The sequence below is a fragment of the Paenalcaligenes sp. GW821-LYS-B07-1 genome, from assembly GCF_058803365.1.
Genome location: NZ_CM179516.1, coordinates 1770113 through 1885455 on the forward strand (window position 1 = coordinate 1770113; position 115343 = coordinate 1885455).

General features: G+C 48.6%; 108 protein-coding genes, 1 pseudogene and 1 riboswitch (2 of these 110 running past the window's edge). Of the genes and pseudogenes, 37 read left to right on the forward strand and 72 right to left on the reverse strand.

Going from position 1 to position 115343, the window contains the following annotated elements; all coding sequences use genetic code 11:
- A protein-coding gene (locus tag AC3QL0_RS08365; RefSeq protein WP_493010930.1) for a c-type cytochrome crosses the window boundary here: on the reverse strand, nt 1-1246 show its 5' portion. Its footprint begins 113 nt before the window's first position; the window shows 1246 of its 1359 coding nt (coding positions 1-1246); the start codon lies at nt 1244-1246; the stop codon falls past the left edge of the window.
- 485 nt (nt 1247-1731) lie between these two features.
- Nucleotides 1732-2922 carry a tyrosine-type recombinase/integrase gene (locus AC3QL0_RS08370; protein ID WP_493008067.1) on the reverse strand — a complete coding sequence of 397 codons (1191 nt, stop codon included), beginning with the start codon at nt 2920-2922 and terminating at the stop codon, nt 1732-1734.
- Between the two features lie 121 nt (nt 2923-3043).
- On the opposite strand from AC3QL0_RS08370, the gene AC3QL0_RS08375 reads away from it, so the two are divergent.
- Entirely contained in the window at nt 3044-4084 is a 1041-nt protein-coding gene (locus AC3QL0_RS08375) for a DNA-binding protein (protein WP_493008068.1), read from the forward strand.
- An 86-nt stretch (nt 4085-4170) separates the two neighbouring features.
- Nucleotides 4171-4767: a hypothetical protein gene (locus AC3QL0_RS08380; RefSeq protein ID WP_493008069.1), complete on the forward strand. Its 597-nt coding sequence runs from the start codon at nt 4171-4173 to the stop codon at nt 4765-4767.
- 1 nt (nt 4768) lies between these two features.
- Here AC3QL0_RS08380 and AC3QL0_RS08385 read toward each other — a convergent pair whose 3' ends face one another.
- From AC3QL0_RS08385 to AC3QL0_RS08400, 4 genes are all read right to left on the reverse strand, one after another.
- Nucleotides 4769-5878, reverse strand: coding sequence for a DUF4272 domain-containing protein (locus AC3QL0_RS08385; RefSeq protein WP_493008070.1), 1110 nt, complete (start codon nt 5876-5878; stop codon nt 4769-4771).
- A 180-nt stretch (nt 5879-6058) separates the two neighbouring features.
- Nucleotides 6059-6499, reverse strand: coding sequence for a YtoQ family protein (locus AC3QL0_RS08390; RefSeq protein ID WP_430219873.1), 441 nt, complete (start codon nt 6497-6499; stop codon nt 6059-6061).
- A 138-nt stretch (nt 6500-6637) separates the two neighbouring features.
- The gene (locus tag AC3QL0_RS08395; RefSeq protein ID WP_493008071.1) at nt 6638-7144 is read right to left on the reverse strand and encodes a nucleoside deaminase; all 507 of its coding nucleotides are present in this window, start codon (nt 7142-7144) and stop codon (nt 6638-6640) included.
- On the reverse strand, nt 7137-8504 hold the full coding sequence (locus tag AC3QL0_RS08400; protein ID WP_493008072.1) for a nucleobase:cation symporter-2 family protein: 1368 nt from the start codon (nt 8502-8504) through the stop codon (nt 7137-7139). The genes AC3QL0_RS08395 and AC3QL0_RS08400 overlap by 8 nt, the downstream gene beginning before the upstream one ends.
- Before the next feature lie 123 nt (nt 8505-8627).
- On the opposite strand from AC3QL0_RS08400, the gene AC3QL0_RS08405 reads away from it, so the two are divergent.
- Nucleotides 8628-9542 carry a LysR family transcriptional regulator gene (locus tag AC3QL0_RS08405; protein ID WP_493008073.1) on the forward strand — a complete coding sequence of 305 codons (915 nt, stop codon included), beginning with the start codon at nt 8628-8630 and terminating at the stop codon, nt 9540-9542.
- A 120-nt stretch (nt 9543-9662) separates the two neighbouring features.
- On the opposite strand, the gene dbpA is transcribed toward AC3QL0_RS08405, so the two are convergent.
- Both dbpA and AC3QL0_RS08415 read right to left on the reverse strand, forming a co-directional pair.
- The gene (gene dbpA / locus AC3QL0_RS08410; RefSeq protein WP_135862865.1) at nt 9663-11051 is read right to left on the reverse strand and encodes an ATP-dependent RNA helicase DbpA; all 1389 of its coding nucleotides are present in this window, start codon (nt 11049-11051) and stop codon (nt 9663-9665) included.
- Nucleotides 11052-11151: 100 nt separating this feature from the next.
- Entirely contained in the window at nt 11152-12489 is a 1338-nt protein-coding gene (locus AC3QL0_RS08415) for a purine-cytosine permease family protein (RefSeq protein ID WP_493008074.1), read from the reverse strand.
- 460 nt (nt 12490-12949) lie between these two features.
- Here AC3QL0_RS08415 and AC3QL0_RS08420 point away from each other — a divergent pair, with 460 nt between their 5' ends.
- The gene (locus AC3QL0_RS08420; RefSeq protein WP_493008075.1) at nt 12950-13429 is read left to right on the forward strand and encodes a tetratricopeptide repeat protein; all 480 of its coding nucleotides are present in this window, start codon (nt 12950-12952) and stop codon (nt 13427-13429) included.
- Between the two features lie 69 nt (nt 13430-13498).
- On the opposite strand, the gene AC3QL0_RS08425 is transcribed toward AC3QL0_RS08420, so the two are convergent.
- The 6 genes from AC3QL0_RS08425 to AC3QL0_RS08450 all read right to left on the reverse strand — a co-directional run bounded on the left by AC3QL0_RS08425 (nt 13499) and on the right by AC3QL0_RS08450 (nt 25249).
- On the reverse strand, nt 13499-16618 hold the full coding sequence (locus AC3QL0_RS08425) for a hybrid sensor histidine kinase/response regulator (protein ID WP_493008076.1): 3120 nt from the start codon (nt 16616-16618) through the stop codon (nt 13499-13501).
- Nucleotides 16619-16738: 120 nt separating this feature from the next.
- Nucleotides 16739-19528: an ATP-binding protein gene (locus AC3QL0_RS08430; protein WP_493008077.1), complete on the reverse strand. Its 2790-nt coding sequence runs from the start codon at nt 19526-19528 to the stop codon at nt 16739-16741.
- A complete protein-coding gene (locus AC3QL0_RS08435) occupies nt 19525-22197 on the reverse strand; it encodes a fimbria/pilus outer membrane usher protein (protein ID WP_493008078.1) in 2673 nt (890 codons plus the stop codon). The genes AC3QL0_RS08430 and AC3QL0_RS08435 overlap by 4 nt, the downstream gene beginning before the upstream one ends.
- Before the next feature lie 137 nt (nt 22198-22334).
- Nucleotides 22335-23078, reverse strand: coding sequence for a fimbrial biogenesis chaperone (locus tag AC3QL0_RS08440; RefSeq protein WP_493008079.1), 744 nt, complete (start codon nt 23076-23078; stop codon nt 22335-22337).
- Between the two features lie 67 nt (nt 23079-23145).
- Complete coding sequence (locus AC3QL0_RS08445) at nt 23146-23709, reverse strand: fimbrial protein (protein ID WP_493008080.1); 564 nt, start codon at nt 23707-23709, stop codon at nt 23146-23148.
- 757 nt (nt 23710-24466) lie between these two features.
- Complete coding sequence (locus tag AC3QL0_RS08450; protein WP_493008081.1) at nt 24467-25249, reverse strand: PhzF family phenazine biosynthesis protein; 783 nt, start codon at nt 25247-25249, stop codon at nt 24467-24469.
- Between the two features lie 181 nt (nt 25250-25430).
- Between AC3QL0_RS08450 and AC3QL0_RS08455 the strand changes: the two genes are divergently transcribed.
- From AC3QL0_RS08455 to AC3QL0_RS08465, 3 genes are all read left to right on the forward strand, one after another.
- Nucleotides 25431-26366 carry a LysR family transcriptional regulator gene (locus AC3QL0_RS08455; protein WP_493008082.1) on the forward strand — a complete coding sequence of 312 codons (936 nt, stop codon included), beginning with the start codon at nt 25431-25433 and terminating at the stop codon, nt 26364-26366.
- Between the two features lie 158 nt (nt 26367-26524).
- The gene (locus tag AC3QL0_RS08460) at nt 26525-27307 is read left to right on the forward strand and encodes a hypothetical protein (RefSeq protein WP_493008083.1); all 783 of its coding nucleotides are present in this window, start codon (nt 26525-26527) and stop codon (nt 27305-27307) included.
- 179 nt (nt 27308-27486) lie between these two features.
- Nucleotides 27487-27810 (forward strand): hypothetical protein, encoded by a 324-nt coding sequence (locus AC3QL0_RS08465; protein WP_493008084.1) that lies wholly within the window; start codon nt 27487-27489, stop codon nt 27808-27810.
- A gap of 25 nt (nt 27811-27835) precedes the next feature.
- Here the strand turns inward: AC3QL0_RS08465 and AC3QL0_RS08470 are convergent, their stop codons facing one another.
- Complete coding sequence (locus tag AC3QL0_RS08470) at nt 27836-28735, reverse strand: LysR family transcriptional regulator (RefSeq protein ID WP_493008085.1); 900 nt, start codon at nt 28733-28735, stop codon at nt 27836-27838.
- A gap of 97 nt (nt 28736-28832) precedes the next feature.
- Between AC3QL0_RS08470 and AC3QL0_RS08475 the strand changes: the two genes are divergently transcribed.
- From AC3QL0_RS08475 to AC3QL0_RS08485, 3 genes are read left to right on the forward strand one after another with little or no spacing between them, the layout of a single operon-like run.
- A complete protein-coding gene (locus tag AC3QL0_RS08475; protein WP_493008086.1) occupies nt 28833-29375 on the forward strand; it encodes a cytochrome b in 543 nt (180 codons plus the stop codon).
- Nucleotides 29376-29379: 4 nt separating this feature from the next.
- A complete protein-coding gene (locus AC3QL0_RS08480) occupies nt 29380-29931 on the forward strand; it encodes a YceI family protein (RefSeq protein WP_493008087.1) in 552 nt (183 codons plus the stop codon).
- A gap of 21 nt (nt 29932-29952) precedes the next feature.
- Nucleotides 29953-30534: a YceI family protein gene (locus AC3QL0_RS08485; RefSeq protein ID WP_493008088.1), complete on the forward strand. Its 582-nt coding sequence runs from the start codon at nt 29953-29955 to the stop codon at nt 30532-30534.
- Nucleotides 30535-30600: 66 nt separating this feature from the next.
- Here AC3QL0_RS08485 and arsC read toward each other — a convergent pair whose 3' ends face one another.
- The gene (arsC, locus tag AC3QL0_RS08490; protein ID WP_493008089.1) at nt 30601-30939 is read right to left on the reverse strand and encodes an arsenate reductase (glutaredoxin); all 339 of its coding nucleotides are present in this window, start codon (nt 30937-30939) and stop codon (nt 30601-30603) included.
- Between the two features lie 89 nt (nt 30940-31028).
- On the opposite strand from arsC, the gene AC3QL0_RS08495 reads away from it, so the two are divergent.
- Both AC3QL0_RS08495 and AC3QL0_RS08500 read left to right on the forward strand, forming a co-directional pair.
- Nucleotides 31029-31730 carry a glutathione binding-like protein gene (locus tag AC3QL0_RS08495; protein WP_493008090.1) on the forward strand — a complete coding sequence of 234 codons (702 nt, stop codon included), beginning with the start codon at nt 31029-31031 and terminating at the stop codon, nt 31728-31730.
- 12 nt (nt 31731-31742) lie between these two features.
- Nucleotides 31743-32522 (forward strand): RsiV family protein, encoded by a 780-nt coding sequence (locus AC3QL0_RS08500; protein WP_493008091.1) that lies wholly within the window; start codon nt 31743-31745, stop codon nt 32520-32522.
- 83 nt (nt 32523-32605) lie between these two features.
- On the opposite strand, the gene AC3QL0_RS08505 is transcribed toward AC3QL0_RS08500, so the two are convergent.
- From AC3QL0_RS08505 to mltG, 6 genes are all read right to left on the reverse strand, one after another.
- Nucleotides 32606-33904 (reverse strand): hypothetical protein, encoded by a 1299-nt coding sequence (locus AC3QL0_RS08505; RefSeq protein WP_493008092.1) that lies wholly within the window; start codon nt 33902-33904, stop codon nt 32606-32608.
- Nucleotides 33905-34059: 155 nt separating this feature from the next.
- A complete protein-coding gene (locus tag AC3QL0_RS08510; protein ID WP_493008093.1) occupies nt 34060-34827 on the reverse strand; it encodes an ankyrin repeat domain-containing protein in 768 nt (255 codons plus the stop codon).
- 17 nt (nt 34828-34844) lie between these two features.
- Entirely contained in the window at nt 34845-35624 is a 780-nt protein-coding gene (locus AC3QL0_RS08515; RefSeq protein ID WP_493008094.1) for a TatD family hydrolase, read from the reverse strand.
- A gap of 10 nt (nt 35625-35634) precedes the next feature.
- Nucleotides 35635-36654, reverse strand: coding sequence for a DNA polymerase III subunit delta' (gene holB / locus AC3QL0_RS08520; RefSeq protein WP_493008095.1), 1020 nt, complete (start codon nt 36652-36654; stop codon nt 35635-35637).
- Nucleotides 36655-36656: 2 nt separating this feature from the next.
- Nucleotides 36657-37283, reverse strand: a complete 627-nt coding sequence (gene tmk / locus AC3QL0_RS08525; protein ID WP_493008096.1) for a dTMP kinase — start codon at nt 37281-37283, stop codon at nt 36657-36659.
- A gap of 1 nt (nt 37284) precedes the next feature.
- The gene (gene mltG, locus AC3QL0_RS08530) at nt 37285-38295 is read right to left on the reverse strand and encodes an endolytic transglycosylase MltG (protein WP_493010963.1); all 1011 of its coding nucleotides are present in this window, start codon (nt 38293-38295) and stop codon (nt 37285-37287) included.
- Nucleotides 38296-38426: 131 nt separating this feature from the next.
- Between mltG and ygfZ the strand changes: the two genes are divergently transcribed.
- Nucleotides 38427-39374, forward strand: a complete 948-nt coding sequence (gene ygfZ, locus AC3QL0_RS08535) for a CAF17-like 4Fe-4S cluster assembly/insertion protein YgfZ (protein WP_493008097.1) — start codon at nt 38427-38429, stop codon at nt 39372-39374.
- Nucleotides 39375-39505: 131 nt separating this feature from the next.
- Here ygfZ and AC3QL0_RS08540 read toward each other — a convergent pair whose 3' ends face one another.
- From AC3QL0_RS08540 to AC3QL0_RS08550, 3 genes are read right to left on the reverse strand one after another with little or no spacing between them, the layout of a single operon-like run.
- Entirely contained in the window at nt 39506-40612 is a 1107-nt protein-coding gene (locus AC3QL0_RS08540; protein WP_493008098.1) for an enoyl-CoA hydratase/isomerase family protein, read from the reverse strand.
- Between the two features lies 1 nt (nt 40613).
- The gene (locus AC3QL0_RS08545; RefSeq protein ID WP_493008099.1) at nt 40614-40985 is read right to left on the reverse strand and encodes an RnfH family protein; all 372 of its coding nucleotides are present in this window, start codon (nt 40983-40985) and stop codon (nt 40614-40616) included.
- Entirely contained in the window at nt 40978-41409 is a 432-nt protein-coding gene (locus AC3QL0_RS08550) for a type II toxin-antitoxin system RatA family toxin (protein ID WP_493008100.1), read from the reverse strand. Before AC3QL0_RS08550 ends, AC3QL0_RS08545 begins: the two co-directional genes overlap by 8 nt.
- Before the next feature lie 61 nt (nt 41410-41470).
- On the opposite strand from AC3QL0_RS08550, the gene smpB reads away from it, so the two are divergent.
- Complete coding sequence (gene smpB / locus AC3QL0_RS08555) at nt 41471-41941, forward strand: SsrA-binding protein SmpB (protein ID WP_135862944.1); 471 nt, start codon at nt 41471-41473, stop codon at nt 41939-41941.
- A gap of 22 nt (nt 41942-41963) precedes the next feature.
- Here smpB and AC3QL0_RS08560 read toward each other — a convergent pair whose 3' ends face one another.
- Both AC3QL0_RS08560 and ppsA read right to left on the reverse strand, forming a co-directional pair.
- Entirely contained in the window at nt 41964-43274 is a 1311-nt protein-coding gene (locus AC3QL0_RS08560; protein WP_493008101.1) for an NAD(P)/FAD-dependent oxidoreductase, read from the reverse strand.
- 278 nt (nt 43275-43552) lie between these two features.
- Nucleotides 43553-45916, reverse strand: a complete 2364-nt coding sequence (gene ppsA, locus AC3QL0_RS08565; RefSeq protein ID WP_493008102.1) for a phosphoenolpyruvate synthase — start codon at nt 45914-45916, stop codon at nt 43553-43555.
- 147 nt (nt 45917-46063) lie between these two features.
- Here ppsA and ppsR point away from each other — a divergent pair, with 147 nt between their 5' ends.
- The gene (gene ppsR, locus AC3QL0_RS08570; RefSeq protein ID WP_493008103.1) at nt 46064-46900 is read left to right on the forward strand and encodes a posphoenolpyruvate synthetase regulatory kinase/phosphorylase PpsR; all 837 of its coding nucleotides are present in this window, start codon (nt 46064-46066) and stop codon (nt 46898-46900) included.
- A gap of 4 nt (nt 46901-46904) precedes the next feature.
- Here the strand turns inward: ppsR and AC3QL0_RS08575 are convergent, their stop codons facing one another.
- The 16 genes from AC3QL0_RS08575 to rpsB form a co-directional block, all read right to left on the reverse strand.
- A complete protein-coding gene (locus AC3QL0_RS08575) occupies nt 46905-47693 on the reverse strand; it encodes a TrmH family RNA methyltransferase (RefSeq protein ID WP_493008104.1) in 789 nt (262 codons plus the stop codon).
- On the reverse strand, nt 47690-48304 hold the full coding sequence (rnhB, locus tag AC3QL0_RS08580; RefSeq protein ID WP_135862953.1) for a ribonuclease HII: 615 nt from the start codon (nt 48302-48304) through the stop codon (nt 47690-47692). The genes AC3QL0_RS08575 and rnhB overlap by 4 nt, the downstream gene beginning before the upstream one ends.
- Nucleotides 48294-49496 carry a lipid-A-disaccharide synthase gene (gene lpxB / locus AC3QL0_RS08585; RefSeq protein WP_493008105.1) on the reverse strand — a complete coding sequence of 401 codons (1203 nt, stop codon included), beginning with the start codon at nt 49494-49496 and terminating at the stop codon, nt 48294-48296. The genes rnhB and lpxB overlap by 11 nt, the downstream gene beginning before the upstream one ends.
- Complete coding sequence (lpxA, locus tag AC3QL0_RS08590; protein ID WP_493008106.1) at nt 49493-50269, reverse strand: acyl-ACP--UDP-N-acetylglucosamine O-acyltransferase; 777 nt, start codon at nt 50267-50269, stop codon at nt 49493-49495. The genes lpxB and lpxA overlap by 4 nt, the downstream gene beginning before the upstream one ends.
- Nucleotides 50266-50727 (reverse strand): 3-hydroxyacyl-ACP dehydratase FabZ, encoded by a 462-nt coding sequence (fabZ, locus tag AC3QL0_RS08595; RefSeq protein ID WP_135862957.1) that lies wholly within the window; start codon nt 50725-50727, stop codon nt 50266-50268. The genes lpxA and fabZ overlap by 4 nt, the downstream gene beginning before the upstream one ends.
- Nucleotides 50728-50744: 17 nt before the next feature.
- Nucleotides 50745-51836 carry a UDP-3-O-(3-hydroxymyristoyl)glucosamine N-acyltransferase gene (lpxD, locus tag AC3QL0_RS08600; protein ID WP_493008107.1) on the reverse strand — a complete coding sequence of 364 codons (1092 nt, stop codon included), beginning with the start codon at nt 51834-51836 and terminating at the stop codon, nt 50745-50747.
- Nucleotides 51837-51842: 6 nt separating this feature from the next.
- On the reverse strand, nt 51843-52397 hold the full coding sequence (locus AC3QL0_RS08605) for an OmpH/Skp family outer membrane protein (protein ID WP_135865576.1): 555 nt from the start codon (nt 52395-52397) through the stop codon (nt 51843-51845).
- Nucleotides 52398-52457: 60 nt separating this feature from the next.
- On the reverse strand, nt 52458-54803 hold the full coding sequence (bamA, locus tag AC3QL0_RS08610; protein ID WP_493008108.1) for an outer membrane protein assembly factor BamA: 2346 nt from the start codon (nt 54801-54803) through the stop codon (nt 52458-52460).
- A gap of 52 nt (nt 54804-54855) precedes the next feature.
- Complete coding sequence (gene rseP, locus AC3QL0_RS08615; RefSeq protein WP_493008109.1) at nt 54856-56187, reverse strand: RIP metalloprotease RseP; 1332 nt, start codon at nt 56185-56187, stop codon at nt 54856-54858.
- 27 nt (nt 56188-56214) lie between these two features.
- Nucleotides 56215-57417: a 1-deoxy-D-xylulose-5-phosphate reductoisomerase gene (ispC, locus tag AC3QL0_RS08620; protein ID WP_493008110.1), complete on the reverse strand. Its 1203-nt coding sequence runs from the start codon at nt 57415-57417 to the stop codon at nt 56215-56217.
- Between the two features lie 2 nt (nt 57418-57419).
- Nucleotides 57420-58301, reverse strand: a complete 882-nt coding sequence (locus AC3QL0_RS08625; protein ID WP_493008111.1) for a phosphatidate cytidylyltransferase — start codon at nt 58299-58301, stop codon at nt 57420-57422.
- Nucleotides 58302-58322: 21 nt separating this feature from the next.
- The gene (gene uppS, locus AC3QL0_RS08630) at nt 58323-59078 is read right to left on the reverse strand and encodes a polyprenyl diphosphate synthase (RefSeq protein ID WP_135865568.1); all 756 of its coding nucleotides are present in this window, start codon (nt 59076-59078) and stop codon (nt 58323-58325) included.
- A gap of 21 nt (nt 59079-59099) precedes the next feature.
- Entirely contained in the window at nt 59100-59660 is a 561-nt protein-coding gene (gene frr / locus AC3QL0_RS08635; RefSeq protein WP_493008112.1) for a ribosome recycling factor, read from the reverse strand.
- A gap of 15 nt (nt 59661-59675) precedes the next feature.
- Nucleotides 59676-60392, reverse strand: a complete 717-nt coding sequence (pyrH, locus tag AC3QL0_RS08640) for a UMP kinase (protein ID WP_135865564.1) — start codon at nt 60390-60392, stop codon at nt 59676-59678.
- Nucleotides 60393-60513: 121 nt separating this feature from the next.
- A complete protein-coding gene (gene tsf, locus AC3QL0_RS08645) occupies nt 60514-61389 on the reverse strand; it encodes a translation elongation factor Ts (RefSeq protein ID WP_493008113.1) in 876 nt (291 codons plus the stop codon).
- A gap of 127 nt (nt 61390-61516) precedes the next feature.
- The gene (gene rpsB / locus AC3QL0_RS08650) at nt 61517-62287 is read right to left on the reverse strand and encodes a 30S ribosomal protein S2 (protein ID WP_493008114.1); all 771 of its coding nucleotides are present in this window, start codon (nt 62285-62287) and stop codon (nt 61517-61519) included.
- 239 nt (nt 62288-62526) lie between these two features.
- Between rpsB and map the strand changes: the two genes are divergently transcribed.
- From map to AC3QL0_RS08670, 4 genes are read left to right on the forward strand one after another with little or no spacing between them, the layout of a single operon-like run.
- Nucleotides 62527-63339, forward strand: coding sequence for a type I methionyl aminopeptidase (map, locus tag AC3QL0_RS08655; protein ID WP_493008115.1), 813 nt, complete (start codon nt 62527-62529; stop codon nt 63337-63339).
- A gap of 7 nt (nt 63340-63346) precedes the next feature.
- Nucleotides 63347-65905 (forward strand): [protein-PII] uridylyltransferase, encoded by a 2559-nt coding sequence (locus AC3QL0_RS08660; protein ID WP_493008116.1) that lies wholly within the window; start codon nt 63347-63349, stop codon nt 65903-65905.
- Nucleotides 65906-65924: 19 nt separating this feature from the next.
- On the forward strand, nt 65925-66626 hold the full coding sequence (locus AC3QL0_RS08665) for a MarC family protein (protein ID WP_135864951.1): 702 nt from the start codon (nt 65925-65927) through the stop codon (nt 66624-66626).
- 28 nt (nt 66627-66654) lie between these two features.
- Nucleotides 66655-67161 carry a disulfide bond formation protein B gene (locus AC3QL0_RS08670; protein WP_493008117.1) on the forward strand — a complete coding sequence of 169 codons (507 nt, stop codon included), beginning with the start codon at nt 66655-66657 and terminating at the stop codon, nt 67159-67161.
- A 72-nt stretch (nt 67162-67233) separates the two neighbouring features.
- Here the strand turns inward: AC3QL0_RS08670 and AC3QL0_RS08675 are convergent, their stop codons facing one another.
- From AC3QL0_RS08675 to AC3QL0_RS08690, 4 genes are all read right to left on the reverse strand, one after another.
- Nucleotides 67234-68343 carry a YncE family protein gene (locus AC3QL0_RS08675; RefSeq protein WP_493008118.1) on the reverse strand — a complete coding sequence of 370 codons (1110 nt, stop codon included), beginning with the start codon at nt 68341-68343 and terminating at the stop codon, nt 67234-67236.
- A gap of 84 nt (nt 68344-68427) precedes the next feature.
- Nucleotides 68428-70890 (reverse strand): TonB-dependent siderophore receptor, encoded by a 2463-nt coding sequence (locus AC3QL0_RS08680; RefSeq protein ID WP_493008119.1) that lies wholly within the window; start codon nt 70888-70890, stop codon nt 68428-68430.
- 143 nt (nt 70891-71033) lie between these two features.
- The gene (locus tag AC3QL0_RS08685; RefSeq protein WP_493008120.1) at nt 71034-72008 is read right to left on the reverse strand and encodes a FecR family protein; all 975 of its coding nucleotides are present in this window, start codon (nt 72006-72008) and stop codon (nt 71034-71036) included.
- Between the two features lies 1 nt (nt 72009).
- Nucleotides 72010-72513, reverse strand: coding sequence for a sigma-70 family RNA polymerase sigma factor (locus AC3QL0_RS08690; protein ID WP_493008121.1), 504 nt, complete (start codon nt 72511-72513; stop codon nt 72010-72012).
- Between the two features lie 133 nt (nt 72514-72646).
- Here AC3QL0_RS08690 and AC3QL0_RS08695 point away from each other — a divergent pair, with 133 nt between their 5' ends.
- A complete protein-coding gene (locus AC3QL0_RS08695) occupies nt 72647-73336 on the forward strand; it encodes a MarC family NAAT transporter (protein WP_493008122.1) in 690 nt (229 codons plus the stop codon).
- A 331-nt stretch (nt 73337-73667) separates the two neighbouring features.
- On the forward strand, nt 73668-74219 hold the full coding sequence (locus AC3QL0_RS08700) for a GNAT family N-acetyltransferase (RefSeq protein WP_493010964.1): 552 nt from the start codon (nt 73668-73670) through the stop codon (nt 74217-74219).
- A gap of 82 nt (nt 74220-74301) precedes the next feature.
- On the opposite strand, the gene AC3QL0_RS08705 is transcribed toward AC3QL0_RS08700, so the two are convergent.
- Complete coding sequence (locus AC3QL0_RS08705; RefSeq protein WP_493008123.1) at nt 74302-75720, reverse strand: MFS transporter; 1419 nt, start codon at nt 75718-75720, stop codon at nt 74302-74304.
- Between the two features lie 124 nt (nt 75721-75844).
- Here AC3QL0_RS08705 and AC3QL0_RS08710 point away from each other — a divergent pair, with 124 nt between their 5' ends.
- Entirely contained in the window at nt 75845-76489 is a 645-nt protein-coding gene (locus AC3QL0_RS08710) for a helix-turn-helix transcriptional regulator (RefSeq protein ID WP_493008124.1), read from the forward strand.
- 206 nt (nt 76490-76695) lie between these two features.
- Here AC3QL0_RS08710 and AC3QL0_RS08715 read toward each other — a convergent pair whose 3' ends face one another.
- Both AC3QL0_RS08715 and AC3QL0_RS08720 read right to left on the reverse strand, forming a co-directional pair.
- A complete protein-coding gene (locus tag AC3QL0_RS08715; RefSeq protein WP_493008125.1) occupies nt 76696-77070 on the reverse strand; it encodes a hypothetical protein in 375 nt (124 codons plus the stop codon).
- 271 nt (nt 77071-77341) lie between these two features.
- The gene (locus tag AC3QL0_RS08720) at nt 77342-78865 is read right to left on the reverse strand and encodes an MFS transporter (RefSeq protein WP_493008126.1); all 1524 of its coding nucleotides are present in this window, start codon (nt 78863-78865) and stop codon (nt 77342-77344) included.
- 154 nt (nt 78866-79019) lie between these two features.
- Between AC3QL0_RS08720 and AC3QL0_RS08725 the strand changes: the two genes are divergently transcribed.
- A complete protein-coding gene (locus AC3QL0_RS08725; protein ID WP_493008127.1) occupies nt 79020-79955 on the forward strand; it encodes a LysR family transcriptional regulator in 936 nt (311 codons plus the stop codon).
- Here the strand turns inward: AC3QL0_RS08725 and AC3QL0_RS08730 are convergent.
- Nucleotides 79952-80578: a LysE family translocator gene (locus tag AC3QL0_RS08730; protein WP_493008128.1), complete on the reverse strand. Its 627-nt coding sequence runs from the start codon at nt 80576-80578 to the stop codon at nt 79952-79954. The genes AC3QL0_RS08725 and AC3QL0_RS08730 overlap by 4 nt on opposite strands.
- A gap of 116 nt (nt 80579-80694) precedes the next feature.
- On the opposite strand from AC3QL0_RS08730, the gene AC3QL0_RS08735 reads away from it, so the two are divergent.
- Entirely contained in the window at nt 80695-81147 is a 453-nt protein-coding gene (locus tag AC3QL0_RS08735) for an Lrp/AsnC family transcriptional regulator (RefSeq protein ID WP_135863419.1), read from the forward strand.
- 57 nt (nt 81148-81204) lie between these two features.
- Here the strand turns inward: AC3QL0_RS08735 and AC3QL0_RS08740 are convergent, their stop codons facing one another.
- The 3 genes and pseudogenes from AC3QL0_RS08740 to AC3QL0_RS08750 form a co-directional block, all read right to left on the reverse strand.
- Nucleotides 81205-81957 (reverse strand): aspartate/glutamate racemase family protein, encoded by a 753-nt coding sequence (locus AC3QL0_RS08740; RefSeq protein ID WP_493008129.1) that lies wholly within the window; start codon nt 81955-81957, stop codon nt 81205-81207.
- 14 nt (nt 81958-81971) lie between these two features.
- Nucleotides 81972-82514, reverse strand: a pseudogene (locus tag AC3QL0_RS08745) (aspartate/glutamate racemase family protein); the annotation flags it as partial.
- Nucleotides 82515-82525: 11 nt separating this feature from the next.
- Nucleotides 82526-82954, reverse strand: coding sequence for an isocitrate lyase/phosphoenolpyruvate mutase family protein (locus AC3QL0_RS08750; protein WP_493008130.1), 429 nt, complete (start codon nt 82952-82954; stop codon nt 82526-82528).
- On the opposite strand from AC3QL0_RS08750, the gene AC3QL0_RS08755 reads away from it, so the two are divergent.
- Nucleotides 82953-83339, forward strand: a complete 387-nt coding sequence (locus tag AC3QL0_RS08755) for a GntR family transcriptional regulator (protein ID WP_493010965.1) — start codon at nt 82953-82955, stop codon at nt 83337-83339. The two genes, AC3QL0_RS08750 and AC3QL0_RS08755, sit on opposite strands and share 2 nt — an antisense overlap.
- Before the next feature lie 66 nt (nt 83340-83405).
- Here AC3QL0_RS08755 and AC3QL0_RS08760 read toward each other — a convergent pair whose 3' ends face one another.
- Nucleotides 83406-84407: a sodium:calcium antiporter gene (locus AC3QL0_RS08760; RefSeq protein ID WP_493008131.1), complete on the reverse strand. Its 1002-nt coding sequence runs from the start codon at nt 84405-84407 to the stop codon at nt 83406-83408.
- A gap of 13 nt (nt 84408-84420) precedes the next feature.
- Nucleotides 84421-84612: riboswitch (yybP-ykoY riboswitch) on the reverse strand.
- A gap of 160 nt (nt 84613-84772) precedes the next feature.
- Here AC3QL0_RS08760 and AC3QL0_RS08765 point away from each other — a divergent pair.
- The gene (locus AC3QL0_RS08765; RefSeq protein WP_493008132.1) at nt 84773-85852 is read left to right on the forward strand and encodes an acyltransferase family protein; all 1080 of its coding nucleotides are present in this window, start codon (nt 84773-84775) and stop codon (nt 85850-85852) included.
- Between the two features lie 26 nt (nt 85853-85878).
- Here the strand turns inward: AC3QL0_RS08765 and AC3QL0_RS08770 are convergent, their stop codons facing one another.
- Nucleotides 85879-86763, reverse strand: coding sequence for a LysR substrate-binding domain-containing protein (locus AC3QL0_RS08770; protein WP_493008133.1), 885 nt, complete (start codon nt 86761-86763; stop codon nt 85879-85881).
- Nucleotides 86764-86877: 114 nt separating this feature from the next.
- Between AC3QL0_RS08770 and AC3QL0_RS08775 the strand changes: the two genes are divergently transcribed.
- Nucleotides 86878-87501 carry a glutathione S-transferase family protein gene (locus AC3QL0_RS08775; protein WP_493008134.1) on the forward strand — a complete coding sequence of 208 codons (624 nt, stop codon included), beginning with the start codon at nt 86878-86880 and terminating at the stop codon, nt 87499-87501.
- A 138-nt stretch (nt 87502-87639) separates the two neighbouring features.
- Nucleotides 87640-89196 (forward strand): phospholipase D family protein, encoded by a 1557-nt coding sequence (locus AC3QL0_RS08780; protein WP_493008135.1) that lies wholly within the window; start codon nt 87640-87642, stop codon nt 89194-89196.
- A 138-nt stretch (nt 89197-89334) separates the two neighbouring features.
- Here AC3QL0_RS08780 and AC3QL0_RS08785 read toward each other — a convergent pair whose 3' ends face one another.
- From AC3QL0_RS08785 to AC3QL0_RS08815, 7 genes are all read right to left on the reverse strand, one after another.
- Complete coding sequence (locus tag AC3QL0_RS08785) at nt 89335-90858, reverse strand: tripartite tricarboxylate transporter permease (RefSeq protein WP_493008136.1); 1524 nt, start codon at nt 90856-90858, stop codon at nt 89335-89337.
- Nucleotides 90855-91298, reverse strand: a complete 444-nt coding sequence (locus AC3QL0_RS08790) for a tripartite tricarboxylate transporter TctB family protein (RefSeq protein ID WP_493010966.1) — start codon at nt 91296-91298, stop codon at nt 90855-90857. The genes AC3QL0_RS08785 and AC3QL0_RS08790 overlap by 4 nt, the downstream gene beginning before the upstream one ends.
- 88 nt (nt 91299-91386) lie before the next feature.
- Nucleotides 91387-92340, reverse strand: a complete 954-nt coding sequence (locus AC3QL0_RS08795; protein WP_493010967.1) for a Bug family tripartite tricarboxylate transporter substrate binding protein — start codon at nt 92338-92340, stop codon at nt 91387-91389.
- Nucleotides 92341-92495: 155 nt separating this feature from the next.
- Entirely contained in the window at nt 92496-93908 is a 1413-nt protein-coding gene (locus AC3QL0_RS08800) for a sensor histidine kinase (protein WP_493008137.1), read from the reverse strand.
- Between the two features lie 33 nt (nt 93909-93941).
- On the reverse strand, nt 93942-94622 hold the full coding sequence (locus AC3QL0_RS08805) for a response regulator (protein WP_493008138.1): 681 nt from the start codon (nt 94620-94622) through the stop codon (nt 93942-93944).
- A gap of 221 nt (nt 94623-94843) precedes the next feature.
- Nucleotides 94844-95170, reverse strand: a complete 327-nt coding sequence (locus AC3QL0_RS08810) for a DUF4387 domain-containing protein (protein WP_493008139.1) — start codon at nt 95168-95170, stop codon at nt 94844-94846.
- A 13-nt stretch (nt 95171-95183) separates the two neighbouring features.
- Complete coding sequence (locus AC3QL0_RS08815) at nt 95184-96545, reverse strand: acyclic terpene utilization AtuA family protein (RefSeq protein WP_493008140.1); 1362 nt, start codon at nt 96543-96545, stop codon at nt 95184-95186.
- A gap of 327 nt (nt 96546-96872) precedes the next feature.
- On the opposite strand from AC3QL0_RS08815, the gene AC3QL0_RS08820 reads away from it, so the two are divergent.
- Complete coding sequence (locus AC3QL0_RS08820) at nt 96873-98237, forward strand: TRAP transporter large permease subunit (protein WP_493008141.1); 1365 nt, start codon at nt 96873-96875, stop codon at nt 98235-98237.
- Nucleotides 98238-98246: 9 nt separating this feature from the next.
- Nucleotides 98247-98507, forward strand: a complete 261-nt coding sequence (locus AC3QL0_RS08825; protein ID WP_493008142.1) for a hypothetical protein — start codon at nt 98247-98249, stop codon at nt 98505-98507.
- A 52-nt stretch (nt 98508-98559) separates the two neighbouring features.
- Here AC3QL0_RS08825 and AC3QL0_RS08830 read toward each other — a convergent pair whose 3' ends face one another.
- A complete protein-coding gene (locus tag AC3QL0_RS08830; protein ID WP_493008143.1) occupies nt 98560-99315 on the reverse strand; it encodes a GntR family transcriptional regulator in 756 nt (251 codons plus the stop codon).
- Between the two features lie 271 nt (nt 99316-99586).
- On the opposite strand from AC3QL0_RS08830, the gene AC3QL0_RS08835 reads away from it, so the two are divergent.
- The 4 genes from AC3QL0_RS08835 (at nt 99587) to AC3QL0_RS08850 (ending at nt 106641) form a co-directional block, all read left to right on the forward strand.
- Nucleotides 99587-101305: a thiamine pyrophosphate-dependent enzyme gene (locus AC3QL0_RS08835; RefSeq protein ID WP_493008144.1), complete on the forward strand. Its 1719-nt coding sequence runs from the start codon at nt 99587-99589 to the stop codon at nt 101303-101305.
- A 149-nt stretch (nt 101306-101454) separates the two neighbouring features.
- Nucleotides 101455-101883 carry a hypothetical protein gene (locus AC3QL0_RS08840; RefSeq protein ID WP_493008145.1) on the forward strand — a complete coding sequence of 143 codons (429 nt, stop codon included), beginning with the start codon at nt 101455-101457 and terminating at the stop codon, nt 101881-101883.
- A gap of 41 nt (nt 101884-101924) precedes the next feature.
- Nucleotides 101925-103961 carry a TonB-dependent copper receptor gene (locus tag AC3QL0_RS08845; RefSeq protein WP_493008146.1) on the forward strand — a complete coding sequence of 679 codons (2037 nt, stop codon included), beginning with the start codon at nt 101925-101927 and terminating at the stop codon, nt 103959-103961.
- A 190-nt stretch (nt 103962-104151) separates the two neighbouring features.
- Nucleotides 104152-106641 carry a heavy metal translocating P-type ATPase gene (locus AC3QL0_RS08850; protein ID WP_493008147.1) on the forward strand — a complete coding sequence of 830 codons (2490 nt, stop codon included), beginning with the start codon at nt 104152-104154 and terminating at the stop codon, nt 106639-106641.
- Between the two features lie 188 nt (nt 106642-106829).
- Here AC3QL0_RS08850 and AC3QL0_RS08855 read toward each other — a convergent pair whose 3' ends face one another.
- The 6 genes from AC3QL0_RS08855 to AC3QL0_RS08880 form a co-directional block, all read right to left on the reverse strand.
- Complete coding sequence (locus AC3QL0_RS08855) at nt 106830-107282, reverse strand: GNAT family N-acetyltransferase (RefSeq protein ID WP_493008148.1); 453 nt, start codon at nt 107280-107282, stop codon at nt 106830-106832.
- Nucleotides 107283-107299: 17 nt separating this feature from the next.
- Nucleotides 107300-108298 (reverse strand): MerR family transcriptional regulator, encoded by a 999-nt coding sequence (locus AC3QL0_RS08860; RefSeq protein ID WP_493008149.1) that lies wholly within the window; start codon nt 108296-108298, stop codon nt 107300-107302.
- Between the two features lie 131 nt (nt 108299-108429).
- Nucleotides 108430-108624 carry a heavy-metal-associated domain-containing protein gene (locus tag AC3QL0_RS08865; RefSeq protein ID WP_493008150.1) on the reverse strand — a complete coding sequence of 65 codons (195 nt, stop codon included), beginning with the start codon at nt 108622-108624 and terminating at the stop codon, nt 108430-108432.
- A gap of 81 nt (nt 108625-108705) precedes the next feature.
- Nucleotides 108706-109212 carry a DUF934 domain-containing protein gene (locus tag AC3QL0_RS08870; RefSeq protein ID WP_493008151.1) on the reverse strand — a complete coding sequence of 169 codons (507 nt, stop codon included), beginning with the start codon at nt 109210-109212 and terminating at the stop codon, nt 108706-108708.
- Entirely contained in the window at nt 109202-111214 is a 2013-nt protein-coding gene (locus tag AC3QL0_RS08875) for a DUF2849 domain-containing protein (RefSeq protein ID WP_493008152.1), read from the reverse strand. Before AC3QL0_RS08875 ends, AC3QL0_RS08870 begins: the two co-directional genes overlap by 11 nt.
- Before the next feature lie 178 nt (nt 111215-111392).
- Entirely contained in the window at nt 111393-112334 is a 942-nt protein-coding gene (locus AC3QL0_RS08880; RefSeq protein WP_493008153.1) for a rhodanese-like domain-containing protein, read from the reverse strand.
- 126 nt (nt 112335-112460) lie between these two features.
- Between AC3QL0_RS08880 and AC3QL0_RS08885 the strand changes: the two genes are divergently transcribed.
- The gene (locus tag AC3QL0_RS08885) at nt 112461-113312 is read left to right on the forward strand and encodes a DMT family transporter (RefSeq protein ID WP_493008154.1); all 852 of its coding nucleotides are present in this window, start codon (nt 112461-112463) and stop codon (nt 113310-113312) included.
- Nucleotides 113313-113321: 9 nt separating this feature from the next.
- On the forward strand, nt 113322-113963 hold the full coding sequence (locus tag AC3QL0_RS08890) for a TetR/AcrR family transcriptional regulator (protein ID WP_493008155.1): 642 nt from the start codon (nt 113322-113324) through the stop codon (nt 113961-113963).
- Nucleotides 113964-113989: 26 nt separating this feature from the next.
- Here the strand turns inward: AC3QL0_RS08890 and AC3QL0_RS08895 are convergent, their stop codons facing one another.
- Both AC3QL0_RS08895 and AC3QL0_RS08900 read right to left on the reverse strand, forming a co-directional pair.
- Nucleotides 113990-114223, reverse strand: coding sequence for a helix-turn-helix domain-containing protein (locus tag AC3QL0_RS08895; RefSeq protein WP_493008156.1), 234 nt, complete (start codon nt 114221-114223; stop codon nt 113990-113992).
- Nucleotides 114224-114228: 5 nt separating this feature from the next.
- Nucleotides 114229-114792, reverse strand: a complete 564-nt coding sequence (locus tag AC3QL0_RS08900) for a DUF2975 domain-containing protein (RefSeq protein WP_493008157.1) — start codon at nt 114790-114792, stop codon at nt 114229-114231.
- 438 nt (nt 114793-115230) lie between these two features.
- Here AC3QL0_RS08900 and AC3QL0_RS08905 point away from each other — a divergent pair, with 438 nt between their 5' ends.
- A protein-coding gene (locus tag AC3QL0_RS08905; RefSeq protein ID WP_493008158.1) for an APH(3') family aminoglycoside O-phosphotransferase crosses the window boundary here: on the forward strand, nt 115231-115343 show its start. It continues 691 nt past the right edge of the window; the window shows 113 of its 804 coding nt (coding positions 1-113); the start codon lies at nt 115231-115233; its stop codon lies beyond the right edge, outside the window.

Genomic DNA, 115343 nt, shown 5'->3' on the forward strand with positions numbered 1-115343 from the left:
TACGAATGAAATTCACTACATCAGCCACTTCCTGATCGCCTAGATGACGGAACGCAGGCATGGTGAATGTCATTGCATCTACTTCGTTTTCTGGCATGCGGCCACCTTCCAAGGTCACTTGGATGACAGATTGCGCATTATTAGCAAATACAGCGGAGTTACCAGCCAACGCAGGGAATATACGTGGCACACCTTTACCATCAGCACGGTGGCAAGTTACGCAGTGTTCAGCGTACAACCAAGCGCCTGGGGTAGTGTATTGGCCATCCAGTTGTGCTTGGGTGGTGGTATCAACTTGATGGGGGATCTCTGGATTACGTCCTTTTACCGGAGGCAATGCCTTCAAGTATTGCGCCATCGCACGTTGATCTTCTGGCGTCATGTACTGAGTACTGTGTTCCACTACATCAGCCATCGCACCAAATGCAGCTACTTTGTCGGTTCTACCGGTGGCGAAGAAATCTACCAACTCATCTTCTGTCCAACTCGCTAAACCACGACCTTCACCACGCAAGCTTTTTGCACGCCAACCGTCAATCACGGCGCCAGACAAGAAATCATCGCCTTCATTCAGGCTCAGTGCCAACTCTTGGTAAGCCAAGCCGCGAGGGGTGTGACAGGCGCCACAGTGACCAGGGCCTTGCACCAAGTAAGCACCACGGTTTTTGATGCTATCTACAGCATCATCCGCGATGAATTTCTGATCTTTAGGTGCAAACATCCATTGCCACCATGCAATAGTCCAACGCATTTGGAACAACTTGGGCAATGTAGGCTCTGCATTTTCTTGTTTAACGGCAGGTACACCACGCATGAAATACGCGTACAGCGCATTCATGTCGTCATCGCTCATGATGGCGTAGGAAGGGTAAGGCATAGCTGGGTACAGCGCTGCGCCATCTTTGCGCACGCCATGTTGTACTGCTGTTTTGAATTCGTCTAGGGTGTAGCTACCAATACCAGTATCTACATCGGGCGTGATATTTGTTGAGTAAATCGCCCCCAGCGGTGTTTGCATTGCCAGACCACCGGCATATTCTTTACCACCAGGAACGGTATGACAGGCCACACAGTCACCGGTACGGGATACATAGGCTCCTTGCTTGATGAGTTTTTCATCATCCAAGTTCAAGTTGCTCGCAGAAGAGGACGTTATGCTACGTTGCGAAAGAATAAGCTGTGATCCGCCATAACCGACCCCCAGCGCAACCAGTGCAACAATCAGGGTTTTAGACAAGGCTTTCATAAACACTACCCATAATTAATAAAGAAATGTGTCAATTAACTTCAATGTCACACTCAATACTCATGGTATAGAGAGCCTATATGGGTAGAAACCCTTATCGAATTCATGTTTGATCTAGCGCAAGACCTATATAGATAAGGCTATAACGGCATGAAAATCGTACGTTCAGGGCAACAAATACACTAAATAATCTATTGCTATAGCACTTTGCTAGACTAAACCGTATAACGAAAAATACACGCTTAAAATAATCATAACTAGCTGATAATTATAAAATTTATTTAATTAAAGCTTATAATATTTCGTGGGAATGTATTGCGAAGATAAGCAAAAAAGGCGTACAAAAGGCCGATTTTCTAGCATAAAGAGAGCACTTAGGAATCTCCCTAGTATTTAGACTCTACGGTGAAGCGACCTTAGCTACAGGGCTTAAATGCACCCTACGGTTTCGTTCATTCGGGTGAAAAAACACCCCCAAAACCTATTTACCACTGAATTTTATGATGCTGCTCTGTCTCTTGGTGTCTCGCATCATCGGCAGAGTGCAGATAAATATTGGTAGTAGTCAGCGATTCATGCCCCAAGTTGTCACGTACATGACGTAAATCTACCTGCTTATTGGCCATGTGTGACCCTGCTGTATGTCGCAACCAGTGAGCAGATGCCTGTTCTAGCTGTTGCGCTTGCCACTCCAAGTCAGGATTATTGCTGCGCATTCTTTCCGCGGTAGCGTTAAAGACTGATTTCACAATACCGTGTACACCTGCACGCGTTAAAGGTCGTTGTTGATGACCTATAGGCAGCAGCAGCGGCGTAATCTCTGTTGCGGTAGGGTACGGGGGCAACGACTTTTCACGTCTATAACGCAATAATTCGGCCATGAGCTCAGAGGTAGCCGGCACAATGCGTGTTTTATTACCCTTTCCAGTAATTTCCAGCCACCAACGGTCTACACCATCATTGCCGCGCCTACAAAAGAAACCAGACATCCGGTTCTCTATTACCTCAGAAATACGTAACCCACACACGTATAACAGTGAAAACAACCAGCGCAAACGCGCATAGTGTTCACGCTGCCTATCGGTGTCTTGAGGCAGATCGGTAATAGTACGTTTCACTTCCAGCCAAATATCGTCATCTAAGTACCGGCTGACGCGAGGAGCCACATTACGAGACCGCTGTTTGGTTAATGACAATGGATTTCCTGCTAAGTAGCCAGCAGTGACCAGCCAAGAAAACATGGAATTTAAGATGATGACGGCTTGCCGTTGACTCGCTTGGGATAACGGCCCCGCAAAAGGGCACCACTCAGGATGTGATCTAGCCACTTTACGGCCAGCAGGCATTACCCATTGTGCTGCAGGTTGCGGATCCGTTAAGAAATACTGATAGAGCACAAGATCTTCGTGCGTGAGCGAAGAAATAGGCTTGCGCATGGCAATAGTGGCCCATAACAGTAAGCGCTCGGCTTCTTTGCGGTAATTGCTAAAGGTGTGAGGTGAGTTAACGAAACGGGCCAACCATGCCTTGATGGCGTCGATGTCTGTGGTTGCGCTGATCTGCGAACGACCGCCTATAGCTCTATTTGTACCGTTGCTGCCATCTATTTGTGCAGATCGCGGGAAATGCTCAAGGGGAGGGAAGCGTATTAGCGCCGTTGAATTGCTCTCAGACATGATTTGCCCATATATCCATCTAGTAATTTGACATTATAAGAGTAATGTCAAATTTTAATCAATAATAATTGGATTCTTAACGTATTACGTTGTATTATTAATTATCGAATAAGGAATAATGATGAATACAGCAAATATCAGCGAAATAAGCCTAAATGCCGAGGTTGAGGCGCTTAAAGAGCGTTTTTCAAACACGCAAGAGCTTTATAGGGAAGTCTGTGCGTTGTTATTCTTCCGATATGGCACTACGCCCACCGCTAACAAGCTTTATCAGCTAGTGCGTAGGGGCAGCATGAGTGCGCCATCACAAGCATTGGTCACGTTCTGGGAAGAGTTGCGCGAAAAAAGCCGTACACGCATCGAGCATCCTGATCTACCAGAAACACTCACATCTGCCGCCGGTGAGCTTATTGCCACCTTGTGGCGTCACGCTCAGGAAGCAGCGCAAGCGTCTTTAGAAACATTCAAGGCTGAGGCACAAGCCATGGTCGATAACGCCAGAATTGATGTGGCTGCTTTTGAGCTAGAACGCGATAGAGCCTTACAAAGAGAGCAAGCTACGCAACAAACTCTTGCCGCTGCAGAACAAGAAATCATTAGCTATAGAGAAGAACTAGCCGCCACCAATGAAGCCAGACTGGCGCTCACCAAGGCCATAGAGCTGGCACAGCACGATAACCAGGCTTTGCAACAGCAGTTGCACAACGCCCGAAAAGAGTTCAGTACAGAATTAGAGAAGCTGCATCAGGCTGCACAGCTATCCGAAACGCGCTCTAGAGACACGGAAAAGCGCCTCATGTTGGATTTGGATAGAGAAAGGCTCGGTACTGTTAAGGCACAGCGAGAAACCGAAGCAGTACGTGCGGCAGCCAAAGCCGCAGAAGACGAACAACTGGCCGCGTTAAAACAGCTAGAGCAACAATTACACAGCAGCCAACACGAGAACGGGAAACTAGAAGGTGCCTTACAAGCGTTAAACCTTAATCTTGAGCGTTCTGATAGCGAGCTAAAAGCGCTATATCAACAAATAGCTCAGGCAAAGGCCGAAATAGTCATGCTAAGAGAGCAACACGCATCAAGCAGCGTGCAGAAAACGACTAAGCGTAAAGGCATGAAGGTTTTAGAGGGTAGGGCACGACGCACACCTACCACTAAGCCTTAAGCTATGTAGATATCGCTACAATTTAGCCATATAGCCACCATGCAGTACGTACCGCGTACTACCTAGATTTTCTACAGAACCAACTCATGTTTACTACTGATACGCTACGCACTCTTTTAGAACCTTTTGGCCAACTACGTCCACAACTGGCATCTGAATGGATGGGGCAAAACCCCTTACCCGCAGCCATCGCTGACTTTTACCTGCGCGTGGGGCCTTTGGGTACGACCTACTACGAGAAAGTAGGCCCAGTAGGTTGCACCTTAACCGTTGGTGGCAATCCCGTGTGCATTCCTCCTCTGAGCAAGCTTGCTTCACTGCAGGCTGGGTATGCGTGGTCAGAAAGCCCAGAACACACGCTTAAGGATTGGGATCCCAATTGGCTTGTCATTGCCGAGCAAGGTGGTGATCCATTTATTTACGACACAACTACTGGACATGTCTTATTTGCTTTCCATGGCGCGGGCAAATGGGAACCCACCTTCTTTGCCAACGACTTGAATACCGCGATAGGTGCATTAGCGACCGTCGCCACTAGTTATTGTGCATTGGATGAAGATCACTTTGACGATGAGGCACTGGTTGAAACGGGCTATCACACTATACGTACAGACCTTGCCACGGCTTTAGGTAGCATGGATGAAGCCCAACGAATGCTAGATGCTTGGGAATACAACCAATAAATCATGTAGGGGTGTCAATATCATCCCACTCTGTACCAATATCGTTCTGAAAGTTCGTCAGCCAATTCAACGCATGGTGCCTTTCCATCACCACACCTGAAATCAGTCCTTCAACTGCTGTATCGCTTTGTGCAGCCTGTCTAGTCATCCAGTGCTGGCGCCACGTTAGATCAAGTTGATCCAAAATTTCAGCCGTGGGACGCAATGCAAACACATGGCCAGCATTGTTGAGCTCAATCAGTCTCATCGTTTTATCAAACATGACTTGAGACTCCACAACGTCTGAAGCAGGTGACAACGGTTCAGGCTGTTTAGATAGCGCCCACAACAGAACATTTAGGGCCTCATGCCGCCAGCTCATCTGTATTGCCATATGCTCATCGGGCTCTTCAGCAGAAATAAAGGCTTTCTCTTGTGGACTTAGCATCGCCAACCCCACAGGATTGTGCTCAGCCATAAATGGCAAGCTACTGTCTTCCTTATCTAAAATCACAAGTCCTTCAGATGCCACACAAAACAAGCTAAGCGCGCGGTGCACGACATCTGACACCGATCGTAGATGAACTTCGGCCTCGGCCAATACGGGAGGCATAGATGCGGGCGGGGTAGGGCTTAGTTGAGCTAGCTGCTTCAGACTTTTTTCACGTCGTGCCAAGGCATCAGGCAGATACGGCAAAGCTTCATGTTCAAAAAACAAGCCATCAGCGGTCATTAACAAAGCCAGATCAGGCGTTCGCACTGAACCATCTGACATAAACAGCACTGCATTAGCACGCGTCGCCCAGGCGCTCATTGCTGATAAATCCTGTTGCTTCACCTGCATACTAATGTGATTTTGTACGCGCTGAAGATGGCGCCATAGATGATAGCGAATGGCAGTCATTTGGCCATCGCCACGGCTCATTACATACCCAATAAAGCCATCTAAATGGTCTGCCAAATCAGAGTCAGAAAGATCGCGCTGGCCCAGTAGCTCGTGTGGGAAGTCCAATTCTGGAATATCTGTAACGGTTGCATAGGCATTGACGAGTACTACCTCATCACTCGTATCAGTGCTAGTTTCTGTCGTCGTTGATTGTCGTTTGCCTAGAATGCGTTTCAGTAAGCCCACTTGCTTCTCCCATAATGATGCAAAACTATACTACAGCGCGCATGGTGCCATCGGCTCTCTAGGCTTATATATCGCAAACAATTGTTAGGCAAAACATGACTGGTCTTGTACGACAGACTGCCTCACTTATCACACATACATCACAAAAAAGCCGCCAGCATTTGGCGGCTTTTTGACTTCTTAGGCTTTCAGCGTATAACGCAGAATTTCCACTACCTGCTCAGGTGTAGTCGCCCAAGCTTGAGCATTGGCATCTACCTCTTTAAGCGGGTGAATGATGTCTTCGGCGTGAAGGGTAATATAGGGCTTACCCAAGGCAGCACAGAAACCAGCATCAAAAGCGGCATTCCATTGCTTGTACTTGTCACCAAAACGTACCACCACTAAATCGGCTTTCTCGATCAAGGTACGCGTACGAATGGCATTTACTTTGGATGATTTGTGATCACGCCAAAATGACTCGCTTTCAGGGCCTAAATGGTCTCCTGCCGCGTCACTGGCATCATGATCTGTCACGGGTGCGGTGAAATGAATGTCCAATCCGGCCGCGCGGGCACCATTGGCGATCTGTTCACGCCAATCCGTGTGAATCTCGCCAGACAAATAGACGGTAAAGCTCATGTAAGTCTCCATAAATAAAAAGTCGGGCTAGCCCCGAGAGGAGCACCCGACTCATTCAAGCAGACTACACCATAGCATGCTGTGCTAGATAAGGAACCTACACAGCATGATGCGCAATATTCCAGGCAGTAATACTGCTTAGGTCCAGAAACCGTGATGAGGTACAGCAGCTTCCTCTTCGATCAAAGGGCCTATGACAGTAACTGGTCTTTGGCCACGAGCAAAAACCTCTCTGCATGGCAAGGAAAATGTAGGGTTTTCGGGATGATCGCCTGTTAACTCCAATAGTTTTTCTTCAGCTAATGCATAGACTACACGCCCTATACCGCACCAATAAATTGCTCCAGAACACATACAACAAGGCTCGGCACTGGTATATAACGTGCATTTAGCAAGCTCTTCAGGAGACAGTAACTTAGCTGCTTCTGCGGCAGCACGTAACTCTGCGTGTTGCGTTGGATCTCCCTCTGGAGGCATAGAGTTATTTCCGGCCATGCAGACTATTGTTCCATTAGCATCTGCCACTAACGCCGCAAAAGGGTGTCTACCACTGTTCTTTGATTGCTCAGAGAGCACAATGGTTTGACGTAGCAGTTTCATATCTCTAGGACTGAGCTCTGTACTGTCAACGTAAGTATTAGTCATGATTAACTCCTTTCTGATGAGCAAGATTAGGTGAGGCAGAATCTTCTTTTCGTGCCGCTAACGTTTCTTTGGTATTGAGTAATAGATTCAACAAAATGGCGGTTATAGCGGCTAAAAAGATACCGCTTTCTACAAACAGTTTTAGTGGGCCATCTACACGTTGAAATAGGGCAGGGAATGACATAGGCAATACCCCCACACTGATGGAAACAGCCACAATCAAACCGTTTCGTGTACCTTCGAACTTCACTCTGCTCAGCTCTTGAATACCAGCAACTGTTGTCATACCAAACATCACAATGGCGCAACCACCTAACACTGGACGCGGGATGGTCGCAATTAAGGCACCGAGTTTAGGGAAAAGTCCCATCAAAATCATAATGACGCCGGCCGCTGCCACGACAAACCGACTACGTACATTCGACATGGCGATTAAGCCAGTATTCTGAGTAAAAGCGTTATACGGGAAGCTGTTAAATACACCACCAAGCATGGTAGATAAGCCATCAGCTCGGAAGGCATCACCTAATGTGGTTTGATTGGCTGGTTTACCCGTTATTTTTCCTATAGCCAGTACATTGCCTGTAGTTTCAGCCATGATTACTAGCATCGCCATCATCATGACCAACGTGGGGGCTAGTGCGAATTGCGGCATACCAAAGGCAAAAGGAGGGCTTAGTTCAAACCATGCCGCCTCACCAACACGTGTGAAATCGGTGTATCCCATTGCCATGGCGAGAGCAGTACCAAACAACAAGCCAATTAGCACTGACAGGTTGCCTACAAAGCCTGAGAACTTCGCATGAATGAACAAAATAATGGCGATGGTGGCTAAGCCCAACAGCAAGTTTTCTGGCGCGCCAAAATCTGCTGCATCTGGATTACCTCCACCTAGCCATATCGCTGCAGCAGGCATCAGCGAGATACCAATAACACTAATCAGACTTCCTATGACTACTGGCGGGAAGAACTTCAATAGGCGACTGAATAAGGGTGCAATCACTATAGTTAATGCACCCGCCGCGATCACTGCGCCGAACACTGTTGTTAGTCCATATTGCTGGCCAATCATGATCATGGGAGCAATAGCAATAAATGAGCAGCCTTGGATTAAAGGCAAACGGGCACCAAAGCGCCAAAACCCTAAGGTTTGAATTAACGTCGCAACTCCAGAAGTCAGTAAGTTGGCATTGATCAACGTAATCATTTGCTCTGTAGTCAGCCCTAAGGCGCTGCCTAAAATAAGCGGCACGGCTACAGCACCGGCGTACATAACGAGCACGTGTTGCAAGCCAAAGCTGGCCAACTGCCGTAAGGGTAGAACCTCATCTACTGGATGAACTGAAACGCTGTTTTTCATACTTGTCTCCTTTGTGGTGGATGCCACGTAGTACTCTTTTTTTAGAGCTTGCTGCTATCATCAATCAGCTTTGCAATTGAACATAATTAATATTCATCGGAAAATCCGATAGATGAGAGAGACATGCGTTTTTCAATAGAGCAGCTAGAAATGTTCAGTGCCGTCGCTAGACAAGGATCTTTTTCAGCGGCCGCACGCGCCATCAGTAAAAGCCAATCAACAGTGAGTGCCGCTGTCGCCAACTTAGAGGTAGATCTAGGTGTAGAGCTTTTTGATAGACAAGCAAAACTGCCTGTTTTAACCCCTGCTGGGGTGCAGTTATTGCGTCAAGCAGAACTGGTTTTGGATAGATGCAGCAACCTGGAAATGCATGCGCATCAGCTATTGGATATTCCGCAATCAGAGCTTTTGTTAGCGATAGAAATTCCGTATCCAGTGCTTGCCCAACCTCTACAAGCACTGTCGACGCAATTTCCTTATTTAGATGTGACGATTCGCCATCCAATGGACGGTGATGTGGCCGTACTGGTGCAGAAAGGAGAGGTAGATCTCGGTATCACTTTTTCGCAACCCGCCTATGCTCGCGGTATAGCGTTCAGACAGATGGGTAAGTTGATATTGACCCACGTCGTACATAAAAATCACCCATTAGCGCACTATGCATCCATTAGCTTTGCTGAGCTACGAGCCCATCGCCGATTAGCGTTCTCTGCCTATGGGCATAGATTGCCTTCTACTGAGTATTTGACCGCAGGAAATAGCTGGCAGGCTGAAAGCTATTCAGCACTACTAGAAATGACTAGAGCTGGCTTAGGCTGGACGACGTTGCCACGACAGTCAATTTTGCGAGAAATTGAGTCTGGGGAATTAGTAGAGCTACCGCTAGAGGCCTACCCACATACTGACTGGGTTGTAGGTGTAGATTTGCTCTGGTCGCAACAAGCGCAACTAGGCCAAGCTTCTACGTGGTTAAAGCATTACCTACAGGAATTTAAGGTGTTCGAGTTGGATAGAAATGGAAATAAAACCATTTTGTAGCGCCCAAGACGCTGAACTACTCAGCAAGTGCATGAGCTTGTTTATGGTGTTTTGAGCTGCCATAACGAAACTTGCCCCAATAGGGGCAAGTAGTCATGTGGTCATAGCGTGAGTAATCACTTACCTATCTTCCAAAAAACGCATACGGAAGCGGCGGCCTTTGATGTTGCTGTTGGCAATGCGATCAAAGTACTTTCTAGCGATTTTTCTATCTAAGGCTACGTAGCTGCTGTATTCGGTAATGGCTATTTTACCTACTTGATCACCACTCAAACCTACGTCACGAGTAAGCGCACCCAATAAGTCGCCAGGGCGTAGTTTGTCTTTCTTACCGCCTTGAATTTGCAGGGTCATCATCGGTGCCAACAAAGGCTCTTGAGACTTAGCCCGCAACCCTTTTGCCTGACCCCATTTCACTGGGCTGCCTTGGTACTCTTCAATCTGTTTTACCCAGCGCATTTCGCTACCAGATACCAAGCTCAACGCTAGACCTTTTTGATCGCCCCGACCACTACGGCCCACACGGTGTACGTGTACTTCCGCATCTTTGGTCACGTCTACGTTGATCACCGCCTCAAGGTTTTGAATGTCCAAACCTCGTGATGCTACATCTGTAGCCACCAACACGGCACAACTTTTGTTCGCAAACTGAATGAGAATTTCGTCTCTATCACGCTGATCTAAATCACCCGTCAGTGTTTCAGCGCTAATGCCTTCGGACCGCAGTTCCTCTACCACTTCTTGACAACGCATTTTGGTATTACAGAATACCAAGGTAGAAGCAGGGCGGAAGTGCTTCAGCAGAGTCACAACCGTACTGAGTCGGTTGTCAAAACTGACTTCATAGAAGATCTGTTCAATCTGGCTAGAGCTGTGTAGAGCCTCAACTTTAATCTCTACAGGGTTCTTTAGGAATCTAGCGCTGATTTTACGGATATTATCAGGATAAGTAGCCGAAAACAGCAGGGTTTGGCGACGGGTAGGGCAATGCGACGCAATGGCAATCATGTCGTCTTTAAAACCCATGTCTACCATACGATCTGCCTCGTCCAGCACCAACGTTTTTAAGGCAGTAAGATCTAAATTGCCTCTGTCCAAATGGTCTTGAATACGGCCTGGTGTACCCACAACAACGTGAGCACCATTGCGCAGAGCTTCGGTTTGCGGTCTGGAAGGCACACCACCGCATAACGTCAACATACGAACGTTAGGAATTTGGCGGGCCAAACGGCGTAGTTCAGTCGTGACTTGATCTGCCAACTCACGAGTAGGGCAGACCACCAAGGCTTGGGGCTCTAATTTGCTAGGGTCTAAGGTTTGCAGCAACCCTAAGCCAAACGCAGCGGTTTTACCACTACCGGTTTTGGCTTGGGCTATCAGGTCTTTACCGTCCAGAATCAAAGGCAAACTTTGCTCCTGAATAGCAGTCATGTTTTCAAAACCCAAACCTTGCAGGGTTTCAAGCAAAACAGGCAACAGGGGGAGCGTATTAAAAGAGGTAGTGGACATAAAAGCCAGATAAAAAAACTGCAAAATAAAAAGATACCTACAGTTTACCTTTAGCTGGCCAATCTCTGTGAAATATGAGGATAGCTAGCACCTAATTGCTTCACTCTGCTGCCACGGTTGGCACAGTGACAGGGGCACGTGCGAAAGTAGCATATACCACTGAAGCGATCACAATCGTTACGGGAGCAGAAAAGCTGCTGTACGCACCACCTAAATGCATAATCGTGATCCCCGCTAAAGCTGCCAATATCCACGCCATTACAGCCCCAACTCGCAGAAAGGTCACTTTCCCAAGTTGCTGTTGTATGTAGGTTGCCGATGTCTGTTTATGCGTTAGCGCAATGTGCGTTAAGGCCATAGCTACCCAAGCAACAACGAAAATACCTTGATAGGCTAAGGCTTGTAGCAAATAGCTAAATACATCGGCCAACATCAAAACATACACAAGGCACGCTACCACTAGCGCCCACAACAGATAGTGTCCTCTGACGCCGATGAGTTGGGTCATACAGGCTTGCATATTTGTGGCGGCCAAATAGAAGTTCGCGGTATTAATACGGGTTTGTGTGGCCCAGACAAACAGCAACCCCAACACGCCCATCATTTTTAACAGCGCCAACAAGACCGAGACTTCGCTTAGCCCGCCATCCAAAGGCACACTCGCCACTAAAAAAATACCGACTAGGCCACTTAGGAAAAACGCCACAACATAAAAAGGCATTCCAAAGGTAACGCGTGCATGAAAACGGCGGTCTTCCTCTTTGCCATAACGTGCATAGTCAAAGGTGTACATCATCAGTACCCAAATACCCATGTAATACACAAAGGTATGCCACCACCCATAGGGGCTAGGTTCTGCCGGACCTAAGGCCAGCCACTGATCGTTATAGCCATACAAACTGATAGCTAAGACTATGACGGCGACTAAACCAATAATGTAGACGGGCAACAAGATAGCGTTGAGTCGGTCTAACCAGCGCATTGCATTACCAAACATTAATGGCACACTCAGCAGCACAACAACTAATGCTGCTAAAGGGTAGCTCACACTAGGAAAGACGGTATTAATGCCTACTGCGATGACTGAGCCTTCAAAAATAGCGTAGTACATGGCAGTGGCAAAGAAGATTAGGGTGGCGATGACAGATCCCGTTCTGCCCAAGAGAATTTGTGAAAACAAAGCTACTGATAAACCCGTTTTAATGGCATAGCGTGCAATGACAGCATTAATCAAGCCGTATACCACTACAGACATGGCCATACCGATAATGGCGTTTATAGCACCAAAATTTAAAGCTAGACTTGCCGCGACCACTAAATAAAACATAGCACTACAGACTCCCCACCATGCCATCATCAAGTTGTTTCTTGATAAGCGAGCGCTAGGGGGAACAAGCATTTCAGCGATGGTTGTTGTCGATCCAGTTTGTTGCGTCATAATTGTCTCCTTGGTCTTTTTGTAAACACGTTACGCCACTGAATTACGGATGCGTAAAGTAAGCCTTTTCACGAGATTGCTGACTGAGTGAGTCCTCCTGTGTACGCAGTGCCTTTTGCTGCTAGCACCTAGCATTGAGATAAGTCCCCCCATTCTAGTGAGCAGAAAGAATGACCTACAAGCGAGCGCTTTTTGCTGAGCGCACAAAAGCTTCCCTGTATGCGCAATACTAGGGAAATCAAGTAGTTAAATGCTGGATAGAGACGTAAATCTAGGCGTTATTTACAATAGTGCGGGGCGTTTTGCTAAGTAGCTAAGTAAAGCAACAACGACTGGTTTAGTTCTGGTATTGATTAGTGCCGTAAACTCACACTATTGAGCAATCGAGAAACTACGGTGACAAGGCTGAATAGAAAATACGTTTGCGTAGTTTCGCATCTAAAATTCATCAGAGATTGATATGAAAGCAACTTCATTTCTACTCCTGCTGGTTTTACCAGCGAGCGTACTTGCCAATAATGAGTGTACGAGTCCCCATGCACCATTGGCAGTCTGTAAAGCAGAAGCGGAAGCAGGGCACGCCATGGCCCAAGTGGCCTTGGGCACAAAATATATGTATGGCGAGGAACTACCGCGCGATGAAGAGCAAGCCTTTAGTTGGTATTTAAAAGCAGCCGAACAAGGCGTGGCGCCTGGGTCTGTGGCGTATATGTATGCTACTGGCACAGGGGTCGCACAAAACGATCAAGAAGCCGCCGTATGGTATGCAAAAGGTGCGGAACAAGGCGATGCCGTATCTCAAGTCAACCTAGGCAGATATTACGAGCATGGCACGGGTGTTGAACAAAATACAGATAAAGCCAAAGCTCTCTATAAAGCCTCATGCGAAGGCGGTAATTACTCAGGTTGCGATGAGTACAAACGACTGCAGACGCCATAAAAAGGGGACTTAGCTAGATATATATGATCGAGCAATACGTAGCACAATAAGCTGCTATGACGTGTGTCGCTACGTTTGCTCTATCAATTTGCGTAATGCATCACAAATTTCAAGCGCCGTTTGATGCCGCGTTTCTGGTTGTTCTGTATTGTCTTTGAAGCTTTGTTCCAGCTCTCTGATCCTATCGGCTATGTCATGCAGCCCCATCACCACCAGAGCACCAGCCATACGATGCAAGACAGCCTGACTCTGTTCCGCATTTTCTTCCTGCAACGCCGTTTCTAGCGCCTGTAAATCGCTACTCATGGTGCTGCGGAAAATGGCTTTATAACGTTGAGGAACGGGCGAACGGCTCAACGATTTCAGCAGATTATCCAAAGTAGCCAAATCCATTGGCTTAACTAGGCAAGAGTTCATACCGCTTTCTATGCAGCGCTGAGCCTCATCGCGCATAGCGTTTGCGGTAATACCTATAATAGGGGCGGTCACTCCCTGTGCTCGCAAGCGTCGAGCCAACTCTTCGCCGGTAACATTGGGCATGTTCACGTCTGTCAGCAGCAGATCATGATTGTTGCTATCCCACAAGCTCAGCGCTTCTGCACCATCTTGAGCAAGGGTAACCAGACACCCCAAACTTTCTAGCTGTTCACATAGAGTGGCCTGATTAAGTGGGTTATCTTCTGCCACCATCACGTGTAATCCAGGACGGCTATGCTGCTTTGTGACTGTTTTCTTCGGTGCTGAAATTTCCTCAACTGGCTCAGTTGTCGTGCATTGCTGCGTCATCCAACGCTCTAAAGCACGAGCAGTGCTTTCCGGATTGGTGCCATCAGCCTCGAGCAACGTAGTGCTGCCATCTCGTGCGGATACACTGATATAAGGACCAGACCACTGAGGTGCCGGGTTACTGCTAGGCATCATGACATCGAACAAGACATCTTCTGTACCACCAGTTAAAGGTGAGCTTGGCAATATGACGCGAGCCTGAGCATTCCAACGGTTTAACCAGGTGCAGATAGACTCAGATAGCTCAACATGTGGCGTGCGTACATGTAGTCGTAACCCCTGCAGATTAGGGGCAGGGGAATGCTCTACTTCCACAGGCTCTATTACAGAATTTAGCGTAAACGAGAAACTACTGCCTAAACCTGGCTCACTGGTTAATTGGATCTTACTGCCCATCAACTCGGCCAGTCGAGCACAAATAGACAAGCCCAAGCCGGCTCCATGAATAGTGTGTTCGCCAGCATGGGCAACATAAAAGGGCGTAAACAGATTGTCTTGACGTTCGTGCGGAATACCTACACCGCTATCAGCCACTTGAAACAATAAACTCGCATGCCCCTCGGGTGCTTGTTCCTGCCGCAGCCGAACAATGATATGCCCAGCCTGAGTGAATTTAACGGCATTGCTAATTAAGTTGTTCAGAATCTGGCGTATATGCAGGGGATCACCCAAAATACTACGCGGTATCTCAGGGTCTACATGGCAGAATAAAAGTAAGTTTTTCTGCTGTGCCATGGCGGTATACGTAGCCGTACAATCCTGCACTAAGGCGACAGGGTCGAACGGAACAGACTGTACATGCGTTTGACCTGCCTCGATGCGGCTGATATCAAGAATATCGCTGATGATTTGCAGCAATTGGCGCGATGCCCCTTGAATTCGGTCTACCTGTTGCTGTTGCTGAGCACTCAGCTCAGTCATGGACAATAACTCTAACGAACCCAACACACCATATAAAGGAGTGCGGATTTCGTGGCTCATGGTAGCCAAAAAGGCCGACTTAGCGGTGCTCGCTTCATCAGCTGCAATACGAGCACGTTCTAACTCACGTTGAATTTCTTCTTGTGCAGTCAGATCCATCAACACACACAGCAACACATCTTGTTCCTGATAGCGGCTAGGTGCACAAGCCAAGTGCAAACTACGGCCATCAGCCAAATCCACCTTACCTTCGGTGTTGCTAGGCCACTGTTGCTGTAATGTATTTAGTGCCAAAGACAGCGGAGCCTGATCGGGTAAGGTGTCTCCCACCTCTAGCCCCAGCCACTCCATCGCTTGGGCATTACCAAAAATCACCTGTCTTTCATCTTTACTGATTACACACAGCGCTACTGGTGATGTATTAATAATGCTGCGGTTGAAGTCTTGGCTTTCCAACAATGCTCGTTGTGCTTGATGCGCAGGCTCTACCACACCGCGCCCATACCAACGGGCATAGGCTACTCCACCCAGCAGGCTTAAGAATAGAAAAATCACGGTCCCCAAAGGCACCCAAGAACTATCCAATAATTGGCTAGGGCTGATCAGATAGTGTCCTATCCATGTGCCGGAGGCATCTCTGGTTTGAAAGGCCAGCCCCTGCAAGCTGATACTAAAGCCGTCCTGCTGCAAATCGGGAGAGTCATTTTTACCGATCAGTAAACCTTGCTCTGCATGATGCAACCAGAATCTATAACCTACTGGCGCTTCAGATTGGTTAAAAAACTCACGTAACCTACCTTTGTCAAAGAGGCTCATCGCCTGAAACTGGGTAGGGTCTACACCCGGTAAAGGAAAACCAGGCAAGGAAATTTGCATCATGCCCAGCATATGCAAAGGATGCTTGGGTAACGAAACCCACTTCACAACTTGCATACCTGGCTTAGGCTGTCTAGCAGGCTGAATATGCTGACGTGCCTCTTTGTGTGAAGCAATAGGTAAAACGGTATCTGTGCGAGTGGACTCCAACTCAGGGATGCTTAAGCTATCCTCCATGTTGGGATGAAACAGGAACAAATAGCCAGAGGGGAAATAGGAACGAGCCCAGAACGATGCAAAACTGTCAGCTAGTTCTGCGCCTAATGCGCCGTAGGCCTCTTTGGGGGCACGGCAATTCAAATCGCAAATCATGGAAAAAGAGACGCTAGCCGTAGGTCGCCAGATACTGACAGAACGGCCACTTTCTACTGGCGTAGGCTCAGGCTCCGACCCTGCCTCAAGTTTTGCTGCATCGGCCTTTAGCTGAGCTAGAAAACTTTCCTGCTCATGAATATAAGCCAACGTTAAGGTGAAATCAGACTCTAGTCTATAGCGCTCATTGCTGAAAAAGTGCTGCCCAGCCACCAGCAGTGCACCAAGAAAAATGAGCGAGACAGGAATAACACTAAGCAAGAGCCACGTGTGCCCACGTGAGTGTTGCGTCATGCGATTAAAAGGTGATTTGGCTATGGTTTTCACTGTTCACCGTGTAGTGCTAATCCTGCCGTATCATACCATCGCACGCCCCAATAACTGCTTAGAGATTGTTAAGAATGAGCAGTAAAATCAGAGGATTGGAACTTGTAAACTATCGCGCAAAGCCGCCATATGTAGTGGTTTTATCAGCAAGGCATCCATACCTGCAGCAGACCATTCATTGTCTTTGTCCAAAATAGCATTAGCCGTAATACCAATAATGCGGTGCTTATAACCTTGTGTACGCAAGGCATGGGCAAAAGAGTAGCCATCCATGCCGGGCATAAATAGATCTGTAAAAACAATATCAAAACGGTTTTTATCAGATAGTGCCAAAGCAGCTTCAGCACTAGCTTCCAGATGGACACTGCAACCCAACAACGTCAGTTGTTCTTGCAGAATCAGTCGGTTTACAGGATTATCGTCAACAACCAACACGTGCTGTGTTCGTGCAGGGGCGCTCACAAACTCTACAGTCGTTTGTGTATTGTTTTCCAACGCTTGAGCCCGTTGTACTGCTTGCATGATGTCATGCATAGAAATAGAGGCTGTATAAAAACAGTTAGGCTGTTCAGTCAAGGTAGCAGACGTTGGTGTAGTAGGCTGCACCATAACACGATGCCCTGTCCACTCGGTAGCAGTACTAGCAACACAAGGCCAGCTATGAACTAAGACGGATCCCGGTTTAGCTTGCTGCCCCGTATAGGGAAGGGCATAAGCCCCCCAATGACGCAGCCATTTACTCACATTGGACACAATCTCAGGAATATCACCCATCACATAAACCGGCCTAAATGCCAGTAAAGACTTGGGAGTGGGTGACATACCTGATGATGCAGCAACAGGAAGAGTTACCTCAAAGGTCATACTGGTGCCTAAACCTGGTTCGCTGACCACAGACAAAGAACCACCCATCAAGCTTGCCAACCTCTGGCAAATGGGTAAACCTAGTCCTGTGCCGGGCTCTTTACTCACACCACCTTCATTCAAGCTGAAATAGGGCAAGAAGAGTTTAGGCAAAATATCCGCACTGATGCCGTGGCCTGAATCGGTGATCTGAAAACGTAAGGCTAAGCGGTTACCAGACTGAGGCTTTGTATGTAACCGCAGCACCACGTGACCAGAGGTGGTAAATTTAATAGCATTGCTGACTAAATTACTAAGAATCTGACGAATCTTCTGTGGGTCACCAATAGTCGTGAGCAAGGCGCTAATAGGGGTTACGGAGTACAACAACAAACCCTTGTTCTGTGCTGTAGCCGCAAAGGAAGCAATCACTTCATCCACCAGCTCTTGCAGCGAAAACTCACGCGGCTCTAGTGTGACGTGGCCTGCTTCAATACGTGATAAATCCAAAGATTCACCCACCACTTTGAACAAAGTTTCCGCTGAGCGTCGTAAGGTATCCAGATACGGCGATTGTTGGTGTTTTTCAGACAAAGAAAGCAGTTCTAAGGTCCCTAAAATGCCATACAAGGGTGTGCGGATTTCATGGCTCATGGTGGTCAAGAATTGGGTCTTGGCAATGTTAGCGTTCTCGGCCATTTGGCGAGAATGGCGAAGAGCAGCTTCTTCCGCCTTTTCTGTAGTGACATCGACAATGGAACACAGAGCCGCACGATTTCCACGGTAATTCAAACTAATCGCTTGCACACGTACACTGCTACCGTCTTTCAAGGTGACATCAGTGGAAGCACTTTGATCGTGTTCACCTGGCAGACGAGAGCGCCATTGATCGTCACCTTGCATCCATGTGCGTGCCTGAGGGTTTTCTTGGAAAATCACATCGCCACTCGCATCAACCAAGGCCAAGCCTACAGGAGCCATCGCAACAAGCTTGCGATTAAGGGTCACACTATCTACTAGGCTTTGCTGTTGTTGGCGTGCAGGCACAAGCAAACGTCGTCTAATCAAGTATGTGCCGACCAGCACGATTGTTGTAAAGACCGTTAGCGTCAACAAAGCCGTAATGAGCACACCGCGACCATCACGCAGCAATTGCTGCATTGGCAAAGCATAGAGTACGCGCAGGCCACCCGTACCAATGGATTTACTTAGAATAATGTGTTGAGGCCAGCCTTTGCTATCAAAACCAAAATAGTCTTGTTGTAACCACTGTAATTCCGCCGAATCTGGTGGGGCGCTGCTGTACAACACAGCTTGTCCACGTATATCGAACAAAATATATTCTGTGCTAGGCGGAGGTGGGGTCAGCGTTAACGCACGGTCTATTTCTTTTAGCTCCAGTCCCAACCAGGCCCCTTGGCTATTTTCTCTATCTATAGGTGTGTATGCCACTAGCCTTGACGGAGAGTCATCGTCTTGATGCAACCAAATCACTGGAATTTGGCGTGCATTTGGTTCGCTGTTAATACTATTTAGGCGTGTGGCCAGCGCATCAGCCTGAGGTTCCCACACCAGACCATTATTGGTTTTGTTCAACCGAAAATCACGCGCTGGATTCAGTTCGCTGTAACGCAGAGTACCCGTACGATGGATAGCATTCCAATGCCTACGAGTCAAAAGCAATGTGTACTGATCGAGGGATCCACTGTCTGGCGTGTTGATTGCCTCCAGATTGTTGCTGCTGGAGGGTAAAACCAGTGGCTCTGGGATGACAGCACTAGCCGCCACTACTCGCAGTAATACTTCACGCTGATCAAAGTACAGTTGAGCATGATCAGCCGCACTATTAAGTTGACGACGATATTCGGAAATTAAGTGCGTGGCTGACGCATAGAGATACGCCCCAGCCCCCAGCGCTGCACATAGAATCAAAATCAGCGACAAAGCACCCAACAAAACACTGGGAAAGTGTGGCGCCAGCATAGAAGGAAGATTTTCACGCATAGGTGCTGCGGCTAACTGAGCTGTTTTCATACAGTACCGTCCTCAGCATCGTTCAGTTTAGCCAAGTGACCTGGCATAACAGGATCAGGATCTCGTTTAACGCAACGTAGACGAATCAACTGATAATTTCTACCTTCAGTTTCTTCCGCGAGCTCGTAGTGAGCTCGGCACAACTGGCCATCACGACTGATATCCAAATAGCCGCGCATTTTTTCAGGAGAGATCATAGTCAAAATACGCCCACGAGGATCCGTCATACCCAGTTGATTGCCAGACACGTCATGCACCATCGCACCAAAGGGCAGGGCAGCGCCTTGTTCATCACGCAGCTCAAACTGCACGCGATGACCTACTTTCGCTTTGAAAGTGACGAGGGCAATCGCGCCACGAGTAGGGACAACTTGCTGCACAGCGTTATCAAACTCAGCATTGCGTGGGGCATTACGTGTATCCAGACTTACGTAGTTACTGCGGTATGGTGTGGCGTTAGGGATAATGGCATAGCCGTTTGACCCAGTTTCCACGCCGGCGTGGCTGGATATACCTACACCAGCAACTGCTGGTTCCACTTTGGCTAGCATGACAGTCTCACCTAACGCTTGGCCTAAGTTCACCCCACCACCATGCACAACCACCGAACCATTGGCCGAGAAGTTGCCAGAACTGTACTGACTTCCATAAGCGTAGCCAGCATTCAAACGAGCAAAGGAGGTTGCTGTCCCTACGTTGACCGAGGCACTATTTTCGCCAGCAGCACTGCGGCCACCGGAAACGGCATAGCTAATTTCACGCTCGGTAGGCAACAATCCGCTCACACCTACCTGTGTGGCATTGCCGCTCTTGTCGTGATTGATAGTAGTAAAACTTTGCGGTGCATTAGCCCCACTGCCCAAAGGAATGCTCAATGTCAGCATGATGGCGTTATCGTAAGAACGCGAAGAGCCAAACGAAGACCGCAGATTCCGCGTACGTGTGTACGACAGGTTGTAGTTCACTTTACCAATATTGTTGCTGTAGCCCACCGACAAACTATTGGAAGAATCCTTTTCCCAGCTCTTGTTGTAAGAGGCATTAAGGTACAAATTACCCCCTGCCACTGGTTGACTAATATTTGCATCAATACGCTGACGCGAATCGCGAGGGCTATTCAGACGAAATTGAGCAGGTACCTCAGCAGCTTGAACGTGATCGGACAAAGTGCGATAGCCTTGACTCAAATTGTGGCGCACACTAATAGTTACATTCGATCCAGTGGCCTCAATGAACTTGTTGTAACGCAAGTTCAGACTAGTCCCTTGCGACTGTTGGCCCTGAATACGGCTGGTAGAGCGTATAGCATCCAGAGACACTGCACCTAACTGTGTATTCATACCTACACCCAAAGAATAAGCATTGAAGTCTTTGGACACTTGAACGCCTGCGGCCACGGTTGTATTGGCACTCATGCCGTACAGCATGGAGCCGCTCACAAAGTTAGGACGCTCCTCCATGTCATTGTTCAAGCGTAGCTGACCCATAGACAGGTCATAACTAACGCGACCCTCACGCACCATCAAGGGGGGGGCTGAAAAGGCTTGACGCAAAGTGCGGCGCGAACCATCGGCTTCGATAATAGTGATTTCTAGATCACCATTTGAGCCCGAAGGAGACAGGTCACTGATAGCGAAAGGGCCTGGAGCAACGTTAGTGGTGTAGATCACATAGCCGTTCTGACGTACTTCTACGGTGGCATTGCTTTCTGCTGTGCCACGGATAACTGGCGCGTAACCTTGCTCACTGTCAGGACGCATAGCGTCGTCTGAGAGCATTTGCACACCCATGAAGCGCACGCTGTCAAAAAGTGGTGAGCGAGTGTACGTTTCCCCGGCCAGAAACTGGCTTTTTAAACTGACAATGTCGCGTTGCACATAAGTGTTCTGGCTAGTAAACGAGCTAGAGCGGTTAGTACCGGAGGTGTAATAGGAATTATTGCGCAAACGCCATGGGCCAATGTTTACACCCATGCGTAGATCTGCACTGACGTCAGTGGAGGAAGACATCCCCTTGCTTTGATCGCGACGTACATTTACGCCGTAGCTCACAAAAGCGGCGGCTTGGCCCGCATCCCAAAAGGAAGGATTCACATAGCCACGCTTGCTAGCACTTAGATAAATTTGTGGGATGCTCAGCATCAAACGTAACTGTGCGCTTTCATATATTGCCGTGGCTTCAGGTACGGCTTCAGGCAATCGCAAACAACTGGCTTCGTCTGAAACAGGTGCAGGTAGTTTGTCTAGCTCTATTCCGAGCTGCTCTAACATTTCACGGTTAAAGCAAGGCTCATTGTCATCAGTACGCGGGTTACGCTTGAAGGTGATGTCGCGTCGGCCAGTACGCTGCAGGTTTACATAGACGTCCACACGGTGCACACCTTCTTGTACGTTGCTGCTAGAAAGCAAAGAGCGTAGATCTTCAGTAGAGGCATTACCGTGCAGGAAGGCCATGTTAAAACCTAGCGACTCTGCATTATCTAATGCGGCAACTTGCACAGGTTCAGTATGGTTTTTTTCGGCAGCATCAGTCGTAGTAGAGCTTGTTTGGGCATGTACAGTATCAACTACCATCACCATGCTGGTCAGCAAAGCAAGTTGCAAAGCGACCAGCGGCTGGCGGCTAATGGTGCGAATGCTATAGCTGAACAGATGGTTTTTAGTAAACATGGCTCTGCCCCCAAGGGACGTAGTTGACGATATGAAGGCGTACAAGGGCTCCTGCTACTGAATCGCAACCAGTAGCCGAAAAGGGGACAGACGTGGAATAGGGAGGGGGAGGGGCAGCGGCAAATACTGCCGCCGTTTTATGGCGTGTCGGTGTTTACTGCGATGCCTTGAACCTTATGTTGTCCGTTAAGACGAACTTCATAAGCATCAGCGCTGCCATAGTCGCTAATAGCAGTAAAGCGCAGGGTTCCCTGAGGGCCGGAGCGGCCCAATGACACCAAGCGAGTGTGGCCAGGGGCAATCATACCGGGATCTTCCATATCCAACCCTGCAGCAGTCTGCAACGTAGACATGGACACGTGGTATGCGCTGGGATTATGAATTTCCAGCTGATTGTTCACCACAGACCACTGCAATTGCACAGGCGCTTCAGCAGCAGAACCTGGCAATCCGTCAGGACGGAAAAATAATTTGATACGTTGGCGAATAGCAATCTGTAATTGATTCTCACCAGGCCCTTGTTGTGGGATTTCCTGAATATTGAGCCACAACACGGTCTCTCGATCTTGAGGCAGGCCTTGGTCACCACCCGCATAAAGCACGCGCATCACTTGTTGTCCGTTAGGAGCAACTTTGACGAGAGCAGGGGTAATGGCAAATGGCAATTCTGCTTGATCATTCTCAGTATTAGTTTCCAGCCACGACTGCACCAGAATAGGTGAGTTATCGTTACGAACAACGATGGAGGCTTCTTGTTGCTTCTCAGGCAAAATCAAACGCGTACCACTCAAGGAAATCGCTGCTTGCGCTTGGCTGTGCAACAACACAGCGCTCAAGGTCAAACATCCGAAAGCCAGTTTCTTTAAAGTTAAGATCGACATGATTCACTCTCCTTGAGGGTAGCGCTGTCGAAGGAGATCGTCCCTCGACAGCTGGGTTAGACAAGTCTTATTCGTAAGACAGCTCGTAAGCAACAGTAGCATTGGCTTGACCACCGACCACATCAGCGACATCAGAACCAGCTTTACGGGTGTAGTACGCAGTCAGAGGGATGTTAATAGCGCCATCAGCGTAAGGAGCATCCAACGTGGTGCTACCGCTTGTGAAGTCCAGAACTTTGTCGTTGCTAACCAGCATGATCTGCACGTTTTGTGCGCCACCAGTTACTGCAATCCCTTTGCCTGAAACAGCAGTAGGAGCCAGTTTCAAGGACACTTTAGTGCCATTTGCACATTCAACTTGCATGTCGATGTTTTTAGAAATGACTGTCAGACCACCAGCAGATGTGGCTGGAGCAGCTTCAGTACCCAGTGTTTTAGCTGTAACAGGACCCATATCTACCAACATATTGGCACCAGAACTGGATGCGCCTGGTGAACGTACTGTGCAGCTATCAGCGTTGATGCTACCTACAAAATTAATGTTGCCACGAGCACCAATAGTAGATTCTGCTTGAGCACCAGTAGCAGCGAAAGCGGACAGGATAGTGAGGCCTAAAAGGATTTTTTTCATGATTGATTTAACTTCCGATTGTTGAACAAACGAAGCAACCTTGTTAATACGCCTTGGGGCGCTCAAAGGTTCCCTGGTATGTGCATTGTTTAAGCACAACTTAAGTTTAGGAAATCAGTTAAGAAAAAGATTTAGGACAATTCTTAAAAAGTAATAGTATTAATTTTTTGTATTTGTTATGTAATAAAAATTTTTATCAAGATATTTTATTTGTTAATTGACAATTATTAACAGTCTACCAGTGACTACTTATTAGTATTAATTAAATACCTAATAAGAAAACTCGGAATACTCTCAAACAACTAATAACGCTGCTCTTTTAGCGTTTCATTTTCAATCTACCTCTATATACGTGCTGACTGCACTCAGTTTTATATTCCTATCACCCATGGTGTAGTCATTCATATTAATGCCAACGTAGAGCTATTCCCTTGAGTGGGAAGCCAGGGCTGGGCCCTGTTGATCCCGTCAAATAGCAATTACTGGCACGCTGCGTCCTTCAGAAACAGATGGAGCAAACCCACTTTCTTATTGAGGCAACTAACTGCAACAAAGGAACTAAGATGGATATCTACTTCACAGATGTTCGAGGGAACTTCTTTAACGGCAGGTTTTACCGTTCAATATGTACGCCTGCCTACTAAAACAGAAGCCGACCTAGTTAGAGTGAAATGGTGCCATCAATTGTCGTCACACTTTCTCCGCCCACCTCAATGCGTGAGTTCAGAGAAATTCTGAGCGCTATTTCTCCCTCTCGTCATAGAGCTTGGCCCTGAGAACTTAAAAAGCAATTACCGAACACTACCGTTTGCTGAGTCTCTGCAATAAATGCAGCAATGGCACCATTACCACTGCCGCAAACGGGGTCCTCGGTGATGCCGAGAATAGGAAAGAATGAACGCGCCTCAATGGCGGTCTTGTTATCGTCGTCGTGGGCGCCGAATACTACGATGCCAGTAGTACCAAATTCCTGACTAAATGTGAGTAGGGCATCCAGATTAGGCTTCAACGCTAAAACATCGTTGGCAGAAGGTAGCTGCATCACAGTATGAACAGGCCCTACATTCACAAACTTAGGCGTGATAGCAGATAGGGAAGGGGCTCCAAGAATATCTTGTGCGCGACGGATTTGATCTGCATTTAAGTCTACAAATGTTGCTTTGGGCAGTTCAAAAAAGACCTGCGTGGGGCCATTACCCTCAGACTCTACCAAGATAGGGATCAAACCCACTTCACACTCTTGCGTGATCACACCATTTTTGGGATGAACTAGGCCAGCCTCAATCAGCGCGTGTGCTGTTCCAATCGTGGGGTGTCCAGCAAACGGAAGCTCTGATGTTGGCGTAAAAATTCTGACGCTGTAGTCTGCAGAAGGACCCGTTGCCGCAGAGACAAATGTAGTTCCTGACACGTTTGTCCAGCTAGCGATGCCTTGCATCTGTGCCGTTGATAGGCCTGTCGCATCAAGGATGACTGCGACTGGGTTACCTTTGAAAGAAGTGTTGGCAAATACATCAATTTGCTTAAATTTAACCTGCATATGACCGACTGGTTGATAAATTTATAGCTCAGTAAAGAACCTGTTTTGCCACTTTATCAAAAAACAAAAGCAAGATTTGTGCATACGGTGCACAACTGATATGCAACAATTTTTTCGCTGATTTCAGCTATGATTAGTCTAAAATTCCTTTTGTTATTAATGGCAAAGGGTGAGGCGTCAAATGAGTTCCCTATCATTTAGTAGCCCTCAATCAGACGAATTTGCTGCATTCATTGCAATTGTTCGAGCAGGATCATTTTCTGCCGCCGCACGTAACTTGCAACGACACCCATCGATTATCTCCAAACGCATCGCATCACTAGAAGAGCGACTAGGCGTAAGACTGATTGAACGATCCACCAGAAGCATTAAGTTGACCGATGCCGGTGAACGGTTTTATGAAAGACTGCATACTGCAGCGCAAATACTTGAAGAAGCAGAACAGGAAGCAGGGCACTTATCCAAGGAAATAGTGGGCAACCTTAAGATTAGCCTTCCTGGTGCGCTGGGTCGGCTATGGCTAAGCTCAGTTATTGCCCAATTTGCGCAAGCGCATCCTCAGTTGAAGATCTATACCGATTATTCAGATAAGTACGTTGACGTGATTTCTGAGGGGTACTATGCCTGTATACGAGTAGGGGCCTTAGAAGACAGTCGACTGATCGCTAATAGACTCTGTAGCCACAGCAGAATATTGTGCGCGTCTCCACGCTATATAGAAAGAAACACGCATCCTACGCATCCCAACGACTTAATCAACCACAACTGCCTTGGCCACACAGGGCTTCATACATACCCAGAATGGTTCTTGTATCAAGGCGAAGAGGCAGTAGCAGTCACTGTTCGCGCGAGTTTTGTCAGTAACGATGGAGAAGCATTGCTGGATGCCGCACGACAAGGGTTAGGCATACTTGGGGCTAGCAACTGGTTGGTTGCGAAAGATATCGCTGCAGGGACCTTAGTGCCAGTGTTACCAGGTTGGAGATTTGATAGGCAATCAGCCATTTACTTGATTCGTCCGTCCATCAAGTTCACACCATCAAAAACCACCGCATTCAAATCGTGGATAGAAAAAGCTTTTGCTGATGGAGCACCTTGGGAGAAATTTCTGCGTTAATCGCAGCGTATTCAAGTGTCTTCTCATAACAATCAATAGTCGCATAATGTATATTATGTAAAGTTAATAATGCATGACCTATACATGCAGATACTCCTTTCATAACCACCTACCAGTACACTACCGTTTAATAGTCGCATTATTAGGTGTTTGTAGAGATGATTTCATACGTAGCAACTGGCAGTATCTATTCTATTCAGCAGTTAGGCATCACTGCCGCTGCTGGCGGTATCTTTGTCATTGTCTACCTCATGGCCTTAGGTGCCATTGTGATTGCCGTTGCATTGTCACTATGGGGCTTATGGCGCTACATCAAAGCCAAGCAAGGTAAACCACGCCCGGCGTTATCGTTGCCTGTACGCCTGCTTGTCATTGTTGTTGCTATCTATCCTATATGGTTCGGCTTAATGTATGCCCAAATCTGGTATTCAGGCTATCAAACGGATCAAGCACGGAAAGCCGAGAATGTACGCCGCTATGGCCCGTTGGAGCAAGCCACACGTTTTGGAGAAATGGAACTAGCCGCCGGCACGCTCATTAATAGAGGCGATCCCTGGCGGTTTAAAGAGCTTCCACAACAAGATCCTTTGCTAGATTTAGAAGCCGTACGTTTTCAGGAACCTACGCTTGTCGCTGGTGTATTAGCCTATGCAATGTCGGTAGAAGGCTCTAGCCTTACGGTTGAATTAGCTCAAGAATATCAACTAGATACGCCAGAGTTATCTAGACATTGCCCCGTAGGCTATGTATTGATGTATACCTTTCCTAATCGACGTATTAGTAGTGAACAGCGTCTGGAACCACCATACACGTGGTTTACGCCCAGCCAATGGGAACCTACCAGCTGTTTTGAATCTACAAACGGCGTGATGGTGATGGATATGAATCAGCACGGCATTTACTTTCCCAAAGATGGCGCGCCTTACACGCCTAGAAAATAAAATTGAGCATCACGATACCCACTCTGCCCTCTCTCATCTGTAAACTTTCTTTTATGGTTTAAACGATTCTTCCGTTAGTTGCATTATTTAAACCGGGTAATACAGAATAAACTTCTTTTTATTGTCGTGTTTTAAGTGTTGTTGATGCTACCTACGATTGTTAGCTGATGCAAAACCCTATGTCACATCAGACTCAGACTTCACGCGTATCAGTATGGATACATTGGATTCCGCACTCTCAAGGCGGTAGGAAAACGTTGCCACAAGATGGCTTGTACTACGTAGTTACGTCGCCTCTTCCTAGCACGCTACATGAACCCTGTGCATGGTCTTTAGTGCTGCAGATCACGCAGAATGACGATGCTGCTACTGAAGGTCCGCGATGCAGTTTGGGATACGCACATTTTCTGATGGATGAAGCACCCGCTACGTTGCTTATACCGGGGTTCACCGTTGACATATATGAAGGGCCACATAAGGTTGGACTGGTGGAAGTCATCTGACATGATGCACTCCCCTGCTGCGTTTTTACAGCACACTTTTACGCTGAAATGCGGCTGGTAAGTTTTCTAACAAATACTCCAGCAAAATACGCACACGTTGTGGAATATAGTGATTGCTAGGCAAGACAGCATAAATGCCTAAGCTATTGTGGCAATACTCATCCAACACCGAAACTAAAGATCCGTTTTCAAGGTATTCCCAAGCGATAAAATCGGGCAACAAAGTTAACCCCAAACCATGCACAGCAGCCTGCGCCAACGCATCACCATTGTTTGCCTGCACCCGCCCTGAAGTGTTGATACCTATGGTTTTTCCATCCACCTCAAACAACCAGCGACTATCTTGCCTGTACTGCAAACAGATATGCTCTGTTAAATCGGTAGGATGCTTAGGCATACCATAGCGTTTCAAATAATCGGCTGATCCCACCATCATCAGCCTACATTCGCCAAGACGACGCACAATGTCGTTGGGTGCAGGCTCTTTGGTGACTCGTATGGCCACATCTAGCCCCAACTCACTGGTATTCACCAGGTTATCGTCATACTCCAACTGCAGGTTAACCTCGGGATACTCCGCCACAAAACGCGCCAACACAGGCGCTAAGTGACGCACACCAAAACTGAGCGGCAAACTGATGCGAATCATCCCCTTGGGTAATAAGCGCTCTTCTTGTATTTCACTTTCTGCGCTTTCTACCAAATCTACGATGGCTTTAGCACGTTCTAAGTACAAACGACCAGCTGAGGTCAGCGCTTGCTTACGCGTGCTACGAATTATTAACTGCACACCCAGTTGCTTTTCTAATGCTGCTATTTGTCGTGTAACCACTGAGCGATCTACACCCATTTGCTCAGCGACTGCCGCAAAACTACCTTGCTCTGCAACCTGGATGAAAAGAGTAATAAAGTCCAATCTGCTCATTGTTGTCATAAATGCAATTGATAATTGTTGAACTAAACTGTTTTACATCAATCAAACAGGCTAAAGTAGATATCTCACCAAATTTTACGAGGTTTACATGGTTCAACGCTATGCGTGGTCATTGCGACTATTGCATTGGCTCATGGCAGTTCTGCTGATTGGCATGCTAGCACTGGGCTTATACATGAAAGCACTACCCTTTTCTCCAACCAAGCTGCAACTGTACTCCTGGCACAAATGGATTGGTATCACGCTAATCGTGTTGGTAGTGCTTCGCCTAAGCATACGCTTTCTTTCAACAAAACCTCGTTACCCCTCCCACATGAGCCCAACCACTAAAATGCTTGCTCATCTGGGACATTGGCTATTGTACGTGCTGGTACTCTGCATCCCGCTATCAGGCTGGTTGATGAGTTCGGCGAAAGGCTTTCAAACCGTATGGTTTGGCGTGCTGCCTTTGCCCGACCTAATTCAAAAAGATCTGCCCTTAGGTGAGCAATTGGTCGTCGTGCACAGCTGGCTAAACTGGTTGTTTATTGCGGTATTAGCTGGGCATATTTTGGCTGCATTGAAACACCAGTTTATGGATCGCGACGCGATCTTCCACAGAATTTCTCTGTCCACCACTAAAAAGGACTAAGACTATGAACAAAAAAATACTTGGTGCCTGCTTATTAGCATTCAGCCCACTGTGGGCGCAGGCTGCCACCTTTGATAAATTCGTTCCCGCTGATAGCAAAATTGGCTTTACCTACTCACAAATGGGCGTAAGCCTAGATGGTACGTTCAAAAAATTTGACGGTACATTGTCGTTTGACCCAGCCAACGCCGAGGCCGCTAAAGTCACACTGTCAGTACCACTGTCTGATATAGATACCGGCAGTGCAGAAGGCAACGACGAAGTAGCAAACAAAGACTGGTTTAATACCGCCGCACACCCTGCTGCAAGCTTTGAGAGCACAGCCATCACCGTTGATGGCGATGGCTATAAAGTCGAGGGCAACCTCACTATTAAAGGCGTAAGCAAAGCAATTAGCTTTCCCGCCACCTTCGTTGAGAACGGTAATACCGGTACTTTTGAAGGAAAATTTGTCGTACAACGAGGTGACTTCAACGTAGGTGAAGGCGCTTGGTCTACTTTTGATATCGTCGCTAACGATGTCAACGTTAACTTCTCTATTGTGGCAGCACAGTAATTTCTCTTAGGAGCTCATTTCATGTTGAAAAAAACACTGCGTACTACCGCCCTGACAACATTAGCAGCACTGCTAAGCAGCGCTGCAATCGCTGCCCCAGTAACTTTTGGTGTTGATGATTCCCATACTTTCTCTCGTATCTCTTACGACCATATGGGTTTCAGCACACAGCTAAACCGCTTTGACAAAACCAGCGGTACTGTTGTCCTGGATCAAGAAGCTAAAGATGGCAAAGTGGATATCGAAATTGATACACGTAGCATCAGCACAGGTCACGATGGCTTTAACCAGCACATTCAAGGCCCTGACTTTCTGGATACAGCAAACTTTCCAACCGCCACATTCAAATCCCGCAAAATCAACTTTGACGGTGACAAACCTGTATCCGTTGAAGGTGATCTGACCATCAAAGGCGTGACTAAACCTGTCACACTGGAAATCACTCGCTTTGTTCGTAAAGAACACCCAATGATGAAAAAAGACACCATTGGTGCAGACGCTCAAGTTGTCATCAAGCGTTCTGACTTCAATGCCGGTAAATTTGCACCAGGCGTTGGTGACGAAGTGACTATCGGTATTGCATTAGAAGCTCTCGCTAACTAAGCCTGCGTTTCTAGCATAAAAAAATGGGCCCTTTGGGGCCCATTTTCGTACTAGCTCACGCGGTAACTAGAGAATTTCTTCTACTATTTCTTTAGGTCTGCACAAGCGTGTACCTTTCTCGGTGATCACAAATGGTCTATTCATCAAAATAGGGTGTGCTGCCATCGCCTCGAGTAACTGCTCATCGGTTGCCGTTTCAAGACCCAATTCGGTGTACAGGCTTTCTTTGGCACGAACAGCGTCTTTGACTGACAAATTAGCATCGGTAATGAGTTTGCGCAGCCCTTCTTTATCCAATGGGGTTTTCAGGTATTCAATAACTGTTACCTTATGCCCTGCTTCCTCTAAACGCGCCAAGGTATTGCGCGACGTACCGCAACGCGGGTTATGGTAAATTGTGCTCATATTCCGGTTATGTGTAGTGATCTGTAGACTAGCCATTGTAGCTAAATCACCCGCCTCTGACCTTAGCGTCTTATTTTGAAGGTAAATCAATGATTGACTTGTATTACTGGACAACACCCAACGGCCACAAAATCACCCTTTTTCTCGAAGAATGTGGTTTGGAATATAAGATCAACCCCATCAATATAGGCAAAGGCGATCAGTTCGAGCCGTCTTTTCTACGCATCGCCCCCAACAACCGCATTCCTGCTATCGTGGATCACAACCCCGCGGATGGTGGCGAGGCTATTTCGGTTTTTGAGTCTGGGGCAATTTTGCAGTATTTGGCTGAAAAAACCGGTAAATTCTTACCAACGAATCTGCGTAAACGCACTCAGGTCATGGAATGGCTGTTTTGGCAGATGGCAGGTTTAGGCCCTATGGCGGGTCAAAACCACCATTTCAATGTCTACGCCCCCGTCAAACTGGAATACGCTATAGACCGATATGTGCGTGAAACAGCACGACTATATAAGGTACTCAATACTCGCTTAGAAGGTAGAGACTACCTCGTAGACGAATATTCTATTGCTGACATGGCCTGCTACCCATGGATCAAACCACACGTTCAGCAGCAACAAGACTTGAATGACTTCCCACATCTCAAAGCATGGTTCGAGCGCATTAGCCAACGCCCTGCGACCCAACGTGCTTATGCGCTGGTAGAAAGCATCAATCCTGCGGCAGGCACTCATGATGATGCCGCTAAAAAAATCTTGTTTGGCCAAGACGGTAAATCCACACAACCCTAACGGATCTCTTGCATGACACGTTCTTCCAAATCCCTGTTTTGTGTTCTCGCGTTAAGCGCTGCGTTGGCGGGGTGTGCCAGCACTGACCAACAAAGCCGCATCCCTTCCTTTACCGATGACGTCACCAGCGCTGATGGCGTATTTAGTCAGCCGGTGAAATGGTCTAAAAAGCAGCCAGACTGCAAAGGACAATGCGCCACCTTGAGCGTAGACAGCTTAGTTTTCCCCGGTAACAGAGAACTGACCGAGCTAGTTGATACCGCACTGGCCACCATGACAGGGATGGGAGAAACCACGCTACAAACCTCTATTGAGGATTTCGAACAGCACTATTGGAAAACAGCTGGCCCACGTGATGAAGTCTTATTGGCAGCTAAAACACGCTACCGCAATAAAGATATTACGACGCTAGAACTGGGCTCATGGCAGTACTTCACCGGTGCAGCACATGGTATGTCGGCCACCCAATTCATCAATTGGGATAATCAACGTAAAACCCCCATCTCGCTAGATCAAATGCTGCAACGCGGCGAGAAAGATGCGTTTATCAGCGCACTGCGTCAGGCCCACACACAATGGCTATCTACCCAAGAAGACGCCATTGAAAACCCCGAGCGTTACCGACGCTTGTGGCCTTTCCAACCTAGTGATAATGCCGGCATTACCGATAAAGGTATTGTGGTGAAATACGATGCCTATGCCATTGCCCCCTACTCTTCAGGGCAACCCGAATTGCTGATTCCCTATTCAGCCTTGCGTGGTATTTTGAAACCCGCTTACCTACCTGAATAAACAGAAAAACCGCTTGGGAATACTCAAGCGGTTTTTTTATGATTGATGCGCGAGCACTGACTGCTGTACACACTTAGTTCAGGTTATTTCAATCGCCATTTCTTCATGGACTTTACGGTCAACTCAGCCAAATAGCGCACAGACTCATCGCTGTCTGTTTGAGTTAAAGCCACCAGCTTTTCCTGTATAGGCCACACGCTCTGCGCCCCTATAGACTCTCCTACGGCTCTTTCATCCAAAACACAGGCCGCATGACGCCTAACTACCGCATAAGGCGATGACAAGCCTCTGAGCGCTTCGGGCACATCACCCGCTCCAATGATGCAGTAACTAGAACCAGGCTCTAACTCTTCTTCTGCTTCTCGTTGCATGGTTGGATACGCGGCGATCAACCTTTCCAGCGGCGCATAATCTAACCGCACAGGCCTTGCACCTCGGTTTCTGAAAGCACGTAATGGAGCACAAAAACCGCCTACTGCGTGTTCAGCATACTTATCGGACTCTGCGAGCGACAACAGCCAGTCGAAATCCCCCAGATAGCCTAATGCCGAAGCACTCCAACTCACCGTACTACGCTCTTTCGCTGTCTTCATCAACTGACGTAGTGCCTCTATGACCTTGGTATCTGGCTCACCTATTAACCCCAAGATCATGGCGACTTTCCATGCGTGATTGCGCTGCGCTAACGTATCCAGCAATGCTGGGATCGCCGCCGCACCACACGCAATCAACCACTTCTCAGCTTCTTCGCAGTCTATGCCCTCATAGCTACCCAAACGCTGCGTATAGCACACTGCTTGCTCAGTAATAGGCAAGGTAACAATACGCTGACGCTCTTGCTCCGTTGCATCTAACTCTGGGAAATGATGGAAAAATAGCGCTTTAGGAATGCTCTTGCGTGCCAAGTCTACACTGCCATACTCATCTTGGAAATACACCACAAAGTCTTTAGCAACTCGACTATCTTTGGAAAAATGTTTACGTAACGCGGACGCGACCTGCGCAACAGTCGTCATAAAGCGTTTCTCGGCATTGTCCCACATGGCAACGCTACCGCGATTTGCATAGGCCTCAAGCTCAGCCTCGTAGGCTTCTAGTTGCTCGCCGCCGTATTCATCAACATCCCAGTTCCAATGCCAATCTACAGGATTCCATTTCAAGCCATCAAAGCAATCATCGCTGGCACGTCGATTAGGATGATCTTCATCCAGCATTGCCACACTGTTAGCAGCCAATGATGGCATGCCTATAATGCTTTCTTGCTCTCTATAACTAGCAAAAAAAACGGCGGCATACAGTGGCTCAACCCCTTCAGATAACAGCTCTTCTAATTTGCTCTTTGCCGCTTCAAATAAGCACGTTTTAAACGCTTTCCAATCCATCACATCCCTTCATCGTAGAACGCTGCCACATACACCTGTGACTACTGTACTACTCTATTTTTTTACCCAAAAACACCAAAGCCGCTTAACACAACGGTAAGCGGCTTTGTTATCAATGTATAGCGTCTTAGGCTACTGCTTTACAGCAAGCTACATTAATCATCAAAACGCCCTAAGTCAAAATACTGGCTGTTACCACTACCGCCTGCATTTTGCGTAGTCGAGGATGCAGAAGGTGCGCTTGGTGCACTTACACTGGCTTCAGCAGCAGCGGACGTTGCAGCAGGATTACTGACTTGCTCTAAATAGCTAGCCAAACCCGCATGACCGTTTTCACGCGCCCAATCTGCAGCCGTTAACTGCTGCAAGTTCACGGCTTTAGGATCAGCGCCAGCAGCAATCAACAGGTCTACTACATCGCGTCTACCCGACCTAGCTGCCATCATTAATGGACTCGTACCATCGGCTGACGGCGAATTGGGCAATGCCCCCTCTGCCAGCAGCATTCTAGCCATATCCGTTTGCCCTGTAGATGCTGCATAGTGCAATGGTGTCCAGCCCAATCTACGCACTTGAGCGCCACGTTTGATCAGGTCTTCGGCACGTTTGGTTTCACCTAACAGCGCCAAGTACATCAAAGGTGTTTCATCGTGAGCATTCGTGATATTCACATCAATGGCACGGTGTGCGCTTAGCGCATCGTATACATCCCACGATTTATTCTGTATGGACAGCATGATCGTAGGCTGACCTTGCTCTGTTTTCTGATTAGGATCAGCACCCGTAGCCAGCTCTTGCAGCACATCGCTTTTACGGTTGTTGATCACATCATTCCACCACCCCTCACCTGCCCAAACAGGTGATACCAGAGCAGAGCTCAATGCTATTCCAGCCAGCAATGCGGACCACGACAGTTTTCTCATCCTTATTTCCTTTTTATTTACGCCAGCACCTTAGGCGCTTTCTTAAACAAAGCATAGAAGTTTTCACGTGTTGCTTGCGCTATTTCTGCACTGCTGCACTGTCGCAACTCAGCAATTTTCTCTGCAACATGCACCACAAGTGAAGGATCATTCTGTTTCCCTCTGTAAGGCACAGGAGCCAAATACGGGGAATCGGTTTCTATCAGTAATCTGTCTAGAGGCACCTTAGCGGCAACCTCTTGTATGTCTTTGGCGCTTTTGAATGTCACAATACCTGAAATGGAAATATAAAACCCCATCTTCATAGCGGCTTCGGCCATTTCCCAAGACTCTGTAAAGCAGTGCATCACACCACCCACTTCAGCAGCCCCCTCTTCTTGCATAATACGAATGGTGTCAGCCGACGCATTACGTGTATGGATAATCAAGGGCAAACCGCTTTCTTTGGCAGCTCGTATATGAATGCGAAAACGCTCACGCTGCCAATCTAACGGTTCTGACTGATAGTAGTAATCTAAGCCTGTTTCGCCAATCGCAATCACTTTAGGATGCGCGGCACGCTCACACAGATCAGCCACCGTAGGTTGCACGATATTATCGTAACCTGGATGCACACCTACCGACGCCTGCAAATGCGGATGCTGTTCTACTAACGCCATCAGTCTAGGCCAGTCATCTAACGTGACGCTCACCACTAACGCCTGCCCCACCTGATTTTGCTTCATACGCTCTAAGATGCTCTCTAGGTTAACGGAGAGATCTGGGAAATCAAGGTGACAATGGGAATCTATAAACATAATAGCGACATCAACTAAAACACTGCATTAAACGATCCAGCAAATGCTGTACAAACAATTTGGCATTCAAGGGGTGCTGTGCCCATCTAGACTGCTCATTCAACCATTTTAACAACTGCGCCAACACCACCGGCTGAGCACGCGAGACCAACTGCTCATACAGGCCCTGTAACCCCGGATAATAACAAACCGGCTGCGCATGCTGTACCAACTGCATATCTAAACAGCTACGTTGCAAAATTGGAATCCAATGGGCCGCACCTAGTTTTTCTAGCTCATCCATAACCACCATGGCGTCTTCTGCATTGCGTGCCGCAAGTGCCTTCCATAGCGTATTTAACCACTCTGGATACGGCGTACGCTGTTGTTGCGACAAGGCTAAGGCAGCAACTGGCCCGCCCCCTGCGGCAGCCAACCAGTCTTGAGCATCGCCTTCCACCTGCCCTTTTAACCAATCCAAAGCAACCTGCGTATCAGGTCTAGGCAACACCAAACGTCTACAACGCGACACAATGGTAGGCAACAAGCGATCTGGCGCATCAGCCACCAACAAGAAGATCGTTGAGGCCGGCGGCTCTTCCAACACCTTCAGCAGTGCATTGGCGGAAATCTGATTCAAACTCTCAGCAGGATACAGTACCGCTACTCTATAACCACCACGATGTGTGGCCGTATTGAACCATGTATGTAATTGGCGTAACTGCTCTACCTTGATCTCTTTGGACGGAGCTTGTTTGCTTTCAGAAACCGTGCCGTCTTCTTGCTGGGCAACGCTTTCTGGGCGTATCACACGCAAGTCGGGATGATTACCGTGCTGACACCATAAGCACGCATCACAGAGACCACAAGCACGTGACTGCACTGGTTGCGTACACAACAGCGACGCGGCGGCAGCCCGGGCAAATTGTGTTTTCCCTATACCTGGCACACCATGCAACAACCATGCATGCGCAAAACGCTCACGCTGACTTAACCACTCGCTGGCACGCTCTTCTTGCCAAGGGTAGAAAGTCGTTATGGGTAAGCTCATGACTATTTCCTAGATGCTTGATGCAAATGCAGTAGATCTGCCTCTAATTCCAAACGGATCTGCTCAATGGTTTGGCTGCTATCAATCACACAAAAGCGTTGGCTATCATTCGCTGCTCGGTGCAAGTACGCCGCACGTGTGCGTTCAAAGAAATCGTTTTGCTCTTTCTCAAACCTATCCAAATCGCGAGTACGCTCTAATCGCTCTCTGGCAACCTCTAAAGGCAGATCAAACAACCATGTTCTATCAGGCTGCATGGTGGGGTGCACCCACTGCTCTAGCTGCTCTATGGCCTCACCACCCAACTGACGGCCACCGCCTTGATACGCGTAAGAGGCATCACTAAACCTGTCACACAACACCCATTTACCTGCCGACAACGCCGGCAGAATCACTTGCTGCAAATGCTCATTACGTGCCGCAAACATCAACAGTGCTTCGGTTTTTAAATGCATGGGCTCATGCAGCAAGAGTTCACGTAATTTTTCACCCAGCACTGTACCGCCAGGCTCACGCGTTACCACCACCTCATAACCCAACTGCTGTATGGCTGCTTGCAACCACTCGATGTGACTACTTTTTCCTGCTCCGTCTACACCCTCTACCGTTAAAAACAGACCTTTTTGCATGTTAATTCCTGCGCAAAATATACGTTGATACGGCTCTATTATGTTCAGCCAAATTGCGGGAGAACTCACTGGTTCCATCACCGCGCGATACAAAATAGTAAAAATTATGCTGTTCTGGATGCAACACCGCTTCTAGCGCCGCTTTACCTGCATTAGCAATAGGCGTAGGTGGTAAACCATTACGGGTATACGTATTCCATGGCGTATCGGTTTGCAGATCACGTTTACGGATTCTGCCATCGTACTTATCACCCATACCGTAGATGACGGTTGGGTCTGTTTGTAGCGGCATACCCACTTTTAATCTATTGATGAACACACCCGCCACTTTGAATCTGTCTGGCCCGTGCCCAGTTTCTTTCTCGACTATAGAGGCCAGAATCAACGCTTCGTAAGGTGTTTTAAGCGGTAAATTAGGGTCACGACTATCCCACATTTCTTGCAACAGTGTTTGCTGTGCTTGGTACGCGCGGCGCAAAATATCCATATCGCTGGTACCGCGTGTGAACACATAGGTATCAGGGTAGAACAACCCTTCTGGGTGGCTGAGATCACTACCTAATCGTGTCAGTAACTCGGCGTCTGTTATGTCACCCAAGGTTTGTTTGACGTTAGGATCTGCTTTTAAGGTATCGCGCAAGCGTTTGTAAGCCCACCCTTCCACAAAGGTCAGTCTACTTTGCGTCATATCGCCACTAGCCATACGCTGAATCATGCGCCATAAGGTGTCACCCTCATGTGCCTCATACGCACCGGCCTGCAGTTGCTTATCTTGTTTGCTAAGTCGGCTAACTGCCACAAACACATCTGGCTGCACATCTATCCCTGCCTCTCGCATGGCTAACGCAATCTGCCTAGGGCCACTGCCCTGTTCGATAATGTAATCAACAGTTGGGGCGCTAAGCTCTACTGGGCGTTTCATCACCCACCACCATGCGCCGCCTGCCGCTGCTCCCCCTAATAGAATGAGCAACAACAGTAGCCAAAGAAGAAGAGAAAAGATTTTTTTCATAGACTCAGAGTGTAAACCGGAAGCAGTACCCACTGCTACGACAAGGTTGAGCAGTGCGAGATTCATCAAGGCTCGTTATCATAGTGTCATTCACTCTTATTTTGCAGAAATTCGTTGTTTTGTTTAGCGCCATGAGTCTTCCCTCCTTTAACTCCCTAGTCACGCTTCCCCATTATGTAGTGCTGGATGCCACTGGTCCCGACGCACTGTCGTTTCTACAAGGTCAGTTCAGTAATGATCTGCAAACCTTGGGGAACACACAAGCCAGTTTTGGTGTGTACTGCGCGGCTAACGGCCGTATGTTGGCCTCGGCACTGTTGTGGCAACACGATGCCCAAACCATCAGCCTATTAGTGCATCAAAGCCTGGCAGAGTTCCTGCTTAAACGTCTGCGTATGTTTGTGCTACGCGCCAAGGTGACATTGAGCCAACGCGATGCAAACGTATACGGTGCCTATGCGGATACAGCAACAGCGACTCCCAATACATTCGAGGTTTTACATCCCGATGATGCTACCGTTTTGGTACAAGCTCCATCACGCCTTGATGCTCCTCGCTGGTGGATGATCACAAGCGCTACTCCCTCTGTTATGACAGAGAGTAGTAAAGAAGCTCAACAACGCTGGGATGCACAAACGCTACAGCAAGGCGTTGCACACGTAGAGCAAGCCACCCAAGACCTGTTTATTCCCCAAACCCTCAATATGGAACTGATTAATGCTATCAGTTTCAGTAAAGGTTGCTTCCCCGGACAAGAAGTCGTCGCTCGTAGCCATTACCGTGGCACTATCCGCCGCCGTAGCGCCCTATTCAGTATTGCCGCAACAGAGGTTGATGCTGATGCGCTTGCACCCGCTCAGGATATTTTTGGTACAGATGCCGACAACCAGCCTATAGGCCGTATCGTTAACAGTGCACTGATGAATGATCGTTACTATCTGCTCGCTGAAGTGCTGTTAGATGAGTGGAGCGGCGGACAAAGCTATCACCTGCAACACAGTAATGGCCCACAACTGCAGCGCGAGCTATTGCCTTATGACATTACCCAGCAACGGGATAACAAACGCCCTAAGCTTTAGGGTAACGATACAGCATAAGGCATGCACTGCTATACAACGCTAAAAACCCGGCCTAGGCCGGGTTTTTAGTACATACATCACGAATATGGCACTCGCCTTCTGCGCCAACGTATTGGCTACAGAGCGACGCATTAATCAGGCAAGCTCAATGCCAATGCAGGGGATTCCCACGCAGGCTGCCAGTATTTGCGTACGTCGTGCTCCAACGGCTGCCACTGCGGTTTTTTATCTTTATCAATCAGCAAGGCACGCACTCCCTCCTTAAAGTCGCCATATGCACAACACTGTATGGCCACCCACAAATCGCGCCCCAAGGTTTGGGCAATGTTTTTACTACGATTTTGCTGCACCAATGCCAAGCTAATCGTACGCGACAACATTGATCCTTTGCTACCCAACGCTAAGCCTTGTTCAAACCATGACGATTTCTGCTGTGATATCAGGTCTTCAGCCTCTTGAAAGAAATTCTCTACTGAAACAGGATTCGCTAATTTGCGCAGCACATCGTAGTTCTGCCATACCGCAGATTCCTCAAACTGGTAAGGCCTGCTCAAACTACGCAGAGCAGCATTTAAGGCTAAGGTAGGATTCCCCAACTCCGCTGGTAGCAAGCTAGGTAAAATTTCTACAATTTTCTTGGCATCCAGATCTTGTATATACCAATCTGCTAGGCCTAGGAACCCACAATCTTGCGCGGTAATACTACTACCGGTTAGCGTTAAGAACTCACCTACTCCACCTGCCAAACGCCCCAACAAATAGGTACCTGCCACATCTGGGAACAAACCTATACCCACTTCAGGCATAGCATAACGCGTGGAAGGAAACACAACACGGTGACTAGCACCCATAAAAAGGCCTACACCACCGCCCATCACCACGCCCTGCCCCAACGCCACGACTGGTTTAGTGTAGTAATGCAGCAAGTGATTCACGCTGTATTCAGCGCGGAAGAACTGGTAGGCGTAGTGATCGCCATTTTGTGCCACATCAGGCTGCTCGATTAACGAGCGGTAGATAGACACAATATCACCACCCGCGCAAAAGGCTCGCTCGCCTTCGCCTCGCATGACAACAAAGGCAATTCGATCATCATGTTGCCAAGCCAACAACTGCTTGCTTAGCAACTCTGCCATTTCTAGATTGGTACTATTTAAGGCCTGCGGTCTATTTAAAACCAACTCACCAAAAGCATGCTTGCCATCAGCCAAGTCATGCGTAAAAGTTAATAACGGCATATCAATTCTTTCTGGAACTATGTAGCAACATACTTGCTGCAGCACTCAATGATTTTTTACCTTGTTTCTCGGCAAGACTACGTGCTTTGTGTTCAGCACGTCGCCGTCTGGAATCTGTGGGATCAAAGCTAAGCTCTCTGTAGAACTCCAACCTATCACCATCTTGCAACACTTGTGTGCCACTGACTAACTCACCAAAAATGCCATACGGCAGGCCCTGCAATTCAGGGCACTCATCTTGCCATGGTACGTTGGCGAGTACCTCATCAACGGTAGTGCCTTCAGCTACCTGTACGTGTTTTTTCCATTGACGCTCAGGCGCCAAATACAACAGTTCTACCTTAATCATCATCGCATCGTGTGTATCAGTCATACAGGTCGTGCGCTCGGCGAGTAAAGGAGTCAATGAAGCTATTTGCTACACGATTAAAAATAGGGCCCACTACCATCTCTAAGGTGCGGCTGGAAAATGCGTAGTCCATTACGTAATTCACCTTACAGCCTTCTTCGCCCAATGCAATAAACTCCCATACGCCAGTAAGCTCCGAAAACGGGCCATCCACCAAACTAAGTTGAATACGATGGGGGTAATCATGCTCGTTACGTGTGCTAAAAGTATGCTTTAGACCGGCAATACTGATGGTTACCGAGGCTTCCATCCCATGCTCATCTTGCTGTTTAACCTCTGTACCACCACACCATGGCATGAACTCTGGATAGCGTGCTACATCCGCAACCAGATCAAACATTTGAGAACAAGTGAAGGGAACCAAGACAGAACGTTTTACTGTATGCATCGAACAAGGGATAATAAGAGAATAATACTGATTAAATCATTCAAGGTTGGACCATAACTACATGAGCATCGTCGACAATCGTAAAGCAAGACACGATTACTTCATCGAAGAAACCTATGAAGCCGGACTGGTACTGCAGGGCTGGGAAGTTAAAGCCATTCGAGCCGGCCATATTCAGCTTGCAGAAAGCTACATTATCATCCGCAATGCAGAACTTTGGGTAATCGGCATGCATATCAGCCCCTTACCTACAGTGTCGACCCATATTGTCCCCGACGCTACACGTACACGCAAACTTTTATTAAAAGAGGAAGAAATCAGCAAGCTAATCGGGCGCGTGGAGCAGCGCGGTTACGCACTGATCCCTCTGAATTTACACTTTACGCGTGGACGCATCAAAATGGATGTGGGCTTGGGCAAAGGTAAAAAGCACCACGATAAACGTGATGCTTCGCGTGATCGTGACTGGGCGCGTGAACAAGAGCGCTTGATGAAGCACGACACCCGTCGTCGCCGTACAGAGCAGGACTGATTCACGCAGTCCTGCCTCTGATTTAATGCAGTTTGACGCGCGGCGCAGAGCGTTTTAACAACAAACGGCCCAACGCCATTGATGCCGTGCGTAGCACACCCAAAATAGCCATGTGATGCATTAAGTGCAGACTCATATACATGGTTCGGGCTACTAAGCCTTCCACAAACCAGCTACGGCCCTGTAAAACGCCCATCAGGCTGCCTACACCCTTACTGTGACCCACTGAGACCAACGACCCATAGTCCTTGTAGTCAAAGGCCCCTGTGTGCGCTGGAAGCCCTTTAAGCTGCTTCGCCAACACCTTAATGAGATAAGCAGCTTGTTGGTGGGCTACCTGTGCCCTAGCGGGTAAGTACTGACCAGCTTCTTCCCCCCACGGTGCTTGAGCGCAATCCCCCAATGCATAGATATGCGGATCTGCTGTTTGCAGATGATCGTTCACTACCAACTGGTTAATACGATTCACCTCTAAACCCAGCTCTGTCAGGAAAGTAGGTGCTTTAATCCCCGCCGCCCACACGCATAAATCAGCCGGGTACTCTGTGCCATTGGTATCCTTCAAGACGCCTTTACGCACTTCACTAACACGCACGCTGGTATGTACTGTGACACCGCGCTTTTGCAGCAACTGTGTGGCTCGCAATGACACTTTAGGTGGCAACGCCGCCAAAACACGCTCAGAGCCTTCAATAAGCGTGATATGCAATGATCTAGCCTGGTCTAAGGTATGTGTGCCGTAGGCCTGCAAACTGGCATTGGCTTCCATTAACTCTGCCGCTAACTCTACCCCTGTCGCCCCACCACCTACGATGGCTATCTCTAGCGGCCCTACATCACCATCGGTACTTTGCACCCGGGATGTTTTAGTCAGCTCATACAGCAGTCGCATACGAAAACGTTCTGCTTGGTAGGTGGAATCTAGTGCAATGGCAAATTCTTCTGCACCTGGCGTGTTGAAGAAATTAGACTTGCTACCCACAGCCATCACTAGCACACCGTACTCAACAGTACGTGCAGGCAATATCTCTTCGCCTTCAGCATTACGCACAGCTTGCAGCGAAATGGTTTTGTTCTCTTTATCTAACGCATGCATGCGCCCTGGTACAAACGTAAACCCGTTATCACGCGCCAGCATGAAATACGACAAGCCTTCACGGTGGATGTCTAGCGTACCGGCAGCCACCTCGTGCAATGATGGCTTCCAAATATGCTCATCCATCTTGTCTATCAAATACACTTTTTCTGGACCAAAGCGGCGTCCTAACTTGGCTGCTAACTCAAGCCCACCTGCCCCACCACCCACTACGACTACTGGCGCGATTTTGCTCATCGTTCACCCTTTAAAAGTACAACATCACACACTCATTTTCCTGTGTTACCACAAGCATAAACTATCTTTTCTACTCAACGGTGACATCATACCTGCATAGTACTCATATGCTTTTTACCGTTGCACAGACAAACATTCGCTTACTTTATCAAACCACTTTAAACCCATACCCTATCTTCGTCATTATCATGAGCGTCGCACCATGTAGACATAAAAAAGAGCCTCATAAAGAGGCTCTTTTAGACGGGATAGATACACCCTAGAAACGCTGTCGCTAATTACTTAGCTAGACGCTGCCATGTATCAACCACGGTATCAGGGTTCAGCGACAAGGATTGAATACCTTCATCACGCAACCACTCAGCCAAGTCTGGGTGATCACTAGGGCCTTGACCACAAATACCTACGTATTTGCCTGCTTTGTTACACGCTTGAATCGCACGGCTCAGCATGAATTTCACCGCAGCATCACGCTCGTCGAAATCAGCAGCCAGCAGTTCCATACCAGAGTCACGATCCAGCCCCAGTGTCAACTGAGTCATATCGTTAGAACCGATGGAGAAACCGTCAAAGTATTGCAGGAATTCATCAGCCAAGATTGCGTTAGAAGGCACTTCACACATCATGATGACGCGCAAACCGTTCTTACCACGCTCCAGACCGTTAGCAGCCAACATATTCACTACGCGCTCTGCTTGAGACAGTGTACGCACGAATGGCACCATGATTTCCACGTTGGTCAGGCCCATTTCATCACGTACTTTCTTCAGTGCTTCACACTCCATGCGGAAACACTCTTCGAAGTCGTCAGAGATGTAACGTGCTGCACCACGGAAGCCCAGCATTGGGTTCTCTTCCTCTGGCTCGTAACGGGAACCACCAACTAATTTTCGGTATTCGTTGGATTTGAAATCGGACAAACGTACGATAACTGGTTTTGGATAGAAAGCAGCGCCTAAAGTCGCTACACCTTCAGCCAATTTTTCCACGAAGAAAGCACGTGGGCTGGCGTAACCGCGTGCTGCAGACTCAACAGCTTTTTTCAGCTCGCTGTCTACATTGGGGTAATCTAACACCGCTTTAGGGTGAATTGCGATGTTGTTATTGATAATGAACTCAAGGCGAGCCAGACCAATACCAGCATTAGGAATCTGAGCGAAGTCAAAAGCCAATTGTGGGTTGCCCACGTTCATCATGACTTTCAAGCCCACTTCAGGCATTTCGCCCCAGCGTACTTCTTCGATATGTGTTTCCAGCAAACCGTCGTAAATACGGCCTTCGTCGCCTTCTGCGCACGATACAGTCACTTCTTGACCTGCTTTCAGCACGTCAGTCGCGTTACCACAACCTACTACCGCAGGAATACCTAACTCACGCGCAATAATCGCAGCGTGACATGTACGGCCACCACGGTTAGTGACGATAGCGGAGGCCAATTTCATCACAGGTTCCCAGTTAGGGTCTGTCATGTCGGTAACCAAGATATCGCCTGCTTTAACTTGATCCATTTCGCTGGCATCGCCAACCAAACGCACCGTACCTGAACCAATTTTCTGACCAATAGCACGGCCAGTTACCAGTACGTCGCCAGTTGCTTTCAAGCTATAGCGCTCTTGTACATCGTTTGCGCTTTGCTGAGACTTAACGGTTTCTGGACGAGCTTGCAGAATGTAGATTTTGCCATCTATACCATCACGACCCCACTCAACGTCCATTGGGCGTTGGTAGTGTTTTTCGATAATAGTGGCGTATTTTGCCAACTCGATTACTTCGTCGTCGCTCAGGGAGTAACGGTTACGCTCGTTAACAGGTACATCAACGGTGCGCACGGACTCACCGCTTTCACGCAGTGGATCGAATTCCATTTTCAACAGTTTGGAACCAATACGACGGCTGATGATGGGGTAATGACCCGCAGCCAAAGATGGTTTGAACACGTAAAACTCGTCGGGGTTCACTGCACCCTGCACAACGGTTTCGCCCAAGCCGTAGGATGAAGTGATAAACACTACATCTTGGAAACCAGACTCTGTATCAATGGTGAACATCACACCAGCACTGCCCTTGTCAGAGCGCACCATGCGTTGGATACCTGCGGACAAAGCCACTTCAGCGTGAGCAAAGCCTTTGTGTACACGGTAAGAAATGGCACGGTCGTTGTACAAGGAAGCAAATACCAAGTGGATTTTTTCCAGTACGTCGTCCATACCTACCACGTTCAGGTAGCTTTCTTGCTGACCAGCGAAAGACGCGTCAGGCAAGTCTTCTGCTGTAGCAGAAGAACGCACAGCGAAAGAACCTTTACCGTCTGCATCCAACTTAGCGAATGCTTCGCGGATTTGCTGCTCCAGCTCTGCTGGGAAAGGTGTTTCGATGATCCATTTACGGATTTCTGCACCAGCTACTGCCAGTTCACGTACATCGTCAGCATCCAATTTGCTCAGACGGTCAGCAATACGCTGATCCAAACCATCGGCTTTCAGGAACACACGGAAGGCTTCTGCTGTGGTCGCGAAACCGCCTGGCACGCGCACACCGGCACCTGCCAACTGGCTAATCATTTCCCCTAGGGAGGCGTTTTTGCCCCCTACGGTGTCCACGTCCGTCATACGGAGTGTTTCAAATGGCAAAACATAAGACATAAAAGTCACCTTAATAGTAAAAAAGCGTGTTTGCTTAATGTGCTGCACCGCAGCGAGCACTAAGCAAACTTGCCTTGCTCGGATTTGAGGTCACTGTTAATCTCTGGAATTGTACCTTTTAATAGGCTTTTGTGTGCCCTTTTAGTTATGACATCGTCACTGATCAAACGTACCGTTTTTATAGTTTCGGATAGCACTGGTATCACAGCAGAAACCTTCGGGCATTCCGTCCTCTCCCAGTTCGACCAGTTCAATTTCGAGGCGGTGCGTATGCCTTTCATTGACACCATCGAAAAGGCCCAGGATGTCGCTGAACGCATTAATCGCTGTGCCGAAGAGAAGAATGTGAAGCCCTTGGTGTTCAGCACCTTGGTAGACCCTAAAATGGCCAAAATCGTGGGTGCCTCCAACTGCACTTTCTTAGATTTATTCGGCTCATTTTTGCGTCACATTGAGCGTGCTCTCGGCGTGAAATCCAGCCGCTCTGTAGGCCGTTCTCACAGCAATGGACTGTCTAAACAATACAACAACCGTATCGAAGCCATTAACTTCACATTGGCCCACGACGACGGTCAATATGTGCAGGGTTTAGAACAGGCTGATGTCATCTTGGTTGGCGTCTCCCGTTGCGGTAAAACACCTACCAGTTTGTACTTGGCGATGCAGTACGCCGTTAAGGCCGCCAACTATCCTCTTATCCCTGAAGACTTCGAGCGCGACACGTTGCCTGCTACGCTGGCTCCTTACCGCAACAAACTGTTTGGTCTGTCTATTCAGCCTGAACGCTTGGCCGAAGTACGTAACGAACGCCGTCCCAACAGTAAATACGCGTCACTGCAACAATGTATAGATGAAGTGGCCGATGCTGAACGCATGATGCGTATGGAGGCCATCCCTTGGCTATCCACCACCAGTCGTTCTATAGAAGAAATTTCCAGCAAAATTCTGGAAGAAATCGGCCTTAACCGCCGTATGTTGTACTAAGGCTTTAGCCTTGCAGATGCTGGCGGCGTTGTTCAAACAGACAAATAGCCGCCGCAACTGCCACGTTCAATGACTCTACCGCCGCTTCCTGCGGTATAAACACCTGATGGCGTGATTGCGCCACCAAATCAGGATGCACGCCTCGCCCCTCATTACCAAATAGCCACGCGCCTTCCTTGGCAATCTCCAAGGCAAATAACGACTGCGCCTTATCACTCAGCATCGTTGTGTAGACTGGCACTTGGGCATTCTGCAACAACGCCTGCAAATTTTGGTTTTCATGAATAGCTAGAGCAAAATGTGCGCCTTGCCCACTACGCAAGCTTTTTTGCGACCATGCATCAGCACAACCTAACGACAAAAACACATCACCTATGCCGGCTGCTGCCGCAGTGCGTAATAACGTACCCAAATTACCTGGGTCTTGTACCCTGTCCAACAACAACGCTGCCTTCTTCAGTACGGGTTGTGCTGGCACCACTGGTCGTTGCACTACAAATGCTATGCCCTGCCCTTGCTCTACGCTAGAAAGGCCTTTCATCAGGCTAGAACTCAGCATCAGTTGCTGACGTACAGGCACCGCATCTATCAAGCGTTGCACTGATTCTGAAAACGGTTCGCGCTCAGCATCTATCACCACCATTTCTGGTGTGCCGTAATGCTGTAACCAGCTTTGGCACAGATTGGGACCCTCCAACCACAAGACAGGTAGATCCCCCTCTGCTGGACGTTTGCCTTCTACCACGCGCTGCAGGCGTTTATAGGTAGGGTTCTGACGCGACTCAATAATCATGATGATGCTTTATCGTTTAATGCTCGCTGCACGGGGGCAAAACTACGTCGGTGTTCAGGACACGGTCCATGCTCACGCAACAACTCACTATGCAGCGCGGTACCGTAGCCCTTATGCTGATCAAAAGCATACTGAGGGTAACGCTCATGCATCTGCAAACAGGCCGCATCACGCGCCGTTTTAGCCAGAATGGATGCAGCAGAGATGGCTTGTACTTGGCTATCACCCTTGATTACCGCACGCGCAGGAGCATTTAAGCCTTCGGGTACACGATTGCCATCAATCAAGATCAGCTCAGGTTGTGCTGGCAGCGCTTCGCATGCACGACGCATAGCCAGCATAGTGGCCTGCAAAATATTGATCTCATCAATTTCCTCACGGCTAGCGCTACTAATGCTCCACGCTAGGGCTTGCTCTCGAATCAGCTCAGCCAAATAGTCGCGTTTTTTAGCGGTGAGTTTTTTAGAATCTGTTAGCCCGTCTATAGGGCGATTCGGATCCAGGATAACAGCGGCAGCAAAAACTGGGCCTGCTAATGGCCCACGTCCCGCTTCATCTACCCCTGCTACCAATGACCCTGACTGCAATAGCTGCGATAAATCAGCGTTCACGTGCCACCTGCATAATCACTTCTGCCGCCAATTTGGGCGTATCCAAACGCAATACTTCATGTAAATGCTGGAATTTCTGCTCTACACCTTGGCGCCATGAGCTATCATTCAACGCTTTTTCACATGCTTTGGCCAATTTTTCAGGCTCAGCATCGTCTTGTAATAATTCTGGAACCACGAAATCTTGACTCAAGATATTTGGTAGACCTATCCAGTCTAGCAGCGGTTTTTCTTGGCCTGACTGCCACGCCATGAGTCGTTTCATCATGGGCGTTAACACGTAAGAGATCACCATGGGTTTCTTATAGAGCGCCGCTTCCAACGTCGCCGTACCACTGGCCACCAACAACGCATCGCTGGCTTCCATCACATCCCACGCCACAGGCTTACTACCACCATCTTGCAGTAAAGTAGGTGCTTGTGTCTCTGCCGTAACAATACGCAGATTATCTACAGGATTATGACGCAAAATTTCCAGAAACTGCTGATGTCGGGCCTCATTCACTACTGGCACAATCACATGTAAATTAGGATCGTCTTTTTGCAACCGCTGTACGGTTTGCAGGAAACGAGGAGCCAACTGCATGATTTCTGATTTTCTACTACCAGGCAGTACCCCGAGAATTTTCACATCTTCTGGGATATTCAATCGTTGGCGCGCTGCCTGCTGGTTAGGTACCAGCGGAATATTCTGCGCCAATGGGTGCCCCACATAGGTCACCGGTATGCCCTCTTTCTGGTAGATTTCAACCTCAAAAGGAAATAACACCAGCATGTGGGATACGGCTTTACGTATAGTATGAATACGCTCGTAGCGCCATGCCCATATAGATGGGCTTACGAACTGTACGGTTGCAATACCTGCTTTACGCAGATCAGATTCCATACGTAGGTTGAAATCAGGCGCATCAATGCCTACGAACACATCAGGCCGTTGTTTCAGCCAGCGTCGCCGCACACCGTAATACGTATTCAGTAATCGAGGCAAGCTTTTTAAGGCATCCACATAACCGAATACCGATAAGGCATCCATGGGATACCAGGCATTAAAACCTGCCGACGTCATCTCAGGACCGCCAATACCGTTAAACACGGCATCAGGATCCTCGTGTTGCAACCCTCGCTGAATACGCGAGGCTAGCAGGTCGCCCGAAGGCTCCCCTGCTACCATCCCTATATTCAGGCCGCTCATGGGCGAACGATACCTCGGTGCGACTGCTCCAAGAAATCAACCATAATGGCTGTTTCTGGGGTTTGGTCTAAGGCTTTCATTTGCGCTAACGCCTCTTCTACTTTGAGATCACGGCGGTACAGCAACTTGTAGAGGTTTTTAACATTGGACACAGCCGCTGCATCAAAACCTCGACGGTTTAAGCCTTCTGAGTTCACACCAACAGGTCGGAATGGATCGCCAGCGCCAATCACGTAAGGAGGCACATCCTGACGTATGGAACTGGTACCACCAATCATGCAATGTGCACCAATGCGTACGAACTGATGTATCGCAGTCAGCCCGCCAATAATAGCCCAATCACCCACATGAATATGACCTGCAAACTGCACACTGTTTGCAATCACGGTATGACTGGCGATCTGGCAGTCATGCGCAATGTGCACATACGCCATGATCCAGTTATCGTCGCCCACACGCGTTACGCCTACGTCTTGGGTAGTACCGGTGTTGATCGTTACATACTCACGTATGGTATTGCCATCACCGATTTCCAAGCGCGTAGGCTCACCCGCATATTTTTTGTCTTGAGGCATCCCACCAATAGAGCAAAAACGGTAAAAATTATTGTTTTTACCTATAGTGGTATGACCGTCGATGACGCAGTGTGAACCCACCACTGTGCCAGCGCCGATTTCTACGTTTTCACCAATAATGCTGTATGCACCTACTTGAACGTCATCTGCAAGACGCGCTCCCGGTGCAATGATTGCGGTAGGATGTATTAGACTCATTGATCGTCTTTTTCCAAAATACGGATGGCACACATCAACTTAGCTTCGGCCACGACTTGACCTTCTACCAAGGTTCTTGCTGTGTATTTACACATCGTGCGGCTAATGCGGTCTGCTGTCACTTCCAAACGCAACTGATCGCCTGGTACAACTGGTTTACGGAAACGTGCGCCATCCACACCTACCAAGTAGTAAGCGATTTTTTGACTGGCTGGGTTAATTTCCGGATGCCCTTCGAAAGAGAACAGAGCCGCTGCTTGCGCCATTGCTTCAATAATCAGCACGCCAGGCATAACTGGATGATGCGGGAAATGACCAGTAAAGAAAGGCTCGTTCAGAGTGACATTTTTAATGGCCACAATGCTCTTGCCTGGCACCATTTCCAAGACACGGTCTACCAGCAACATCGGGTAGCGATGCGGTAGACGTTCCATAATTTGTTTAATATCCAGTTCCATGACTTATCCTATATTTGCTATTCGTTATTGTTTTCACGTTCCAACGCACGTAGACGGCGTCGTAAAGTCGCGAGCTGCGTCAATACGGCCGCATTGCGTTGCCAGTGTTGGTGGTCCGCAAACGGGAACACACCTGTGTAATGACCAGGCTCTTTGATATCAGCCGTAATGGCAGTACCGCCTGAAATCTGCACTTCGTCAGTAATGTGCAAATGGCCGGAGAACATAGCCGCACCACCAATAATGCAACGCTCACCAATATGCGTAGAGCCCGCAATACCAGTACATGCAGCAATAGCTGTATGTTCACCAATGTGAACGTTATGACCTACCATGATCTGGTTATCCAGTTTCACGCCATTAGCAATGACAGTGTTATCTAACGCACCACGATCAACAGTCGTGTTCGCGCCTATTTCCACATCATTACCTAGTTCTACAGCACCAATCTGCGAGATCTTTGCCCAAGCACCTGCTTGTCGTGGGTCTGGCGCAAAGCCAAAACCATCAGCACCAAGCACCGCACCAGAGTGCAAAATACAGCGATTACCCATGCGTACTTGATGATATAAGACCACGCGTGCATGCAATAAGCAGTCCTCACCAATGACGCAATCTGCACCAATGCTGCAGCCTGCGCCAATGCGTGTCCCTTTGCCTATTTGCACACCAGCTTCGATCACGGTGTAAGCGCCAATAGTGACGTTTTCACCCACTACGGCTGAGGGATCAACCATTGCCGTAGGATGAATGCCTTTAGGCAGACTATTCAGTCTATGCTCATCAAACCATTGTGCCAGCAACGCATACATCGCGTACGGCTGCTCACACAACACCACTGCAAAGCCTGGCTCACTATCCAAGGATTGGTAGTCCGCAGTAGTCAAAATGACTGCGGCAGCCTCTGTGGTGGTCAGTTGTCCTTTTAGCTTCTGATTAGATAAGAAGCTTAACTCGCTAGACCCGGCATGAAGCAAAGAGCCCAGTCCCTGTATACGTGGAACGGGCTCTTTGCGGGGAGCCAGACTACACGGTAGTCCGGCTTTTTGTACGATGCCGAGTAGCTGTTCTAATGAAGGCGCCCTATCGGACGCTAACAATACTGGCATTATGTATTAATTACCCAATGCGGTCAGCACTTCTTCCGTGATGTCTACACGTGGGTTTACTGTTACTGCATCTTGAATGATCAGATCGTAACCTTGAGTCTCAGCAATACGCTGGATAGCGGCATCCGCTTTTTCCACAATAGCGGAAAACTCTTCATTACGGCGACGGTTAAAATCCTCTTGGAATTCACGACGTTTACGCTGCAGGTCTGCATCCATGTCTGTCAGCTGACGCTCACGACGAATACGATCTGTTTCGGACATTACAGGTGCATCTTTGTCGAATTTCACTGCGTCATCACGCAGTTGGTTCGCCAAACGCTGCAACTCTTCGTCACGACGCTTGAATTCAGATTCGATTTTTTGCTGTGCAGCCAATGCAGGTTTGGAGTCACGCAGAATGCGCTCTGTACTCACAAAGCCAATTTTGGTTTGCGCTTGCACTACAGGTGTAGCCACGATGGCCGACACACCCAAGACAGCAGCCATAAGCGCAGTACGATTGCGGCGAACCAATTGGCTGCCAACTGCTGAAAGTTTAAACGCGAATTTAGACGACATGTAAATCTACCTTGCTAATAACGCTGCGAAAAAGTTAATTGTGCCATTAATTACAGGAATTTAAAACGCAGTACCAATCTGGAACTGGAACGCTTGCTTATCATCACCTGGTTTGGAGTTCAGTGCTCTACCGTATGACAGTTGCAATGGCCCCATTGGAGATTGCCACGACAGACCTATACCTGCGGAGTATTTCCAACCGCATGGGTCTTCAGCTCTATGCTTATCAGAGCCTTTCATGCATGAGCCGTCGGAGTTATCCACCCTACCCACATCACCAAAGATGAACCAGCGCAATGTACGGTCACGTGATGCCCCGGGGAATGGTAGATACAGCTGTACGTTACCCACAATACGGCGTGAACCACCCAAATAGTCATTTGTTAGTTCGTCGCGCGGCCCCAAGGAAGCCCCCTCATACCCACGCACCGACCCAATACCACCACCATACATGGTTTTAATGATTGGGAACGCTTTACTACCATAGGACTTACCGTAGTCCACAAAACCATTAAAGGCCAGTGTAGTAGATCGGCTAAGTGGCAGGTAGTACTGTTGCTGAGCACTTAACAAATAATAACGCAAGTCTAGCGTAGAGAAGTCTGCAGACAAGCGTGTGTAGCTGCCTCGAGTAGGTGCCAAGGCGCTGTCACGCGTATCTTTAGACCAGCCTAGGTTAAAGATCAATGCGTTTGTGCCTCTACCATACTCTTTTACAAAGTCTTGATATGCCTGAGGCATATGGACGGGATCATACTTGCCAATTTTGTTGTGCTCAAAGTTAGCACCCACAAAAATACGGTCGTATTCGGAAATAGGCACACCAAAGTTCATCCCCAAACCGTAGGCTGTCACCTGGTAATCACCATCGCTATAGCCACGTGTGTCGTAAGGGGTAGTACGGCGGTAGTACAACGATGTCGTTTTACTAATACCGTCTTGTGTCCAGTAAGGATCAGTGTGCGAAATAATGGCAGAACGGTTGGTCTTGCTAGTATTTACCTGCAACGACAAACTATTACCACTACCAAAAATATTGTCTTGGCTAATACCCGCTGACAACATCACCTTATCTGTAGAACCGTAACCCACACCCAAGTTAATCATACCAGTGGGTTTTTCTTTCACGTTGACGTTTACGTCTACCTGGTCAGGTGAACCTGGCACTGGCGACGTAGTGACATCCACCTCATTGAAGTAACCCAAACGGTCAATACGGTCACGCGATGCGCTGATACTGTCGGAATCGTACCAAGCGGCTTCGCTTTGACGCATTTCACGACGCACCACTTCGTCACGGGTACGAACGTTACCCCCCACTTGAATACGGCGCACATATACACGGCGGCCTGGATCTACGTAGAAGGTCAAATCGGTAGTGTTATTTTCGCGATCCAATACAGGGTGAGGGTTCACGTTAGCAAACGCATAACCCAATGTTCCCAAGTAGTCGCTAATCGCTTTAGCCGTTTCGTTGGTTTTCTCAGCAGAGAAACGTTCATTGGCTTTTACTTTCACCAATTGCTGGATTTCGTCTTCCATACCCAGCAAATCGCCAGCCAATTTCACATCCGTTACGGTGTAAGGCTTACCTTCGTTTACGGTCAGCGTAACGAAAATACCTTCACGATCTGGAGAAATCGATACCTGCGGAGGCTCAGACGAAAATTCCAAATAACCTTCATCTAGGTAATAAGAACGGATACGCTCCATATCACCTTCCAGCTTTTCTCTGGAATACTTATCACTGCCGGTATACCAGGTCATCATGCCTGGGGTTGTCAAATCCATCAGATCCAACAAGGTGCCAGTGCTGACTTCTTTGTTACCAACAATGTTGATCTCTTGAATCTTAGCCAGATCACCTTCGAACACGTCAAAGCTGATACCCACACGATTACGTGGCAAAGGAGTAATGATTGGCGTAATTTCAACGCTGTACTTACCTTTGCTCAGATACTGCTGCTTCAATTCGAATTCGGCACGCTCAAGCATAGAGCGGTCAAAAATGCGTCCTTCACCAAAACCAACCTGCGACAACGACTGTGTAATCGCTTTAGCATCAAACTCTCGCATACCGTTAAAGGTCACCGACGCGATGGTAGGACGCTCAGCAACGGTAATCACCAACACATCACCGTTAGTATCTACTTTCACATCACTAAAGAAACCCGACGCATACAGACGCTGAATAGCTTCACTTGCTTTAGTTTCGTCGAACTGTTCACCCACCTTCACTGGCAAGTAGCTAAACACCGCACCGGGATCTACCCGTTGGATACCTTCCACCTGAATGTCGCGCACAACAAAAGGGGTAAAAGCATTTGCCAAAGCGGGAGCCAGCAGCGAGGCCACCAAAAAAGGCAAAGTACGCAAAGTAAATGTTGGTTTACGGCGTAACGACATCCTGTGAATCCTTGGTTGATCTTAATGGGGTTGAATTTTAAGCTATGGATGGCTAACTGAAAAGGCGCGTAAAGTCATTTGTAAACGCCAGCACCATAAAGAATGCAAGTATACCCAATCCTATGGCTCTTCCGCGAGCTTGCCATACTTCTGATAGAGGACGGCCTCGCACAGCTTCGATCGCATAATACAGCAAATGCCCCCCGTCCAGCATGGGTATGGGCAAAAGATTTAACAATCCTATACTAATACTGATCAATGCTAGGAAGTTTAAGTAGGCAATTGCGCCAATACTCGCACTCTGACCCGCATAATCCGCAATAGAGACTGGGCCGCTGAGGTTTTTCACTGAAACCTCACCCACTAGCATACGGCCTATCATCTTAATAGACATCCACAAGGTGTCTACTGTTCGACTAAAACCGCGCTGTATGCTGTCTAACACACCATAACGCACCGTTACCATTGGCAATGCATTACCCACACGCAAGCCCACACGACCTACCGTCGCAGTGCCAGTATCGTATGCATCAACAACTACTGGTATACGAATAGTGTCTTCACCACGTTGAATCGTGAACGTAATGGTTTGACCTGGTACTTTCTGTATCGCAGCCACGAACTGGTCAGCAGTTTGGTAGCGCTGATCGTTGACTGCTAAGATCAAATCCTCTGCCTGCACACCAGCATCGCCAGCGCTACTGCCCTCTTTCACCACACTTTTGACGATAGGCGTGCCTGGCATCAATACAAAACCCGCTTCACCCAACACATCAGGCTTATCAGGATCAATTTGTACTTTAGGCAAATCAATATCGTAGGTTACACTCACGCCCGAGGGGGCAGTCGCCTCAAGACTAACACGCCTCCCAGAGGATAACGCATCCATCATTTGCCAGCGAAACTGCGTCCATGAAGCGATGGCATGACCATCCACGGCAGTGATCACACTGCCCTCTGGGATATGCGCTGACGCGGCAACACTATGCTCTGGCGCGGCCCCCATAATGGGCGCCGGCTCTTCGCTACCCACTGCACCTATAATCGCATAGAGAATGATCGCTAGCAGCAAGTTGGCTATAGGCCCTGCTACCGTAATCGCCGAACGCTGCAACAAGCTTTTATTGTTATAGGCGGATGCTTCTTCGGCTGCTTTAGCGTGCTCAGGTGGTTCATTGCGCATCATGACATAGCCGCCTAGCGGCAAGGCTGAAAATGCCCATTCGCAGCCGTTCTTATCTGTGCGCTTAAAGAGTACTTTGCCGAAACCAAACGAAAAGCGCTCTACATGTACGCCACACCAGCGTGCCACCCAATAATGGCCTAGCTCATGAATAGTAACCAATAAGCCAATGGCAACAATAAAAGCAATAACAGTGACCACTCAACGCAACCCTAGTTCGTCAACCTACTAGACCGTCACAGCACACAAACTACGTGCCTGTTCACGTGCTCGCTGGTCTATATGCAAAATAGCGTCCAACGAGTCCAATACCACATTTGGTAATGCAGTAATTTTTTCTATGCTTTCCGCGATAACTTTCACGATATCGGTGTAAGCAATCTTACGGTTTAAGAAATGCTCTACAGCAATTTCATTTGCCGCATTCAGCGTAATACAGGCAACCTGCGAACTACGCAACGCATCAAACGCCAACTTCAAACAAGGGAAGCGCTGAAAGTCGGGTTCCTCAAAATCCAAACGGCCCAAGGTAGACAGTTCCAGCAAGCCTACACCGCTTTGTATACGTTCTGCACACCCTAACCCATAGGCAATGGGTGTACGCATGTCTGGTTGCCCCAACTGAGCCAACACCGAGCCGTCCACATACTCCACCATAGAGTGGATCATGCTTTGCGGATGCACTAACACTTGGATTTGATCTGCAGGCATACCAAACAACCAATGCGCCTCTATCACTTCCAAGCCCTTATTGACCATGGTTGCGGAGTCTACAGAGATCTTCCTGCCCATACTCCAATTCGGATGAGCGCATGCTTGCTCTGGTGTGACCGACGACAATAGCTCAGGCGCCCATGTTCTAAATGGCCCACCGGAAGCGGTCACTAACAATCTGCGTATAGTTTGATCTGCGGGGGCCGGCACATCTTTGCGTATGCGCTCAGGCAAGCACTGGTAAATAGCGCTGTGCTCGCTATCAATAGGAATTAGCTCAGCTTTACCCGTTTTTACGGCATCGATAAATAGCTGACCAGCCGTGATCAGCGCTTCTTTATTCGCCAGCAAAATACGCTTGCCCGCATACGCCGCTGCTAATACAGGCTCTAAACACGCGGCACCAACAATAGCCGCCATCACTGTAGTAACGGAAGCATCAGATGCTGTTTGCACCAACGCTTGGCTACCAATACGTACCTCGGGTTTGGCTACGCCTTGCCCCAAATATTGCAAAAACTCAGCCGCCGCTTCGTCAGTAGGCACTACTACTACTGCGGGCTGATATTTTCTGACCTGCTCGGCTAATTGCTGCATGCTGCGATGCGCTGTTAACGCATACGCAGCCATTTTTTCCGGATGACGGGCAATCACGTCCAAGGTGCTACAACCTATGGAGCCAGTAGAGCCCAACACGCAAACACGTTGAAATTCCATAATCAATGCACCAGCTTAGCAACTTCCAAGAATGGACCACCTAGCAGCAGCGCGACTGGTGCCACTGGAATCAACGCATCAATACGATCAAATACACCGCCATGCCCTGGCAACAGATTACTAGAGTCTTTCACGCCAGCACGACGTTTCAATAGCGACTCAAACAAATCACCCATCACCGATAGCGCAGCCAAACCTGCCGCAATCAGAATAACCAGTGGCCACGACCAACGTACAGTAAGTGCATGCGCATAACTGCCATCTATTTGAGCAGTAAGCACAATGTAGAGCACCACACCAATCACACCACCCACGAAACCAGCCCATGTTTTCCCGGGGCTAATACGCGCCGCCAGTTTCGCTTTACCGAATGCTCGACCACAAAAATACGCAGCAATATCAGCCACCCACACAATGGCCATCATGGACAACAGATACCAGGCATTACGGTATTGCAGCATTTCGTTTAGAGATGCCCACGCCACCAACACTGCCACCACACCAAAGACGCTTAGTGCTGGCTTTGCAGACGGATGATCTACTTGTGCAAAACCCAACATCAAACTTACCCCTATCACCCAATAGAGCACTACCAAGGGAAGTAAGATCATGAAGAACTGCGCACGTATGGCATCAGCCCATGGCTGCAGCTCCACAGGCTGCCAACCCACTAGGAGGGCCAACATTGCGAGAAAAGACAGAAATCCTAAACCAGGAGCCAACCATCCTGAATGCTCAGGCCACGACAAACGCAACCACTCCCAGACTGCGCTGGCAGCAATAATGGTTAACAGCAAGGCTAGCGGCCATTTGGACGGTAAGATCATGGCCACCAACAGTACAGCAATCAGCACGACAGCTGTTATTACCCGCTGCTTCAACATAATCTCTACACCTTTAAAAGATTAGCGCCCTGCCAGTTGGGCACTTGTACGGCCGAAGCGACGCTCTCTACCTGCGTACCATTCAAAGGCACGGGTTAACGCATCAGCATCAAAATCTGGCCAATAACTATCTGTAAAGTACAGCTCGGTATAAGCCAACTGCCAGATTAGAAAATTAGAAATGCGTTGCTCACCACCAGTACGGACGAACAAATCCGGTTCGGGAGCAAAAGACATGGAAAGATAAGGGGATAGCATTTCCTCATCCAAAGCCTCTGGCGATTGTGCCAGCTCAGGATGCTCAGCCAGTAAGCGACGAGTTGCTTGAAGAATATCCCAACGACCACCGTAATTGGCCGCAATAGTGAGTTGTAACGCTGTATTGTGTTGCGTGCTTTCTTCGGCTTGGCGAATCAGCTCTTGCAGACGTGGCTCAAAGGCAGACAAATCACCAATCACACGCAAGCGCACTCCTTGTTTGCTGAGTTTACCTACTTCTTTTTCTAGCGTTTGTACAAAAAGGCGCATCAATAGTGATACTTCTTCTTGGGGTCGGCGCCAGTTTTCGGAACTGAAAGCAAACAGTGTTAGATACTCCACGCCAGCTTTACCACAGGCTTCTACCGCACGGCGTACTGCCTGCATGCCACGTATGTGACCTGCTGTGCGGGGAAGCATGCGGCGGGTGGCCCACCTACCATTGCCATCCATAATAATCGCCAAATGGCGCGGGACAGCACTGTAGTCCGGTATGGATTGCGTAGAGCTTTTAGACATGGGCCACACCTGTATAACGGCCTAAACCGTCATGACTTCTTGTTCTTTTGCTGCAATCATTTTTTCGATTTCAGCAATGAACTTATCCGTCAACTTCTGAATTTCATCTTGGAAACGACGATCATCATCCTCAGAAATTTCTTTGTCTTTCAGAAGACGTTTAGCCGCATCGTTAGCTTCGCGACGCAGGTTGCGTACAGCAACTTTAGAGTCTTCGCCATCACCACGAACCACTTTGGTCAGGTCACGACGACGCTCTTCGGTCAATGCTGGTAGGGGTACACGAATAGTTTCGCCCAACAGAATTGGATTCAAACCTAAATCGGATTCACGTATGGCTTTGTCCACTGCGGGAGCCATATGTTTTTCCCAAACTTGCAAGTTCAGTGTACGAGCATCTGCAACGCTAACGTTAGCGACTTGCCCAACTGGCACATCCGAACCATAGTACTCAACCATCACGTGATCCAACAAACCTGCGTGAGCACGGCCTGTACGAATCTTACTCAAACTAACTTGCAGCGCCTCCAAAGAGCGCTTCATGCGGCTCTCGGCTGAACTACGAATTTCAGACAAACTCATTGTTGAATTCCTGTATCAAACGTGTACCAAAGTACCCTCGTCTTCACCGCATACTGCGCGAGTCAGCGCGCCAAGTTTGTTGATGGAGAACACTTTGATAGGAAGTTTTCGATCACGACACAACGCAAAAGCTGTAGCATCCATGACTTCAAGACGACGCACAATAGCTTCATCAAAGCTAATACGCGCATAACGCGTAGCACCGGGGTCTTTGTTCGGGTCTGCGCTGTAAATACCGTCTACTTTGGTTGCTTTCAGCACAATTTCCGCACCCACTTCTGCGCCACGCAACGCTGCAGCAGTATCCGTTGTAAAGAACGGGTTACCGGTACCAGCAGCAAATACCACCACCTTGCCTTCTTCCAGATAGCGCAAGGCTTTGGGACGGATGTAAGGTTCTACCACCTGCTCGATATTCAGAGCGGATTGTACGCGTGCATCCAGACCACGATTTTTCAACGCATCTTGCAAAGCCAGTGCGTTCATTACTGTGGCCATCATTCCCATGTAATCAGCAGTGGCACGGTCCATACCTTGCGCACCTGCGGCAATACCTCGGAAGATATTACCGCCACCGATTACGATACCAACCTGAACACCCATCGCAACGACTTCGGAGATTTCCTCTGTCATGCGCATGATGGTGGCGCGGTTAATGCCAAAGGCATCTTCCCCCATTAGCGCTTCACCAGATAATTTAAGCAGAATACGTTTATAGAGAGGGGTATTCATGGCAGGGCTTCCAGACATAGGTACTGATGAAATTTAATGCAGTAAAACACAATGGCAGGCGCCAGTCTATGGCGCCTGCCGAAAAAAACGAAACAGAATTAAAATCTGTCACTGTTTCGTATTAGTTGCCAGCTTGAGCAGCAGCAACTTCAGCAGCGAAGTCTTCGTTACGACGTTCGATACCTTCACCCACCACAAACAAAGCGTAGCCAGTGATTTGAGCGCCCTGCTCTTTCAGCATTTGCTCTACAGTCAGTTTGTCGTTTTTCACGAAAGGCTGAGACAACAGAGTCACTTCTTTCAAGAATTTGGCAACGGAACCTTCAACCATTTTCTTAACGATTTCTTCTGGCTTGCCAGACTCGGCAGCTTTCTGAGCAGCAACGGAACGCTCTGTTTCGATGTCAGCAGCGTCAACACCGGATGCATCCAATGCTTTAGGACGTGTTGCAGCGATGTGCATAGCCAAGTCTTTACCAACTTCGTCGTCACCAGCGAACTCAACCAATGTAGCGATACGGCCACCGTGTACGTATTGAGCCAGTTTGTTAGCTGTTTCAAAACGTTTGAAACGACGGATAGTCATGTTTTCGCCAATACGGCCGATCAATTCAGCACGCACGCTTTCAACTGTACTGCCATTCAAAGGCAATGCAGCCAAAGCTTCTACGTCTGCTGGGTTGTTTTCTGCAACCAACTTAGCCACTTCGTTTACGAAGTTGATGAAGTCATCGTTTTTAGCTACGAAGTCGGTTTCGCAGTTAACTTCAACTACGGCACCTTTTTTGGCGTCTTCAGCAATGAATACAGTTACCAAGCCTTCAGCTGTTACACGGGATGCGGCTTTGCTTGCTTTGCTGCCCAGTTTTACACGTAGCAGCTCTTCAGCTTTGGCCATATCGCCATCAGTTTCAACCAGCGCTTTTTTGCACTCCATCATTGGCGCGTCAGTTTTTTCGCGCAGTTCTTTAACCATCGATGCTGAGATTTGAGCCACGATATTCTCCAATTCGGTAAACACGAGCCCTGGCGAACCAGGGCCGATGAAATTCTACGCGGCGACTATTCAGGGATCATGACACGAACAGTCGCCACCTGCACGAAGCAGGGTTTAGGTGAAGAGATTACTCTTCGCTGCCGTTTTCTTCGACAACTTCAACTTCTTCCACTTCAACGAATTCTTCGTTTTCGCGGATGCCTTCAACCAAACCGCTCAGTGCTTGGTTACGGCCTTCCAGAACGGCATCTGCCATGCCACGTGCGTACAACGCAATAGCTTTGGCGGAGTCATCGTTACCAGGAATAACTTTAGTCAAGCCATCTGGGGAGTGGTTGGTATCAACAACTGCCACAACTGGGATACCCAGTGTGCGAGCTTCTGCCACAGCAATTTTGTGGTAGCCAACGTCGATCACGAACAGTGCGTCTGGCAACTTGTTCATGTCTTTGATACCGCCGATGGATTTGTGCAGTTTTTCCAACTCACGTTCAAACAGCAGACCTTCTTTCTTAGTCATGCGCTCCAGTGCGCCATCGGCCACTTGAGCTTCCATGTCTTTCAGACGTTTGATAGAAGTTTTAACTGTTTTGAAGTTGGTCATCATACCGCCCAGCCAACGGCTGTCTACGTATGGCATACCGCAACGTTCGGCTTCAGCAGCTACCAATTCACGCGCTGCGCGTTTAGTACCTACGAACAGAACGCTACCACCACGAGCTACCAGCTGAGTGATGAACTTCTGAGAGTCGATGAAGTTGACAACCGTTTTTTCCAGGTTGATGATGTGGATACGGTTACGTTGACCAAAAATGTACTGAGCCATTTTTGGGTTCCAGAAACGGGTTTGGTGGCCGAAGTGTACGCCGGCTTCCAACATTTCACGCATTAAAGACATGCTGTTCTCACAAGGGTTAGGTCTTGTACCCATTCAGTATCCGGCAGGGATCTTGCACTAAAGCTTAGGCAATCTTCCAGACACCCCGAGACAAATGGGCACGCGATTTACATAAATAAAAGTCTTACCTGTTGCCGCCGCAAGACTCTCTCAAAAGCTATACAATAAGTAAAGACTAGTGGCGAAATACGGGTAAGTCCGTAATTTTACTATTTTTAAACGCTTTAATTCAAGTCATCATGAGTATTATTGTTTCCGATCCCGCTGATTTAGATAAAATGCGCGCTGCCTGCCAGGCCGCAGCAGCCACCTTGGACTTCCTCGGTACACACGTACGTGCTGGCATTACTACGGCTGAATTGGACGCGCTCTGCAAAGACTTCATCACCAACACATTGCATGTAGAGTCTGCCACTGTAGGCTACGCCCCTCCTGGCTATCCGCCATTTCCCGGCGCTATTTGCACCTCCGTTAACCACGTAATTTGTCACGGCATTCCTGCTGACAAAGCACTGAAAAACGGCGACATCCTGAACATTGACGTCACCGTAATTAAAGACGGTTGGTTTGGTGACACAAGCCGTATGTATTTTGTTGGCGAACCGTCCATTTTGGCAAAACGCTTGGTAGAAACCACCTATGAATGCATGTGGTTGGGCATTGACATGGTCAAGCCTGGCGCGCGTTTGGGTGATATTGGCCACGTTATTCAACAACACGCTGAGTCCAAAAACTACTCTGTAGTGCGTGAGTATTGCGGCCATGGCATTGGCCAAAAATTTCACCAAGACCCACAAGTGTTGCATTACGGCAAACCCGGCACTGGTGTAGAGCTAAAACCAGGCATGATTTTCACTATTGAACCTATGATCAACGCTGGTCGTCGCGATATTCGCACCCTACCTGACCAATGGACTGTAGTAACTCGTGACCGCAGCCTGTCAGCACAATGGGAGCACAGCATTCTGGTTACCGAAACTGGCTACGAAGTACTGACTATTTCGCCTGATATGCCAGCACCACCAGCCTTTGTAAAAGGCCACCAAGCCTAAGCACATCATGGCTATCGCCGCTATACGTATACGTCATCAGCAAAGACGACGTAAAGCCATAGAACGGTTTCAGCGCAATCATCGCGCTGAGCCGTTGCTGCGCCGATTAAGCCAAGTTGCAGACCAAACACTCAAAAAGCTTTTTGCACGCGCGGCACTACCTGAAGAGTGTGCCGTCTGTGCTGTAGGCGGTTACGGCCGCAAAGAGCTATACCCTGAGTCTGATCTGGATATTCTTATCCTACTGCCCAGCACTCCCACACCCAGCATGGCTGCCAGCGTTGAGCAGTTAATTGCCTCGTTATGGGATACCGGACTTAAAGCCGCCCATGCCGTACGCACGGTTGCTCAATGTGTCAGTGAAGCACGCACAGATATCACCACCCAAACATCGCTATTAGATACCCGTTGGGTGTGCGGCTCTGTAGCTCTGGTGAAAGAACTGCAGCAACAACTGCATGATGCGTTAAACCCCCAAGCCTTCTTTTTGGCTAAACGGGCTGAAATGCGTCAGCGCCATCTGCGCTATCAAGGCACCGCCTATGCTTTAGAGCCTAACTGTAAAGAATCACCTGGCGCCTTACGCGACTTACAAGTGTTGTTTTGGGTAGCTAAAGCGGCAGGCTTAGGTGACACCTGGTCGGATATCGCACACTCAGGTTTATTAGATGACGCTGAACTGCGCGCTATTAAACGAGTCAGTACTGCCTTTATGCGATTACGTGTAGAGCTGCATCTACTTTGCGAGCGCCGTGAAGACCGATTGCTGTTTGATTTGCAACCTCGATTGGCCAAGCTCTATGGTTTTCAAGATACTGACGGACGACTAGCTAGCGAAGTGTTGATGCAGCGTTATTACTGGGCTGCTCGCGTTGTGTCTCAGTTAAACCTAATCTTCATGCAAGAGCTGGAAGAGCATTTATTACCAGCACCAGAGGCATTACCTCAGTTTCTGGATAATGAGTTCGAGATACTAAACCACCGCCTGCATTTGCGTGAACCCGAGTTATTACCCCAGCAGCCTGCGTTACTATTTCGCAGCTTCTTGCACTTACAGCAGCAACCCCAGTTGCAGGGCATGACGGCCTCTACACTGCGGGCAATCTGGCATCATCGCCGGCTGATAGACGAGCGTTTCCGTAGCCAACCCGAACACCGCCAGCTGTTTATACAGATATTGCAGCAGCCTCGTGGTATGCTACACGCGCTGCGATTGATGACCATGCTGAATATTTTGCCACGCTATCTGCCTCCTTTCAGGCGTATCGTCGGGCAAATGCAGCATGATCTGTTCCACACCTACACAGTGGACCAGCATACGCTGATGGTAATTCGCAATCTGCGTCGATTCACCATGGCAGACCACGCCAATGAGCATCCTTTAGCAGCCGAGTTAGCAACAGATTTTCAAGACTATTGGGTACTGTACATTGCTGCCCTTTTTCACGACATTGCCAAAGGGCGCGGCGGTAATCACTCTGAGCTAGGCGCTGACGACGCGCTGCAGTTTTGTCACGAACATGGGCTAACCGAAGAACAAACTACGCTAGTCGTATTTTTGGTGCGTGAGCATTTGCAAATGTCGCTGTTTGCTCAAAAGCGGGATATCTATGACCCCACCGTCGTGCAAGAGTTTGCCAGCCACCTACCCAACATGCATACGCTAGATGCGTTATACATGCTGACGATTGCCGATATTAAAGGCACCAACCCAAATATCTGGAATACGTGGAAAGCCAAGCTACTGGATGACCTGTATCACCTGACACATAAAGCCTTACGCCATCAAAACACCTTGCCTGCTGGCAGCTTCCTCGCACAGCGTAAACAAGCCGCGCAGAATCAGCTACTAGACCGTGGCCTGGCACTAGACACTGTTCAACGCTTCTGGAGTGTGCTGGATATAGATTACTTCCTACGCCACGATAGCGAAGATATTATTTGGCACAGTCACGAGCTATGTCCTATTTGGGAGCAAGCCAATTTTGCCTATGCTTCGGTACACGCATTGGGCAATGACCATCTACATCAGGTCATGGTTTATGCCCCTGACAGGTCTGATTTATTCATGCAGTTGTGCCAGTTTTTCGACCAAAATGGCTTAGGCATTCAAGACGCTCGTATCTACACCACCCAGCACCACTGGGCCCTAGATACCTTCGTGGTAGAAGTACCCGCCGAAACTGCCCAGCAACCAAATTTCGCACAGCGACTAAAATACAGTCTAGAGCACTGGCTACAACAAACACCTACAGCCGAAGAGCCAGAGCCTACGGATTACATTGCCCCCTACGAAGCACAGGCTAGAGCTTTCCCCATTACGCCTACCTTCGAGTTGAGCTTACACGGTAACCATCTCTGGAAATTGACAATAGTCACTAGCGATCGCAAAGGACTGTTGTATAGTCTCGCTAAAGTCTTTGTCAGCAACGGCATCAATCTAAAATCCGCCAAAATCATGACACTAGGCCAACGGGTAGAAGACAGCTTTTTGCTCTACAGCGAAAACTTACAACAACAAACACACTTCAAAAATTTCGAGCGGCAACTCGCCGAAACGCTTTAATCATCAGGGCTTTACGTAAATGACCGATTCAGTCTTATGGTTGGATTTTGGCAGAAGTTTTCTGTTTACCATTGCCACTCTGCTGCCCATGCTTAACCCGCCGGCTGCAGCACCTATCTTTTTAACGCTGACCGAAGGTGCCTCTACACCCGCGCGTAACGAATTGGCTAAACGCGTATGCGTGAATATTTTCATCATGCTAGCCATCGCATTGGTCGCCGGCAACTTGGTCTTGGACTTGTTTGGTATTTCATTGCCCATCATCCGTATAGGCGGTGGGCTACTAGTGATTGTCACAGCCTGGAATCTGGTGGTTGCGACCGACCCAGACACCAGCCATGCTCAAGATATGGTAGAGCAATATTCATTTGAAAAAGTGCGCTCCAAAGCCTTTTATCCGCTCACCTTCCCTATGCTATGTGGCCCAGGCTCTATCTCTGCCGCATTAACTGTAGGGGTGACACTGCACGATTCCACCACTATTCTAACCGCCAGCAAATTAACCGGTTCTATTACTGCCATTGCCGCTGCCGCCATAATCGTATACATGTGCTTACGTTTTGCATCGCAGTTTCTTTATAAGCTAGGCACCACCGGTACTGCGGTACTCATGCGTTTATCTGCATTCATTCTGCTCTGCTTGGGTGTGCAAATTGTGTGGGACGGCGTGCATGATCTAGTGTTAAATCTGCTTATTGAAGCTGCCAAAGCTACCCAGTAACCCCTTTCAGCCTCTTCTTGATTCAATAATGAACAATACCTCTACTAAACTGCTGTTCCTGCTATCTGGGCTGTGTTTCTTGGCACTGGCTGTAGCACTGGTTTCTCAACATATGTTCGGCATGCGCCCTTGTGCGTGGTGCGTACTGCAACGCCTGATGCTTATTGCGGTGGGTGTAGGCTGCTTATTTGCGGGCATAGCGGCGAAACTCAATATTAACGTTATCGCTAAACTGCTGACGCTACTCAGCGCCTTGCTAGCAGCCAGCGGTATTTGGGCTGCCTGGCACCAATACAGCGTGGCGTCGCTCAGCTTTTCATGCGATCAAACCCTAGCTGACCGCATCATGACTCAATCCGGGTTGGAAAGCCAATTCCCATCACTTTTCGGTATTTATGCCACCTGCATGGATGCCCGTGTTGAACTACTAGGGATTGAATATGCACTGTGGGGCATGGGGCTGTTTGCTGTCTGCTTACTCGCCTTGCTCTATGTATTGTTTAAAAAGCCTGCACGTAGCTTCTACGGTATGTAAAACAAAACAGAAAAGCCCTCAACCTTGTAGGTTGAGGGCTTTTTTTATCGTAGCTCTGTCTGTTCGTGACCCTTACTGGGCCACTGCATTCAAATCAATACGCACTACGCTTTCCCGCGCACTGATCTTATGCCCCGCCGTGAAGGGAGATTTCACTGTGACATACAGTTGATTATCTGGACCTAACAATAAGCTATTTGGATGCTCTGCTAAGGTGTACTCCGCTTTTACTGCATGTGTCCCTGCATCCAACACAGACACCTTACCCTGTGCTCGATGACTCAGATACAGCTCATCCCGTTCTGGATTAAACAGCACATCTAAGGCATCACCAACGGCTAACTGCTTAACCAACTGTCCTGTGCTCGCATTCAACACGTACACTGTTTTTTGATGCTGAGACTCAGTGACATAAAGCTGATTGCGTTTTTTATCCACGGCAATATTCAACAACAATGCCGGATCTGTTCCTGCTGGCTTCCAACGTTGGGTGATTTGATCGTTTTGCGTATCAATCACTAAAATTTCACCATCGCCATTTGCTGCGTATAAACGTTGATTATCCGTATCTAGCCATAATCCCGTGACCCATTTCCCCGCGTTTTCTATCGTATGCTGCAACGTTAAATCTGCATCATCCAGTACCCAAATCACCGCAGGATTACCTACGCCTCCCACATAAACACGATGGTTTGCCGGATCGTGCCTGATGCTACGAGGCCCCACATTGAAGCCATCCGTACCCACATTGCTAAACCTAATACGCTGAGTTGTACCCTTATCCCCCAACTCTACACGTGATACACCCGGAGTCAGGCTATTGGTCACAAACAATACATCTCCATCAGGATTAGTAGTCAGACCAAAATTACGTTCATCACTGTGAATCACGCCTTTGACATCTAGGCTTTGTGGGTCCAGTTTGTAAATAACGCCCCCTCGCACTCCATCTGCCATTTCTGCAGAGGCCACGTACACTGCCTTATCTGCTGGGCTATACGCTAGCTGATAAATGCCATAAGCCAGCTCTTTACGTAAGCCTCCATCCGCAGTAATGGTAGTCTTTTGCACCAGCTCTGGTGTGATAGGCTGAGCTGGAAAGTTTGAAATTTGTGCGTGTACCAAAGGTGCACTGAAAAGTGCAAACGATAACGCAGTAAGACATACATGACGGTTCAACATAATTTTCCTTTTTATTCATACTGCACTACGCCACCACACCGCTCACAATCTCGCTGGTAATGACATAGCATCTTGAAAATAGACTTAAAAGCTCATCGAAGCAGACAACATCACCGTGCGTCCTGCTCCATTGGTCGCGAAGCTGCTCGAAGCCAGCCAATACCGTTTGTTTGTTAGATTTTCTATATTGGCGCGTAACACCACCTCTTTGCCGGCAATTTCAGTGTAGAAACGAGCCCCAACATCAAAACGAGTTAGCGCAGGCAGCCGTAAAGTGTTTGTGTTGTTTAAGTATTGAGATGAGGTATAGATCATGCGTCCATTAAGACTTAACCCTTGCACCCACGGGGTATCCCAATCTAGACCTAGGTTGTAAGTACTGCTGGGGACACCCGGAGCTCTATTACCTTCGTTCACCCCATTTTGAGTCTTGGTCAATTTACCTTGAGTAAACGCTGCACTTGCCATCATGCGTAAGCCTGCCGTCAGCTCGCCATACGCCGTCAGTTCTAAGCCACGGTTACGTTGCTCACCAAAGTAACCATAGACATTGTTCGCATCCTCCTGCCCTGCTGGTCTCGCTATTTGCCACAATGCAGCCGAAGTGATGATACCGCCCCAATCCACTTTCACGCCGGCCTCATATTGCTTAGACTTATACGGCTTCAGGATTTCACCACGGTTGGCATAACGATCCCCCACTATCGTTCCACGTGTCAAACCTTCAGTAAAATTGGCATAGACAGACACATTCTCTAGTGGTTTAACGACCAACCCCACCAATGGTGATACAGCGCTAGCTCTATACGTAGAGGTTTTAGCGCCTGTAGTCGTGTTATAACTTGCCACATCCACGGTTTGACGTCGAGCACCTACAGTCAACAAGATACGGTCATCTACAAACGAAATAGTATCTGCTAGTGCAAAACTTAAGAGCTCGGTGTTAGAGGCCTTCTGAGGCTTTAATCGCTCAGCAGGTCCAGCTGGCATGGGTGCTGGATTATAAATATTAGAATCCACCACTTCAGTCCCAGGACTATAGGCATTGCCTAATTCTTGATCCATATACCCAACACTAAATGCTAGCCGGTGATGTATATCGGCCGTATCAAAATTAGCCGTTAATCCACCTTCACTACTGAATGTTTTTGAGTACGAATCATAATACGTAGTGATAACACTGAAATTACCATCTGCGTCTACCGATTGGCGCACATTAGGATCGCCAGGCTTTACATTCACAGGAAAAATCTGACGATTTTTACCGTGCCTATAGCCCAAGCCTATATGACCCGTAATATTGTCAGTGAAGTCATATTCCAAGCGAGACATAATGGTGTCATCACGCTGCGTAAGACGAGTTCCAGGATAAAAGTTGGTACGCCCATCCGGCGGCGCAGGCAATTCAGTTAAGTCACTTTGAAAACCTATCTGCGACCTGATGTTTTCCAGCGTATCTTCTTGATGAATCAAATCCGCAGACCAACGCAATCGCGTGCCACGGTAATCTACACCTAAAGCTGCCATACCTAGATCTTGTTTGCCATCACGAGTGGTGGCTTCCCCTCCGCGTACTACCCCGTTAAAACGCACACCCCACTCATTATTCTCACCGAAGCGACGCCCAACATCCAATTGCGCAGTTAGGTTAGCTTGACTCACATAGCTAGCCGTCACACGAGTCAGTGGCTCATTCTCTGCGCGTTTGGTAACCAAATTAATGGCTCCCCCAATACTTCCGCCCGGTGGAATACCGCGCATTAAAGTACCAGGCCCTTTAAGCACTTCAACACGCTCCAGAATTTGCACAGGAACACGGCTGGAAGATACCAAGCTATACAGACCATTTACGCTGACGTCGCCACTACCTACTGGGAAGCCACGAATCATGAAGTCTTCACCAAAACCACCCGTGGACGTGGTTGTACGCACCGATGCATCATTAACGACCACATCCGCTAAGGTACGAGCCTGCTGGTCATACAGCAGTTCTGACGTGTAGTTCATGGTGCTAAAAGGGGTATCCATCACATCTTCCGCCCCCAATAACCCTAAGCTTCCCCCCGTCGCTACTTGGCCACCTGCAAAAGAAGGTGACAAATCACCCAAAATCCCGCCAGTTACGGTGATCGCTGATAGCTGAGCGGCACTACTTGGCGCAGGCTTAGTCAGCGAAATACTATTTCCCGTGCGTTTATAACTAATACCAGTACCTGCCAGTAATTGGCTTAATGCCTCCTCTGGCTCATAACTTCCAGATAACGCTGGAGCACTATAGCCATCTACCACCTCTTGCGCAAAAAATATCTGCAACGAGGCTTGCTCCCCCAATTGCAGCAACGCCTTACTCAGCGACTGAGCCGGAAGGCTGATAGATACAGTGTTTGTTTGAGCGTTTAACTCGCTTGATAATGTGCCAAAGGCAACGGCCAAGCTGATCACCAACGTGGTTAGCGTGGTGTTCATAGCAGGCTTTGCGCTACGCACGGGGATAGTTGATGTAGTGGTATTCACAGTCTGGCTACTTCCAAAGAATGTCAGATGCATGGGCTATACACCTGAAACGTAACAGAGCGGTGCCGCAACCTACGCGAACACTGCCCCCTCATTCTTAAGACGAACCAGCATCAAAACATCAGAATGAAAATGCGAATAATTTTTAACAACTATAAAAACAGGAGTGAATCCACTTATAACTCGCTAATCACTAACTGACCATTTTGTTTATAGTGAACACGCACCGGCACAAACTCTGGCAAAGTCTGAATTAAAGCCAGCGGATCCTCCACACTGAAAACGCCTGCTAGACGATAGTCTTTCAATCTTGGAGCGTTCAATAAGGCTGGCTGCTCTAAATACCGATTAATTTCTGAAATAGCCTGCTGTAATGGCGTATTTTCAAACACAATCATGCCTCGTTGCCATGCCAGCTCTTTGCTCAAATCTGCTGTCTGTACGGCACTCAAGCTATGGTCTGGTGTGTTTCTAACGACCTGGCCAGCTCGTAATGAACGCTGCTCCCGACTCCACCAAGGCCCTTGCGTTACATTGACAGACCCAGACTCAACACTAACTTGCAGTTGCTGTGCCTCATGCAGCACATTAAACCGCGTGCCAGTCACTACCACCCTGCTTGAACCAGCCTGCACAATAAACGGGCGCTGGCTATCGTGTTGTATGTCAAAAAACACCTCGCCTGATAGCAGCTCTACCACACGCTCAGACTCATAGAAATATACCTGCGCTTGCGTGCCAGTATTCGCTACCAAAACAGAACCATCAGGCAGTTGCAGTTCTGTACGCTCACCACGCTGGACGACCAGTTTCTCCTGGTATTCAGCCCCACCAAGTAAATATTCTGTGCCTATGGCTGCCATCACTGCAGCCGCACATAAACCAGCCACACCAAACGCAAAACGCCTACGCGAATGTTTATGCATCACATTTTGCGAGATGGAGGGACGCGACATAGCGCGCAATGCCTCTTCGGGCACATGCAGAGTTGCCTGCCAAATACGCTCTACATTGCGATACTGGCGGGCATGTTCTGCGCTTTGCGCACGCCATTCGTAAAAAGCCTGTATATCTTGGTCAGTGGCCTCTCCTGAATTCAAATACGAGAACCAACTAGCAGCTTGATCTTGCGGAGTGATTGCACTATTCATATCAGGAGGCATACTGCTGTAACCTCGCATTCAAATGACGTAGCGTACGTGTCATATGTTTTTCTACCATTGCCCGCGAAATACCTAATGCCTCGGCAATTTCAGCATGTGAACAGCCCTCTAGTCGTTTATAGATATACACCTGCCTGCATACCAACGGTAGCTCCTCTAATGCAACTGCTAAATCACCAGCCATTTGTTTTGAGTACAGCAAAGAGTCAGGCCCTGCTACTTCAGGATGCTCAGACTCATGCAACTCATGTAGTGGATGCATCGGCAAGACTGTTTCTCGCCTCTGCCTATCAATGACACCATTGGCCACACTACGCTGCAAATAGGCCTTAGGATTTTCTGCGTTAACCGAACCATTTTCCAAAATACGCAGCATCGCATCTTGCATTGCGTCTTCCATGTCTTCGTGTACGCGCGCCCTACGTCGCCACGTACCTAACAACTCAGCATAGTGAGCCAGCCAGCTCTTACGAACGACATGACGATTAGACATGAAAAACACTAGCCCGTGAACAAAAGAAAAACACTAATAATAACAATAATTCTCATTACCAACAAAGGAATACTCACGCGCTAGCAGCACTGCTACACTCTACCTATACTCACAGACACTCACAGACGAATTTATGGATCAAATCATAGAGTTATTTACCGCTGTTGGATTGGGGCTAACATTGATGCTGCCTTTGGCCAATCCTCTTACCTCAATGACGCTGCTGCTATCCCTAGGTCGTCATATCCCACTACAAGAACGTAACAAACAAATTAATCAGGCCGCAGTGTATGTGGTGATGATTATGTTGGTCACCTACTTTGCTGGGCAATGGGTCATGCATTCGTTTGGGATTTCTATCCCTGGCCTGCGTATTGCTGGTGGGCTGATTGTGGCCTTCATTGGCTTCACTATGCTATTCCCCACACAAGACACCAATGACATGCCTGAAGCCGAAGCCAATGCAGATGCATTGGCACAGCGTAAAACCGTGAACATTGCTTTTGTTCCCTTGGCATTACCAGGCACTGCTGGCCCTGGCACTATCGCATTCATTATTAGCGCAACGGCCACCATGCAATCTGATGCCGTGCATTACTCCACGCTAACCATCATTCTTGCCCCTATCCTTGTTTTCTTGTTGCTGGGTGTAATATTTTGGGTTTGCCTGCGCAGCGCAAACAATATCAACAAGTTCTTAGGTGAAGGTGGCGTACAAGCCATTGCCCGTGTCATGGGCTTTCTTCTAGTCTGCATGGGGATCCAATTTGTGATCAACGGCATACTGGAAATCATCAGTCAGCATGGCGCACCTGTCATCTAGGCTTTTGATACTGCAGCTACCTAACAAGGTATTAGCTAAAAAACGGGGTCAGATAGTGTCATCTGACCCCGTTTTCTGTGATGCAGCCTTACGACGTACGCACGCGTTTTCACGGTCTATCTCAGGCCCTGCGCCGCTGCAGCCACAATCTGCTCAAACCACTGCATTTGCACTTTGGTGGCTTCTAGACTGCCATAACTCAGTGCATAGTATTTGATGACATCAGGATCAGAAAGCCCTTGTTAAACGCCGCCTATATCGTACGATGACGGTATAGTTAACCAAATTTCACCAAACTCTTTTCTATTGCCACATGAACACTCTCCAAGACATGTCTCAGCACTCACCACGCTCTTTTCTTTCTGTTTTACCCTACTCAGATGGCTCTATTTGCATTCGTACTATGCAAAACAGCGATGCCGAGGCTTATGCTGCGGGCACCGAAGATGCATTAGTGAAACGTTTTGCCCACTTACCCTTAGACCACTACACGCCAGAGATTGTGCGCGACATGATTCAAGGCGTGATTGCAGAAGGTTTACAAGCTGGTTTTTTGGCCGTGCTTAGTATTGCTGATGCCAACAATGATGAGTTTCTGGGCAGCATGGTGTTCTTTGATATCACCGCCACAGATGCCGAAATAGGTTATTGGGTAGCCCCCAATCATCGTGGTCGTAAAGTATCTAAGCACGCCCTATTATTGGCGATGGAAATTTCTCGACAGTTAGGCTTAACGCATTTACGAGCACGCACCGTCGTAGATAATCCCGCATCAGCCTATGTGCTAACAACGGTGGGCTTCGCTCAACAAGGTGAACCTACTGCTGAAACCGTGCCCTCTGGTAAGACAGAAATGAGCGTCAAATACCAAATAGCACTATAGCTATGGAAAGATAACGCTAAGAAAACCCAAAAAACCCATCGATGATGGGTTTTTTACATTGCTATGCTATATGTGCAAATACTTAGCTAGCGTGCTCCTGCTTGAGTACTGCCGACACTCGTATCGCACTAAAGACGGCTAGTAGCGGCGCAGCAGCCAACACCCAAAACAACCACCCTGCTGCACTGGAAGTACCCACTACACCGCCAGGCACATTCAAACCACCTACGTTTGCCAGCATACCCGCCAAAGCAGAACCCAATGCCGTCGCAAATAACTGTACGGTGGTAATAGATGTTGCTGCAGCATCTTTGTCATCACTGGGCGCGACTTGCAAAATACGTGTCAGCATATGTGGCCAGCCCAAACCTATACCAAACCCCACCAACGATAAGCCCACACAAATAGCCGCTAATATCAACCAGTCGCCTTGGCCATGCAAGGGCACACTACATGCCAACAGCACCATACCAACTAGCACCACCACGGGGCCATTAACGATTGCCGCACGTATGCCACGGCCTTGCCAACCAGAGCTCCAGATTTCAGCAACCGTCCACCCTGCCGCCATTAACGCTGCCAAATAACCCGAGATCAATGGCGACTGGCCGTGCAATAGTTGCAAGAAATACGGCACAAACGTTTCGCTCGTCATACCGATTACGAGCAAGCCCATCGTCAGGTACAACATTAACAACGGTGAATGCATACGCAACGCATCCTTAGGCAACAAGCGCAGGTTACTGGTGAACTCTTGCCGCACCAACATGATCACCATGACAGCGGCCACCGCTACCCCCAGTAAATTCCATGATGGATCATGCGACATACTGCCTACACTCACCGCTAAAACAGCTACTGTCAACAACAACAGCTGAGGCACAGGAAGCGCTTTCGCCGATAGCCTCTCTTGATTACGAGCCGGCAAAACCAACCATACCAGCACCATATACACCAAGGTAACTGGCACCAGCATCCCAAATGCCCACCGCCATGCATCCATTTGCGCAAAAATGCCACCTATAGCGGGCCCAAACAAGGTGGCCACACCCCACATTCCTGAAATCAGTGCCATTGCTCTAGGCCATAACCGCTGCTCAAAGACGCTATTAATCATTGCGTAGCCCAGCGCGAACAAAAAGCCGCCCCCCACACCTTGTAATGTGCGCCCCAATAACATCACCTCTATAGTAGGCGCTGCCGCACAGATCACACTACCAGCCATGAACAACACAGCCGCTATGGCGTAAGCTCCTCTAGATCCTGCCGTCGCTAAGAGTTTTGCGGTCAAGGCAGAACCTAAGATTGACGCCACCACGAATAGCGTCATGTTCCACGCATACAGCTCCAACCCGCCTATATCCTTCACCACTGAAGGCAAGACGGTAGTCGCTATATAAATATTGATGGCATGCAAAGCCACCCCACCCGCCAACGCAATGGATCCAGCGAGGTTCTTGCCTGATAGCAAATCCCCCCAGCTACCGTCATGAACTGACATATATTCTCCAGGCAACATAACGCCCCTATGCAACGTTGCCTAGGACACTGTAATGCGCTACATTAATTAAACAAGCATTTGCTTTGAATATTAAAAACGCACCTTTAATTTGTCAAGAAAACCCTTGGAAAATACCGTACAACCTACTCAATCTACTGCCGATCGCTTACTGCATCTGCTAAAAACACGCGGCCCGCAACAAGCCGCCGACGCGGGTAAGCAGTTGGGTATTACGGCTGAGGCCGCACGCCAGCAATTTGTAAAACTGGCCGCTGCCGAGCTAGTCGTCATGGAAACTGACTCAAACAGCAAAGGTGTAGGCCGCCCTAGTCAGTATTGGCGATTGACCGAAGCCGGCCACCATCGTTTTCCAGACACTCATTCTGAACTCACCATACAACTACTCAACACGGTTAGGCAGGCATTTGGGGAACAAGCTATAGATCGCTTGATAGATATGCGCGAACAACAAAGCCGTGAGTTGTATCGTTACGAATTGCGCGATCTGACTACGCTCAAAGAGCGCGTCGCCAAGCTTGCACAGTTACGCTCGCGTGAAGGCTATATGGCTGAATATGAAGAGTGCTCAGATGGCAGCTTTGTATTGATAGAGAACCACTGCCCCATCTGCGCTGCAGCATCTACCTGTCAAAGTTTCTGTAGAGCAGAACTGACTGTTTTTAGAGAAGTACTGCAGGCCAAGGTAGAACGCACAGAACACATACTCCATCAGGCACGGCGCTGTGCGTACCTAGTGCAGCCGCTATAACTGTGTTAAATGGCACTGCTGCCGCCTTTATATCAGGACTTTATGCCATGGCTATTATCAATGCAGGCAGTATTACTATGCTTGCTATGATTTCCTCCAAAACATTATGGCATAAAAAACAAACATCTTAAAAACATTAATTAAAACAAATAAAAAAACCGCATAAATTATTTTTAATTTATGCGGTTTTAATTATTTAGTGCTACTTATTTTTTCAAACCTTTTACACCATTCAGCAACAGGCCCAGACCCAATGCCAACGACAAACCCATCAAGAACATGTAGATCATGTGGCTGCCAGTGTCGCTTTGGTTAGCTGAGCTAATGGCTTGAGCCATTTCGCCAGCAGAGCTTGCACCACCTGAACGTGCATTCATCATAGCAATAAAGCCTACGCTAGTCTTACATTGTCCGATCAGGGCGTCAGCACTGCTACCATAGTTAGCCAATACTTGTTTTTCGCAATTAGCTTGCTCGGCTGCGCTGATACCAGAATCTTGGCTTTTCCAGTAGATCAATGCACTCAATACCAATAAAATAACCCCAAGTATTAGCGATGTTTTTGGACTTAATTTTTTCACTCTAGCTTCCCACTCTATATTTAATTTTTTAATTAATAATTATTAATCAAAAATTTTGTTTAATAAATTTTGAGAAGGAATTATAAACCAGCCATGTTGAAAACATTATCGATAAAATTGTCAAATTTGAAAAATTTATTTCAAATTGAAACAAAACACAAGCAAGACCATTACACTTCATCTGTATGCATCGCTAGCAACCATACAGCACATCCAACAATCAATGCACTTACGGCTGCAAGGTATGTTCACACCCTACAGCCGTACCTAGCTACGCCTTCTCAACCGCTATGGTTGATGCAGTTCCTTGGCCTCGCAATAACATAACTACGATTACAGCGATGAATAATGCCAACCCCGCCAACGCATACAGCACACGCACAAAAGATTCAGCATAGCTATGTGCTAACGCAAGCTCAGCCCCGGGCAATAATTCAGCTGCAGCACGTAGCTCTCCTAACGCGGCAAGGCCTGCCCCTTTAATGACAGCCTCTGCTGGCAACGCACCTACATCCAATACCAAATTCTGCTGTATCAACGTTGCCAACAACACGCTAACCACTGCAATGGCTACGCCATCCGCTGACACACGCACGGTATTAAAAATACCCGTCGCCATACCGACACGTTCAGCGCTCACTACACTGACGGCCATCGCATCCATTAAGCCCCACGGCAACCCAATCCCTATGCCTATTAGCAATAAAGGCAGTTGTACCTGATGCACACCTTCTGCAGCAAACGCTTGTGCTAACCACGACAAGCCCATCGCCACGATAACCAACCCGACTCCGGATAAGGTTCCTGGTGTAAACCAACGGGTCAACATTGCTGCGATGACAGGAATCACCAGCAAGGGGGCCGCCAACCACACCATCATCTGACCTGCTTGCAAGGCACTGTAACCATCAATACCAATGAACCGGCCTGGTAACACCACAATCAAGGCTATAAACAAAAACGCAGGGGATGCCGCCAAGGCTTGTACACCCACAAAAGAAGGCTGTTTGAAAAAGCTCAGATCTAACATGGGATTAGCGACTTTTTTCTCTATGACTACAAAGACAGAGAACACAATCACCGAGGCCACCAAGGCGCTGATTACCGTCGTATCCAACCAGCCTTTTTCGGGAATCAACAGCATGCCATACGTGAACAAACCCAACGCCAAGGTAAAGCTAATCGCCCCCGGCCAGTCTAATGCACCACTGGTGTTTTCATGCGTGGTAGAGGTACTCACCATCACCATCGCAATACTCGCTAGCCCTACTGAGCCGGTCACATAAAACACACCCTGCCAATTGCTGATCTCTACAATCCAGCCTGCTACCCACGGGCCGAATGCCAAACCCAAACCAAAGGTAGTCCCTAATAGGCTAAAAGCTCTGGCACGCGTCTGCCCCTCAAACAGCGGTGCTAAGGATGTCATGGCTGCAGCAAAAGCTGCCGCACCACCCAAACCCTGCAACAAACGCAGAATATCAATCCAAAACACAGATGGCATGAAAGGAATAGCAAAGGTTACCGCGCAAAACCAGCCTAAGCCCAACAACCAAATGCGTCGACGGCCATAAATATCCGTCAAACTACCAGAGACCATCACCGCGCCACCATAACTCAGAATGTACGCGTTCATAATCCAACTAAGCTGCGTAGCGGTTCCGCCTAAGTCTGCACTGATAGATGGCAGCACGACTGCTGGCCCGGTGAAACATAAAGGAATAAGCAGCCCAGTCAAACAGGCTGCTGCCAATTGAAGCCAACGCATAGACGATGGCTGTGAAAGATCAGACATGGTTTCTCTACTGTAAAAATCACGTAGTACTGAACACCACTGGTGTTGCACGCACTACTAAAGCAAGATCAGTAGCTTACGATCAAAAATAGACAAGAAAAATATGCTAGAGTAATCAACACTTCGGACTAATTTGTCTTAAATCAAATCGCATATGATCGATAACTTGGGCAGTATGGGTGTATTTGTACGTGTCGCAGAACGACTAGGGTTTTCTGCTGTTGCGCGTGAACTGGGGTTATCGCCCTCGGCCGTAGGCAAAGCTATTGCCAGACTAGAAGAACGATTAGGCGTACGTTTATTTCACCGCAGCACGCGTACCTTGGCCTTAACCGCAGATGGCGAACGTTTTCTTGAACGCTGTCTGCGAATTTTGGCTGAGGTAGAAGCCGCTGAGCTAGAAATGTCCAATGCCAGCGAAACCCCTCATGGCAAATTACGCGTCAGCCTACCCAAATACAGCGGCTTGTTCCAACCCGCTATTGCCAGTTTCATGCAGCGCTACCCCGCAGTGGAACTGGACTTGGATTTTTCTGACCACATCGTTGATGTGATTGGTGATGGTTTTGATGCAGCAGTACGCACGGGTAAACTCACAGACTCTGGTTTAAAACGCCGCAAAATTGGCGCACTACAACGTGTGTTAGTAGGTTCACCGTCCTACTTTGAGCAACATGGCCGCCCACAACAACCAGCAGACTTACTTACCCATACTTGTTTGCATTACCGCTTTCCTACCAATGGTAGGCTAGAACCGTGGCCCTTGCCGACGAATGACGAGGAAGAAGCCATAGAACTACCACGTTCATTTGTGTGCAATAGTATAGAAATGCGCATCCATCTAGCCTTAAATGGTCAAGGTATCGCTTGCCTACCGGACTTTAGCGTGGCCGATTACGTGCATCAAGGACAGCTACAAACCATCTTAGAAGACTGCACCCAGAACGCTATTCCTATCTGGATAGTCTGGCCATCTAGCCGAGACTTATCCCCTAAGTTACGTGCTTTTATTGATTGCCTAGGAGAAACTAGCCTAGGTATCAAGAAAGGTGCAAGTGGGCACAGCAGTGCCCTTTCACTCGCGGATTAACTGTGCTGCACCACCAGCTCAACCAACAATGCCCCCGCAATCGCCATCATACAAAAGCCTGACAATTGACTAACCCGTTGGGCCATTTCAGGCCGCGTTTGCAATACCGCTTGCGAGCTATAGCCCACCAGTAAATACACGGCACCACAACTCACCAAATGAATCCCACCTAAGGTCAGCATTTGTACCGATAAAGGCCACGAACTGGCTGGGTCTGCAAACTGCGGAAACAACGCCAAAAACAGTAGGAACACCTTGGGATTCAACCCGCTTACCCCTATGCCTTTGACAATCCACTGCATGCTGCGATCTGGCGCATTACTGAACTCCGCAAGTGGTGATACCGGGTGGCGAATCATCCCTACACCCAACCACAGCAAATACCCTGCGCCAACCAGCGTAACCGCATCTAGCGCATAAGGAATATCGGCCACAATCGCCCCCACCCCTGCTGCCACCAAACCCGTTACCGCCAAATGGCCTAACAACATCCCACTCACAGCAGGAGCGACCACCGTCTTACCCCGTATACCCGCCGAAATGGCATAGGCCCAGTCCATACCAGGCACAATCACCAACAAAAACGACACCAGCCAAAATGACGCCAAAATGCTGAACGACACGCTAACCTCTATTGATTAAACATACTCAAAAATCAATAGGAAGAATATCCCCAATCCATTAGAATGTGCTTTCAAATAAAGACCATATACGGTCTATTTTTAGAAGAAAATTGCAAATGGATGACTTTGATAAGAAGATTCTTGCTGAGCTTCAATCCGATGGCCGTTTAACCATCACTGAACTGGCCGAACGGGTAGGTTTAAGCCTGTCTCCCTGCCACCGTCGCTTAAAGGCATTAGAGCAATCTGGTGCTATACGAGACTACCGTGCGCAGTTGAATCCGCTCGCCTTAGGGTTAGGATTTTCAGCTGTCGTATTTGTGACCATGCGCGATGGTAACCAAGAAAACATCAACCGCTTTGAAGCCGCCGTTATCGACATTCCGCAGATCATTGAAGCCAAGCGCTTGTTTGGTGACCCCGACTATATGCTGCAAATCGTAGTTAAAGATCTAGAGGCCTACCAAGTGCTGTATGACCGCCAGCTTTCAGCCATGCCGGGGGTGCAACGCTTAACGTCCACGTTGGTGATGAAGAATCTGGTGCAGAATCGGGAATTGCCTTTGTAAGCACCTTCAGAAATGGCCCTCATTTGTGGGCCATTTTCCTACCTACTGCCATACCCCTTATACAGCGGCATTTACCAACGCATGCACTAATTCATCTTTACGCACATGCGGTGAGGGATAAGCATGCCTACTGTAGGTCAGTTTTAAGCTTAGTAACGTTTCCGCCAACTTATAACTGAATGGCCCTGGGTTAATAAGCGGTACTGGCAAATGCTCGGCCAAGTACTTTGCTGCCAAGTGCATGGTAGTAGAACCCAGACAAATTACCTCTGCACCGTCTTCTTCCACGCAACGCATTGCCGTTTCCAGCATACGTGGAAATACCGTATCTTCTTTGCCCTCAGTAAGATTGACAAAGTCAGGCTCAATATCAAAGGAACGTACAGAAGCGCATTGGCGTTCTAAGCCATACTCTCTGATTACTTTCTTATAACGTGGCAAGGCGGGTTTCCATTGAGCCAACACGGAAAAACTATTACCTAAGGTCAAGGCATACAACATAGACGCTTTACCTGGACCTATGACAGGAATACTCAAGACAGAGCGTAGTGCGGCCATACCTGAATCACTCATGGTATCAATCACTACCGCATCAAAACCTTCTTTTTCTGCGTCCACAGCGGCTTCATAAATGCCTATATCCGCCAATAGCCAATCGTGATGCGACATAAATGAAGTAGAGCCTACACGTACAGGCCTGTAGATCAGCTCTGTACTGGGGTCTAACTCTACGTGCTGACCTTGTGCTGCGCGCCGCGCGACACCTTCCTCATCCAAAGGGAAGGGATTAATTACTAATATTCTGGACATAATCTGCTCCTGCGTTATAGTGCTAGGCCCATGGCCTTATAGGTGTCTAAGCGCGGTGCCAGAGGCTCAGGGTATGTTGCACGACTGTGTGACAACCCCAACTGCAGCGCATTCTGCGCCAAGCGGTATGACAAGGGCCCCGGGTTGATCACCGGTACAGGCAGTTGCTGAGCTAAGTAGGAGTGGGCCTCATGCATAGTCGTTGAGCCCAGCACAATCACGTCTGCGCCATCTTCTTCTATACAGCGTAAGGCCACATCACGTAGTACTGGAAACACTTCAGCTTCCCTACCACCCAACAACACCTGATTGTTAGGCACTAGATTCGCGGCTCGCATCGATGCACATTTATGCGCCAAGCCTAACTCAGCCAGTATTTTGCGATACAACGGATTCCATCTGTCCCACATAGAGAGGATAGAAAAGCTGTCGCCTAGCATCAGGGCTGTTAGCATGGCGTGGCGCCCTGCACCAATCACAGGAATCGTGAGTACCGACCGCAATACAGCCATGCCTGCATCACTCACCGTATCAATACACAGTGCATCGTAACCAGCCTCTTCAGCGGCTAACCGTGCTCCAACATTTCAGGCGTGCCAATCAATGCATTCAAACCACTCAAATCCAACATGCGATCTTTAAAAGGTATATTGCTTAAATTCAGGTGCAGTGAGTCGTAGTATTGATCGGCTGTTTTGGCGAGTGCCCTAGCAATGCCACTAGGGAAGATCACAATCTGGAAGCCCAGTTCACCCAACTCAGGTGCCGTATACATAGGCGTTGAACCGCCCTCTACTATGTTGGCTAACAAGGGCAGTCTCGTACCAAAGCGCTGGCAAATAGCTTGCAGTTGTTCTTGATTCGCTGGTGCCTCCACAAACAACACATCGGCACCCGCCTCCACATAACGCTCAGCCCGTTCCAGTGCTGCCTCAAACCCTTCTACCGCGATTGCACCTGTTGCCGAACAATTAAATATCGAGCCTGGCACCATCATTCAACACGTCACACGTGTACGTTACTTGAAAAACGAGCCTTTTTCTCATTCGCAAAGCTACTTGCTGGAAGATATAGGACGCTCGTTTAGCAGAGACGACTTGGTCAATCATGCTCTGGTAGACCTGATCCAAAAAGCCGGTATTACGATAGAGCATGTGCAACAAGCCATCACCTGCACATCGGCAGATGAACAGGCAGCACGCCTATTGAAGACCTCTATAGGCGCTCCCCTACTGAAATTACGTAGGCTGTTTATAGACTCTGATGAGCGCCCTATTAACTACTCTGAAATCCTCTACACGCCTGACCGTTTTGAGTACCGTATGAACTGGTCTAGAGGCACCAGCAACAACTTAGAGCTTGCACAGAACTTTCAGCGCTAACTAGACAACGCGTACATAAAAAGCCCACAGATGTGGGCTTTTTTCTTACACGCCTCACCAAACAACTTAGCTCAGGCTATAAAACACCAACACCGCAAACAGTGCATAGCCGCTACTAACCACCAGCAACTCACGTCCTTGCACAGCGCCACGCTTGAACAACCACCATAAGTACACAATTGCTACTGCTGTAATCACACCAGACAGCAAGAGCGGGCCATCAAACAACCAAGGCGTAAAGAAGATACCCAGTGCGCTAGGGATAGTCGCTTGAATCATCATGGCGCCAGAGATATTCGCCAACGCCAAACGCTCTTTACCTTGGCGCACCCAAATCAAGGCATTCATCGCTTCAGGGAGTTCGGTGGCTACAGGGCTAAGCAATAACGCCACCAATTGCGGCGACCATGCTAACGCAACGGCGATATTTTCCAACTGAGCAACAAAGGTATGCGATGCCACACCAATGATCACCAGTGCGAGCATCGCTTGCGTACAGGCCCAGCCTAAGGAAGGCTCGGCATCCGAGGGGCGTATTTTTAAAGGCTCTAGTTCTTCTTCCTCTGGGGCGGTGTCGGCCTCCTTAATCTCACGCCATACATACACACCATAGGCAGCCAGAAACAAAATACCTAACCACGGCTTAATGCTAAACACCACCAAACCCAAAGCCACTTTCACTACAAAAATCAGCAGAAAAGCAGCTTGATCTCGACTTAGTCGAGCAGAATCTGCTCGTACTTCAGATGAGGAACGCGCCAGTTTCTTGCGATTAAACAGCAGCGCCGCCCCTACCACTGCATACACCAAAGTGGCGAGCACCAAGGGGCCGCCCATGGCCGCTCCTACACCTAGTGCTTTCTGTTCTGGCGTAGAGCCAAACACCACCGCCATAAACGTGACGGCACTTTCTGGCAATGCCGTTCCAAATGCTGCCAACACAGAGCCTACAGCGGTTGCGCCTAGATTTAGCCGCTTACCGCACCACTCAATACCGTTAACAAAATATTCGCAGGCAATGTAGATAGCTACAGCCGACAGAAGAAATAAGCTTAGGGTGAGAAACATGGGATCACAAAGGGCCGGGCAAGCAGAACACCAATGGCTCACACGCGAGCTCGCCCGGCAGGCTGAACGCATGTGGCCAAAGGTCTCGCCTGGCAAACGTTGCTAGCGCAACGGCTGACCACGCCATGAAGCAAAGCACTTCAAGTTTGTTGACGTGGACTTCCTAACAGCGTGTTAGGAATGGCTACTCCCCAATGACAATGGGCCAAAGTGTAGCAGTCGATATAGCTGCTGTCACGGCGAATACTCAACACTGTAGGGTGTATGCCCCAAGAAATTGTCACAAGCCCTTAGATAATTTTACTTAGTAGCTTCATGCCTTTCTTGTTACCGTGTAATCAAGAACGCAGCAAAAGGTGTACCCGTTGTCCTCTTCTAAGATCAGCAACACAGACTCGCTAGTACTGGATTATGTGAAAGCATTAGGCATTATTGCGGTGGTAATAGGCCACTACCCTGGTGACCCATTTACCTTTCTGAAACCCTATGTCTATCACATGCCGCTGTTTTTCTTTCTAGGTGGCTTGTTGCTCAACACCCGTCGCAGCATAACCTCGCACACACTAGGCATTGTTAAAAAACACCTGTTCTACATCGCGGCTGTTTATGTATTGATCGCGTTGATCTTTGCTATCTTGCATCAGTTGTATCCCATCGCCTATACCAGCATGTGGAGAGGCTCAATACTGGATTCAGTGCTTTACCCTATAGAGCAAAGCTTTCATGGTGGTAGCTATTTCTTTGTAGGCTGGTTTCTATTTGCCTACGCCATTGCGTCCCTACTGTGCTTTCTGGTTGTTCTACTGCTGGATAAAACCATTCCCCGCACTACCGTTCACTATAGTCTCGTGCTGAGCGCCGCTTTGCTAATGGGGCTGCTAGGCATGGACGTTATTGCCCCGTTATATCAAGCCAATAAAATCTTCTACTACAACCTGCTGTCACAGGTATTAGTAGGTTCATCGTTTTTCTTATTGGGGTACTGCGCTAAAGGCTTTATCTTCAAACTGGCTGGCTTATACAGCTTTGTAGGTTCATTCGTGTTTCTTTACCTGATGCAGCAATACGATGCGCTGCAACCTCTGGTCATTGCATGGAGTAAATACAGCTTGGGCTTTGCGCGTCAAACTCTGACAGCATTAGCGGGCATAGTCGCTATTTTTTCTATTGCAAAGATACTGGCCCACTACCAAAACATGGCAGCACTTAAAAAAATAGGCCAGCACTCTAAACCCATTATGTCGTACCACATACTGGCCTTTGTGCTGCTGGATATTGTGTTTTCGTGGTTAGGACTTTGGGATCTACACCGCACCAAAGCCCTTAATCACTACTACAGCCCATTTACATGGCCTATCTACATAGGCTTAGGGGTAGCCATTCCTATGTTGTTGCATAACCTGTTCACTCGTGCCAAACGCACGTTACCGGTGCTTGCTACGTAGCCAGTAAATTGTGCTACCTATAGAGCTCACATCGCTGCGGCCTCGGCTGAAATCCACTCAATAAAGGCTTGAACTTCTGCTCGCTTCGCTGCCCCTGGGCGCGTGACGATGTAGTAAGCGAATCGTGCAGGCCAGGGTTTATCTAACACTTGCACCAATCTACCCGCTTTGATTTCTTCACGCGCATAGGCCTCAGGAATCAAGGCTATACCTTGGCCTGCTTCCGCTGCGCGTATGAGTAAATAGTCATCCTCAAATACACCGCCTGACCGTGCATGTGCATCTACGTGTACACCATGTGCGAGTAACCATAACGACCAGTCTGCACGGTCTACATCGTGCAACAACGGATAGCTCAAGCAGTCTGCAGGTTCACGCACGACTTGCCCTTGCAGCAAGCTAGCAGCCGCCACCGGCACCAATACTGGTGCCATCAAGGGCAGCACATCTAGCTCGGGGTAGTCGCCCAACCCATGCCGCAACGCAATGTCTACTCGATCTTTGCGCATGTCTACAAGATCAGAGCCCGTTTCCACACGCACTTCTATGTGCGGATATTGCTGCGTAAAACGGCCTAAACGCGGCACCAACCACGACGCAGCAAAAGCAGCCACCGTGCTGATAGTGAGTGTTTTGGTGCTCGCGTGTGCAGCCACCATATCCATCGCTCTATCTACTTGTGCAAACGCATCATTCAGCATGGGGTAGAGCTTTTCGCCCATGTAAGTCAGGCGCATACCTAAGCGCTCACGTTGCAATAGCTCTGTATTCAAGCGTTCTTCCAGCAAACGCATTTGCTGACTCACAGCACCCGGCGTCACATGCAGTGCCTCGGCAGCACCTTTGATGCTGCCCTGTTTGGCGACTTCCACAAACGTACGTAGCGCCTGCAAAGGAGGCATCACACTCATTTTAGTTTTCCTAAACTCTAAAGTTAGTATAAATCGCTTTATTTACAAGCTAATAACAGCCGAAAATTGCCTAAATTAAGCCCTACTCTACCTTTAGAAAATTCAAAGATTGTCATGTTACAGCTTTATACCGATAGCTCGCCTAACGGCTTCAAAATCACCATTGCTTTAGAAGAGTTAGGCATACCCTACACCCTGCACCATATTCGTATAGAAGAAGGTGAGCACCGTCAGCCCGATTTTTTAGCACTGAACCCACATGGTCGTATTCCCGTTCTCAAAGATGACAGCAACGGCGTAGTGCTATTTGAGTCAGCCGCAATTCTGCTCTATCTTGCAGAGAAAACAGGAAAGCTCTTACCCAGCGACGTGCAACAACGTTGGGAAGCCATTAAATGGCTACAGTTTCACGCCTCTAGTGTGGGTCCTATTATTGGCCAACGTGTGTATTTCGAATTGTTTGATAGCACACCTAACCCCGCCGCTATTGAGCGCTACCAATACATGACTGATCAGTTTTTTGGTGTGCTTGATCAACAGCTAGCGCAACACCCTTATTTAGCAGGCGATCACTACTCTATTGCTGATATTGCCCATTTTGGTTGGTCGCATATCGCACGCATTATTAACTTCGATTTCAGCCACCATACTCACCTAAGTGCGTGGCATGATCGTATTGCCGCACGGCCTGCCGTCCAAAAAGGAATTACCTTGCCGGAACCCGCTACAGGGGCGTAACCATTTTTCTCTATCTTCGCAACTTGAGCAGTTTTTTAGTAGACTGAGACGGCGCCACCATCTGATAGGCGTCGTCAACGGCTTTCACGATGACTCGTGAGCCCACGCATCCCGTTACTCTCATATTGCTGAATCATCATGACCAGACAGGGCTATTTCTCACCGCGCAATGCATTGTTACTGCTTTCTGCGGGAATTCTGTCTGCCTGCCATTTACCCGCTACCCCAGACAAAACGGTTTCAGAAGCCTTTCTACAACACGATACCGACGACACGTTGCTGGGAAGAAGTGTGCAGCCGCAAGTAGCACAACACCCTCTACTCTCTGGGGTAGTGCCACTGCCTGATGCGCTAGACGCTTTTGCCGCACGCATTTTGATGATTTCGACTGCGCAGCGCAGCGTGGATGTTCAGTACTACATTTGGCGCGATGACATTACTGGCAATCTGCTTTTACATGCCTTGCATGAAGCCGCCAAACGTAATGTACGCGTGCGTTTGCTAATTGATGACAACGGCACCAGCGGTTTGGATGAAAAGCTGGCGTTGCTGAATACCGAACCCAATGTGGAGGTCCGACTTTTTAACCCCTTCCCATTTCGTACCTTCAAACAGCTAGGTTTTTTAGTCGATTTCAGCCGCCTAAATAGACGCATGCACAACAAATCGCTCACCGTCGATGGACAAGCCACCATTGTGGGCGGGCGCAATATTGGTGATGAATATTTTGGCGCAACGCAAGATGTCGCCTTTGCCGACTTAGATGTTATGGTGGTAGGCCCCGTCGTTGATGAGGTCTCTAAGGACTTTGACCGTTACTGGAACCACCAAGCGGCTTACCCTATAGAACTGTTAGTGGATACACCTGACAAAAAAACAGCTGAGGCGCTGCTATCAGAAGAGCGCAATACTTCACTCATTCCACAAGCACAAGCGTACGTAGAAAACATTGCCTCCTCTACCTTTGTTGAAAACCTATTGGCGGGCCAATTAACCTTTCAATGGGTACCCGTCACCATGGTCAGTGACGACCCTGATAAGGTACTGGGCAAAGCGCAACCCAAAGCCATGTTAATGCCCAGATTAGTAGAAATCTTGGGAGAACCCACACAATCTATAGATTTGGTATCGCCCTACTTCGTTCCTACTCAACAAGGGGTAGACGCATTTTCCGCCCTCACCAAACAAGGTGTACGCTTACGCATTCTCACCAATGCGATGGAAGCCACCGATGTACTTGCGGTGCACGCAGGCTATGCAAAATACCGACTACCCTTGTTGCAGCAAGGTATAGAGCTATTTGAAATGCGTAGAGAAGGCGACCACGATAGGGCTAAAGAAAAAGCGGGGCCATTTGGTAGTTCGGGTTCTAGCCTACACGCCAAAACCTTTGCGGTAGATGGTAAACGGGCTTTTGTGGGGTCGTTTAACTTTGACCCACGCTCGGCTGTATTGAATACCGAGCTAGGCTTTGTGATAGAAAGCGAAGAAATGGCCAAAGCAATTACCGACGCATTTGATCACACTGTCCCCTACTACGCGTACCAACTCGCGCTAGAAAAAAACAATGATTTAGTGTGGATTAGCCAAAGCTCTCAAGGTACACAGACACAAACTACTGAGCCGTCCTCATCATTTTGGAAGCGTTTATACGTAGGCTTTCTGTCTTGGTTACCCATAGAGTCACTGCTCTAAGTACCTAAACAACAAATCACTACTATTGCATCATGCAAAACGGCCTAGACAATCACACTCTCTAGGCCGTTTTACGCTTGTGGCAAGATGATTAATGCTGGTGTGTTTATTGTGTATGAACTACCTCACTCACACTCATTACGCCTCATTGCTTTTAACCTTACGGTGCGAGAAGTATCGCAACACCATAGGCCCTACGCTCACCAAAATAGCAGCCACCCACAAACCTATAGAAACAGGGCTGCTGAACAAGATACCAACATCACCGTCTGTAATGGACAATGCACGGCGTAGGTTTTGCTCCATCATGTTACCAAGCACTACTCCCAGCACCATAGGTGCCATAGGTACGTCCAGCTTACGTAGGAAGTAGCCAATCACGCCAATACCTACAACCATGCCCAAATCAAAGACTGTGCCATTTAACGCATATACACCTATGTAGCTGATGGCCAATACACCAGGCACCAATAAACGCGGAGGAATGGCAAGCATCGCCGCAAACACGCGCACCATTGGTACGTTCATCAGGAACAGCATGACGTTGGCCACCATCAAGGACGCGATCAGCCCCCAGACGATTTGCGGTTGTGCCTCGAACAGAATGGGACCAGGTGTAATGTTATAGAGAGTGAGCGCCCCCATCATCACCGCTGTCGTACCAGAGCCCGGCACACCCAAGGTCAACATAGGAATGAAGGAGCCCGTGGCAGCACTGTTATTGGCAGATTCTGGTGCGGTCAAACCGCGCAGATCGCCTTTACCAAAACACGCATCAGGGTCTTTGCCTTCAATGTATTTTTTCTCGTTGGCATAGGCTACAGCGGACGCCACACTGGCTCCAGCACCAGGAAGAATCCCAATAAAGAACCCCATCAAACCACCACGCAGAGTACTCCACCATGTAAAAGCCAACTCTTTGAAATTAAAGAGCTTACGTTTGCTCTTAGGTACTTCAATGGATAACCCACCTAGTAGGTTTTCCAGCATTTGCATCATCTCAGCGACGGCAAACAAACCAATGACAACCACAACAAAATCGATACCATCCGCAAGATTAGGAATATCAAAGCTATAGCGATACACGCCAGAGTTAGCATCCACGCCTACCGTAGAAATGAACAGCCCTAGCATGGCTGCCAAAATACCTTTGACAGGTTCATCTCCTAGCAAACTGGTCAGTGCGCAGAAAGCAAACACCATCAGCACGAAGTATTCAGCCGGCCCAAACGCTACCGCCCAATTCGCCAACAACGGCGCCAGTAATACAATCCCGAAAATCGCAATTGCCGAACCTATAAACGAAGCAAAAGCCGACAACGACAGCGCAACACTGGCCATCCCTTTACGTGCCAGCGGATAACCATCCAAGGTGGTCATGACCGCTGCCGCTTCTCCCGGCACGTTAATCAGAATAGACGTAATACGGCCACCGTACTCAGCCCCTACGTACACAGCAGCCAGCAGAATCAATGCAGACTCTGGTGGAAGCTTCATGGCGAAGGCAATAGGCACTAACATGGCTACACCATTAATGGGGCCTAAGCCGGGCAACACACCAACAATAGTGCCAATAAACGACCCAATCGCTGCCACCAGCAAATTCAGCCCTGAAAATGCCACCCCAAAACCTATGCCCAGATACGTCAAGGTATCACTCATAGCCATTCTCCCAAGATGCCATGCGGCAGGACCACATCTAAAGCCAAGTCAAACAACAGAAACAGCCCTATACCCATGCCTACACCACCGATGATGGATTGCTTCCATGACGCACCAAACAAGCGCCCCACACAAATAGCCATCAACGCCGTTGCAATCACAAAGCCCAACCACTGGAATAACCAGGCATAACCAGCCAACACACCCACCATCACCGAAATACGGGCTGTAGCACCAGAAGGATTGGGAGCCACCTCCCCACCGCCTTTAAGTATGAGCCTCAACCCGCACAGCGCAATAATGAACGCCAGCAACAACGGGAAAGCTTTAGGACCTACGGGTTCATAGGAAAACGGTGGTTCCAAGTCATAACCAAAAGCCGTAACTAGGGCGGCAAAAACCAGTGCGCTCACTCCTAGCACGCGATTATTTAGCGTCATCATGAAGTCTCCTGAATCTCCTGCATCCAAATAGGCAGGAAAAAAATGCCCGGTAAATAGTTACCGGGCTAAAGAGGGGATCAAAGCATTATTTTTTGATTAGGCCAAAGGAGTCAGCGAGCTCTCGATACTCCACTACTTTGGCTTTCACATACGCATCTAGCTCCGCACCGGTCATATTGAACGGAAACAACCCTTGCTGTTGCTGCAGCTGCGTGAACTCGGGGGTTTGCATTAATTTATCGAATGCAGCTACCCACCATTGATACTGCTCGTCTGACACTTTAGGACCTACGTAAAAGCCACGAATAATAGGCCACTCAATGTCAAAACCTTGTTCTTTAGCCGTGGGAACATCAGCCAAAGCACCGTCCAAACGTTTGTCATTGAAGACAGCTAGCACTCGTATAGGAGCGCCACCTTCCAACATGGTGTAGGCTTCTGCCGCATCACCCATATAGGCTTGAATATGACCGCCGCGCAAAGCAGTCATGGCTTCGCCACCACCTTCAAACGCCACAAAACGCATTCTGCGGAAGTCCACATCTGCTGCTCGCGCCGTTAAGGCTGCTTTCATCCAGTCTTGACCACCTACAGAACCACCTGCCCCTAATACTATTTTGGTGGGATCGGCTTTAAACGCCTCCATCAGCGAATTCAAATCCTGGAAAGGAGAGTCGTTGCGTACAATCGCCACACCATAATCACTACCGATAGACGCTACCCAGCGCACATCGTTTTCAGAATACTTACCAAACTTGCCTTGGGCGAGGTTCAACAATGAACCACCTGAAAAGGCTGTGATCGCATTTGCATCACTGGCTCGTTGCGCAACAACATGGTTATACGCCACCGCCCCTACGCCACCTGGCATATAAATGGTGCGCATGGGCTGATCCAAACCACCCGTTTCCAGAAAACCGTTTACCGCAACCCGGCATGTCAGATCAAAACCGCCCCCGGGTTGTGCAGGAGCAATACATTCGGGTTTAGTAGGTTGTTGAGCTTGTACGGTCATTGCCAAACTACTCAAGCTAATCATGCTACTCACCAACAGCGTACGAAGCGTAGTGCGTGTCATCATCTCACCTCTCCAGAAAGTCCATCCTTGTTGTAGTACAGGCACCTTAACGTAGCAAAGCTTTCACTCACCTTTCAGTTTATGCAGTTTTTGCACACTTTAAGGGTATTCCCCAGTTATTTGGGCAATAACACCGCGCTGTTAAAACGCAACTCCAGCACCAATCCTTTATTGTTCTCACCCATTGCTAGATGCATGCTGGCCTTATGGATTTGTGCTATTGCTTGCACAATAGCCAACCCTAATCCTGACCCTTGCTGCGCCTTACCTGCCTCACCGCGCCGGAATCTATGCCCTGCTTTAACTCTATCGGCCTCGCTCATACCCGGACCATTATCTTCCACACGCAAGATGCAATCGCGTCCGTTGACCACTACTGATACCGTAATCGTTGCGCCCTTTGGGCAGTATCGGATGGCATTACTCACCACATTGCTCACGGCCTGTAATAGCAACCAGTGCACGCCCGCAATGCGTACAGGAACGTCTGGGAGTTCTAACCCTAAGTCTTGTTTTTTGGATCGTGCTAAACGCCAGAGTTCATCCACCACCTCTGCCGCTACCTGACACAGATCTACCGACTCAAACTCGGCTTTAGTACGCAACTGGTCGGCCGCATCATGCACCCTGGATAATGCCACCAACTGGTGCGTCATCTGCACGGTATTGTTCAAGCGTGTTTGGATCGCCTCTAGCACCTCTTTCATTTCATCGGTTTTTGCAATGGAGCGTGCAAAATCCACTTGTGTCAGCAAAACCGCTAAGGGTGTTTTAAGTTGGTGCGACGCGTCATCTAAGAACTGCTGCTGCTCTCGAGATTTCAATGCATACCGTTCTATATGCAGATTAATAGTCTGCACCAGTGGTCGTACCTCACGTGGCAAGCTAGTTTCATCTATAGGCTGTAAATTATCTGACGACCGTCGCCGTACCGCCTCGCTGGTTTTGCGCAACGGACGCAATGCCAGCAACGTACCACCCAGAATTAATAGAATGAACAAGATTAGAGAGATGACATCTTGCACCAAATTTCGCAGCACCACTTTACTGATAAAGGCATCACGATCACTCACGTTTTCGCCTGCCTGAATAATGATGCGACTGTCTTGAAAGGTATTTAAACGCCCGCCTGACTTTGTCACCAGCGCCGCAATACGTAAGGGCTCGCCCAAGTACTCTGCGTTATAAAACACAGGTTTATTATTTTCTAATTTTTCATTGGGCAGCGGCATACCGGCAAAGCCGATTTCCGATAAACCATCTTCAGTGATTGCCCGAAAATACACTTGGCTACTAATGGTGTATTCCATGAACTCCATCATGTAATAGGACTGCTCCATCGCCAGCCCGCCACTGATGGTACGCACATTGGCCTCCATGGATTTCAGTGCCCCCGCCAACGCCCTATCAAAGGCTGCATTCACTTGCTCAGTAAGCTCTAAGCTGGAAATCACAAGCGACACGCCGGACGTCACCACAGCAGCAGGAATCAATATGGAAAGCAGCGTAGAACGCAGGCTGTTTAACATGTGCCAGCACCTCAGCGTTTCGCCGTTTTGTCATTACACGCCATCATCCGCCGGCTCCAAACAATACCCCACACCACGTAAGGTGCTGATCTGCACATTCGAATGCTGCAGCTTCTTGCGTAGTCTATGAATGAGCACCTCAATAGCCTCAATATTGATTTCCTCTACATCTTGATCGTTTAGGCGCTCTAGAATGTACTTTTTATTCACCGGCTCACCACTACGACTGACCAGTAAGCGCAGCACTTCCGCCTCTCTAGGTGATACGGAAAGTGCCACACCATCTAAGCTGAATCGCTGCGATGATAAGTCGTACACCAACCCTGCACAGGCCATACGCGGCTTATCTTTGCCACGGCTACGTCGAATCAGCGCATTAATACGCGCCACCAATTCTTCTATTTGAAAAGGCTTAGGCAAGAAATCGTCTGCGCCGCGCTCTAAAGTTTCCACGCGCTCTTGCAAGGAGTCGCGGGCCGTCAGAATCAGCACGGGAGTACAGTTATCATTAGAGCGCAATCGTTGCAACAGCGTCCTGCCATCCAGACTGGGTATCCCCAAATCCAGCACCAACGCATCAAACTCTTCTACTTGTAAGCGGTGATGAGCAACCAAACCATCGTTTGCCCATTCCACCGCGAACCCTTTTTTTTCTAAGCTACGCGTCAGCCATAGCGCCAGATCTGGCTCGTCCTCAATCAGTAAAATACGCATGATGTAGATTCAAAACCCCCACTCAAGATTACGCTATTGTTAGCACTATCATAGCTAACTCAACAATGTAGTCGTACTTTGACAGGACCTCTCTAAAACTCCATGAACTAATGCTACTGCTCGTTACTTTATATGTAATTATCTTCAAGCATTTTGTCCTACCTAAAAGCAAGCGGGCCACTGCAACAGCGGCCCGCTTCATTCTCTTTTAGCTGGTAACACTAGCTAAGAGCAGGTACTTCAACCTCTAAGAATGGTGCATATTGTTGTGCCCCAAAGATGTCTCCGTCACCTGCACTACCGCTAGGTTTCTTACGCAAAATACTAAATTTAATTGCATATGCAGGATCATATTCAACAAAATCAGACACCTGCTCTACCGGTATATTCAAGATAGCTGCCACTTGAGGCTTACTAAGCACTTGTGCTTTTTTCACATGCTCATAGGTATGTGCTTCACGAAAAATAATATCGAATGTGATTTTGTCAGTTCCTGCATTCTTACTGCGTATTGTCTTCGCTAGTTCTGAAATTTTTACAGTTCTCATCGTTTCACCTTTGTTAGTCAACCATCTCAGTAAATGTGGGGAACAACTCCAATGGATCATTCACCGCCATGGTGTGGTTTAAGGTCCATTCGTACGCGGCACTGGCGCGCATCACTTCGTCAAAAATAAACGAAACCCCCCCTGCGGTTCCTTTCACCTCAGGCAAACGAGCATAGAAAAGTTGGCGTGTACCCGTTAATGCCACCTCTTCTGCCATTTCTTTTGTAGCCGCTACCCCTTGCACCACCACCATCAGCTCATGAGACGGCTGATCTTTTAAGGGCTCCATCTCTCCCATGATGCCGTTACGACCAAAAACGTTGTAATGCAATGACCAACCGCTATCACCAAATTTTTCTCGTACCTGTGCACGCGCCCATTCAATCACTTTATCGACGTTAGCAATGGTGTACGGATCACGTATGCCTGCCATACCCACAAATCGCTCACCTACTTTGCCGGAACCCTCTAGCTTGACCCTAAACTCTTCAGCAGGCGTAAACACCATACCAGTGACACCCGTTGTTTTCTCGCTGAGCTGCTCGTAGCGACAATGTGTCATGTCTAATAAGCCGCCCGCCACATACTCATGAAAGGGGTTGGCCCGTTCGTACATGGCATGCCCTGCCACCGAAGCCACAGTGCAGCGCTGTTCCGGCAACATAGCAGTTACCGTGACGCGATCCTGCGTAATTTCTCCAATTACTGTTTCTTTGGCACCATAAGGTTCGGCACAAAATGAAGCACACTCCAGCACCTTGCCTAAATAGTAAGACTCAGCCTCAGGAAAGCCGTGCAACAACGCTGGAGCCGCAAAAATGGCGCTATCTGAGCTGCGACCACCAATGATCACATCGCAACCTTGCTTAAGTAGTTCCATAAAAGGATGCACACCAGCTACCGCTACAATGCGTTCCGTGGAATCCAATACCTCTTCTGTCAGTGCATCTCTAGCATCTAAACCTGCCACTACCGACCCAGAGCGAATTTTTCCACGCACTACCTCTTTATCCACTTCTGAATAAAACCAGCCCAGTTTGAAGGCTGGTAATTGGTGTTTCTTGGCCAGATTACGAATGATTTCCACGTACATATCTACCCTGCTATTGCTACCTGTATCGCCAGCAGAGCCAATAATCATCGGTTTATTATTTTTTCTAGCGGCCAACAACATGATTTCCAAATCATGTTCTTGCCATGCTCGTGGACTAGCGCAAGTATCCGAACCCAACGGCCCTGGCCCTATATCATCACTGCCTGAGTCTGCCGCAATAATATCTGGATTTGCCGCCACACCAAGTGCAAAGCTCCCTGGCTTTAACGGAGCAAAGCCTAAATGCCCATTTGGACACGCAATCGTTAACGATTTTTTCATAGTAAGTACCCTCCTATCAAAGTGGTTATAACCACTATAGACCAGTAAAGATACAAAAACAAGCACGTGACATAATGTTGCTTCTATCTTATGCACTCAACACAACATCACCACTTACAAAAAAACATAAAATAACTTTATATCAACAACTTACACAAAAAAACAAAACAAAAAACAGTAACTACCACAAAAAAACATGCATTTTTTCTGTGCATTTATCTTCACAAGCGGATATAACCTGTTCTAACATGACCACAACAATGAGACCACAAAAAAATCTGTACCACCTATACGTTGATACAGAAATAATGACGGAGATAACCTTTTATGATTCCAACAGCCCTGCTGCTCATCGTGGCGCTGCTCGCTTTTGTGTCAGTGCTTTTTCTCTTTGTGAAACGCCCTATGTACGAAATTATGGCGTTGGCATTAGTCGCTATTGTTGCGGCTACTGGGCAATGGCACTCCTTAGTTGACTACCTGCTGTTCCCAGCACAAAGCACACTTTTTTTTACTATCTTTGCTTTTTTAGTTCTGGCTGAGGTCTTTGACTCTACAAATGCCGTCGCCAAGATAGTGAAAATTCTTTTACCTATTATTGGTCGGCTTCCTGGCGGCGCAGGTTATGTAGCCTTAGTTTCCAGTACTTTTATGGCTACCCTCTCTGGAAGTGGTCCCGGTAACGTCGCAGCAGTAGGTGTGTTTACCATTCCGTTAATGAAGCGTACTGGCTTTAGCCCTCACCTTGCGGCAACAACCGAGATGTCCGCAGGTATGCTAGGTAACATCATTCCACCTGCTGGCATCATCTTTTTGTCTTTTGGTATTTATGATGCCTTCGCGCCTAACACCCTCACCATCGGTAGTTGGCTATTAGCCTCGTATGCAATAGGCGGATGGTTCCTGTTACAGCGTATTTTGACACTTGCGGCTCTTTGCAAACTATACCGCATGCACCCTATACCCAAAGCAGAGCTACCTGACCTTAAAGAGGCCTTAAAAGAAGGTTGGCACGCTTTGCTGCTGCCTGTATTTATTCTTGTCCCCATCTTAAGCTCTGCCTTATTCAAAGACTTTTTAGTTCTACGTCTAGGTGTAGAAGGCGAGAAAGCATTTTCAGCCGCTGCGCTGATGTTTACTCCCGGCATAGCCGCGGCGTACACCCTCTTTATTAGTCGCCATAACATCGATGAAAACCGGCTGACACTGACAAATCTTAGTCACTACCTAGGTCAGGCTCTTAGCAAAATCGTACCGGTTGCAGCAACGATTTATTTCGCTTATGCGCTTTCTCAGGCTTTTCTGGGCATGGGAGCCAATGATGAAATTCAAACATGGTTTGTATCGCTAAACCTTAGCACCACCACGCTTGCCATCATTCTTCCGCTGTTCTTTTGCTTGCTGGGAATGATCTTACCGGGCTCAGCACAAATCGCTATTTTGGGTAGTGCCATGATAGGTGCAGTGGCCGCCATAGGAGGTGATGCCAAATTGCTCGCCCTATTGCTACCTGCGATGACAGGCGCATTAGAAGGCATGACACCGCCACTGGCGTTGGGTTTATTCATTGCAATGGGTATTGCCGGTTCTGACTTTCTAAAAACAGTTCAACTGGCTTTGGTTTGGATAGCCCTACATCTCTTAACGTCCATGCTGTTGCTGGCTGGATTGCTCCCCATCTACCTCTCTTAAGGTATTGCTATGACTACTTTCACACAACGTATTTTTGGCGTGCTTGCAGCGCTTACTTTGCTGGCGTCACTAGTGATGGGGCTGCTGTTCGCAATAGCCTTGATAGCTGGTGGTGAGCTAGCTGCTACGCTGTCCCTACATGCTCAACAACTGTCTGGCCTGAGTATGTACCTTGCTACCGTTGCAGTCGCAATAGGCCTCGTTTATTTGTACCTTGCCCGTAAACATGAACTTACCTTTAGTATGCCAAGCAAAGACACAGCATCCTAATGGACTCTCGCACTCGGCACACTGAATTGCTTTCATGTGCCGACTGCTATCTCTACGTAAAGCTGCTATAGACAGTACGCTCTGTAGAGAATTTGTATTTGTCGCCTAAATAGTAGGCCAATCTATATTCAATAGCCTGTTCACTATGATAAAGAATAGACGTTATTTTTAATATGGGATGTCCTGCTCCTACTTGCAGCAATTCAGACATTTCCTGATCTGCGACTATCGCTTCAAAGGTTTGTTTGATACGCAACGGCTGTTGGTGCAAACGTATGTGCTGCAACTCCACGGTAGAGAAAGCACGTTTTTGTGCTTCTGCTTGCTTGGCTAACAAGACGATAGCCTCACCAATATTCTCAGCAAAATAGCTATCGTAAAACACTATAGGGGTGCCATTGGCTTCCCCCACTAATTGAACATTTAGCACAGCCTCATCTGGCCCCGTGTGCAACATGCTTTCCATCAGTAGATCTGCCGTAGTGCGCTCTATACGATGAATACGTGTAGACCCAGTAGTTCCTAGAGCAGACAGTGTTTTTTCAAAACTCACCACTTTTTTCAAGGCTTGATTGTACTTTTTGTCCATGACATAAGTACCTGAACCTCGCACGCGCTTAAGAAGCTGAGCTTGCTCAGCCATTTCCACTGCACGTCTTACAGTGATTCGGCTTACATCATAGTGCTCACACAGTTCGCGTTCTGAAGGGATCTTTTCTCCTGGCTGCCACAAGCCTTTTTCTATATTGGCTTTGATGAGAGCAAAAATTTTCTCATACAGCGGGACAGCAGAATCAAAAGTATCCATGCAATAGAATCGTCAAAAATTAATGGAAGCTACGACGTGCATTGTTAGAAGCAAGCCTACGCATTCTAACAAAGTAACGACACCACTGCTTTCACAATTCCTGAAAGAAAGTCATTAACCAGCACTGTAGTCTTTGGTGTAATTAACAATCCTTTAGTCTGAATCAAGATCGATAAAAAAACTTTTACAAAACAATCTGACTACAATACAAAAAGTTACTCTGCAGGAAAATTACTTTAGCCGTTTTTAACTGATCAGACAGGAGTCACGCATGTCCCAATCCGTAGCACAAGTTATTGTCGACACTCTGGAACAGGCTGGCGTAAAACGCTGGTACGGCGTTCCAGGTGACACCTTAAATTACATTACTGACGCCATTCGCACCAACAAGAATATGCGTTGGATTCATGTACGGCACGAAGAAGTTGGCGGCTTTGCTGCTGGTGCAGATTCTATGCTCACCGGCGAACTCACTGCCTGCGCTGGCTCATGTGGCCCCGGCAGTTTGCACTTCATCAATGGTTTGATGGAAAGCCATCGTAACCGCGCCCCTGTAGTCTTAATTGCCAGCCAAATTGTTCGCGACGAACTAGGTTTTGATTTCCCCCAAGAAGTGGATTTCAAATCGGTATACGAAAGCTGCTCGGTATTTTGTGAAGAAATCCGTACACCCGAGCAAGCGCAGCGCCTGACTGTCATGGCAGCCCAAGCAGCCTTGGCAAAACGCGGTGTGGCAGTATTGATTGTGCCAGCCGATGTATCGATGGCTCCGGCTCCTAAAACCCCGTATCACTACACCGTTCATCACGCACAACCCCGTGTATTGCCTTCAGAATCTGAAGTGCAACGCATTGCTGATCTGTTGAACGCTGGTAAGAAAATTGCTATTTACGGCGGTTCTGGCTGCGAATTGGCCCACGATCACGTCGTTGCACTGGCTGAAAAACTGCGCGCTCCCGTGGTACACACATCGCGCGCTACCGACTTCTTGGCTCACAACAACCCCTTTGATGTAGGTATGGCCGGTATGTTGGGCTACTACGCAGGGGTACATACGCTAGCCAGTTGCGACACGTTGCTACTGCTGGGTTGTGACTTTGCATGGCGCCAGTTCTACCCCGAGAACGCCAAAATCATCCAAGTGGATATTGATAACACCCACATTGGCAGACGTCACCCGGTAGACGTGGGTGTAGTGGGTAATATTCCAGACACCTTGCAAGCCTTGCTACCACTGGTCAATACACGCCAAGATGATGCCTTTCTTAACGCTGCTTTAGCGCTGTACACCAAAGATAAAGCCAAAGAAGAAAAGCACAACATCGACCAACCCGACCACCCTATTCACCCGCAATACTTGGTAGAAACTATTGCCAAACATGCGGCTGACGATGCCATCTATACGGCAGACGGTGGTACAGCCATGTTGTGGTGCTTACGTCATGTACCCTCTACAGGCAAAAACCGCCGCGTGATTTCCTTAACGCATGGCACGATGGCCGGCGCGATGCCGCAAGCGCTAGGTGCTAAAGCTGCATTCCCAGATAGACAAGTCATCTCGTTATCCGGCGATGGTGGCTTGGCCATGCTCATGGGGGATTTGCTGACTGCTATACAAGAGCGCTTGCCCATTAAGGTTTGCATCATTAACAACGGCGCACTGGGCTTTGTGGACCTGGAGCAAAAAGTAGAGGGTCTGATCAGTGCCTTTACTGACCTGCACAACCCAGACTTTTCTAAAGTGGCTGAAGCCATTGGGTTCTGGTCACGCCGCGTAGAAAAAAGTGCCGATGTGGACCAAGCGGTTAAAGACTGGATCAACGAGCCAGGCCCTGCTCTGTTAGATGTAGTCACCGACCGATTTGAACTGATCATGCCACCTCAAATAGGGGCCGACCAAGTTTTTGGTACCGCACTGTACTCCGCCAAAGCCATTTTGGCCGGTGAAGGTAAAGACGTATTAGCGATGGCACGTAACCTGCTGACCTAACCGCCCATTATCGATGTACCCACAAACGCCGCCGTCAGAAAGCGGCGTTTGTGTTTAGTGGTTCAGCCGTCACAGAGATAGCCGTATAAAGTTGTAACGCTCTATACTTGGCACCATATCGTCTCATCATAAACAAAAATAATAGTGCTTTGACGTTCCAACGCCTCACCCATCTGCTAGGTAACCGCTACCTGTGGCTACCTTTTCTGTTCTGCGCCCTGCTGTTGCGTAGCGCACTTCCTATGGGTTATATGCCCAGTGCAGAGGCATGGCGGGACGGCACCTTTGAACTTACCTTCTGTACTGCAGACGGCAGCTACAGCTCACAGCGCTTAGAACAGCTTTTTGCGGCTGAATTTCCCAGCGACGACACACACCAAGCCCCCGGTCATGCCACCTGTCCGGCTTTTCTCGTTCACATAGAATTACTACCCGATGCGCTAGATAGCACACTCGCGGTGGTCGCCAAGAACTGGTACAGCTACCCATGGTTAGCCAGTACCGCACAAACGGAGCACTGCACCCACGGCATCTGCGGCCCCCCGCTAGGTGCCCGCGCCCCACCTGAATGGACGTGATCGCCACTTTTTGTACGTTCAACGTTTAATTCAGGATATATATGTCCCCCTTTTTCTACCTGCGACCTTGCGCCGCAGCGGTGGCGCTATGCTGCGCCTACCCATACGCCTACGCTGCTGATACTCACACACCACCTCCCAAACTCTTTGATCCATTGGTAGTCACCAGTGTGAAGCCAGACCAAACGCCACTGCGTTTCGTGACTGACCCTAAACAGCCTAGACAACCCTTGCCAGCCAGTGACGGCTCTGATTATTTGTCGACAATTGCCGGCTTTAGCGCCATTCGTAATGGCGGCAGCAATGGCGACCCCGTATTTCGTGGCATGTTTGGCTCGCGCTTGGCTATTTTGGCGAACAATAGTTATATGCCTGGTGCCTGCCCCAGCCGCATGGATAACCCCACCTCATACATTTCTCCGCAAAATTTTGATGAGTTAGAGGTAATCAAAGGACCGCAAACGGTATTGTGGGGCCCAGGTGCCTCTGCTGGCACCATTCGATTTGATAGAAAAGCCCCTGTATTTGACGAGGGCCAACCGGTACAGTTTGATGGCAGTTTGACTGGAGGCTCTTGGGGGCGTAATGACCAGTCTGCCGACTTGGCCGTTGGTAACTCACAGTACTACGCCCGCATTACGGCCAACAACTCCCACTCCCAAGATTATGAGGATGGCAATGGCGACAAGGTGCCCTCCAAATGGAAAAAGTGGAATACCGACGTTGCGGTGGGTTTAACGCCTAACGACGACACCCGCATAGAGTTATCGGCGGGTGCTGGCGATGGTGAAGCCCGTTACGCCGGGCGCGGTATGGATGGTGTGAAGTTCAAACGCCAAAGCGTTGCCTTACGCTTCGAGCAAGAGCACCTCAACGACAACTGGCACAAAGTTGAAGCACAGGTGTACTACAACTACGCCGACCATGACATGGACAACTTCAGCCTGCGCGAGTTTAGTCCTTCGGGCGGCATGAAAATGCCCATGACCTCTAACGTAGACCGAGCCACATGGGGCGGCAGATTGGCAACCCAGTTCAGTTTGTCTGACGAAGTAAAAATGGATGTAGGTCTAGACACACAGCGCAGCCGACACCGAGCCCGCCGTGGCATGCTCAACACCCACCGTGACAAACCTCGCGTCAAAGATGCACAGTTTGAAAACACCGGCGTGTTCTCAGAGTTGCGTTGGCAGGCGACGGACACCCAAGAGATCATTGCTGGCATGCGCGTGGATTTCGCGAGCGTGAAAGACTACCGAGAAACCAGCCTGACCCATAACCAACGTCGTACAGATACCTTATACAGTGGCTTCTTACGCCTAGAACAAAAACTCGGTGACGCCACTAGCTTCTACGCTGGCGTGGGCCATGTGCAGCGTATGCCGGACTACTGGGAACTGTTCTCTCCTAATATGGGTACACCTGGCAGCAAAAATGCCTTTGATAGCATTAAGCCAGAGAAAACCACACAGGTAGATATTGGGCTTCAGCACAAAACGGATGCGTGGGATATCTGGGCCTCGGCATACGTAGGTCACGTGCAAGACTTCATCCTGTTTAATTATCGCCCTGGCGGCATGATGGGCAGTATGAGCCAAGTATCTAACGTCAATGCGCGTATTTTTGGGGGCGAATTAGGCGTGGAATATGCTTTGTCCTCGGAATGGAAACTGGGCACCACCGTTGCGTACTCTTGGGGTAAAAACACCAGTGACCACCAAGCGTTACCGCAAATCCCACCTTTGGAAACCCGCTTAAGCGTAGGCTACGAATCAGGAAAATGGTCAGCTGGGGCCTTGTGGCGTATTGTGTCCAGACAAAGCCGTTATGCATTAAACCAAGGTAACGTAGTAGGTAAAGACTTTGGGCCTAGTAGCGGCTTTAGCACGTTAGCACTGCACACGGCTTATCAAGCCAACAAAAACCTGACCTTCAGCGTCGGAGTAGATAACGTGTTTAACCGCACCTATAGCGAACACCTGAATTTAGCGGGTAATGCTGGCTTCGGTTATGCCTCTAATACATCTATCAATAACCCGGGCCGCACATTCTGGGCCACCATGCGAGTGACGTTCTAAACGCACAGCCCCTTAGACGCTCTAGCATAGCGCTAAGGGGCATTGCCTCAGCCTACTTAACGACATAAATAACAGCCAATACTCTCTGTTACGATGCTGATGTATTTTCGCTGCGTTCGTCGCTTGACCTTCACCTTATGGCAATGTTTATGCTTCAGGGTATGCAATATTCAATCATTGGGAGCCACGCATGAGTGAGTCCAGAAGCACTTCAGGTTCAAACCCCGCTACAACCATCAGCTTACCTATCGAAGGCATGAGCTGCGCCAGTTGTGTAGGCCGTGTGGAAGCTGCCTTGTCTAAAGTAGAAGGCGTAAACCGCGTATCCGTTAATCTGGCCACCGAACGTGCCGACATACAAGCGGACCCGCACATTGATAGACAAGCGCTTATACAAGCCGTAGAGAAATCCGGCTATAACGTACCGGCTGGCAGTGTAGAACTGTCCGTAGAAGGCATGACCTGCGCCTCGTGCGTAGGCCGCGTAGAACGTGCCTTAAAAGCAGTACCCGGCGTAAATGAAGCCGTGGTTAACCTCGCCACAGAACGCGCTACCATTCGTGGTGTCGCCAGTGCCGAACAGCTTATCGCCGCCATAGCCAAAGCGGGCTACGACGCCAAACTCATCGACAATGCGCTACAAAATGACGATGAAGCCGCTGAAAAGAAAGACGCAGAACGCGCCGCACTAAAGCGTGACCTAATTTTGGCCACTGTGCTGGCCTTACCGGTGTTTGTGTTGGAAATGGGGTCTCACTTGATTCCTGGCGTACACGAACTGGTAGCTCGCACCATCGGCATACAAGAAAGCTGGTATCTGCAATTTGTATTGACTGCCTTGGTATTGCTGATACCTGGTCGCCGCTTTTACACCAAAGGTTTTCCGGCGCTGTTCCGCTTGGCTCCAGACATGAACTCACTGGTCGCCGTGGGTACAGCTGCCGCTTTTGCTTACTCCGTCGTGGCTACTTTTATGCCTTCGGTATTGCCTGCTGGCACCGTTAACGTGTACTACGAAGCGGCAGCCGTGATTGTGGCGCTGATCTTGCTGGGACGGTATCTGGAAGCGCGCGCTAAAGGTCGCACCTCTGAAGCCATTAAACGCTTAGTAGGCTTGCAAGCCAAAGTCGCCCACGTACAGCGTAACGGTGCTCTGGTGGATATTCCCATTAGTGATGTAGTCACAGGCGACATCGTTGAAGTGCGCCCAGGCGAACGTATCCCCGTAGATGGTGAAGTCACCCAAGGCAACAGCTTTGTTGATGAATCCATGATTACTGGCGAGCCTATTCCTGTAGAAAAAACAGCCGGCAGCACAGTAGTAGGCGGTACCGTTAACCAAACAGGGGCGTTCACCTTACGAGCCACAGCCGTAGGTGGGCAAACCATGCTGGCCCAAATTATACGTTTGGTAGAGCAAGCTCAAGGCTCCAAACTGCCTATTCAAGCCGTGGTCGATAAAGTCACACTGTGGTTTGTGCCTGCTGTGATGGTCGCTGCGCTGCTCACTTTCTTAGTGTGGTTAGTGTTCGGCCCCTCTCCTGCTCTCAGCTTTGCGTTAGTCAACGCCGTGGCTGTACTGATTATTGCGTGTCCATGTGCCATGGGCTTGGCAACCCCGACATCCATTATGGTGGGTACTGGCCGTGGTGCTGAGTTGGGTGTGCTGTTCCGCAAAGGCGAAGCCCTGCAATTACTGAAAGACGCCAAAGTCGTCGCCGTAGATAAAACTGGTACGCTAACCGAAGGCCACCCGTCACTGACTGATTTGGAAGTGGCAACCGGCTTTGATCGTCAACAAGTACTGGCACAAGTAGCCGCTGTTGAAGCCTTGTCCGAGCACCCTATTGCCCGCGCCATTGTTGATGCAGCCAAAGCCGAAGGCCTGACATTACCCGCGTTGGATGACTTCAACTCAGTCACTGGTATGGGTGTACGTGCCATCGTAGGGGGCAATGTACGCGTCGAGATTGGTGCCGATCGCTATATGCGTGATTTGGGTCTGGATGTCAGCAGTTTCAGCCAAACCGCTCAACGTTTGGGCAGCGAAGGTAAATCACCGCTGTATGCGGCTATTGATGGTCGTTTGGCTGCGATTATTGCCGTGGCTGACCCTATCAAAGCCTCTACCCCTGCCGCCATTGAAGCCCTGCATCAATTAGGTCTGAAAGTGGCCATGATTACTGGCGACAACGAACACACCGCCCGCGCTATTGCCCGTCAGTTAGGTATTGATGAAGTCGTAGCCGAAGTTTTGCCTGAAGGTAAGGTAGATGCCGTAAAACGTCTAAAAGCTAGCTACGGCAAAGTCGCTTTCGTGGGTGACGGCATCAACGATGCGCCCGCTCTAGCCGAAGCAGATGTAGGCTTAGCCATTGGCACCGGCACGGATGTTGCCGTGGAATCCGCAGACGTAGTGCTGATGTCTGGCAGCCTGCAAGGCGTGCCCAATGCTATCGCGCTGTCTAAGGCCACCATTGGTAATATTCGTCAGAACTTGTTCTGGGCCTTTGCCTACAACACTGCGCTGATTCCAGTTGCCGCCGGTGCGCTATACCCAGCGTGGGGGCTACTACTGTCGCCTATCTTCGCCGCTGGTGCGATGGCACTGTCTAGTGTGTTTGTACTGGGTAACGCTTTACGTTTGCGCAGTTTCCAACCACCACTGCATGACAAATAACCGCTGCGTCGCTGTACCAAGAGCTGCTGGTTGAGTAGTGTCATGTACAGACAAAAAAGCCGCCAAAACTTGGCGGCTTTTTTCATACTACTACGGCATGTTGATACTGCTTTAGCGGGCTGCTTCTATTCATTCAGAAAACCAACTGGCTACAGAGACTATGCCCTACATCTGCTGAGCCAGACCGGTTAACCGCGTTTAGGCAAATTCAAATGCAACGTAGGATACGGTTTTCCTGCTGCATCCAACTCGCTGCGGCCCGTTTGAATACAACCATAATGCAAATAAAAACCCACGGCTTGGGTGTTTTGTTCATTCACATCCAATGTGGTCGCTCCCAAATCATGCACTGCATAATTCAACAATGTCGTCCCTACGCCATGCCCGCGTGCACTGGCATCAATAAACAGCATTTCTACGCAACCATGTAATACACCCAAAAATCCTAGAATCTCCTGGTTCTCGGTGTGCGTGGCTTTATATAAGCTCACCGCAGGGAAATAAGCTGGTATCAACTGCTGTTTAATTTCGTCGTAGTCTGCTGGCTGTAAAAAGTCATGGGTAGCCAATACCGAGGTAGACCAAATTTCTACTAAACGTGGGTAATCGTCGATACATACAGGTTCTATACGTATAGTCATTTTCTTCCTTTTACAACTTAGCTGCGGGTTAACAGATGACATAACCATGCATGCCATTGTTCCCGCCTTGCCTCATTCAGGCACAAACCTGTGTTTACGAGGGGGTCTGTTAGAAAACAGATCATCAATTGCTTTTCATGCTGCGCATTGTCCAAGCTCAAAGCAGACAGCCACTGCGCCATTCGTGAATACGCCTGTGACGATTCTATGCCCTGTTTAGCGAGCTCATCTAATAAGGCAAGCATCTGTGGCCACGCTCTCATCGCTTGGTGGTGTGTTTGCTTCAGCACGGCAGCCGGCTCTACTGGCAAAGTAGAAAGCCACTGCTGTAAATGCTGCTGTTCCCATCGCCACGCGATATCCTGCAACGTCTTTGCAGGCACTGCGGCAAAAGAATAACTGATACCCTCACCCCATACTTGCTCATAACAGTAGCGATTGAAATCAGTCAGCTCTTCGAAACCAGCACGTATATCCCAAGCACACGCTTGCAGTGCGTCGTCAGAAGCTTCTGTATCTTGTAACTGCATAAACAGGGCTGTTTGCTTTTGCCACACAGCCGATTGCTGTAGATACGACTCGTACAAAGCTAAGGTGTCGAAATCGTCGGCATCACACCATTTTTGATACAGCGCTACCAGTTCAGGGTTAACCGCCCAATCTAACCATGTGGGTTGCTGATTATCAGCAATTTTAGTGATCACCCCTTGTAGCCTGTCTTTCACCGCTTGCATCTGCAAGATGCGGTCAGACAACACGCTAAGGTGCTGTTTCAAATGCCCTAAAATGCCATCGGGATACTGTGCCAATACATGTTGCACATCGGCCAGTGGCATACCCACTTGGCTTAAGCACAAAATCTGCATCAGCTTATACAGGTCTTGATGGCCGTACAGTCTATAGCCACCTTCGCTACGCCCTGATGCCGTCAACAACCCTATTTGTTCATAGTGATGCAGTGTACGTACACTGATCCCCGCCATTTTGGCCAGCTCGCCGACTTTCCAGTACATCATTGCTCCGCTTATTCACTAGCACATGATGCTTACTGTAAAGCCTTACGTTACGTTAGGGTCAAGATAAAAATGCAACACGCCCCACACGGTTATCGTGCAGGGCGTGTTGTTGAGCGGGTTAGCAGTGCAGCTTACAACGCTTTAGGTGGGTAACCTGCGGCGTTCAGTGCTGCTTCAATCTGCTCTTGTGACGCACTACTTTGTATAGTCACCATTTTGGTGGATACGTCCGTATCTACCTTCGCAGCTGGATCAATAGCCTGTACTGTTTTGGTGATACGTGTAGCACAGCCACCGCAGGTCATATCTTGAATGTGAAATTGCATGGTTATCTCCTTAGAAAATATAGCTATAGACTAAGGATTCCCACGGTTGTAAGGTCAACACTTTTTAATGGCTACCTGCCATTACGTTGCAGAATTCACCACCCCAGACTCAGGTTTGGCTCGCAATCTATGCAATAACGTCAGTGGGCTGCTCTGTTGGTGCGTGTAGGTTTTAGCTGCCTCTGCCCATCTTGCTGCCGGAAACGTTGTGCTGGACGCCACACTACTAATACCACACTGCAGCAACATCACAAACTGATCCGGCAACAATGGCCCTACAGCACGAATGTCCCCAGTAAAACCATGACGTTCACGCAGTAGCTTTGCTAAGGTAAAGCCGCGTCCATCGCGCGTTTGAGCAAAACCTATGGCCACCACCTGCACCTTATCCAACACAGGCACCAGTTCCGTAATGTTGTGATAGCTATTCACCCATACACCAGCGGCATATTCCCCTGTTTCTGCGTGGTATGCCTCCCAGTTTTCTAACGCAATAATGCGTCGTGATGCAGGCTGCTCTGCAGCCCCTTCTTGCTCTGGGTACCACCACGTTTCGGTTTTCACATTCCCTTCAGCATCAAACAGCATGAGCAAGTGCCTCCTTAAATACCGTGATGCCTACACGGTTATAGGTATCAATGAAACGTTCAGATCCCTGACGTTCTTTTAAGTAAATATCGACCAAGGCCTCGATCACTTCCGGCACCTCATCGTAGGAAACGGAAGGGCCCAAGATTTTACCCAATGCCGCTTGCTGATCAGAGCGTCCACCCAAAGTAATTTGGTAGCTTTCTTGACCGCCTTTATCTAGGCCTAAAATCCCTATATGCGCCACATGGTGGTGGGCACAGGCATTAATACAACCCGATACGTTAATACTCAACGGCCCTACTTCACGCTGTTTTTCTTCCGAAAAACGCAATGCAATACGCTGCGCCACAGGAACTGATCTTGCTGTTGCCAAGCTGCAGTAATCCATACCAGGGCAAGCGATAGAATCTGACACCAAACCGATATTAGACGTCGCCAAACCAGCTTCACACAGCGCCTGCCATACAGCATAGACATCATCTTGCTTCACATGCGGCAGCACTACGTTCTGACGGTGAGTCACACGTACTTCATTCAATGAGTAGCGTTCCGCTAATGAGGCAATCAGCTCCATTTGCTCGGCACTCGCATCACCCGGAATACCGCCACTGGGTTTCAGCGAAATCACCACGCTAAGGTAACCCGCCTGTTTATGTGGATGCGAGTTATGGTCTACCCAATGAGCGAACGCCGTATCTTGCGCACGAGCAACAGTAAAAGAGGCTGAATGTGGCGCTAAGTTTTGCTCGAATGCCGGTGCCACAAAACGTGCTTGTACTGCCTCTACAATAGCGGCATCCAGCTCTGGCCTATTCGCTAACAATGCCGCAAACTCGGTATCAATCATCTGAATGAAAGTCTCTGGTTTGAGCTCTCGCACCAGAATTTTGATACGCGCTTTGTAGATATTGTCGCGTCTGCCTAAGGCATTGTAGACACGCAAAATAGCTTCTATGTAGCGCAGCAAATCGCGCTCCGGCAACCACTCTCGCACCAAGGTGCCCACTACTGGTGTACGCCCTAATCCGCCCCCAGCATAGATGTGGAAAGCAACCTCACCCGCTTCGTTCTTGTCAGCGATAATGCCTATGTCGTGAAAACGTATGGCTGCCCTGTCGTCGGCACTGCCCGTAATCGCAATTTTGAACTTACGCGGCAAGTAGGTGAATTCAGGATGCTCAGTAGACCACTGACGCATGATCTCGGCATACACACGAGGATCTACGCGCTCATCTGCGGCTGCACCGGCAAACTCGTCTGTTGTCACGTTACGAATACAGTTACCGCTGGTTTGAATGCAATGTAAATCGGCATCGGCCAGCACCGATAAAATCTCGGCTGCATCCGATAATTTTGGCCAGTTGTACTGCAAATTTTGGCGGGTGGTGAAGTGGCCATAACCCTTATCAAAACGTCTGGCTACGTACGCTAGCTGAGAAAGCTGCACTGCACTTAAGGTGCCATAAGGAATAGCCACCCGCAGCATATAGCCGTGCAATTGCAGGTATAGACCATTCATCAGCCTATACACTTTGAACTGTTCTTCAGTCAGCTCACCCGATAATCGGCGTTGCACCTGCTGCGAGAATGCTTGCGCACGTTCTTTCAAAAAGGTACGTTCGCTATCGTCGTATTGGTAAATGCCAGCATGGGGGGCAAACTCGCCAGCAGCAGGTGCTAACGACGCAATGTGCTGATCTTGCTCAACACCTGCTTGCTTCCCTAAATCAGCCCGCACCGAAGGGCCTCGTGCGCGCAGTTGTTCTCTGAACGTTACGGGCACAATGCCGTTAGGCGTAAGCTCAGCTTGCTGCGGCACTGGGTCTACAATTTCATTGTTGGCCACGCTTTCTTGCGCAGCCTGCTGTGCAGCTACCAACGCTTCTTCATCAAAGGCATGGGCGTGCTCTAAGGCCTCCACCCAGTGATAGCCGCTATCAAGCCATACCACTGCCCCGTCATGCAGCCTATTGGCAGAAATCAAATGGTAGTCACTCATCGTATACCTGTAGGATTGAAGGCAACGTACACCTAACCGTAGCCATATCCTTGCTACCGTTACCTAGTCAAAAAACAGACCCCGCACATGGCAGGGTCATAGCCATCATGCTGTTTATTGTGACCAGACAACCCATAGCTGACAAAGTATAAAAAGGCATATGCAAATGCTTGATGCGTTACTGAGCCTGCCCTAGCAACTCCAACGGATGCCCTGCGGCTACCCATGCATCTATACCACCATGCAAAGGCCGCACATGCGTATAACCCAATGATTTCAGACGTTGTACTACCCTCGCCGCTGAGGCATCGTTCGGGCATGAGCAGTACACCACTACTTCGTGGCTTAGCTCAATACTGAGTGCTTGTGGGCCCTGTAGGTTTTGTTCATCCAACAATACGGAACCCGGAATGCTGCCAGCGGTTCGGTAGAAATCGCTACGTACATCCAAGATTAAAGGGTTCGTCCCATCTTGGATTAAGCAATACAGCTCATCAGCACTAATACGAATTTGACGGATCATTTTCAAAAACGCATGCCGTTGCCATGCTTTACGTGCAATAAACAAAGCCAGCAATACAGCCAAAATCAGTAAGCCCCAACGTCCCAAGGCGTCTAATGTTGCTAATAGCTCACCAATGGTAGAACTGAATAAACTGCCAAGCAGCAACGCTGAGCCTACCCATACGGCAGCGCCTAGCATGTCATACCAAATAAACTTACGCATATCCGTACCTAGTGCTCCCGCCATCGCGCTAGCAACCGATGCAAAGCCTGGGATGAACTTGGCTACCAGTAACGAGCGCGGCCCCCACCGTAAGTACACGCCCTCAGTTTGCCGCACACAGGAGTCTGGCGATAGCGATACCTTGCATAACGTCGCCATCACCTTTCTGCCGTAACGTCGCCCGGCATAAAACCACAATACGTCCGCCATTAATGCGGCCAAGACGGCCAAGCCCAATAGCCCGGGTATAGAAAAACGCCCCGCCTGCGCCAAAGCGCTGGTCACCACTAGGGTGGGATAGGCGGGAATGGGAGCTCCTAACTGCTCTATTAATACATTCAGGAATACCAGCCCCAAGCCGTGCTGCTCAATAATATTCATCAGCCACTGCATGTTCTCATTCCTTGATTCAACCAGTGTGTGACAACAACGCCCTCTATTATCCCCTACTTTCTGTCATGGTTTATGCCTCAAACAATATGATACGATACCGTATCGTATTAATCCATGAGAACTGCCATGAATGCAAAAACAGCTGCTGCCCTCGCTACAGTACTGTGGGGCTTTACCTATGTTGTGACTACCCTCATGCTGCCACCGCACCCTTTTTTAATTTCTGCAGTACGCGCAATGGGTGGGGCGATTATTTTGCTGCTGATCGCACGCCAACTGCCTGCTCCCGGTTGGCTAGGGCGTTTGGTGATTTTGGGTACGCTCAATACCAGCTTATTTTTCTCGCTGTTATTTATCTCAGCACTACGTTTACCCGGCGGTGTCGCGGCTATTTTCCAAGCCTTAGGCCCGCTATTTATCATTTTGCTAGGATGGGCCATTCTGGGCGCAAGACCCACTGCCTTAAAAATTATCAGCGTGATTATTGGTGTAGTAGGCGTTGCACTGGTAGTACTGAAAGGTGATGCTCAAGTTGACCTCTGGGGCGTATTAGCTGCATTAGGCAGCACCTTATCGCTCGCATTGGGCGGCATCTTGATGAATCGCTGGGGTAAACCACCCATGAGTATGGTGAGCTTTACGGGCTGGCAGTTATTTATTGCAGGCGTAGAACTTATACTACTCACCGTGTTGATGGGCGACTTCCCAGCAGAGCTAACTAGCACACACGTAGCGGGTTTCTTTATACTAGCCTTGGCCCTAACTGCCATACCTTTTGTGTTATGGTTCAGAGCGATTGCCCATGCAGGAGCTGTCACCATTGCGCCCTTCTTCTTGCTGGTTCCCATTACAGCCTTTAGCTTGGATGCCATCATCAAGTCGGTAGTACCCACACCATTCCAATTGTTGGGCATTGCCATCGTGATACTGGGTTTATTGCTTAGCCAAAAGAAAGCACCTTCCCCAACTGCCCCTTGATTCCTCACCATGACAGATCACCACCTCACTTCTGAAACTGGCAGCCGCCTTACCTATCGAGGGGCAGCCAGACGCTTGCAGATTCTAGAAGTCGCGTCTGAGCGCTTTCTGGAAGAAGGCTACGCCGGGGTGAGCGTGGATCAAATCATCGCTGAAGTGGGCGGGTCTAAAACCAACGTGTACAAACAGTTTGGTGGCAAACAAGGGTTATTTTTAGCTGTTGTGCAGAATCTGTCGGATGCTTTCATCCACGATCTAGAGCATATAGATCTACGTGATCAACCCCCTGAGCAAGGCCTACGCACATTGGCTAAAGCCTTACTGGCTATCTTGCTGCAAGATAGGCATTTAGCCTTTCAGCGTTTAATTATTGCGGAGTCTAATCGCTTTCCTGAAATGGGGCGGGTATGGCTAGAAAGCGGCCCGCAACGCACTCGCAAAGTCGTGGCTAGCTATTTGCAGCAACAACAAGAACAAGGGCGTTTACACGTAAAAGACCCGCTACGCGCCGCCCTGTTCTTTCATGACATGATTACCTTCAACCCTGTGCACCTTGCCATGCTAGGCATAGGCTACGACGCCGATGCCTTAAATGGGTTTATTGATGACGCTATCACTACCTTTTTGCAGGGGCATTTACCCCGCAACTAAGATAGCCTTCAGCATCACTAATAGGCTTACTCTGCAGCGTCATCCGCCATAGACGCACCTTCTGTGTAGTGCAGAATATCTCCGGGCTGGCAGGCCAAATACTGACAAATAGCTTCTAAGGTGGAAAAGCGCACCCCTTTCACTTTGCCTTGCTTGAGTAACGAAAGATTTTGCTCCGTAATACCCACTGCTGCAGCTAAGTCCTTAGACTTCACCTTACGCTTCGCTAAAATCACGTCCAAAGTCACTTCTATAGGCATATGCGTTACACAAACTGTTGATTTTCTTGATTAATGGTTGCAGCTCTGCGCAGAATTCTAGCAATAATAATCACACACGCTGCTGCAAACAACGCCACTACACTGGATGAGGTAAAGCTCATTGAAATAAAGCGCTGTCCAGCAGGCGCTAGCATAGTAACCCAAAGACTCAGCAGGGGTTCACACACAAAATTGAGTATGACCCAGTAGCCTACCGCTCTACCCATTTTCTCCATATGCGTGGCAGCAGAAATAGAGAAGTAATCCCCTTTAGCATAGGTACGGAATAGCTCGCGCAGATTCAACAAACCATTTGCCAGTACTAGCAATGGAATGCTGGAAATCACCACCGCACCCAACCGTTGCCACAACGGCAAATTATCAACAACATCTAGCGCCCCTGGGATCAGCGCATTAGACAGTGAAAAAGCAATACCGTAGCCCCCTTCTACCGAACCCAAAGAAGGAAAAAACCATGTTGCGGCATTAATCAGAATCATCGCCGCCACCAAAAGCACGGTAAAAGCAGCCATTTTTTGGCATGTTGATGCCAATTTATCGTGATGCATAAGTCTCTCAAATAAGTGGAAATCACGAGTATTTTTCTACAAAAATCATCATATATCAATCATTTTTTATCGTTTTACGATAATTAATTGAAGCAAAAACATAATATTTTAAAAAATAGTTTTTACTTTCAATAAGATACCCCTAAAAACCGGCAATCCGCCATGCGTTAGACTGAAAACAGTCATTGTATAAAGATCATAAATTATCATATAACAATCATTTCTATGCTAGGTTTGCTATGAAACACACCATCAAGTCTCTACCACTGTTACTCCCCCTGCTCAGTGGCTTACTACTAGCCAACGCTGCGCAGGCCGACCGTACAGCCAATTGGTGGTTGTCGGTACGAGGCACCGAAAATACTTTTTTCACCCGTAAATAGCCTGCTAAGCATGCTTTATACTGCTGGCTACTTTAGCCCCTTACGCCTTGCTTTTATGTCTGATACTCAGCCGCTTTCTACACTTCCTGTTCCTCTGCCTGCCGCATGGCAATCACAATTTGCCGCTTATACATGGACAGCACAGACGGAAGGCTGCTCAGACGCTGC

What these genes read in the sequence shown, in the direction of transcription:
- lpxB (WP_493008105.1), bottom strand. Translation starts at nt 49,496, where the DNA reads ATGAGCGGCCTGAATATAGGGATGGTAGCAGGGGAGCCTTCGGGCGAC.
- AC3QL0_RS08545 (WP_493008099.1), bottom strand. Translation starts at nt 40,985, where the DNA reads ATGACTGATACACACGATGCGATGATGATTAAGGTAGAACTGTTGTAT.
- AC3QL0_RS08790 (WP_493010966.1), bottom strand. Translation starts at nt 91,298, where the DNA reads ATGACGCTAAATAATCGCGTGCTAGGAGTGAGCGCACTGGTTTTTGCC.
- AC3QL0_RS08460 (WP_493008083.1), top strand. Translation starts at nt 26,525, where the DNA reads ATGATTTCATACGTAGCAACTGGCAGTATCTATTCTATTCAGCAGTTA.
- AC3QL0_RS08750 (WP_493008130.1), bottom strand. Translation starts at nt 82,954, where the DNA reads ATGATGGTGCCAGGCTCGATATTTAATTGTTCGGCAACAGGTGCAATC.
- map (WP_493008115.1), top strand. Translation starts at nt 62,527, where the DNA reads ATGAGTATTATTGTTTCCGATCCCGCTGATTTAGATAAAATGCGCGCT.
- arsC (WP_493008089.1), bottom strand. Translation starts at nt 30,939, where the DNA reads ATGAGCACAATTTACCATAACCCGCGTTGCGGTACGTCGCGCAATACC.
- AC3QL0_RS08695 (WP_493008122.1), top strand. Translation starts at nt 72,647, where the DNA reads ATGGATCAAATCATAGAGTTATTTACCGCTGTTGGATTGGGGCTAACA.
- ppsA (WP_493008102.1), bottom strand. Translation starts at nt 45,916, where the DNA reads ATGTCTTATGTTTTGCCATTTGAAACACTCCGTATGACGGACGTGGAC.
- smpB (WP_135862944.1), top strand. Translation starts at nt 41,471, where the DNA reads ATGAGCATCGTCGACAATCGTAAAGCAAGACACGATTACTTCATCGAA.
- AC3QL0_RS08865 (WP_493008150.1), bottom strand. Translation starts at nt 108,624, where the DNA reads ATGCAATTTCACATTCAAGATATGACCTGCGGTGGCTGTGCTACACGT.
- AC3QL0_RS08705 (WP_493008123.1), bottom strand. Translation starts at nt 75,720, where the DNA reads ATGTCAGTTCATGACGGTAGCTGGGGGGATTTGCTATCAGGCAAGAAC.
- AC3QL0_RS08855 (WP_493008148.1), bottom strand. Translation starts at nt 107,282, where the DNA reads ATGACTATACGTATAGAACCTGTATGTATCGACGATTACCCACGTTTA.
- AC3QL0_RS08860 (WP_493008149.1), bottom strand. Translation starts at nt 108,298, where the DNA reads ATGATGTACTGGAAAGTCGGCGAGCTGGCCAAAATGGCGGGGATCAGT.
- AC3QL0_RS08845 (WP_493008146.1), top strand. Translation starts at nt 101,925, where the DNA reads ATGTCCCCCTTTTTCTACCTGCGACCTTGCGCCGCAGCGGTGGCGCTA.
- holB (WP_493008095.1), bottom strand. Translation starts at nt 36,654, where the DNA reads ATGAGCTTACCCATAACGACTTTCTACCCTTGGCAAGAAGAGCGTGCC.
- AC3QL0_RS08380 (WP_493008069.1), top strand. Translation starts at nt 4,171, where the DNA reads ATGTTTACTACTGATACGCTACGCACTCTTTTAGAACCTTTTGGCCAA.
- AC3QL0_RS08690 (WP_493008121.1), bottom strand. Translation starts at nt 72,513, where the DNA reads ATGTCTAATCGTCATGTCGTTCGTAAGAGCTGGCTGGCTCACTATGCT.
- AC3QL0_RS08510 (WP_493008093.1), bottom strand. Translation starts at nt 34,827, where the DNA reads ATGAGAAAACTGTCGTGGTCCGCATTGCTGGCTGGAATAGCATTGAGC.
- AC3QL0_RS08440 (WP_493008079.1), bottom strand. Translation starts at nt 23,078, where the DNA reads ATGTCGATCTTAACTTTAAAGAAACTGGCTTTCGGATGTTTGACCTTG.
- AC3QL0_RS08560 (WP_493008101.1), bottom strand. Translation starts at nt 43,274, where the DNA reads ATGAGCAAAATCGCGCCAGTAGTCGTAGTGGGTGGTGGGGCAGGTGGG.
- AC3QL0_RS08450 (WP_493008081.1), bottom strand. Translation starts at nt 25,249, where the DNA reads ATGCAGGTTAAATTTAAGCAAATTGATGTATTTGCCAACACTTCTTTC.
- AC3QL0_RS08760 (WP_493008131.1), bottom strand. Translation starts at nt 84,407, where the DNA reads ATGTTTCTCACCCTAAGCTTATTTCTTCTGTCGGCTGTAGCTATCTAC.
- mltG (WP_493010963.1), bottom strand. Translation starts at nt 38,295, where the DNA reads ATGAAAAAAATCTTTTCTCTTCTTCTTTGGCTACTGTTGTTGCTCATT.
- lpxD (WP_493008107.1), bottom strand. Translation starts at nt 51,836, where the DNA reads ATGCCAGTATTGTTAGCGTCCGATAGGGCGCCTTCATTAGAACAGCTA.
- bamA (WP_493008108.1), bottom strand. Translation starts at nt 54,803, where the DNA reads ATGTCGTTACGCCGTAAACCAACATTTACTTTGCGTACTTTGCCTTTT.
- ppsR (WP_493008103.1), top strand. Translation starts at nt 46,064, where the DNA reads ATGACATCGTCACTGATCAAACGTACCGTTTTTATAGTTTCGGATAGC.
- AC3QL0_RS08400 (WP_493008072.1), bottom strand. Translation starts at nt 8,504, where the DNA reads ATGAAAAACAGCGTTTCAGTTCATCCAGTAGATGAGGTTCTACCCTTA.
- AC3QL0_RS08820 (WP_493008141.1), top strand. Translation starts at nt 96,873, where the DNA reads ATGATTCCAACAGCCCTGCTGCTCATCGTGGCGCTGCTCGCTTTTGTG.
- AC3QL0_RS08485 (WP_493008088.1), top strand. Translation starts at nt 29,953, where the DNA reads ATGTTGAAAAAAACACTGCGTACTACCGCCCTGACAACATTAGCAGCA.
- AC3QL0_RS08870 (WP_493008151.1), bottom strand. Translation starts at nt 109,212, where the DNA reads ATGCTGTTTGATGCTGAAGGGAATGTGAAAACCGAAACGTGGTGGTAC.
- AC3QL0_RS08885 (WP_493008154.1), top strand. Translation starts at nt 112,461, where the DNA reads ATGAATGCAAAAACAGCTGCTGCCCTCGCTACAGTACTGTGGGGCTTT.
- AC3QL0_RS08875 (WP_493008152.1), bottom strand. Translation starts at nt 111,214, where the DNA reads ATGAGTGACTACCATTTGATTTCTGCCAATAGGCTGCATGACGGGGCA.
- AC3QL0_RS08405 (WP_493008073.1), top strand. Translation starts at nt 8,628, where the DNA reads ATGCGTTTTTCAATAGAGCAGCTAGAAATGTTCAGTGCCGTCGCTAGA.
- lpxA (WP_493008106.1), bottom strand. Translation starts at nt 50,269, where the DNA reads ATGAGTCTAATACATCCTACCGCAATCATTGCACCGGGAGCGCGTCTT.
- AC3QL0_RS08725 (WP_493008127.1), top strand. Translation starts at nt 79,020, where the DNA reads ATGATCGATAACTTGGGCAGTATGGGTGTATTTGTACGTGTCGCAGAA.
- AC3QL0_RS08830 (WP_493008143.1), bottom strand. Translation starts at nt 99,315, where the DNA reads ATGGATACTTTTGATTCTGCTGTCCCGCTGTATGAGAAAATTTTTGCT.
- AC3QL0_RS08435 (WP_493008078.1), bottom strand. Translation starts at nt 22,197, where the DNA reads ATGTTTACTAAAAACCATCTGTTCAGCTATAGCATTCGCACCATTAGC.
- AC3QL0_RS08795 (WP_493010967.1), bottom strand. Translation starts at nt 92,340, where the DNA reads ATGATTAGCTTGAGTAGTTTGGCAATGACCGTACAAGCTCAACAACCT.
- AC3QL0_RS08445 (WP_493008080.1), bottom strand. Translation starts at nt 23,709, where the DNA reads ATGAAAAAAATCCTTTTAGGCCTCACTATCCTGTCCGCTTTCGCTGCT.
- AC3QL0_RS08785 (WP_493008136.1), bottom strand. Translation starts at nt 90,858, where the DNA reads ATGAGTGATACCTTGACGTATCTGGGCATAGGTTTTGGGGTGGCATTT.
- AC3QL0_RS08680 (WP_493008119.1), bottom strand. Translation starts at nt 70,890, where the DNA reads ATGCATCTGACATTCTTTGGAAGTAGCCAGACTGTGAATACCACTACA.
- AC3QL0_RS08815 (WP_493008140.1), bottom strand. Translation starts at nt 96,545, where the DNA reads ATGAAAAAATCGTTAACGATTGCGTGTCCAAATGGGCATTTAGGCTTT.
- AC3QL0_RS08720 (WP_493008126.1), bottom strand. Translation starts at nt 78,865, where the DNA reads ATGTCTGATCTTTCACAGCCATCGTCTATGCGTTGGCTTCAATTGGCA.
- AC3QL0_RS08430 (WP_493008077.1), bottom strand. Translation starts at nt 19,528, where the DNA reads ATGAAAACAGCTCAGTTAGCCGCAGCACCTATGCGTGAAAATCTTCCT.
- AC3QL0_RS08475 (WP_493008086.1), top strand. Translation starts at nt 28,833, where the DNA reads ATGGTTCAACGCTATGCGTGGTCATTGCGACTATTGCATTGGCTCATG.
- AC3QL0_RS08500 (WP_493008091.1), top strand. Translation starts at nt 31,743, where the DNA reads ATGACACGTTCTTCCAAATCCCTGTTTTGTGTTCTCGCGTTAAGCGCT.
- AC3QL0_RS08505 (WP_493008092.1), bottom strand. Translation starts at nt 33,904, where the DNA reads ATGGATTGGAAAGCGTTTAAAACGTGCTTATTTGAAGCGGCAAAGAGC.
- AC3QL0_RS08375 (WP_493008068.1), top strand. Translation starts at nt 3,044, where the DNA reads ATGAATACAGCAAATATCAGCGAAATAAGCCTAAATGCCGAGGTTGAG.
- AC3QL0_RS08495 (WP_493008090.1), top strand. Translation starts at nt 31,029, where the DNA reads ATGATTGACTTGTATTACTGGACAACACCCAACGGCCACAAAATCACC.
- AC3QL0_RS08420 (WP_493008075.1), top strand. Translation starts at nt 12,950, where the DNA reads ATGAAAGCAACTTCATTTCTACTCCTGCTGGTTTTACCAGCGAGCGTA.
- AC3QL0_RS08540 (WP_493008098.1), bottom strand. Translation starts at nt 40,612, where the DNA reads ATGCCGTTATTAACTTTTACGCATGACTTGGCTGATGGCAAGCATGCT.
- AC3QL0_RS08685 (WP_493008120.1), bottom strand. Translation starts at nt 72,008, where the DNA reads ATGAATAGTGCAATCACTCCGCAAGATCAAGCTGCTAGTTGGTTCTCG.
- uppS (WP_135865568.1), bottom strand. Translation starts at nt 59,078, where the DNA reads ATGTCTAAAAGCTCTACGCAATCCATACCGGACTACAGTGCTGTCCCG.
- frr (WP_493008112.1), bottom strand. Translation starts at nt 59,660, where the DNA reads ATGAGTTTGTCTGAAATTCGTAGTTCAGCCGAGAGCCGCATGAAGCGC.
- AC3QL0_RS08825 (WP_493008142.1), top strand. Translation starts at nt 98,247, where the DNA reads ATGACTACTTTCACACAACGTATTTTTGGCGTGCTTGCAGCGCTTACT.
- AC3QL0_RS08660 (WP_493008116.1), top strand. Translation starts at nt 63,347, where the DNA reads ATGGCTATCGCCGCTATACGTATACGTCATCAGCAAAGACGACGTAAA.
- AC3QL0_RS08370 (WP_493008067.1), bottom strand. Translation starts at nt 2,922, where the DNA reads ATGTCTGAGAGCAATTCAACGGCGCTAATACGCTTCCCTCCCCTTGAG.
- AC3QL0_RS08455 (WP_493008082.1), top strand. Translation starts at nt 25,431, where the DNA reads ATGAGTTCCCTATCATTTAGTAGCCCTCAATCAGACGAATTTGCTGCA.
- AC3QL0_RS08625 (WP_493008111.1), bottom strand. Translation starts at nt 58,301, where the DNA reads ATGTTGAAGCAGCGGGTAATAACAGCTGTCGTGCTGATTGCTGTACTG.
- pyrH (WP_135865564.1), bottom strand. Translation starts at nt 60,392, where the DNA reads ATGAATACCCCTCTCTATAAACGTATTCTGCTTAAATTATCTGGTGAA.
- ygfZ (WP_493008097.1), top strand. Translation starts at nt 38,427, where the DNA reads ATGAGTCTTCCCTCCTTTAACTCCCTAGTCACGCTTCCCCATTATGTA.
- AC3QL0_RS08770 (WP_493008133.1), bottom strand. Translation starts at nt 86,763, where the DNA reads ATGAGTGTGATGCCTCCTTTGCAGGCGCTACGTACGTTTGTGGAAGTC.
- AC3QL0_RS08605 (WP_135865576.1), bottom strand. Translation starts at nt 52,397, where the DNA reads ATGTCGTCTAAATTCGCGTTTAAACTTTCAGCAGTTGGCAGCCAATTG.
- AC3QL0_RS08740 (WP_493008129.1), bottom strand. Translation starts at nt 81,957, where the DNA reads ATGTCCAGAATATTAGTAATTAATCCCTTCCCTTTGGATGAGGAAGGT.
- AC3QL0_RS08700 (WP_493010964.1), top strand. Translation starts at nt 73,668, where the DNA reads ATGTCTCAGCACTCACCACGCTCTTTTCTTTCTGTTTTACCCTACTCA.
- AC3QL0_RS08775 (WP_493008134.1), top strand. Translation starts at nt 86,878, where the DNA reads ATGTTACAGCTTTATACCGATAGCTCGCCTAACGGCTTCAAAATCACC.
- AC3QL0_RS08895 (WP_493008156.1), bottom strand. Translation starts at nt 114,223, where the DNA reads ATGCCTATAGAAGTGACTTTGGACGTGATTTTAGCGAAGCGTAAGGTG.
- AC3QL0_RS08735 (WP_135863419.1), top strand. Translation starts at nt 80,695, where the DNA reads ATGGATGACTTTGATAAGAAGATTCTTGCTGAGCTTCAATCCGATGGC.
- fabZ (WP_135862957.1), bottom strand. Translation starts at nt 50,727, where the DNA reads ATGGAACTGGATATTAAACAAATTATGGAACGTCTACCGCATCGCTAC.
- AC3QL0_RS08390 (WP_430219873.1), bottom strand. Translation starts at nt 6,499, where the DNA reads ATGAGCTTTACCGTCTATTTGTCTGGCGAGATTCACACGGATTGGCGT.
- AC3QL0_RS08470 (WP_493008085.1), bottom strand. Translation starts at nt 28,735, where the DNA reads ATGAGCAGATTGGACTTTATTACTCTTTTCATCCAGGTTGCAGAGCAA.
- AC3QL0_RS08835 (WP_493008144.1), top strand. Translation starts at nt 99,587, where the DNA reads ATGTCCCAATCCGTAGCACAAGTTATTGTCGACACTCTGGAACAGGCT.
- AC3QL0_RS08780 (WP_493008135.1), top strand. Translation starts at nt 87,640, where the DNA reads ATGACCAGACAGGGCTATTTCTCACCGCGCAATGCATTGTTACTGCTT.
- AC3QL0_RS08550 (WP_493008100.1), bottom strand. Translation starts at nt 41,409, where the DNA reads ATGCATACAGTAAAACGTTCTGTCTTGGTTCCCTTCACTTGTTCTCAA.
- AC3QL0_RS08575 (WP_493008104.1), bottom strand. Translation starts at nt 47,693, where the DNA reads ATGATTATTGAGTCGCGTCAGAACCCTACCTATAAACGCCTGCAGCGC.
- AC3QL0_RS08800 (WP_493008137.1), bottom strand. Translation starts at nt 93,908, where the DNA reads ATGTTAAACAGCCTGCGTTCTACGCTGCTTTCCATATTGATTCCTGCT.
- AC3QL0_RS08670 (WP_493008117.1), top strand. Translation starts at nt 66,655, where the DNA reads ATGAACAATACCTCTACTAAACTGCTGTTCCTGCTATCTGGGCTGTGT.
- AC3QL0_RS08675 (WP_493008118.1), bottom strand. Translation starts at nt 68,343, where the DNA reads ATGTTGAACCGTCATGTATGTCTTACTGCGTTATCGTTTGCACTTTTC.
- AC3QL0_RS08425 (WP_493008076.1), bottom strand. Translation starts at nt 16,618, where the DNA reads ATGACGCAACACTCACGTGGGCACACGTGGCTCTTGCTTAGTGTTATT.
- AC3QL0_RS08395 (WP_493008071.1), bottom strand. Translation starts at nt 7,144, where the DNA reads ATGACTAATACTTACGTTGACAGTACAGAGCTCAGTCCTAGAGATATG.
- AC3QL0_RS08805 (WP_493008138.1), bottom strand. Translation starts at nt 94,622, where the DNA reads ATGCGTATTTTACTGATTGAGGACGAGCCAGATCTGGCGCTATGGCTG.
- rpsB (WP_493008114.1), bottom strand. Translation starts at nt 62,287, where the DNA reads ATGTCTTTAATGCGTGAAATGTTGGAAGCCGGCGTACACTTCGGCCAC.
- tmk (WP_493008096.1), bottom strand. Translation starts at nt 37,283, where the DNA reads ATGCAAAAAGGTCTGTTTTTAACGGTAGAGGGTGTAGACGGAGCAGGA.
- AC3QL0_RS08480 (WP_493008087.1), top strand. Translation starts at nt 29,380, where the DNA reads ATGAACAAAAAAATACTTGGTGCCTGCTTATTAGCATTCAGCCCACTG.
- AC3QL0_RS08900 (WP_493008157.1), bottom strand. Translation starts at nt 114,792, where the DNA reads ATGCATCACGATAAATTGGCATCAACATGCCAAAAAATGGCTGCTTTT.
- AC3QL0_RS08890 (WP_493008155.1), top strand. Translation starts at nt 113,322, where the DNA reads ATGACAGATCACCACCTCACTTCTGAAACTGGCAGCCGCCTTACCTAT.
- AC3QL0_RS08810 (WP_493008139.1), bottom strand. Translation starts at nt 95,170, where the DNA reads ATGAGAACTGTAAAAATTTCAGAACTAGCGAAGACAATACGCAGTAAG.
- AC3QL0_RS08415 (WP_493008074.1), bottom strand. Translation starts at nt 12,489, where the DNA reads ATGACGCAACAAACTGGATCGACAACAACCATCGCTGAAATGCTTGTT.
- AC3QL0_RS08880 (WP_493008153.1), bottom strand. Translation starts at nt 112,334, where the DNA reads ATGCAGTGGCTGATGAATATTATTGAGCAGCACGGCTTGGGGCTGGTA.
- AC3QL0_RS08465 (WP_493008084.1), top strand. Translation starts at nt 27,487, where the DNA reads ATGTCACATCAGACTCAGACTTCACGCGTATCAGTATGGATACATTGG.
- dbpA (WP_135862865.1), bottom strand. Translation starts at nt 11,051, where the DNA reads ATGTCCACTACCTCTTTTAATACGCTCCCCCTGTTGCCTGTTTTGCTT.
- AC3QL0_RS08515 (WP_493008094.1), bottom strand. Translation starts at nt 35,624, where the DNA reads ATGTTTATAGATTCCCATTGTCACCTTGATTTCCCAGATCTCTCCGTT.
- AC3QL0_RS08665 (WP_135864951.1), top strand. Translation starts at nt 65,925, where the DNA reads ATGACCGATTCAGTCTTATGGTTGGATTTTGGCAGAAGTTTTCTGTTT.
- AC3QL0_RS08850 (WP_493008147.1), top strand. Translation starts at nt 104,152, where the DNA reads ATGAGTGAGTCCAGAAGCACTTCAGGTTCAAACCCCGCTACAACCATC.
- ispC (WP_493008110.1), bottom strand. Translation starts at nt 57,417, where the DNA reads ATGGAATTTCAACGTGTTTGCGTGTTGGGCTCTACTGGCTCCATAGGT.